This window comes from Micromonospora sp. NBRC 101691 (genome assembly GCF_030269285.1).
GTDB classification, from domain to species: domain Bacteria; phylum Actinomycetota; class Actinomycetes; order Mycobacteriales; family Micromonosporaceae; genus Micromonospora; species Micromonospora echinospora.
Genome location: NZ_BSTB01000003.1, coordinates 168824 through 284166 on the forward strand (window position 1 = coordinate 168824; position 115343 = coordinate 284166).

99 protein-coding genes and 1 pseudogene are annotated in these 115343 nt (G+C 73.0%); 30 read left to right on the forward strand and 70 right to left on the reverse strand.

Annotated features, from left to right (window positions below; genetic code table 11):
* Positions 1 to 6 precede the first annotated feature (6 nt).
* Positions 7 to 1125, forward strand: a complete 1119-nt coding sequence (locus QSK20_RS07490; RefSeq protein ID WP_285787837.1) for a beta family protein — start codon at positions 7 to 9, stop codon at positions 1123 to 1125.
* A gap of 85 nt (positions 1126 to 1210) precedes the next feature.
* Here the strand turns inward: QSK20_RS07490 and QSK20_RS07495 are convergent, their stop codons facing one another.
* The gene (locus tag QSK20_RS07495; RefSeq protein ID WP_285787838.1) at positions 1211 to 1498 is read right to left on the reverse strand and encodes an adhesin; all 288 of its coding nucleotides are present in this window, start codon (positions 1496 to 1498) and stop codon (positions 1211 to 1213) included.
* Positions 1499 to 1895: 397 nt separating this feature from the next.
* Between QSK20_RS07495 and dacB the strand changes: the two genes are divergently transcribed.
* Positions 1896 to 3491 carry a D-alanyl-D-alanine carboxypeptidase/D-alanyl-D-alanine endopeptidase gene (gene dacB / locus QSK20_RS07500; RefSeq protein ID WP_285787839.1) on the forward strand — a complete coding sequence of 532 codons (1596 nt, stop codon included), beginning with the start codon at positions 1896 to 1898 and terminating at the stop codon, positions 3489 to 3491.
* A 152-nt stretch (positions 3492 to 3643) separates the two neighbouring features.
* Here the strand turns inward: dacB and QSK20_RS07505 are convergent, their stop codons facing one another.
* The 3 genes from QSK20_RS07505 to QSK20_RS07515 all read right to left on the reverse strand — a co-directional run bounded on the left by QSK20_RS07505 (position 3644) and on the right by QSK20_RS07515 (position 5180).
* Complete coding sequence (locus QSK20_RS07505; protein ID WP_285787840.1) at positions 3644 to 3961, reverse strand: hypothetical protein; 318 nt, start codon at positions 3959 to 3961, stop codon at positions 3644 to 3646.
* A gap of 95 nt (positions 3962 to 4056) precedes the next feature.
* Positions 4057 to 4506 carry a pyridoxamine 5'-phosphate oxidase family protein gene (locus QSK20_RS07510; protein ID WP_285787841.1) on the reverse strand — a complete coding sequence of 150 codons (450 nt, stop codon included), beginning with the start codon at positions 4504 to 4506 and terminating at the stop codon, positions 4057 to 4059.
* A gap of 80 nt (positions 4507 to 4586) precedes the next feature.
* Entirely contained in the window at positions 4587 to 5180 is a 594-nt protein-coding gene (locus QSK20_RS07515) for a pentapeptide repeat-containing protein (RefSeq protein ID WP_285787842.1), read from the reverse strand.
* Positions 5181 to 5241: 61 nt separating this feature from the next.
* On the opposite strand from QSK20_RS07515, the gene QSK20_RS07520 reads away from it, so the two are divergent.
* Both QSK20_RS07520 and QSK20_RS07525 read left to right on the forward strand, forming a co-directional pair.
* On the forward strand, positions 5242 to 6474 hold the full coding sequence (locus QSK20_RS07520) for a serine hydrolase domain-containing protein (protein WP_285787843.1): 1233 nt from the start codon (positions 5242 to 5244) through the stop codon (positions 6472 to 6474).
* A 130-nt stretch (positions 6475 to 6604) separates the two neighbouring features.
* Positions 6605 to 7246, forward strand: coding sequence for an NAD(P)-dependent oxidoreductase (locus QSK20_RS07525; protein WP_285787844.1), 642 nt, complete (start codon positions 6605 to 6607; stop codon positions 7244 to 7246).
* 244 nt (positions 7247 to 7490) lie between these two features.
* Here QSK20_RS07525 and QSK20_RS07530 read toward each other — a convergent pair whose 3' ends face one another.
* The 4 genes from QSK20_RS07530 to QSK20_RS07545 form a co-directional block, all read right to left on the reverse strand.
* Positions 7491 to 7955 (reverse strand): PPOX class F420-dependent oxidoreductase, encoded by a 465-nt coding sequence (locus QSK20_RS07530; RefSeq protein ID WP_285787845.1) that lies wholly within the window; start codon positions 7953 to 7955, stop codon positions 7491 to 7493.
* 83 nt (positions 7956 to 8038) lie between these two features.
* Complete coding sequence (locus QSK20_RS07535) at positions 8039 to 8680, reverse strand: DUF6642 family protein (protein WP_285787846.1); 642 nt, start codon at positions 8678 to 8680, stop codon at positions 8039 to 8041.
* Between the two features lie 69 nt (positions 8681 to 8749).
* A complete protein-coding gene (locus tag QSK20_RS07540; protein ID WP_285787847.1) occupies positions 8750 to 9496 on the reverse strand; it encodes a response regulator in 747 nt (248 codons plus the stop codon).
* The gene (locus QSK20_RS07545; protein WP_285787848.1) at positions 9475 to 10728 is read right to left on the reverse strand and encodes a sensor histidine kinase; all 1254 of its coding nucleotides are present in this window, start codon (positions 10726 to 10728) and stop codon (positions 9475 to 9477) included. The genes QSK20_RS07540 and QSK20_RS07545 overlap by 22 nt, the downstream gene beginning before the upstream one ends.
* Positions 10729 to 10859: 131 nt before the next feature.
* On the opposite strand from QSK20_RS07545, the gene QSK20_RS07550 reads away from it, so the two are divergent.
* Genes QSK20_RS07550 through QSK20_RS07560 form a run of 3 tightly spaced genes read left to right on the forward strand, consistent with a single transcriptional unit; the run spans position 10860 to position 13266 of the window.
* Entirely contained in the window at positions 10860 to 11759 is a 900-nt protein-coding gene (locus QSK20_RS07550) for an ABC transporter ATP-binding protein (RefSeq protein WP_285787849.1), read from the forward strand.
* Between the two features lie 29 nt (positions 11760 to 11788).
* Positions 11789 to 12550, forward strand: coding sequence for an ABC transporter permease (locus tag QSK20_RS07555; protein ID WP_285788062.1), 762 nt, complete (start codon positions 11789 to 11791; stop codon positions 12548 to 12550).
* A 2-nt stretch (positions 12551 to 12552) separates the two neighbouring features.
* Positions 12553 to 13266: a YqeB family protein gene (locus QSK20_RS07560; RefSeq protein WP_285787850.1), complete on the forward strand. Its 714-nt coding sequence runs from the start codon at positions 12553 to 12555 to the stop codon at positions 13264 to 13266.
* Between the two features lie 19 nt (positions 13267 to 13285).
* Here the strand turns inward: QSK20_RS07560 and QSK20_RS07565 are convergent, their stop codons facing one another.
* From QSK20_RS07565 to QSK20_RS07575, 3 genes are all read right to left on the reverse strand, one after another.
* Positions 13286 to 14752 carry a serine hydrolase domain-containing protein gene (locus QSK20_RS07565; RefSeq protein ID WP_285787851.1) on the reverse strand — a complete coding sequence of 489 codons (1467 nt, stop codon included), beginning with the start codon at positions 14750 to 14752 and terminating at the stop codon, positions 13286 to 13288.
* Between the two features lie 17 nt (positions 14753 to 14769).
* Complete coding sequence (locus QSK20_RS07570; RefSeq protein ID WP_285787852.1) at positions 14770 to 15276, reverse strand: ArsR/SmtB family transcription factor; 507 nt, start codon at positions 15274 to 15276, stop codon at positions 14770 to 14772.
* Between the two features lie 82 nt (positions 15277 to 15358).
* The gene (locus QSK20_RS07575; RefSeq protein WP_285787853.1) at positions 15359 to 17239 is read right to left on the reverse strand and encodes a metallophosphoesterase family protein; all 1881 of its coding nucleotides are present in this window, start codon (positions 17237 to 17239) and stop codon (positions 15359 to 15361) included.
* 232 nt (positions 17240 to 17471) lie between these two features.
* Here QSK20_RS07575 and QSK20_RS07580 point away from each other — a divergent pair, with 232 nt between their 5' ends.
* From QSK20_RS07580 to QSK20_RS07590, 3 genes are all read left to right on the forward strand, one after another.
* Positions 17472 to 18662 (forward strand): endonuclease, encoded by a 1191-nt coding sequence (locus QSK20_RS07580; protein WP_285787854.1) that lies wholly within the window; start codon positions 17472 to 17474, stop codon positions 18660 to 18662.
* A 156-nt stretch (positions 18663 to 18818) separates the two neighbouring features.
* A complete protein-coding gene (locus QSK20_RS07585; protein ID WP_285787855.1) occupies positions 18819 to 21164 on the forward strand; it encodes an isoamylase in 2346 nt (781 codons plus the stop codon).
* 85 nt (positions 21165 to 21249) lie between these two features.
* Positions 21250 to 22104: an aldo/keto reductase gene (locus tag QSK20_RS07590; RefSeq protein WP_285787856.1), complete on the forward strand. Its 855-nt coding sequence runs from the start codon at positions 21250 to 21252 to the stop codon at positions 22102 to 22104.
* A 100-nt stretch (positions 22105 to 22204) separates the two neighbouring features.
* Here the strand turns inward: QSK20_RS07590 and QSK20_RS07595 are convergent, their stop codons facing one another.
* From QSK20_RS07595 to QSK20_RS07605, 3 genes are all read right to left on the reverse strand, one after another.
* The gene (locus QSK20_RS07595; protein WP_285787857.1) at positions 22205 to 22717 is read right to left on the reverse strand and encodes a GNAT family N-acetyltransferase; all 513 of its coding nucleotides are present in this window, start codon (positions 22715 to 22717) and stop codon (positions 22205 to 22207) included.
* Between the two features lie 104 nt (positions 22718 to 22821).
* Positions 22822 to 23724, reverse strand: coding sequence for a hypothetical protein (locus QSK20_RS07600; protein WP_285787858.1), 903 nt, complete (start codon positions 23722 to 23724; stop codon positions 22822 to 22824).
* 34 nt (positions 23725 to 23758) lie between these two features.
* Positions 23759 to 24661, reverse strand: coding sequence for a hypothetical protein (locus QSK20_RS07605; protein WP_285787859.1), 903 nt, complete (start codon positions 24659 to 24661; stop codon positions 23759 to 23761).
* 527 nt (positions 24662 to 25188) lie between these two features.
* Between QSK20_RS07605 and QSK20_RS07610 the strand changes: the two genes are divergently transcribed.
* Positions 25189 to 25578 carry a hypothetical protein gene (locus QSK20_RS07610; RefSeq protein ID WP_285788075.1) on the forward strand — a complete coding sequence of 130 codons (390 nt, stop codon included), beginning with the start codon at positions 25189 to 25191 and terminating at the stop codon, positions 25576 to 25578.
* 69 nt (positions 25579 to 25647) lie between these two features.
* On the opposite strand, the pseudogene QSK20_RS32090 reads toward QSK20_RS07610, so the two are convergent.
* Positions 25648 to 25992, reverse strand: a pseudogene (locus tag QSK20_RS32090) (ferredoxin reductase domain-containing protein); the annotation flags it as partial.
* A gap of 20 nt (positions 25993 to 26012) precedes the next feature.
* On the opposite strand from QSK20_RS32090, the gene QSK20_RS07620 reads away from it, so the two are divergent.
* Entirely contained in the window at positions 26013 to 26405 is a 393-nt protein-coding gene (locus QSK20_RS07620) for a cysteine hydrolase family protein (protein ID WP_285787860.1), read from the forward strand.
* A gap of 356 nt (positions 26406 to 26761) precedes the next feature.
* Here the strand turns inward: QSK20_RS07620 and QSK20_RS07625 are convergent, their stop codons facing one another.
* The 3 genes from QSK20_RS07625 to QSK20_RS07635 all read right to left on the reverse strand — a co-directional run bounded on the left by QSK20_RS07625 (position 26762) and on the right by QSK20_RS07635 (position 28840).
* Entirely contained in the window at positions 26762 to 28078 is a 1317-nt protein-coding gene (locus tag QSK20_RS07625; RefSeq protein ID WP_285787861.1) for an AAA domain-containing protein, read from the reverse strand.
* 112 nt (positions 28079 to 28190) lie between these two features.
* Positions 28191 to 28490, reverse strand: a complete 300-nt coding sequence (locus tag QSK20_RS07630; RefSeq protein ID WP_285787862.1) for a helix-turn-helix domain-containing protein — start codon at positions 28488 to 28490, stop codon at positions 28191 to 28193.
* Positions 28487 to 28840 carry a type II toxin-antitoxin system RelE/ParE family toxin gene (locus QSK20_RS07635; RefSeq protein ID WP_285787863.1) on the reverse strand — a complete coding sequence of 118 codons (354 nt, stop codon included), beginning with the start codon at positions 28838 to 28840 and terminating at the stop codon, positions 28487 to 28489. The genes QSK20_RS07630 and QSK20_RS07635 overlap by 4 nt, the downstream gene beginning before the upstream one ends.
* A 108-nt stretch (positions 28841 to 28948) precedes the next feature.
* Here QSK20_RS07635 and QSK20_RS07640 point away from each other — a divergent pair, with 108 nt between their 5' ends.
* Positions 28949 to 29383, forward strand: coding sequence for a VOC family protein (locus QSK20_RS07640; RefSeq protein ID WP_285787864.1), 435 nt, complete (start codon positions 28949 to 28951; stop codon positions 29381 to 29383).
* A gap of 29 nt (positions 29384 to 29412) precedes the next feature.
* Here the strand turns inward: QSK20_RS07640 and QSK20_RS07645 are convergent, their stop codons facing one another.
* Entirely contained in the window at positions 29413 to 29799 is a 387-nt protein-coding gene (locus QSK20_RS07645; protein ID WP_285787865.1) for a GIY-YIG nuclease family protein, read from the reverse strand.
* Between the two features lie 237 nt (positions 29800 to 30036).
* Between QSK20_RS07645 and QSK20_RS07650 the strand changes: the two genes are divergently transcribed.
* From QSK20_RS07650 to QSK20_RS07665, 4 genes are all read left to right on the forward strand, one after another.
* On the forward strand, positions 30037 to 32073 hold the full coding sequence (locus tag QSK20_RS07650) for a DEAD/DEAH box helicase (protein WP_285787866.1): 2037 nt from the start codon (positions 30037 to 30039) through the stop codon (positions 32071 to 32073).
* Positions 32074 to 32228: 155 nt separating this feature from the next.
* The gene (locus QSK20_RS07655) at positions 32229 to 32885 is read left to right on the forward strand and encodes a hypothetical protein (RefSeq protein ID WP_285787867.1); all 657 of its coding nucleotides are present in this window, start codon (positions 32229 to 32231) and stop codon (positions 32883 to 32885) included.
* Positions 32886 to 32927: 42 nt separating this feature from the next.
* Positions 32928 to 36002 carry a DEAD/DEAH box helicase gene (locus tag QSK20_RS07660; RefSeq protein ID WP_285787868.1) on the forward strand — a complete coding sequence of 1025 codons (3075 nt, stop codon included), beginning with the start codon at positions 32928 to 32930 and terminating at the stop codon, positions 36000 to 36002.
* A gap of 34 nt (positions 36003 to 36036) precedes the next feature.
* Complete coding sequence (locus QSK20_RS07665) at positions 36037 to 36960, forward strand: phosphorothioated DNA-binding restriction endonuclease (protein WP_285787869.1); 924 nt, start codon at positions 36037 to 36039, stop codon at positions 36958 to 36960.
* Between the two features lie 14 nt (positions 36961 to 36974).
* Here QSK20_RS07665 and QSK20_RS07670 read toward each other — a convergent pair whose 3' ends face one another.
* The 11 genes from QSK20_RS07670 to QSK20_RS07720 all read right to left on the reverse strand — a co-directional run bounded on the left by QSK20_RS07670 (position 36975) and on the right by QSK20_RS07720 (position 49271).
* The gene (locus QSK20_RS07670; RefSeq protein ID WP_285787870.1) at positions 36975 to 37259 is read right to left on the reverse strand and encodes a putative quinol monooxygenase; all 285 of its coding nucleotides are present in this window, start codon (positions 37257 to 37259) and stop codon (positions 36975 to 36977) included.
* A 114-nt stretch (positions 37260 to 37373) separates the two neighbouring features.
* Positions 37374 to 38132, reverse strand: coding sequence for a MerR family transcriptional regulator (locus QSK20_RS07675; protein ID WP_285787871.1), 759 nt, complete (start codon positions 38130 to 38132; stop codon positions 37374 to 37376).
* Between the two features lie 229 nt (positions 38133 to 38361).
* Complete coding sequence (locus tag QSK20_RS07680; RefSeq protein WP_285787872.1) at positions 38362 to 38994, reverse strand: hypothetical protein; 633 nt, start codon at positions 38992 to 38994, stop codon at positions 38362 to 38364.
* Positions 38995 to 39168: 174 nt separating this feature from the next.
* Positions 39169 to 41469 carry a putative bifunctional diguanylate cyclase/phosphodiesterase gene (locus QSK20_RS07685; protein ID WP_285787873.1) on the reverse strand — a complete coding sequence of 767 codons (2301 nt, stop codon included), beginning with the start codon at positions 41467 to 41469 and terminating at the stop codon, positions 39169 to 39171.
* Between the two features lie 191 nt (positions 41470 to 41660).
* Positions 41661 to 43199 (reverse strand): hypothetical protein, encoded by a 1539-nt coding sequence (locus QSK20_RS07690; RefSeq protein ID WP_285787874.1) that lies wholly within the window; start codon positions 43197 to 43199, stop codon positions 41661 to 41663.
* Positions 43200 to 43239: 40 nt separating this feature from the next.
* The gene (locus QSK20_RS07695; RefSeq protein ID WP_285787875.1) at positions 43240 to 44328 is read right to left on the reverse strand and encodes a hypothetical protein; all 1089 of its coding nucleotides are present in this window, start codon (positions 44326 to 44328) and stop codon (positions 43240 to 43242) included.
* A gap of 371 nt (positions 44329 to 44699) precedes the next feature.
* Complete coding sequence (locus QSK20_RS07700; protein WP_285787876.1) at positions 44700 to 44933, reverse strand: zinc-ribbon domain-containing protein; 234 nt, start codon at positions 44931 to 44933, stop codon at positions 44700 to 44702.
* A 38-nt stretch (positions 44934 to 44971) separates the two neighbouring features.
* A complete protein-coding gene (locus QSK20_RS07705) occupies positions 44972 to 45802 on the reverse strand; it encodes an SRPBCC family protein (protein ID WP_285787877.1) in 831 nt (276 codons plus the stop codon).
* Complete coding sequence (locus tag QSK20_RS07710; RefSeq protein WP_285787878.1) at positions 45795 to 46358, reverse strand: winged helix-turn-helix domain-containing protein; 564 nt, start codon at positions 46356 to 46358, stop codon at positions 45795 to 45797. Before QSK20_RS07710 ends, QSK20_RS07705 begins: the two co-directional genes overlap by 8 nt.
* Before the next feature lie 88 nt (positions 46359 to 46446).
* On the reverse strand, positions 46447 to 47790 hold the full coding sequence (locus QSK20_RS07715; RefSeq protein ID WP_502888870.1) for a class I SAM-dependent methyltransferase: 1344 nt from the start codon (positions 47788 to 47790) through the stop codon (positions 46447 to 46449).
* Positions 47787 to 49271 carry an FAD-binding oxidoreductase gene (locus tag QSK20_RS07720; protein ID WP_285788064.1) on the reverse strand — a complete coding sequence of 495 codons (1485 nt, stop codon included), beginning with the start codon at positions 49269 to 49271 and terminating at the stop codon, positions 47787 to 47789. Before QSK20_RS07720 ends, QSK20_RS07715 begins: the two co-directional genes overlap by 4 nt.
* A 147-nt stretch (positions 49272 to 49418) precedes the next feature.
* On the opposite strand from QSK20_RS07720, the gene QSK20_RS07725 reads away from it, so the two are divergent.
* Positions 49419 to 49898 carry an aminoacyl-tRNA deacylase gene (locus QSK20_RS07725; protein WP_285787879.1) on the forward strand — a complete coding sequence of 160 codons (480 nt, stop codon included), beginning with the start codon at positions 49419 to 49421 and terminating at the stop codon, positions 49896 to 49898.
* 131 nt (positions 49899 to 50029) lie between these two features.
* The gene (locus QSK20_RS07730) at positions 50030 to 50314 is read left to right on the forward strand and encodes a DUF427 domain-containing protein (protein ID WP_285787880.1); all 285 of its coding nucleotides are present in this window, start codon (positions 50030 to 50032) and stop codon (positions 50312 to 50314) included.
* 136 nt (positions 50315 to 50450) lie between these two features.
* Here QSK20_RS07730 and QSK20_RS07735 read toward each other — a convergent pair whose 3' ends face one another.
* The 4 genes from QSK20_RS07735 to QSK20_RS07750 all read right to left on the reverse strand — a co-directional run bounded on the left by QSK20_RS07735 (position 50451) and on the right by QSK20_RS07750 (position 55234).
* Positions 50451 to 50918, reverse strand: coding sequence for a hypothetical protein (locus QSK20_RS07735; RefSeq protein ID WP_285787881.1), 468 nt, complete (start codon positions 50916 to 50918; stop codon positions 50451 to 50453).
* 100 nt (positions 50919 to 51018) lie between these two features.
* Entirely contained in the window at positions 51019 to 52971 is a 1953-nt protein-coding gene (locus QSK20_RS07740) for a vWA domain-containing protein (protein WP_285787882.1), read from the reverse strand.
* A gap of 81 nt (positions 52972 to 53052) precedes the next feature.
* Positions 53053 to 54600 carry a magnesium chelatase ATPase subunit I gene (locus QSK20_RS07745; RefSeq protein WP_285787883.1) on the reverse strand — a complete coding sequence of 516 codons (1548 nt, stop codon included), beginning with the start codon at positions 54598 to 54600 and terminating at the stop codon, positions 53053 to 53055.
* A 163-nt stretch (positions 54601 to 54763) separates the two neighbouring features.
* On the reverse strand, positions 54764 to 55234 hold the full coding sequence (locus QSK20_RS07750; protein WP_285787884.1) for a hypothetical protein: 471 nt from the start codon (positions 55232 to 55234) through the stop codon (positions 54764 to 54766).
* A gap of 286 nt (positions 55235 to 55520) precedes the next feature.
* Here QSK20_RS07750 and QSK20_RS07755 point away from each other — a divergent pair, with 286 nt between their 5' ends.
* Positions 55521 to 55817, forward strand: coding sequence for a GNAT family N-acetyltransferase (locus QSK20_RS07755; RefSeq protein WP_285787885.1), 297 nt, complete (start codon positions 55521 to 55523; stop codon positions 55815 to 55817).
* A gap of 62 nt (positions 55818 to 55879) precedes the next feature.
* On the opposite strand, the gene QSK20_RS07760 is transcribed toward QSK20_RS07755, so the two are convergent.
* Complete coding sequence (locus QSK20_RS07760; protein ID WP_285787886.1) at positions 55880 to 56104, reverse strand: winged helix-turn-helix domain-containing protein; 225 nt, start codon at positions 56102 to 56104, stop codon at positions 55880 to 55882.
* A gap of 521 nt (positions 56105 to 56625) precedes the next feature.
* Here QSK20_RS07760 and QSK20_RS07765 point away from each other — a divergent pair.
* On the forward strand, positions 56626 to 57783 hold the full coding sequence (locus tag QSK20_RS07765) for a helix-turn-helix domain-containing protein (protein ID WP_285788065.1): 1158 nt from the start codon (positions 56626 to 56628) through the stop codon (positions 57781 to 57783).
* 1 nt (position 57784) lies between these two features.
* Complete coding sequence (locus QSK20_RS07770) at positions 57785 to 57982, forward strand: hypothetical protein (RefSeq protein WP_285787887.1); 198 nt, start codon at positions 57785 to 57787, stop codon at positions 57980 to 57982.
* Between the two features lie 109 nt (positions 57983 to 58091).
* Here QSK20_RS07770 and QSK20_RS07775 read toward each other — a convergent pair whose 3' ends face one another.
* The gene (locus QSK20_RS07775) at positions 58092 to 59060 is read right to left on the reverse strand and encodes an aldo/keto reductase (protein WP_285787888.1); all 969 of its coding nucleotides are present in this window, start codon (positions 59058 to 59060) and stop codon (positions 58092 to 58094) included.
* A gap of 74 nt (positions 59061 to 59134) precedes the next feature.
* Between QSK20_RS07775 and QSK20_RS07780 the strand changes: the two genes are divergently transcribed.
* Positions 59135 to 59284, forward strand: coding sequence for a hypothetical protein (locus QSK20_RS07780; RefSeq protein ID WP_285787889.1), 150 nt, complete (start codon positions 59135 to 59137; stop codon positions 59282 to 59284).
* 44 nt (positions 59285 to 59328) lie between these two features.
* Here the strand turns inward: QSK20_RS07780 and QSK20_RS07785 are convergent, their stop codons facing one another.
* The 17 genes from QSK20_RS07785 to QSK20_RS07865 form a co-directional block, all read right to left on the reverse strand.
* On the reverse strand, positions 59329 to 60042 hold the full coding sequence (locus tag QSK20_RS07785) for a hypothetical protein (protein ID WP_285787890.1): 714 nt from the start codon (positions 60040 to 60042) through the stop codon (positions 59329 to 59331).
* Positions 60039 to 61211 carry a GTPase domain-containing protein gene (locus tag QSK20_RS07790; protein ID WP_285787891.1) on the reverse strand — a complete coding sequence of 391 codons (1173 nt, stop codon included), beginning with the start codon at positions 61209 to 61211 and terminating at the stop codon, positions 60039 to 60041. The genes QSK20_RS07785 and QSK20_RS07790 overlap by 4 nt, the downstream gene beginning before the upstream one ends.
* Positions 61212 to 61501: 290 nt before the next feature.
* Positions 61502 to 63094 (reverse strand): right-handed parallel beta-helix repeat-containing protein, encoded by a 1593-nt coding sequence (locus QSK20_RS07795; protein ID WP_285787892.1) that lies wholly within the window; start codon positions 63092 to 63094, stop codon positions 61502 to 61504.
* Positions 63095 to 63160: 66 nt separating this feature from the next.
* On the reverse strand, positions 63161 to 65683 hold the full coding sequence (locus tag QSK20_RS07800; RefSeq protein WP_285787893.1) for an endo-1,3-alpha-glucanase family glycosylhydrolase: 2523 nt from the start codon (positions 65681 to 65683) through the stop codon (positions 63161 to 63163).
* Positions 65680 to 67104 carry an alkaline phosphatase family protein gene (locus QSK20_RS07805; protein ID WP_285787894.1) on the reverse strand — a complete coding sequence of 475 codons (1425 nt, stop codon included), beginning with the start codon at positions 67102 to 67104 and terminating at the stop codon, positions 65680 to 65682. The genes QSK20_RS07800 and QSK20_RS07805 overlap by 4 nt, the downstream gene beginning before the upstream one ends.
* Positions 67101 to 68633 carry a glycosyltransferase family 39 protein gene (locus tag QSK20_RS07810; RefSeq protein ID WP_285787895.1) on the reverse strand — a complete coding sequence of 511 codons (1533 nt, stop codon included), beginning with the start codon at positions 68631 to 68633 and terminating at the stop codon, positions 67101 to 67103. Before QSK20_RS07810 ends, QSK20_RS07805 begins: the two co-directional genes overlap by 4 nt.
* A 119-nt stretch (positions 68634 to 68752) precedes the next feature.
* Positions 68753 to 71212 (reverse strand): glycosyltransferase, encoded by a 2460-nt coding sequence (locus QSK20_RS07815; protein ID WP_285787896.1) that lies wholly within the window; start codon positions 71210 to 71212, stop codon positions 68753 to 68755.
* A gap of 477 nt (positions 71213 to 71689) precedes the next feature.
* A complete protein-coding gene (locus QSK20_RS07820; RefSeq protein WP_285787897.1) occupies positions 71690 to 73021 on the reverse strand; it encodes a glycoside hydrolase family 71/99 protein in 1332 nt (443 codons plus the stop codon).
* Positions 73018 to 73191, reverse strand: a complete 174-nt coding sequence (locus tag QSK20_RS07825; protein WP_285787898.1) for a hypothetical protein — start codon at positions 73189 to 73191, stop codon at positions 73018 to 73020. The genes QSK20_RS07820 and QSK20_RS07825 overlap by 4 nt, the downstream gene beginning before the upstream one ends.
* A 67-nt stretch (positions 73192 to 73258) precedes the next feature.
* Entirely contained in the window at positions 73259 to 74152 is an 894-nt protein-coding gene (locus QSK20_RS07830) for a sulfotransferase domain-containing protein (protein WP_285787899.1), read from the reverse strand.
* On the reverse strand, positions 74149 to 75738 hold the full coding sequence (locus tag QSK20_RS07835) for a lipopolysaccharide biosynthesis protein (protein ID WP_285787900.1): 1590 nt from the start codon (positions 75736 to 75738) through the stop codon (positions 74149 to 74151). Before QSK20_RS07835 ends, QSK20_RS07830 begins: the two co-directional genes overlap by 4 nt.
* Entirely contained in the window at positions 75731 to 76669 is a 939-nt protein-coding gene (locus QSK20_RS07840) for a glycosyltransferase family 2 protein (RefSeq protein ID WP_285787901.1), read from the reverse strand. The genes QSK20_RS07835 and QSK20_RS07840 overlap by 8 nt, the downstream gene beginning before the upstream one ends.
* Entirely contained in the window at positions 76662 to 78521 is a 1860-nt protein-coding gene (locus tag QSK20_RS07845; protein ID WP_285787902.1) for a hypothetical protein, read from the reverse strand. The genes QSK20_RS07840 and QSK20_RS07845 overlap by 8 nt, the downstream gene beginning before the upstream one ends.
* A 236-nt stretch (positions 78522 to 78757) precedes the next feature.
* Positions 78758 to 80662: a WD40 repeat domain-containing protein gene (locus tag QSK20_RS07850; protein WP_285787903.1), complete on the reverse strand. Its 1905-nt coding sequence runs from the start codon at positions 80660 to 80662 to the stop codon at positions 78758 to 78760.
* A 176-nt stretch (positions 80663 to 80838) separates the two neighbouring features.
* On the reverse strand, positions 80839 to 81783 hold the full coding sequence (locus tag QSK20_RS07855) for a glycosyltransferase (RefSeq protein ID WP_285787904.1): 945 nt from the start codon (positions 81781 to 81783) through the stop codon (positions 80839 to 80841).
* A gap of 387 nt (positions 81784 to 82170) precedes the next feature.
* Positions 82171 to 83445 carry a hypothetical protein gene (locus QSK20_RS07860; protein ID WP_285787905.1) on the reverse strand — a complete coding sequence of 425 codons (1275 nt, stop codon included), beginning with the start codon at positions 83443 to 83445 and terminating at the stop codon, positions 82171 to 82173.
* A gap of 242 nt (positions 83446 to 83687) precedes the next feature.
* Positions 83688 to 85208, reverse strand: a complete 1521-nt coding sequence (locus QSK20_RS07865) for a family 16 glycosylhydrolase (RefSeq protein WP_285787906.1) — start codon at positions 85206 to 85208, stop codon at positions 83688 to 83690.
* A gap of 397 nt (positions 85209 to 85605) precedes the next feature.
* Between QSK20_RS07865 and QSK20_RS07870 the strand changes: the two genes are divergently transcribed.
* A complete protein-coding gene (locus tag QSK20_RS07870) occupies positions 85606 to 86319 on the forward strand; it encodes a hypothetical protein (protein ID WP_285787907.1) in 714 nt (237 codons plus the stop codon).
* 72 nt (positions 86320 to 86391) lie between these two features.
* Here QSK20_RS07870 and QSK20_RS07875 read toward each other — a convergent pair whose 3' ends face one another.
* Entirely contained in the window at positions 86392 to 87018 is a 627-nt protein-coding gene (locus QSK20_RS07875; RefSeq protein ID WP_285787908.1) for a helix-turn-helix transcriptional regulator, read from the reverse strand.
* Between the two features lie 351 nt (positions 87019 to 87369).
* Between QSK20_RS07875 and QSK20_RS07880 the strand changes: the two genes are divergently transcribed.
* Positions 87370 to 90942: a BTAD domain-containing putative transcriptional regulator gene (locus QSK20_RS07880; RefSeq protein ID WP_285787909.1), complete on the forward strand. Its 3573-nt coding sequence runs from the start codon at positions 87370 to 87372 to the stop codon at positions 90940 to 90942.
* A 154-nt stretch (positions 90943 to 91096) separates the two neighbouring features.
* Here the strand turns inward: QSK20_RS07880 and QSK20_RS07885 are convergent, their stop codons facing one another.
* The 14 genes from QSK20_RS07885 to QSK20_RS07945 all read right to left on the reverse strand — a co-directional run bounded on the left by QSK20_RS07885 (position 91097) and on the right by QSK20_RS07945 (position 107980).
* On the reverse strand, positions 91097 to 91846 hold the full coding sequence (locus QSK20_RS07885; RefSeq protein ID WP_285787910.1) for a hypothetical protein: 750 nt from the start codon (positions 91844 to 91846) through the stop codon (positions 91097 to 91099).
* A 12-nt stretch (positions 91847 to 91858) separates the two neighbouring features.
* Complete coding sequence (locus tag QSK20_RS07890) at positions 91859 to 93271, reverse strand: hypothetical protein (RefSeq protein ID WP_285787911.1); 1413 nt, start codon at positions 93269 to 93271, stop codon at positions 91859 to 91861.
* A gap of 89 nt (positions 93272 to 93360) precedes the next feature.
* A complete protein-coding gene (locus QSK20_RS07895; RefSeq protein ID WP_285787912.1) occupies positions 93361 to 95415 on the reverse strand; it encodes an NADase-type glycan-binding domain-containing protein in 2055 nt (684 codons plus the stop codon).
* On the reverse strand, positions 95412 to 95948 hold the full coding sequence (locus tag QSK20_RS07900; protein WP_285787913.1) for a phage tail protein: 537 nt from the start codon (positions 95946 to 95948) through the stop codon (positions 95412 to 95414). Before QSK20_RS07900 ends, QSK20_RS07895 begins: the two co-directional genes overlap by 4 nt.
* Positions 95948 to 97888, reverse strand: a complete 1941-nt coding sequence (locus QSK20_RS07905; protein WP_285787914.1) for a putative baseplate assembly protein — start codon at positions 97886 to 97888, stop codon at positions 95948 to 95950. The genes QSK20_RS07900 and QSK20_RS07905 overlap by 1 nt, the downstream gene beginning before the upstream one ends.
* The gene (locus QSK20_RS07910; RefSeq protein ID WP_285787915.1) at positions 97888 to 98316 is read right to left on the reverse strand and encodes a GPW/gp25 family protein; all 429 of its coding nucleotides are present in this window, start codon (positions 98314 to 98316) and stop codon (positions 97888 to 97890) included. The genes QSK20_RS07905 and QSK20_RS07910 overlap by 1 nt, the downstream gene beginning before the upstream one ends.
* An 8-nt stretch (positions 98317 to 98324) precedes the next feature.
* Positions 98325 to 100253, reverse strand: a complete 1929-nt coding sequence (locus tag QSK20_RS07915) for a phage baseplate assembly protein V (protein WP_285787916.1) — start codon at positions 100251 to 100253, stop codon at positions 98325 to 98327.
* Entirely contained in the window at positions 100250 to 101377 is a 1128-nt protein-coding gene (locus QSK20_RS07920; RefSeq protein WP_285787917.1) for a phage tail protein, read from the reverse strand. The genes QSK20_RS07915 and QSK20_RS07920 overlap by 4 nt, the downstream gene beginning before the upstream one ends.
* A gap of 48 nt (positions 101378 to 101425) precedes the next feature.
* Positions 101426 to 101911: a phage tail protein gene (locus QSK20_RS07925; RefSeq protein ID WP_285787918.1), complete on the reverse strand. Its 486-nt coding sequence runs from the start codon at positions 101909 to 101911 to the stop codon at positions 101426 to 101428.
* A 28-nt stretch (positions 101912 to 101939) separates the two neighbouring features.
* On the reverse strand, positions 101940 to 105080 hold the full coding sequence (locus QSK20_RS07930) for an eCIS core domain-containing protein (protein WP_285787919.1): 3141 nt from the start codon (positions 105078 to 105080) through the stop codon (positions 101940 to 101942).
* Positions 105081 to 105332: 252 nt separating this feature from the next.
* Positions 105333 to 105563, reverse strand: a complete 231-nt coding sequence (locus QSK20_RS32095; RefSeq protein WP_352232284.1) for a DUF6760 family protein — start codon at positions 105561 to 105563, stop codon at positions 105333 to 105335.
* Positions 105500 to 105916, reverse strand: coding sequence for a hypothetical protein (locus QSK20_RS07935; RefSeq protein WP_285787920.1), 417 nt, complete (start codon positions 105914 to 105916; stop codon positions 105500 to 105502). Before QSK20_RS07935 ends, QSK20_RS32095 begins: the two co-directional genes overlap by 64 nt.
* On the reverse strand, positions 105903 to 106385 hold the full coding sequence (locus QSK20_RS07940; protein ID WP_088980495.1) for a phage tail protein: 483 nt from the start codon (positions 106383 to 106385) through the stop codon (positions 105903 to 105905). Before QSK20_RS07940 ends, QSK20_RS07935 begins: the two co-directional genes overlap by 14 nt.
* 32 nt (positions 106386 to 106417) lie before the next feature.
* Positions 106418 to 107980 carry a phage tail sheath family protein gene (locus QSK20_RS07945; RefSeq protein WP_285787921.1) on the reverse strand — a complete coding sequence of 521 codons (1563 nt, stop codon included), beginning with the start codon at positions 107978 to 107980 and terminating at the stop codon, positions 106418 to 106420.
* Between the two features lie 178 nt (positions 107981 to 108158).
* Here QSK20_RS07945 and QSK20_RS07950 point away from each other — a divergent pair, with 178 nt between their 5' ends.
* The 5 genes from QSK20_RS07950 (at position 108159) to QSK20_RS07970 (ending at position 111953) form a co-directional block, all read left to right on the forward strand.
* The gene (locus tag QSK20_RS07950; RefSeq protein ID WP_285787922.1) at positions 108159 to 108770 is read left to right on the forward strand and encodes a Pvc16 family protein; all 612 of its coding nucleotides are present in this window, start codon (positions 108159 to 108161) and stop codon (positions 108768 to 108770) included.
* A gap of 90 nt (positions 108771 to 108860) precedes the next feature.
* A complete protein-coding gene (locus QSK20_RS07955; protein ID WP_285787923.1) occupies positions 108861 to 110219 on the forward strand; it encodes a COG1470 family protein in 1359 nt (452 codons plus the stop codon).
* A complete protein-coding gene (locus QSK20_RS07960) occupies positions 110216 to 110890 on the forward strand; it encodes a helix-turn-helix transcriptional regulator (protein ID WP_285787924.1) in 675 nt (224 codons plus the stop codon). Before QSK20_RS07955 ends, QSK20_RS07960 begins: the two co-directional genes overlap by 4 nt.
* A gap of 33 nt (positions 110891 to 110923) precedes the next feature.
* The gene (locus QSK20_RS07965) at positions 110924 to 111316 is read left to right on the forward strand and encodes a PAAR domain-containing protein (protein WP_285787925.1); all 393 of its coding nucleotides are present in this window, start codon (positions 110924 to 110926) and stop codon (positions 111314 to 111316) included.
* A gap of 262 nt (positions 111317 to 111578) precedes the next feature.
* Positions 111579 to 111953 carry a hypothetical protein gene (locus QSK20_RS07970; protein ID WP_285787926.1) on the forward strand — a complete coding sequence of 125 codons (375 nt, stop codon included), beginning with the start codon at positions 111579 to 111581 and terminating at the stop codon, positions 111951 to 111953.
* Between the two features lie 187 nt (positions 111954 to 112140).
* Here the strand turns inward: QSK20_RS07970 and QSK20_RS07975 are convergent, their stop codons facing one another.
* Positions 112141 to 113916, reverse strand: a complete 1776-nt coding sequence (locus QSK20_RS07975; protein ID WP_285787927.1) for a vWA domain-containing protein — start codon at positions 113914 to 113916, stop codon at positions 112141 to 112143.
* A 131-nt stretch (positions 113917 to 114047) separates the two neighbouring features.
* Positions 114048 to 115253: a hypothetical protein gene (locus QSK20_RS07980; protein WP_285787928.1), complete on the reverse strand. Its 1206-nt coding sequence runs from the start codon at positions 115251 to 115253 to the stop codon at positions 114048 to 114050.
* Positions 115254 to 115343 lie beyond the last annotated feature (90 nt).

The following is a 115343-nucleotide window of genomic DNA, read 5'->3' on the forward strand; positions in this document are numbered from 1 at the left end:
TGGAGTATGGCGTCCGCCCACCCGGGACGGACGGCGGAGCCGGTCTACCGCCCGGTCCTGACCGCCGGGCGGAGCGAACTGGAGGCGCTGGGCCATCTCGACAGCGAAACCGCCGCGCTCGTCGTCCCGATCCTCACCCTCGCCGTCGGCGATCCCGTCGACCTGCTCGGCCGGCTGCCGGCCGGGCTGACCGCCGCCGTCGACCTGGCCGGCTTCCCCGACACCGGGCCGCTGCTCGGGCTGCTGCGCCAGGGCGTACCGCTGGTGCCGGTCATCGGTTTCGCGGAGCCGGCCGACCACCTGGTCGTCCAGGGCGCGATGGCCCGGTCCCACCTCGGCTGGGCGGTCCTCCGACTGCGGCTGCGCACCGACCCGTACGGCCCCGACGCGGCCACCGGCGCGGCGGAACGCATCTGGCGGCGTACCGGGCTGATGCCGGAACAGTGCGACCTGCTGCTCGACGTGGGTGAGGTCTGCTGCGCGGCGGACCTGCGCGCGGCCGAGCCCCGGGTGCGCCGGTTGGTCGACTGGGCCTGCCGGCACGCCTGGCGGTCGGTGACGGTGGTGGCCGGCGCGATGCCGCCCGCGCTGCCCGCCCTCCCCGACGGGGAGCCGGTCCGGTTGGTGCGCTGGGACTGGCGGCTCTGGCGGAACCTCACCGGACTCGGTGTCGGCTACGGCGACTACGGGATCCGCACCGCCGCCCCGGGACCACCCGAGCGACCGCCCGCCATGCGGTACACCGCCGACGACACCTGGTGGATCTACCGCTGGTCCCGCCGGGGCGGGCGGGGGGACGACCGGGTCGCCGAGCTGTGCCGCGCGGTGGTCACCGCCCCGCACTGGCCGGCGGCCGGGGCCACCTTCTCCTGGGGCGACCACGAGATCCTGCGCCGTGCGCGGGGTGCGGCCGGGGCCGGTTCGCCGACCAGTTGGGCGGCCTGGGGCACCTCGCACCATCTGGCCCACGTGCTGGCCGCGCTCCGGCAGCCGTCCGGAACGTCCCCGCCCCGACCCGTCCCGTACCGGGGACGAGAGCGCCCCGACGGCCCCCGGCATCGGGGGCCCCGCCACGGCGGGCGGGCCTGGCCGTCGCGGGGTGACGAGTCCGGACGGTCCGGATGACGCCGGCCGGCGGTCGGTCGCCCGGTGCCGGCCGGCGGCCGGAGCGGACCGGTCGTCAGCGGCTGGCGGGGTGGGGCGGGCCGTTTCAGTGGGCCGGCTTCTCGGTGAAGCCGAACTGCACCACGCCCTCCTCGTCGACGGTGGCGTCGACCGAGGTGTCGTTGAGCAGTTCGGCGGCCTCGGAGTCGAGGAAGATCCGGGCGCCGTCGGTGTCCACCACCTGGTCGTCCCGGCCCGGCTGCCCGACCAGCTCGACTTCGAGCGAGCCGGCGTCCAGGTCGGCGGTGATGCGCAGCCCACCGGCGTCGGAGACGTCCTGCTGCGCGGCGAGGTCACGGATCACGAGTACGGCGTTGTCGGTCATGGTGAGCATGGCGGATCTCCTCACTGGTGATCGGGTGGTCGCCGACGCCGGCGACCGGCCCCCTGGGCCACCGCCGGCTGCGGGGCTCCGGGCACACCACCCGGTGGGACGCCCGGACACGGCCCTCACGGACAGGGCCCTCCGGCACACGGGCGGACCGGAGAACGGTCCGCCACCTGCTGCAAACGGGGCAACTCGTACAGCCCTCTCCGGCCAACGGTGCCCGCTGGGGCGGGATCCGTCAAGCGAAGTCCGGCCATCCGGTCATTCTGGGCATCAACGTCCCCACCGTACCCACCTGGGCCCGAGTGCGCGGTCCGGCCCGACGGAATCGACCCCAGCGATGGCACGAATTTTTCGAACTCGAATGCTGTGCTGAAAAGAATCTCCATGACAACATCGGCACATGCAACGTCGTCGCTATCCCCGGGCGCTCGCCCTGGTCGCGCTCGCCACCGCGGTCGCCACCGCGACCACCAGCGCCGCGCCCACCACCGCCACCGCCGAATCCCCCTCCCCCGCCGAGACCCGACTCAGCGCCACCCTCGACGCGATCCTCGCCGACGCCCGCCTCGACGGAGCGCAGGCGGGTGTGGTGGTCGCCGACGCGACCACGGGTGACACCATCTACCAGCGCAACGGGGACCGCCGGCTGATTCCGGCCTCCAACACCAAGCTGCTCACCTCGGCCGCCGCCATGGAGCTGCTCGGCCCCGGACACCGGTTCACCACCGACGTCCTGCGCAGCGGCACCAAGCGCGGCAGCGTCCTCACCGGCGACCTCCACCTACGCGGCGGAGGCGACCCCACCATGCTCGCCGCCGACTACGACGCGCTCGCCGCCCGGGTCGCGGCAGCCGGCATCCGGATGGTCACCGGCGACCTGGTCGCCGACGACACCCGGTACGACGCGACCCGGCTCGGCCCGGACTGGACCTGGGACGACGAGCCCTACTACTACGCGGCCCAGATCTCCGCGCTGACCGTCGCCCCGGACACCGACTACGACGCGGGCACGGTGATCGTCAGCGCGGCGCCCGGGGCGGACGCCGGGCAGCGTCCGAAGATCAGCCTCACCCCGTCGACCGGGTACCTGCGGATCGACAACCGGGCCACCACCGTGGCCACCGGGACGACCAGCATCTCCTTCGACCGTGAACACGGCACCAACACCGTCGTGGTGACCGGGCAGATCGCCCTCGCCGCCACGCCGAGCAGCGACTGGGTGACGGTCTGGGAACCCACCGGGTACGCCGCCGACGTGTTCCGCACGGCGCTGCGCAAGCACGGCGTACGGGTGCTCGGGAAGACCGTGCCCGGACGGGCGACCCCGACCGGCGCGACCGGCGTGGCCCGGCACGACTCGATGCCGCTGGCCGAACTGCTGGTGCCGTTCATGAAGCTCTCCAACAACGGTCACGCCGAGGTGCTGACCAAGGAGATCGGGCGGGTGCTCAGCGGCTCCGGCACCTGGTCGGCCGGGATCGCCGCGATCAGCAGGTACGTCGCCGACGCCGGCATGGACACCGGCGCCCTGCGGCAACGCGACGGCTCGGGGCTCTCCCGGCGCAACCTGGTCCCGCCCGACGAGTTCGTCGACCTGCTGGTCGCCGTGCGGGCCGAGCCCTGGTTCGACGCCTGGTACGCCGCCCTGCCGGTGGCCGGCAACGCGGAGCGGTTCGTCGGTGGCACCCTGCGCAGCCGGATGGCGGGCACCCCGGCGGCGAACAACGTACGCGCCAAGACCGGCAGCCTGACCGGGGTCTCCGGGCTCTCCGGTTACGTCACCGACGCCGACGGGCGGCAGCTCGTCTTCTCCGTCGTGCTCAACAACTACCTGGCCTCGTCCGTGAAGAACCTGGAGGACCAGATCGCGATCGCGCTGGCGTCGTACACCGCCGAGGGCGGCACCGCGGCGCGGACCGCGCCCCCGGCGGCACCGGAGATCCCCCGAACCCCCGAGGGCATCGAGTGCTCCTGGCTCAAGCCGATCACCTGCTGAGGCACATGCAGCCGAGCTAAGGCGCCTGCATGCCGAGGTGCCTGCGGCTGAGGTGCTGCGGCTGAGGTGCCTGCAGGGGTCCCCTGTTCGGCAAAAAGCGGTAACAGGGGACCCCTGCTACCACCCCACCCCACCCCACCCCCGACCGTGCGTCAGGCGACCGGGGGTGGGGTGGCGGCGGGGTCGCCCTGCTCGACGATGGCGTCGATGTCGGCCGGACGTAGCCCGCGCAGCGCCAGCACCCGCCGTCCCCACCGGTGCAGGCGGCACGGGTGCGGGCTGGCGTCGTTGCGGCACACCGTCCCGCCGGACCACCGGCGCGGCGCGTGCACCACGACCGCCCGGACCGCGAACTGGGCGTCCTCGCCGGTGACGTACGGGGGTAGCGGGATCTCCCGGAGCACCTCCCCGTCCGGGACGCCACCGACGCGCGGAGCGGCCGGCCGGACGGTACGGGTACTCGTGCCCATCAGCGAAGCCTCCCGGGATCGTCGAATCTCCACAACGGAAAGTTACGACCCGATCGACGCATCGCGACGGACAAACTGTCCCGGTGAACCGCGCGCTAGCGGCGGGTGCGACGGCGCAGGCCCTGCCCGGGGTGCCAGCTCTCGATCACCAGGTGGTCTGCCGGCTCGCCCACCCGGGTCAGGACCACCTCGGTCAGTTCGATCCGGAACCGGTGCGAGCCGTCCTCCGGCGGCGGCAGTTCGTGCGCGATCCCGGCGATCTTCGCGTCGCCGTCCCAGGAGCCCGGGTCGTCCTCGGGCGTGTCCTCGGTCGGGCAGTGCAGCGCGACCCGGGGGTCACGACGCAGGTCGAGGGCCTTGAGCGCGCCGGGCATGCTGCCCACGCGCAGGTCCCCGTCCTCGAACTGGAACTCCGTACCGCTGATCCGGGGCGAGCCGTCCCGTCGCAGCGTCGCCATCGTCCCGTGCTTACGGACCGCGAAGCGGGCGCGCACCCGCTCGGCGAAGTCCGGTTCCTCGTCGACCAGATCCGACCACCATGCCATGCCCCGAGGGTGGCAGCCGCACCTGACATCCGGTGACAGGTTTTCCGGCGCGTTCCCACGACCGCGGTAACGCACGCCGGTCAGCGGATCTCGAAGCCCATCGTCCGGGCCAGCACCAGCGCCTGGTCCGGGTTGATGATCGCGCCGGCCCGCTGGACGGCCGTCGGGTCGAGCGCGCTCAGGTCGCTGCCGCGCAGGTCACAGCGGGTGAGGCGGGTGCCGGCGAAGTGCCCGCCGGAGAGGTCCGCGTTCATCAGGACCCCGCCGGTCAGATCGGCCCCGGTCAGGTCTACCTCCCGCATCCGTACGCCGGTGAGGCGCACGCCGCGCAGGTCGGCCCGGGGCAGGGCGACGAAGGACCAGTCCCCGCCCTCGACCCGCAGCGGGCGCAGCTCGCACTCGGCGAACGTGCTGCCGACCAGCTTGCAGCCGGTGAACTCGGCCTCGAACAGGACGCAGCGGGTGAAGACGCAGCGGGTGAACGCCGAGTCGACGTGGCGGGAGGCGTTGAACCGCACGCCGCCGAAGGAGCACTCGGTAAAGACCGCGCCCCGGGTGGTCGCCTCGGTCAGGTCGATCTCCTGGAACGAGCAGCGCACGAAGTGCCGGTCGACGATCTCCTCGCCGTACCAGTCCTCGTGGCGGTAGGTCGCGTCCTCGGTCAACTCCGGCACGGTCCCGAGAGTAGCCCCACCCCTTCCGGACCGTCCTTACCAACTAGTAGGTTCAGGTGTCGTGGACGTGGCACGGAACATCGACCCGGACGAGATCGGCTTCGATCCGGCCCGGCTGGCCCGGATCGACGAGCACTTCGGCCGGTACGTCGACGCCGGCCAGCTCGCCGGCTGGCAGATCGTGGTGACCCGACGCGGGCACGTCGCGCACTCCTCGACGTACGGCATGCGCGACGCGGAGGCCGGCGCTCCGGTGACCCCGGACACGCTCTGGCGGATCTACTCGATGACCAAGCCGGTCACCTCGGTCGCCGCGATGATCCTCTGGGAGGAGGGTCGGTTCGAGCTGACCGACGAGATCAGCCGGTGGCTGCCCGAGTTCGCCGACGTCCGGGTCTACGCCAAGGGTTCGGCGCTCAAGCCGTACACGGTGCCGGCGGTGGAGCCGATCCGGGTCTGGCACCTGCTCACCCACACCGCCGGCCTGACGTACGGCTTCATGCAGACCTCGGTGGTCGACGGCCTGTACCGGGCGGCCGGCTACGACCTGCACTGGCCGGACGGGGTCGACCTGGCCGGCGCGTCGGAGGCCCTGGCCCGGCTGCCGCTGCTCTTCCAGCCGGGCAGCGCGTGGGGCTACTCGGTCGCCACCGACGTGCTCGGCCGGCTGGTCGAGGTGGTTTCCGGGCAGCGCCTCGACGACTTCGTCGCCGACCGGATCCTGCGCCCGCTCGGCATGACCGACACCCACTGGTGGGTCGACGGGGACGACGCCGAGCGGCTGGGCGCGCTCTACGTGCCCGACCCGCGCACCGGCCGGATCCTGCGACACGACCAGTTCGGGGCGGTCGCCCGGCGCAAGCCCGGCCTGCTCGCCGGGGGCAGCGGCCTGATCTCCAGCGCGTACGACTACCACCGCTTCACGCAGATGCTGCTGCGCGGGGGCGAACTGGACGGGGCCCGGGTGCTCGGTCCGCGCACGGTGCGCTTCATGACCCGCAACCACCTGCCCGGCGGACGGGACCTGGCGGCCCTCTCCACCGGCGGCTTCGCCGAGTCGATCTTCGACGGGGTCGGCTTCGGCCTCGGTTTCGCGGTGGTGCAGGACCCGGTCCCGGGCCGGGTGCCGAGCAGCGTCGGCGAGTACTACTGGGGTGGGGTCGCCAGCACCGCCTTCTGGGTGGACCCGGTCGAGGAGGTCACCGCGCTGTTGTTCACGCAGCTCATGCCGTCGAGCACCTATCCGCTGCGGTCGCAGTTGCGCCAGCTCGTCTACTCCGCCCTGGTCGACTGAGCCGCCCCACGAGGGTGCGGGCACCACGGCGGTCGGGTCGGCCGGGGGACCGGGATCGCCGTTCCGCCGCCCGGTCGGCGGAACGCTCCTAGCCTGGAGGCGGACCAGTCCGTCGGGCCGGGAGGCGGTCATGAGCAGCATCGTCGTGTTCGGCGCCGGGGGCACCGCGGGTTCCCGGGTCACCGCCGAGGCGTTCCGCCGGGGACACCGGGTCACCGCCGCGGTACGACGGCCGGAGGCCACCTCGTACCTGCCGGCGGGGGTCCGGGTGGTCACCGGTGACGTCACCTCCGCGCGCAGCGTGCGGGAACTCGCGCCGGAGGCGGACGTGCTGGTGGTCGCGGTCGGCGGCGGCGAGCGGACGCTCTGGGCGGACGCGGCGCGCACGCTGACGACCACCCTGGCCGAGCTGCCCGACCCGCCCCGGATCATCCACCTGGGCGGCGGGGCGACCCTGCTCGCCCCGGACGGCACCCGGTTCCTCGACGCGCCGGACTTCCCCGAGCACTACCGCGACCCGGCGCTGGGGCAGGCGGACGCGCTGGACTGCTACCGCTCCTCGGCCGACGGCGTGCCCTGGACGTACGTCTCACCCCCGCCGCTGGAGTTCCACCCGGGCGAGCGCACCGGCCGGTACCGCACCGGCGGCGACCACCCGGTCACCGACGCGCAGGGCCGGTCCGTGCTGTCGTACGAGGACCTGGCGGTGGCCGTGGTCGACGAGATCGAGAACCCGCGCCACCTGAACACCCGCTTCACCGTCGCCTACTGACGGATCCGCGCCACTTGCCGGCGCCCGGGGGCCGGCCATTGCCGGTTGGCGGCCCGGCAGCCCGGTGACTCGCGGCCCGGAGCTCGGCGGCTGGTAGTGCGGTAGCGGACGCTTTGGAGCTGCCCCGCCTGTGCTATCAGGCCGCCTCCGCGTACTGCCCCGTCTGTGCGGGCAGCTCTACAGTCTCCGTACCGCCAACCCCGGTCCGCACCGTGGCCCGGCCACGGCCGGCCCGCCGGTGGGGTCAGTCCGCCAGCCGGGCCGGGAACCCGCCGGTCGCGACCGGCCCCCAGCTGTCGATGGTGACCCGGATCAGCGACTTGCCCTGCCGGACCATCGCCTGCCGGTACTCGTCCCAGTCCGGGTGCTCCCCGGAGATACACCGGAAGTACTCCACCAGCGGTTCCAGCGCCTCCGGCAGGTCGAGCATGTCGGCGGTGCCGTCGAGCTGCACCCACGGGCCGTTCCAGTCGTCGGAGAGCACGCAGGCGGAGACGCGCGGATCCCGGCGGATGTTGCGCACCTTGGCCCGCTCCGGGTACGTCGAGACCACCAGCCGGCCCGCCCCGTCGACGCCACAGGATACCGGGGAGGACTGCGGGCGGCCGTCGGCCCGGGTGGTGATCAGCACCGCGCGGTGCCGGGGAGTGAGGAACTCGACCAGTTCCGGGCGGTCGATCCGGGTGTTCGTCGCGATGCTGCGTGCCATCGCTCGTTTCTACCAGCGCGTCGGCGCGGTCGCCCAGCACTCGCCGCGGTTCGCCAGCGCCTCACCGCGGGTCCACCGGCGCCTCACTGCGGGCGGACGGTGGCGCGGTCGCCGGCCGGTTGGGCGGGCACCCGGGGGCGGGCCGCCGGCCGCCACTCCCGGCCGTTGGCGTAGATCACCCGGAATCCCAGGTACGACGCGAGCGGCGCCCAGTGCGCCGATCCCATCCGCAGCTCGGCGGCGTTGTGTCGCTGGCCGTTGGCCAGCACGTCGAGCAGGACGGTCTCGAACGCGGCCGACTCGACCCAGTCGACCTCCCGGGTGAATCCGCAGACCAGGGCCGCCCCGGTGACCGTCAGGAACTCCCGCAACGCGGAGGTGGAGGCGCGCAGCACCGAGCAGCTGCCGAAGTAGAGCCGCTTCCCGCCGCACCGGCCGGCCATCCGCTCCGCGACGTCGCTCAGCTCCACCGAGTGCCAGTCGGTAAGGCAGAGCCGACTCGGCTCGCCGTGCATGGCGAAGAAGCCGACCCGGTAGTCGGCGTACTGCTTGAGCAGCCAGCGGTCGAGGAAGTAGTTCAGCTCGTCGGGCGTGGCGGCGTCCTTGTGGATGAACCGGATCCGCCCGAGCCGCTCCAGCAGCTCCAGCGTCGGCAGCACCGACCCGCGTTCGTGCAGGTCACGGTGCCATTGACCCTCCAGGCAGAAGATCCCGCCGCGTGCCATGCCACCTCCCGCGTCACCCGCTGCGTGAGGTTACCGCCGATCCGGGCCGCTGGGCACGGCCGGGCCGGTTCAGACCAGTTCGGCGTCGTGGACGAGCAGCGCCACCTGGACCCGGTTGTTCAGTTCCAGCTTCGTCAACAGGCGGGAGACGTACGCCTTCACCGTCGCGACGCTCATGAACAGCTCGGCGGAGATCTCCGCGTTGGTGCGTCCCCGGCCGAGCGCGACGGCCACCTCGCGTTCCCGTTCGCTGAGCCCGGTGAGCAGCCGCAGCGCCCGGTCCCGGCGCGGGTCCGGGCGGACCTCGGCCGGCGCGGCGGCCGTGACGTGCGCGATCAGCCGGCGGGTGACGGTCGGCGAGAGGGTCGCCTCGCCCGCCGCGACCCGGCGCACCGCCTGCACGATCTCGGCGGGCGGGGTGTCCTTGAGCAGGAAGCCGCCCGCCCCGGCCCGCAGTGCCCGCAGCACCTGGTCGTCGGCGTCGAAGGTGGTCAGCACGAGCACCTCCGGCGGGTCGGGCCGGGCCCGCAGGGTCTCGGTGGCCGCCAGCCCGTCCACCCGGGGCATCCGGATGTCCATCAGCACGACGTCCGGGGCGTACGCCTCCACGGCGGCGGGCACCTCGCCGCCGTCGCCGGCCTCGCCGACCACCCGCAGGTCCGACGCCCCGCCGAGGATCATGGACAGCCCGGCCCGGACGAGCGGGTCGTCGTCGACGATGAGCACCCGCACCGGACGGGGCTCGTCCGTCCCGGCCGCCCCGCCGCTCACCCCGGCTCCGCCCGCCCCGCCGGTCACGCCGGCCACGGCAGCCACGCGGCCAGCCGGAAGTCGCCGGACTCGTCCCGGCCGTGGGTCAGCCGACCACCGGCGAGGTGGACCCGCTCGGCGATGCCGACCAGTCCGGTGCCGGCCCCGGGGATCTCCGGGGCACGTTCCCCCACCGGCCAGCGGTTGCGGATCTCCACGTTCAGCCCCCGGTCCGGCCCGCCGGCGAGGTCGACGCTGACCATCACCCCCGGCGCGTGCTTGCGGGCGTTGGTCAGCCCCTCCTGCACGATCCGGTACGCGCTGCGGCCCACCGCCGCCGGCACCTGTTCGACCAGGTCGACCCGTTCCCGCAGGTCGACCCGGACTCCGGCGGTCCGGGACTCGTCCACCAGCGCCGGCACGTCGCCGAGGGTGGGCTGCGGGCGCTCCGGCGCGGCCGGCGCCACGGCGGCGGAGTCGGCGCGCAGCACCCCGATCACCTCGCGGAGGTCCTGGAGCGCGGCGTGCGCGCTGCTGCGGATCACCCCGGCGGCCCGGGCGATCTCCTCCGGCGGCGCGTCCGGCCGGAACTCCAGTGCCCCGGCGTGCAGGCTGAGCAGGGAGATCCGGTGCGCGAGCACGTCGTGCATCTCCCGGGCGATGCGGGTGCGCTCCACCTGACGGGCCTGCGCGACCCGGAGCTGCTGCTCGGCCTCGGCCCGCTCGGCCCGCTCGCGCAGCGACACCACCAGTTGCCGGCGGGCCCGGACGAACATGCCCCAGGCGAACACCAGCAACGTGATCACCACGCCCCAGGTGGTGGTCTCCCAGTACGACAGCTGAGGATCAGGGCGCAGGTAGCTGAAGGCCATGTTGGTGCCGAGGCAGGCTGCCGTGTAGGCCAGGGCCACGGCGGTGCGGCAGTGCACCAGCACCGTGAAGTAGATGATGATCAGCGGCACCGCGCCGGCCATCGTGAACAGGGTCAGCGGCAGCGTGGCCACCGCCAGGCCGACCGGCCAGCGGCGGCGTACCCAGAGCAGGGCGGTGGTGACCAGGCCGACCACCGCGTCCGCCGCGACCATCCAGTCGTACGGCAGCGGGGTGGAGAGCTCCGGGTCGGCGGACCGGGCGTCGGTGGTCGCCCACACCACCCAACCCAGGGAGAGCAGCAGGCAGAGGACGTCCACCAGCCAGTCGCGGGTGGTCCGCCGGGCACGCCGGGCCGGGGACGCCGGGGACGCCAGCGCCCCGGGCAGCAACCAGGGGTGTTCGGGGACGAGGGCCGCGCGGGACATGGCCCCATGCTACGGAGCGTCACCGCCCTCCGGCACCGACCAAAGTTCACCGTCTCCGTCGACCAAGGTCGGGGCAGGCGTACACCCTCGGCCGCAGCGGCTGGCCGGGTGGCGCGGGCAGGCTCATCCCCATGATCACGGTCGAGAACCTCACCAAACGGTACGGCCCGCACGCCGCCGTGGACGACGTGTCGTTCCGCTGCGAACCCGGGACGGTCACCGGCTTCCTCGGCCCGAACGGGGCAGGGAAGTCCACCACCATGCGGATGATCTGCGGTCTCACCCCACCGACGTCGGGCAGCGCGACGGTCGACGGGGTGGCGTACCGGCAGCTGCCGAACCCGGGACGGCGGATCGGCGTCCTGCTCGACGCCTCGGCGCAGCACGCCGGTCGTACCGGGCGGGAGGCCCTGACCGTCGCGGCCCGCACCATGGGCGTCGACCCGCAGCGGGTCCCGGCGACGCTGGAGCGGGTCGGGCTGGGCCCGGCCGCGGCGAAACGCCGGGTACGGGCGTACTCCCTGGGGATGCGGCAGCGGCTCGGCCTGGCGCACGCGCTGCTCGGCGACCCCCGGATCCTGATCCTCGACGAGCCGGCCAACGGCCTGGACCCGGAGGGCATCTTCTGGATGCGCGGCCTGCTGCGCGACTTCGCCGACCGGGGCGGCACGGTGCTCCTCTCCTCGCACCTGCTGCGTGAGGTGGAGGCGGTGGCCGACCGGCTGGTGGTGATCGGCGGCGGCCGGATCGTCGCCCAGGGCGGCAAGGACGAACTGCTCGCCGGTGCCGGGACCCTGGTCCGGGCCCGGGACCCGCAGGCCCTGCGGGGTGCCCTGGCCGCCGCCGGCCTCTCCGTGACCGGCAGCACCGACGGGGGGTTGCTGGTCCGGGCCGAGGCCGGGGCGGTCGGGCAGGCCGCCGCCGACTCGGGCGTCGCCCTCACCGAACTGCGCCCGGCCGGCAGTGGCGGCCTGGAACAGCTCTTCCTCACCCTGACCGCCACCGGTTCGAACCAGGAGGTCGCCGCGTGAGCGCCGATACCCTCGCCAATCCGGCACCCGTGAACGAACGGTCCACGACGGCCGAGCGTCGTCCCTCGCTGCTTCGGCTCACCGGAGTCGAGCTGCGCAAGCTCGCCGACACCCGGGCCGGGCTGTGGCTGCTGATCGTGATCGGCCTCGCCGCCGCCGCGATCGTCACGGTGCAGCTCTTCGTGGTTCCCGCCGAGGAGCAGACGTTCCGACCCTTCTTCGAGTCGACGCTGCTGCCGGTCGGGATCCTGTTGCCCGTCCTCGGCATCCTGTCGGTGACCTCGGAGTGGTCGCAGCGGACCGCGCTCACCACGTTCGCCCTGGTCCCGGCGCGGCACCGGGTGGTGTTCGCGAAGCTGGCGGCGGTGGTCGTCGCCGCGCTGCTGTCGGTCGCGGCCAGCATCGCCGTCGCCGCGGTCGGCACGCTGGTCGCCGACCTCACCGGGGGCGCCGGCACCTGGTCGGTGCCGGGCGCGCTGCTCTGGCACGCCGTCGTCTTCCAGGTGGCGAACGTGCTGATCGGCATCGCCTTCGGCCTGCTGCTGGGGAACACCCCGCTGGCGATCGTCCTGTACTTCGTTCTGCCGACCGTCTGGTCGGTGCTCGGCGGGATGATCAAGGCGCTGCGGACTCCGGCGGAGTGGCTGGACACGGCGGTGACGATGACGCCGTTGCTCTCGCCGGAGATGACCGGTGGGCAGTGGGCCCGGCTCGGCACGTCGCTGCTGCTGTGGATGGTCGCTCCCCTGGTCGTCGGACTGGTCCGGACGATGCGCCGCGAGGTGTCCTGACCGTGCCGGGACAGGCCGTACCGGCGGGCCCGAATCCGGGCTCGCCGGTCGTGGTCAGCGGGGGCGCGGGCGAGCTGGCCCTGTTCTGGGGCGGGTTCCCGGCGCTCGGCGCCGGGGCCGGCTGGCTGCTGGCGACCTTCGTGGACCGGCTCGCCGGCTGGTCCTGGGTCCCGGCCCAGGACCTGCTCGAACTGGTCGCCTCGCTGCCCGAGCCGCAGGTCACCGTCGGGACGCTGGCGGTGGGCACCCTCGGCGGGCTGGTGATCGCCGGGATCGGCACGTGGGAACGGCTCGTCGTCACCGTCGCCCCCGACCGGGTGACCCTGCGCCAGAAGGGCGAGGAGCAGGAGTTGAGCCGGGCGACGGTCCGCGCGGTGTTCCGGGACCGCCGGCAGCTCGTGCTGCTCGGCCCGGTCGACGAGGAACTGTTCCGGGAGTCGTGCGACCTGAGCGACCGGCGGCTACGGGAGGCGTTCCTCGCCCACGGCTACCCGTGGCTGGCCGAGGACCCGCACCGGGAGCGGTTCCGGCGCTGGGTGCCCGGCCTGCCCGACCTGCCACCCGGGGCGGACGCGCTGCTCCGGGCCCGGCAGGACGCGCTGAAGCACGACCGGCGCGACGACGCCCGGGAGTTGCGCCGGGAACTCGCCGTCCTCGGCCTGGTCGTCCGGGACGAGTCGAAACGGCAGTACTTCCGGCTGGTCCGGGCCGGGTAGCGCCCGGCCCGGTCCCGGGTCAGCCGACGGCCACGAGGGTGACCAGGACGAAGACCACGGTCAGCGCGGTGCCGGTCCAGCGCCGCCAGGGCGGCACACCGGCGACCAGGGGCAGCGTCCGCCACCGTGGGACGGCCAGGGCCAGCCCGGCCGCGCCCAGCCCGCAGCCGACCGCCCAGACCCAGCCCGGCAGCACCGTCCACTCCCCCAGCCGGTACGCCAGGAGCAGGGACGCCGGCACCCAGAGCGCCGCGTCGAGCACGCTCAGCCGGTCCGGACCGCGCCGCGCGGTGCTCAGCAGCGACAGCCCGCCGATGAGGCTGAACACCAGCGCCAGCCCCACCCCGACCCACCCCGGCAGGCCGGCGCCGTCGTCGTCGGGCAGGTCCTCCTGCGGTACGCCGAGCAGCCGCAGCCCGATCGGGTCCACCGATCGGTCGGTGTTGCCGAGCACCACCACGCCCTTCCCGGCGGCCCGGTCCACGCCGACGTACGCCCGGAAGCCGCCGGTGCCGCCGTTGTGCCAGACGACGTCCCGGTCACCGTGCCGGGTGGTGAACCAGCCGTACCCGATGCGGTTGCGCCCGTCCTCCTCGAAGCGTGCGGTGGCGGCGTCCGCGCCCGGCGCGGTGCCGTCGAGCAGCGCGGCGACGAGTTTGCCCAGGTCGCCGGAGGTGGACCAGGTGCCGACGCCGGCCGGGACCCAGCCGGAGCCGGTCCACGGGTCGGTCGGCCGGCCGGTGGCCCGCCCGCCGTCGGCGTGCCCGGCGGGCGGGGCGGCCCCGTCGGGGTGGACGGAGGTGCGGTCCATGCCGAGCGGGGTGAGCAGTTCCCGGTCGAGCAGCTCCGGGTAGCCGGTGCCGGCCTTCGCGGCGAGCGCCTGCCCGAGCAGCGCCGCGCCCAGGTTGGAGTACTCGACCCGGCCCCGGCCGTCGCCGGGCTCGGTCTTCCCGGCGGCCCGGGTGAGCCAGTCGACGCCCTGCCCGGCGTACGGGTCGGCGGCGGTGAGGTTCGCCCACCAGAGCCCGAACGCGTCGCCGACCGAGGTGACCGGCACCCGGGGCAGTCCGGCGCGGTGACTGGCCAGCTCGGCCAGGGTCACGTCGCCGGTCGGGCCGCTCACCGGCAGGGCGTCGCGCAGCCGGTCGTCGGGGCGTACGGCGCCGGCGGCCACCTGGTCGGCGAGGAGCATGCCGGTCAGTGCCTTGGTGACCGAGCCGATCTCGAAGCTGGTGTCCGCCTCGACCGGCGCGCCGTCGGCGTTCCGTTCGCCGAGACCGGCGACCCGGACCCCGCCCGGCTCGACGAGGGCGACGGAGAGCCCGCGCAGCCCCTCGGTGTCCCCGGCGGCCGTGCGGACGGCGGCGGCGAGGTCGGCGTCCCCGGTCGTGCGCGCCGACAGGTGGGGTGGGCGGGGCGCCCCGAACAGGGCCAGCGCCCCGACGACCAGGCCGACGACGAGGGCGACGACGGTTGACCTGCGCATGGTTGCTCCTTCCCCGCTCAGCGGTGGGTGGCGGTGAGGATGGTGAGCAGCGGCACCACCCGTTCGGCGGGGACGGCGTACCGGCCCCGGCCGGCGCTGCGCAGCCATCCGGCGGCGGTGAGCTGACGCAGGTGGTGGTGGAGTTGGCCGGTGGTGCCGAGTTCCTCGATTCCGGCCAGTTCGGCGGTGCCGCGCCGACCGCCGAGGATCTCGCGCAGCAGCCGCAGCCGGACCGGGTGGGCCAGCGCGGTCAGCGCGGTGGCCGACTCGGACCAGTCACCGGCGAGCACGGCGTCGACGGGGAGGCCGTACTGCCAGTCGTACCGCTCGCCGTCCAGGTCGACGGTGCCGGTGTAGAGGACCGCGCCCGGGTGCCCCTCGGGCAGCCGCTGCCGGAGCCCGTCGAGCGCCCAGAACGTGTCGCCGTCGCCGGTCGGGTTCGACGGGGTCGGTGTGGGTCCGCGCCCGACCAGCTCCGCGACCTGTGCCTCCAGCGCCGCGACCCGTTCCTCCAGGGATGCCATGACCTCGATAATACGAAGTTACGTACTTACGTACAACTGGGAGCGGGGCGGCCCGTGGTCCGGGCCGCCCCGCTCCCCGGGCTCAGGCGAGCGGGAACTCGTCGAAGAGCACCACCGCCGAGTTCGGCTGACGGGTGTCGAAGCGGTACGAGCGCACCACCCCGGCCGCCGAGTCCAGCAGCGAGAACACCGTGATGTCGTTGCTCGCCACGTAGGGCAGCGGCTTCCCGGCGGCGTCGGTCAGCGGCGCGACGGTCGGCACCACCGGGGTCAGGCCGCCCGGGTCGCCCTGCCGGACGTGGTCGGGGCTCTCCGGCAGGTTGCGGGACGTCCCGCTGGACGGGTCGTACGCGCCGTAGCTGTTGCCGACGTTCGAGGTCTCCAGCCAGTTCACCCCGTCGGCGTTACGGAACCGGTTCCACAGGTGCGAGTGGCCGTTGTGGACCAGGTTCACCCCGCCCGCCGAGAAGAGCGGCTCCAGGTCACGCAGGATGTGGTCGTCGGCGAGCGGATAGCGGTAGCGCACCCCGGTCACCGCGCCGGTGGCCGGGTCCCGGGTGATCTCCTGCACCGGGTCGGTGAACGGCGGCGCGGAGTTGTCCCCCAGACCGTGGCCTGGGTGGTGGTACATCACCACCCGGTACTTCGCCTGCCGGGCCGCGCTGGAGGCCAGCTCCTTCTCCAGCCAGCGGTACTGCCGCGAGCCCTTCTGCACCGGCTCGAAGATGAACTGCCCGTAGCCCCACTTCGTCTCGTCGGCCAGGTCCGCCGGGTTCTCGGAGAACTTGCCCCGGGTGTTGGCCCCCGCCGACCGCCAGATCTGGGTGGCGAAGAGGGTGACCAGGTGCACGTCGCCGATGGTCCGGGACCACCAGCGCGGCCCGCCCTCGGCGCTGCGCGGGTACGGGAAGATCTCCTCGTAGGTGGTGACGTCCCAGGAGTGCTGGGCGAGCCAGGTCTCCTCGTCGATGCCGGTCGGGCGGGTCTCCCGCCAGCGGCGGCGGGCCACCTCGACCGGCTGCGGGTCGTTGAACTGGCTGTCCAGACCGGCCGTGTCGGACCAGCGTCCCATCACCTCGTGGTTGCCGATCGCCGGGAAGATCGGCGAGTGCTGGACCAGCGGTGCGCCCCGGTAGGCGCGTCCGGCGACGACGCGCTCGGCCCGGCCGGTCAGCCCGGCGAAGAACGCCAGCCCGGTGGTGCTGTCGAACCACTCGCTGGCCCGGTCCGGCACGTTGACCAGGTCCCCGGCGACGAGGACGCCGTCCAGGCGCACCCCGGCGGTCTCGGCGACCTTCTCCAGGTTGGCCGGGGTCATCGTCTTGAGCTGGTGGTCGCTGGTGAGCAGCAGGCGCACCGGGCGACGCCGGGGCACCGCCGGGGCGAGCGAGTACGCGGCGGTCACCGTGGCCCGTCCCATGTGGTCGACGGAGACCACCCGGTACGGCGTGCGTTCGCCGGACCGCAGGCCGGTCACCCGGGCCAGGTGCCGGTACACCGGCCGGTCCCGCACCGCCGTGTACGTCCGGCCGGGTACCGCCGAGGAGGCGTCCTCCCGGGTACGGGTCAGCCGGGTGGTCCCGGCGGCGACCCGACGCCAGCCGGAGCCGGCGGCCCGACGGCCGGTGGCCGCGTCCAGGGCGGCCCGGTCATCGAGCGTGGCCACCGCCGAGCCGACCAGCACCACCTGGGTGGTGCCGTGCTCCTCGGTGTGCCAGACGACGTGAACGTCGCTCGGCTGCGGGTCGAGCAGGTACGGCTCGCAGAGCAGCGGCCGACCGCCGAGGCGTGGGGTGGGAGTGTCGTCCGGTTCGGTGGGGCGCGGCGCGGCGACGGCCGGTGCGGCCCCGCCGCCGACCACGCCGGCGGCCACGGCGGCGCCACCGGCGAGGGCGAGGACGTTACGGCGGGTGAGACTTCCGGAGTCGTCGTCGGCGGTGGAGCGGATGCTGTTCTCGGTCATGACCTGCACCCCAGCAAAGAGGTCTGACCGGCGTACCCCGTGCAGGTGAACGGCACGGCGCGGCCCGGTGAAGCGGTCCGCGCCGACCGCCGACGACCCGTCGTCCCGTCACGACGGGTGACCGACCGGGGTCGCCACCGTCGTCGCACGGTCGATGTCCCGGAGATCCGGCATGGAATGTTGCCCCGTGGATCTCCCGCTGTTCACATCGATGCCGATAGCATCGCTGAGCATGAATATTAGGAGCATCGCACGCTCGCGAACCGGGCGGTTGATCACCGCCGTCGCACTGACCGTCGCGGTCGCGGTACCCGTCGTGGTGACCTCCGCCTCGGCCGCGACGGCTCTCACCGTGGCCCAGGCGCTCGCCGCCCAGGACGGCCGTTCGGCGACCGTGACCGGGTACGTCATCGGCCAGCCCACCTCGACCACCACGGTGCTCCGGTCCGGCTTCACCGCCGACACCGCGATCGCCATCGCCGACTCGGCCGCCGAGACCAGCGCGAGCCGGATGCTCTACGTCCAGGTCACCAGCGCGTACCGGAGCACGTTCGGGCTGCTCACCAACCCGGGCCTGCGCGGGAAGCAGATCACCACGACCGGCACGCTGACCGCGTACTTCAGTCACGGCGGGTTGAAGAACCCGACCGCGATGAGCCTCGGCGGCACCACCACGCCGTCGCCGACGTCGTCCCCCACGCCCGGCCCGACCAGCACCGTGCCCGGCGGCGACTACGACCCGGCGTACTACGCCGACGCGACCGGCAAGACCGGCAGCGCGCTGCGCAGCGCCCTGCACTCGATCATCAAGGTGCAGACGAAGCTCTCCTACGACCAGGTGTGGGAGGCCCTCAAGGACACCGACCAGGACCCGGCGAACTCGAACAACGTCGTCCTCCTCTACTCCGGACGTTCGCAGAGCAAGAGCACCAACGGCGGCGGGGCGAACGACTGGAACCGCGAGCACGTCTGGGCCAAGTCGCACGGCGACTTCGGCACCTCGACCGGCCCCGGCACCGACGTGCACCACCTGCGCCCGGAGGACGTCTCGGTGAACTCGACCCGGGGCAACAAGGACTTCGACAACGGCGGCAGCGCGGTCAGTGAGGCTCCCGGCAGCTACACCGACGCCGACTCGTTCGAGCCGCGCAACGCGGTCAAGGGTGACGTCGCACGGATGATCATGTACATGGCCATCCGGTACGAGGGGAACGACGGCTGGCCGAACCTGGAGCTGAACAACGCGGTCAACAACGGCAGCGCGCCGTACCACGGGAAGATGTCGGTGCTGCTCCAGTGGCACCAGGCCGACCCGCCGGACGCCTTCGAGAAGCGCCGCAACCAGCGGATCTACGAGCGCTGGCAGGGCAACCGCAACCCGTTCGTCGACAACCCGGCGTGGGCCGCCTCGATCTGGGGCTGACCTGCGGCGGCGCGGCCGGTCCCGGGCCCTGTCCGGGGCCGGCCCGTGGCACATCGACGAAAGTCGAGGCTTTACCGCGTCGAAATCGACTGTTATCTTTCCGGCAATCGCTGCAAGTTCTTGCGGCACCTGGACCTCGGACGTCGGAGAAGGCCCATGCCCGCACCTCGCACCCGGCGTACCCGGGCCGCCCTCGCCGCCGGACTCGCCGCCGCGCTGACCGCCGTGGCCGCCCTGGTCGCGCCCCTGGTCACCGCGCCACCGGCCGTCGCCGCGATCGACGCCCGCGCCCTCGGCGCGCGGTACGACAGCAGCGGGTCACGGATCACCTTCCGGGTCTACTCGTCGGCCGCCACCCGGATGACCGTCAACGTCTACGCCGCCCCCACCGGCACCGGCGAGAACGCCTCCTACCTACTGACCCGGGACGCCACCGGGGTGTTCAGCACCACCGTGGACGTCGCCGCGCTGCGCGCCGCCGGCATCACCGGCACCGTCTACTACGGCTACCGGGCCTGGGGGCCGAACTGGCCGTACAGCAGCACGTGGACCAAGGGCTCCTCGGCCGGCTTCGTCGCCGACGTCGACGCCGCCGGCAACCGGTTCAACCCCAACAAGCTGCTGCTCGACCCGTACGCCCGGGAGATCAGCCACGACCCGCTGCGCCCCGGCATGACCACCTCCACGACGTACGCCTCCGGGCCGGCGTACCGGACCACCGACAGCGGCCCGCACGCGGCCAAGGGAATCGTGCTGGCCGCCACCACGCCCGCCTTCGGCACCAAGCCGACCCGGGCGCTCAAGGACGACCTCGTGTACGAGGTGCACCTGCGCGGGCTGACCCGCAACGACCCGTCGGTGCCGGCCGCCTACCGGGGCACGTACCGGGGCGCGGGCATGAAGGCGGCCTACCTCGCCTCGCTCGGGGTGACCGCGGTGGAGTTCCTGCCGTTGCAGGAGACGCAGAACGACACCATCGACGTCGACCCGACCGGCACCGCGGGCGACAACTACTGGGGTTACATGACCCTGAACTACTTCGCTCCGGACCGCCGGTACGCCTACGACCGCTCCCCCGGCGGGCCGACCCGCGAGTTCCAGCAGATGGTGAAGGCGTACCACGACGCCGGGATCAAGGTGCTGGTCGACGTGGTCTACAACCACACCGGCGAGGGTGGCGTCTACACCGCCGGCGGGTCGAACGTCTACGACATCGTCTCCTGGCGCGGGCTGGACAACCCGACCTACTACTCGCTCACCGCCGACCGGCAGTCCTCCTGGGACAACACCGGCGTCGGCGGCAACTACAACACCTACAATCCGGTCGCCCAGGACCTGATCGTCGACTCGCTGGCGTACTGGAAGAACACGCTCGGCGTCGACGGGTTCCGGCACGACCTCGCCTCAGTGCTCGGCAACACCTGCCAGCACGGCTGCTTCAACTACCACAAGACCGACCCGAACACCGCGCTCAACCGGATCACCCGGGAGATGCCGCCCCGCCCGGCCGGCGGCGGCGCGGGTGTGGACTGGATCGCCGAGCCCTGGGCGCTCGGCGACGGGACGTACCAGGTCGGCAACTTCCCCGCCGGCTGGTCGGAGTGGAACGGACAGTACCGGGACACGCTGCGCCGCGACCAGAACAAGCTCGGCGTCGCCGCCATCACCCCGGGCCAGCTCGCCGACCGGTTCGCCGGCTCCTCCGACCTGTACGGCGACGACGGTCGACGCCCGTGGAACTCGGTCAACTTCATGGTCGCCCACGACGGGCTCACCCTGGCCGACCTGTACGCCTGCAACGCCAAGAACAACAACCAGGCGTGGCCGTACGGCCCGTCCGACGGCGGCAGCGACGACAACAACTCCTGGGACCACGGCGGGAACGCCGCCGACCAGCGCCGGGCGGCCCGCAACGGGCACGCCTTCCTCATGCTCTCCGCCGGTACTCCCATGATCACCGGCGGGGACGAGGTGCTGCGCGGGATCCGCTGCAACAACAACCCGTACAACCTGGACTCGTCGGCGAACTGGCTGGGCTGGAGCCCGACCGCCGACCAGACCACGTTCCGGACCTTCGCCTCCCGGCTGGCCGCCTTCCGGCACGCGCACCCGGCGCTACGCCCGGCGAACTTCTACTCCGCCGCCGACACCAACGGCAACGGAATGCCCCAGCTCTCCTGGTTCACCCCGGCCGGCAGCGCTCCCGACTCCGCGTACTGGGGCAACGCCAACAACCACGCGCTCGGCTGGCGGATCGACGGCACCGAGTTCGGCGACCCGGCGTCGGCCGTCTACGTCGGCTACAACGGCTGGTCCGGGGACGTGAACTTCACCCTCCCGTCGCCCGGGGCCGGGAAGCAGTGGTACCGGGTCACCGACACCGCGAGCTGGGCGGAAGGGCCCAACCAGGTCGCCGTGCCCGGTTCGGAGGCGCTGATCGGCGGTCAGGGCACCAACTACCTGCTCCGCGGTCGCAGCCTGCTCCTCCTGGTCGCCCGCTAGGCAGATCACGCCTCGCCGCAGGTGAACCGGGCGACGACCGGGGTAGGACAGCCCGGGAGACCGCACGAGGCGCAGAGGGAGCGGCATGGCCACCAACACGATTCCGGACATCACGCTCAACGACGGCAACACCATCCCGCAGCTCGGCTTCGGGGTGTTCCAGGTCGAACCCCGGGACACCGTCACCGCCGTACGCGAGGCGCTGCGGGTCGGCTACCGGCACATCGACACCGCCCAGATGTACGGCAACGAGGCCGAGGTCGGGCAGGCGGTCCGGACCTCCGGGCTGGCCCGGGAGGACGTCTTCGTCACCAGCAAGCTGAGCAACGCCTTCCACCGCCCCGACGACGCCCGCAAGGCGATCCAGTCGACGCTCGACGAACTGCGGTTCAACTACGTCGACCTGTTCCTTATCCACTGGCCGCTGCCCACGCTCTACGACGGCGACTTCGTCTCCACCTGGAAGGCGCTGGAGGAGTTCCGGGCCGACGGCCGGGCCCGCTCGATCGGCGTCTCCAACTTCCAGGTGCCGCACCTGGAGCGGCTCGCCGCCGAGACCGACACCCCGCCGGCGGTCAACCAGGTCGAGGTGCACCCGTACTTCGGCAACGAGCAGGTCCGGGCGTACGGGCGGGAGCACGACATCGTCACCGAGGCGTGGTCGCCCATCGCCCAGGGGAAGGTGCTGGGCGACCCGGTGGTCACCGGGATCGCCGGAAAGGTGGGCCGCACACCGGCCCAGGTGGTGCTCCGCTGGCACATCCAGCGCGGCGACGTCGTCTTCCCCAAGTCGGTCACGCCGGAGCGGATCGCCGAGAACACCGCGATCTTCGACTTCACGCTTGACGACGACGACATGGCCCGGATCACCGGCCTCGACCGGGGCGAGACCGGCCGCCAGGGCGCACACCCCGACACCTTCGACTGGATGCCCGCCTGACGCCCAGCTGGGTGGTAGCAGGGGCCCCCTGTTACCGCTTTCTGCCGTGCAGGGGTCCCCTGCTACCACCCCAGCCCGCCTCTCGGGGCGGCTCCCGGCGTTACTCCGGGGCGGCGGTCAGGTCCAGTCGCCAGTTGTGCGATCGCATCAGCGCACCGGGCGGGAACTCGAACTCGGTCTCGCCGAGCAGGGTGAACCCGGCCTTGCGGCAGACCGCGTTCGACGCGGCGTTGTCGACCGACGGGAAGGCGTGCGCGTAACGGTAGGTACGCCGGGCGCGGGCCTGGGCGACGGCGGCGCCGAGCGCCGCGGTGGCCAGCCCCCGTCCCTGGTACGCCGGCAGGATCGACCAGCCCATCTCGTACACGGTGTCGCCGTGCCAGACGCGTTCCCAGTAGCCGATGCTGCCGACCGCCGCGCCCTCCCGCAGGGCCACCACCCGGAACATGCAGCCCCGGCCGGTGCCCGCGAAGTCCACGTACCGACGGTGCCGGGCCAGGACCTTCTCCTCGCTCTCCGGACCGCCGACGTACCGCTTCATGTCCGGGGTGTTGATCCGCCGCAGCAGGTCGAGGTCGCCCTCCTGCCACGGCTCGATCCGAACCAGGTCCACCAGGGCTCCTCCCGCCGGATTAGTCTCCGACGACAGTGAAGCCCATCTTCCCGGCAACGTCGGTGCCGCCCCGCGACGGGAGCGGCACCACGTCGGGTCCGTCGTCAGCGGTCGGCACAGATGGCGTACGACCGCAGGTCCCAGTTGCCGGCGAACGCGTCCTCCTCGTACGCGCCGGAGATGACCGACGTCGGTGCGGTCGCCGCGCCGCCGTTGGGGCTGAAGTCGTCCACCACGGCCTCGCCGGTCGCGCCGTTCACCTCGAACCCCGCGCCGGTCAGCAACGCGCCGTTCGGGCAGGTCGCCGTCACGTTGCGGAAGTCGGCGGAGTCCAGCGCGCTGGTGGCGGTCACCCGGATCAGGCCGGGGACCGGGTTCGCGCAGATGGCGTACGCGGTCGCCGTCCAGTTGCCGACGAACGTGTCCGCCTCGTACGCCCCCACGGTCACCGCCGTCGGCGCGCTGGCGATGCTGCCGTTGGGGCGGAAGTCGTCCACGACGCCCTCACCGGTCACCCCGGTCAGTTCGAATCCGGCTCCCGTCATCACCTTGCCGGTGGGACAGGCGGCGGTGGCGCTGTGGAAGTCGTTCGAGTCGGTGCTGCTCGCCGCCGAGATCCGCACCAACCCGGCCAACGGGTTCGCGCAGACCGCGTACGCGGTGACGGTCCAGTTCGCGGTGGTCGGATCCGCCTCGTACGCCCCGACGGTCACGGCGGTGGGCGCGGTGGCCGGCCCGCCGTTGGGGCTGAAGTCGTCCACCACCACCTCACCGACCCCGCCGGTGATCTCGTAACCTGTGCCGACCAGCGCCTTGCCGGCCGGGCAGGTGGCGGTGACGCTACGGAAGTCGTCGGAGTTGCCGGGGCTGGTCGCGGAGATCCGGACCAGCCCGGGGACGGCGGCCGAGGCCGGGCCCGCCGGGGCGACCACGATCGCGGCGGCCACGCCGAGCACGAGGACGAGGCCCCGCGTACCGAAGCGCCGGAACGCTCTCTGATCTGACATGCGTCGCTCCTGTTCTCTGATCCTGGCTCCGCCGTCACATCGACGCGCAGAGGGCGAAGGTCCGCACGCTCCAGTCGCTGCTGTACGGGTCCTCCTCGTACGCGCCCGTGATGACGGAGGTCGGCCCGGTGGCCGGACCGCCGTTGGGGCTGAAGTCGTCCACCACCACCTGGCCGAACGCGTCCCTCGCCTCGAATCCGCCGCCGGTCAACACCTTGCCGCTCGGGCAGACGGCCGTGCTGCTGCGGTAGTCGTCCGAGCTGGTGCCGCTGGTCGCGCTGACCTGCACCAGGCCCGGGAGCGGATTCGCGCAGATGGCGTACGCGGTCAGCGTCCAGGGACCGAAGAAGGGATCCGCTTCGTACGCCCGCACGTCGACCGAGGTCGGAGCGGTGGCGGACGTGCCGTTGGGGCGGAGGTCGTCCACGATGCCCTTGCCGACCACCTCCTGCATCTCGAACCCGGTACCGGTCAGCACCTTGCCGGTCGGGCAGGAGGCGACGACGGAGTGCACGTCCGCCGAGTCGTACGCGTTGGTCACCGCGATCCGGACCAGCCCGGCCACCGGGTCGGCACAGACCGCGTACGCCTTGACCATCCAGGGGTCGGCAAGTTCGTCGATCTCGTAGGCCCCCACGTACACGGAGGTAGGAGCGGTGGTGGCACTGCCGCTGGGACGGAAGTCGTCCACCGTCACCTCGCCGGCCGCGCCGATGATCTCGTAGCCCGCGCCGAGGAGCACCTTGCCCACCGGGCACACCGCAGTGACGCTCTGGAAGTTGTTGGAGGTGAAGCTGCTGGTCGCCGAGATCCTCATCAGGCCCGGAACGGCGGCCGAGGCCGGGCTCGCGGGAGCGACCACACCCACGAGGGCACCGGCGAGCACGATGACGAGCCCGCGAGCTCCGAAGCGCCGGAAGCGTGTCCCATCTGACATCCCTGCTCCTTTCCGTCCGCCCGGTCGCGGCACCACGTGCCCCGGAAACCGAGCTTGTTGGCTGACCCCGTTACTGCGGGCAGTCGGACGACCCGTCGTCTTTCGCGCCACGCCCGCACCAGGCGATCGACCGCTCCAACCTGGTCCGACACCACCCGCATGCCGCACAACCGGCCCGGAAGCCGGACGATGGGTGGCCGCCCCGCCCGGGGAGGGTGAGCTGGTGGCGACCACCGCGGTCATGGTCGCCTCGACGGCGTTCCGACATCGTCAACACGAGGCGGCCGAGGTTGACGACACCGTGTCGTCCCGGGGGTTGCCGACGGGCATGGCAGCGCACGTACGGGATCCCGGTGACCGGTGAGCAGGTTCGCCACGCAGGATCGCAACGTTCGCGCGATGCGCGGCCCCTACGGTGGACCGCGTCATCCCCACCCGTCACGTCCAGTTCAGCGAGGAGGCGACCCCGTGCCCTACCCCCATCCCCGCTACGAGCCGATCATGGTGCCGCCCGCCAAGCCACGCAGATGGCGCATGTGGTTGGCGGCCTCCGTCAGGGGCTGATGCTGGCCGTCGGGTTGTTCACCGTCGGTAAGGGGCTGCACCTGAGCGTCAACGGCGTCACCACCCAGGCCGAGGTGGTGGACGTGCAGCGGGGTCGCCTGGACGTCGTACGGGTACGGCTCAGCTCGGGACGGGAGACGAATCTCTGGGTCTGGACCGGGTCTCCGCAGGTCGGTGCGACCATACAGGTGGATTACGTCGAGCATGGGAACTGGGCCAGGGACGCCCGGGTGTTCGCCCCGACATGGCAGCTCTGGATGGCGTTCGTGTCGAGCCTCTGGTTCGCCGGTGGAACTCTCGCAGAGCGCCGCCGCTACGCCCGGGAGGAGCTGGCCAGGCGGAACGGGTGGTAGCAGCCGAGAGCCGGCGACCATGGCCGGCGGTCCGCAGACGTACACCTCCTGGCCCGGGTGGTGGTGTCGGAGGGCCACGGTCAGCGCATCACCCTCCTCGGCCGGGGTGGCGAGCAGGTCGCGCGAGAAGGCCGGCCGGATGGTCAGCCAGTCGTACGCGCACTGGAGTTTGTCCAGGGCGACGGCGTCATAGAGGTCGACGAGGGTACGGGAGCCGACGATCAGGGTGACCGGTCGAGGGACACCGGCAGCCACCTGCTCGACCAGGGCACGGAGCGGGGCGGGCCCGGTGCCACCGGCAACGAGCAGCAGATTCCGGGGCGGTTCGGCGTCGAGGGTCAGGTCGGTGCCGTGCGGCGGGCCGAGCCGGAGGCGGTCGCCGGGGCGTACCTCCTGGACCAGCACGGATGACACCGTGCCGGCAGGAACGGCACGTGCAGCTCGATCGTGCCGTCCGGACGCGGCGCGTTGGCGCGGCCCGGGGCGTCGGTATGACGATCCGCCGACCCGCCCTGATCGTCGTCGACATGCAGAGCGGCTTCATCACCGACCACAGCCGGCACGTCATCCCGAAGGTCGTGGAGCTGATCGAACGTTGGGAGGCCAGGGGCATCCCGTGGTCTTCACCCGGTACCGCGCTGGGGGTGCCTATCCTCGCCTTCCCGTGCGCGAAGCCGGCGTTGACCAGCCACCCTCGCTACGCCGATCACCTCCGAGTTCTCACCGAAGCGGGCGTCCGCATCACCGACATCGGCGCGCTACGGAACGACGACGGCACCTATCGATGGCAGGTCGTCACCGAACTGCTGTCAGAAGCGATTTGCTGATGCCACCCGACGTCGGGACCGAGAAGCTACTCAGGATCCTGTGGGGGCGGCGGTGAGGAACTACCGGGAACTGCTTCCCATCGCCGCCGAGTCGGTCGCCTGGGCAGCGAAAGTCGGCCGATCTTCCACTGCCGCAGGTTGTGCCGCCGCCCGGCCTGCCGGCAGGTCGAGGACGCCATTCTGGTCGCCGACGAGGTGCATACGATGCTCGGCACGGCTCGCCCGCCCCGACATGAACTGGGTGTCCGAGGCTTCGTGGCTGCCTGAGGTGTAATCGGCTCGGCGTGTCGTATATCTGAGCTGCCACAACGCCGTGCGGTAACGGACGGCCGGCAAGCTCCCCGTCAAGCGAGGGTTCACCTGGCGGCTGACCGGGAGAGTACGGCGAGCATCGCGTGGTTGGCCTCCCAGCCGTCCGGAAACTTGATCGGGACGTTGAGGTGGACCGGCTCGCTCGACGGGTGGGCGTCCAGCAGGTCGGCGATCCCGGCGCGGGCCACCACGATGCAGGCGTGCCGGTGCCGGGACGTCAGCACGCAGAGCCGCCCCGACTCCAGGTGGAACGCGGTCGCGTCCCGCCGTCCGGAGAGTGGGTGCAGCACGATCGTCACGTCGTACTCACGGCCCTGGAGCCGGTTGGCGGTGTCGACGGTGATGCCCGCCCCGGCCTCGCCCAGTCGCGCGCGGATCGCCGCGACCTGGTCGCGGTGCGCGGCCCCGACGGCGATCCGGGACGCGTCGACCGGCGACGTCTCCCCCGACGCGTACGCCACCGCGCCGCGTTGCAGCACCCGCAGCGCCAGCGCGGCACACGCGGCTGCCGCCTCACCGTCGGTGCGCAGGGTGTGCCGGGCGGGCAGCTCGTGCAGCGCCCAGCCCGACGACGCGGCCAGTTCCACCGTCGCGTCGAGCGTGTCTCCCGGCCCGGCCTCGGTGAACGTCAGCACCCGGTCGTCCGGCCCGGTCCCGGCCCGGAACCCGGTGAACGGATAGAACGCCGCCGCGACCACCGGGGCCGCCGAGGCGGGCAGCCGCCACGACACCGGCAGCCGGTGCACCGGCAGATCCGGGTTGTGCCGCAGCAGCACCGCCACCGCGGACTGCATCGGATCCCAGGTCAGCCCGGTCCAGCGGGCGGTCTCGACGGTCGAGAACGGGTCGAGCTGCCCGGGATCCCCCACGAACAGGGCCCGCTCGAACCTGCCGGCCACGCGCAGCAGGGCGTCCGACCGCATCTGGTACGCCTCGTCGACGATCGCCCAGGGCCAGGAGCCGTCGGTGACGGTGGCCCACTTGGCGGCCGTACCGACGATGACGGCCGGACCACCGAGGTCGGCGACCTTCGCGGCGACCCGGACCGTCTCGTGGGCCCTGATCCGCTCGGTCGGCCGGTAGTCGGCGGCCGACAGCCGGCCGATCGGCAGTTCGGGCGCCTTGCGGGCGAGGCGGTCGATCAGGTCGTCGACCTGCTCGTTGGTCTGCGCGATGATGATCAGCGGTTCGCCGGCCTCGGCCAGCTCGACGGCGGCGCGGACGACGAGGGTGGACTTGCCGGCCCCGGGCGGCGAGTCGACCACCACGCCCCGGTGGTCGCCCGAGCGCAGATCCGCCAGCACGGCGGTGATCACCCGCTCCGCCTCGACCCCCGGCGGCAGATCCAGAGCAGTCCGCATCGACCGCACCCCCGCTCGTCTCTCGGAACCTGCCCACGATACGAGTGGCCCCGCTCCTCTTCCACCCGATCTTCCCCACCAAGCGATCAGGTGTTTTTCGGCCGTGGCGTCGTCACGCAGCTTCGGAGTCGGGGGCGAAGCTGACCTGGAGCTTCATGCTGAGCGCTCGTGCCAGGCGTTCCAGCACGGGCAGCGTGGGCACCGTGCCACCGGCCTCGAAGCGGGCGACGGCGGACTGTGTCATGCCGGCAGCCGAGGCGAGTTGGGCCTGACTCCAGCCGTTGCGTTCCCGCAGCTGTCGCACGGACTGGCCGAGCTCGTAGGCGAGGCGGGCCGCCTCGTACGCCTCGACTGCTCCCGGTTCGGCCATTCGACGGTCGCGTACCTCCTGCCAGCCAGCACGGTTGCTCATGCCTCCGCCTCCTCGCTCACGCTGTGCCGTTCCGCCAAACATCGGGCAAGGGCACGACGGGCACGCTCGATTTCCCGCGTCTCCCGCATGCGGCTCTTGCCGAACACCGTCAGCAGGACGATCCTCCGATCCGAGGCGATCCAGTACGTCACCCGAACGGCATCGCGTTCGAGATAGAACCGCAGCTCACGCAGCTTCCCGTCAAGCTGCTTCGTGTACGGCTCGCCCAACGACACACCGTGTTCGGCGAGAAGGTCGATATAGAACGCCGCCCTCGCAAAGCACCGGGTCGCCAGCCCCTCCAACCACTCTCGGACTTCTGGTTCGAGTTCTACCGTACCCCAGGACATAGCATGGATGCTATGGGAGCTACCTCTTCCCAACGTCGGTTCTCATCCGCGTGTCATGAGAATCTGCCGCACAACCACGTATCGGGCAGTCGGCGGTACGGTGCGGGAGTGGAACAGCGGATCAGCCTGATCACCCTCGGCGTCGCCGACGTGGCCCGTGCCCGCGCCTTCTACGAGCGGCTCGGCTGGCACGGTCAGGAGGTCGAGGAGACGGTCTTCCTCCAGGCCGGTGGGCTCGCCGTCGTGCTCTGGGGCCGCGACAATCTCGCCGAGGACGCCGGCATCACCGACCGGGGCGGCGACGGCTTCGGCGGGATCACGCTGGCGCACAACGTCCGCACCCGGGAGGAGGTCGACGGCGTGCTCGCCGAGGCCGCCGACGCCGGGGCGACGATCACCCAACCGGCCCGGGAGACCTTCTACGGCGGGTACGCCGGCTGCTTCGCCGACCCGGACGGCCACGTCTGGGAGATCGCCCACAACCCCGGTTTCACGCTCGCCCCGGACGGCTCACTCACCCTGCCCGACTTCGGTCAGAACTGATCCGAACGGCGTCCCCGGGTACGACGTCCTCAGGGGAGCTTCGGCACCTGTCGGTTGAAGCGCGGCTGAAACGCCAGCACCAGGGCGTGCTTCGCGGCCTCAGGGTTCTCGTCCGTCCGCCAGCGGACCTCGCACCGGCCGAGCCAGTCGGCGATGTCCGCAGACGTCGCCACCGGTCCCCGCTTGTCGAGTTCCTGGCCCACCTGATCGTGCAGCACCGACGACTCGCGGTTGCCGGTCAGATGTTGCCGGAGGCGCGTCCGCAGGTTGCGGGTGTACCCCACGTAGATCACCACGCCGCCCTCGAGAACCACGTGAACACCGGCGGCTTGTGGCGCGCTGGCGACGGCATCCCTCGTGTACGGCAGGGCAGGGGTGAAGCCGGACAGCAGGTTGTCGTTACCGGGGTCGGGCATCCCGGGAGAGTACCCAGGACGCCGCGATGGCACGAGCCAGCGTCGATGACTCTGGCACCGGAGTGATCGATCCGGGTCGGCTTACGTCGTACCGGCACCTACAGTGCATGCGTCCCGCCCGACCGATCCCAGCGTCTGACAGGCGCCGGAGTCCATATCACCCGCACACACTACGCTGGCGATGCTCATCCGCGACGACATTGTTTACGCGTCCGACGACCCGAAGATGGAGTCCAGGTGATAGGCGCACGTGGTTTTACGCTGACGGCCTGGCAGGCCACAGCCGTCCAGAAGTGGGTCGACGGCGACATGATCGGCCCCTATCGCGGCACGTTGGAGATCGTCACTGGCGGCGGCAAGACACTGATCGCACTTTCCTGCGCAGCTGCCGCCGCCAAACGGGACCCGCGGCTGCACCTCGCCATCGTCGTGCCCACCGAGGCGCTGGCCCGCCAGTGGCAAACTGCGCTGGAGCGATTCACCGACCTTCAGAAATCGGAAATCGGCCTGCTCGGCGCGGGCGAATCTGCGGCCTTCGGCACCACCCGAGCCATCGTCGCGGTACTGAACACGGCGGCCAAGCAACTACCATCACTGGCGGCAGCCACGCAACCTCTCATGTTAATCGTCGATGAGTGCCATCGGGCGGGTGCCCCTACCTTCGCCAAAGTGCTTGATACGGCTGCAGCCTACCGGCTCGGACTATCCGCAACTCCAGACCGGGAAGAGTTCGACGCCAACGGCCAGCCACTCCGCTACGACGAGCAGCTGGTGGGGCAGGCACTTGGATCCGTCGTCTACCGGTTCAGTCTGCGCGACGCACGGATTGCTGGGTGGCTTCCGGATTACAACATCCACCATCACGGCGTACACCTCACCGACGATGAGCAACGCCAGTACGATCAGATAAGCCGGCAGGTCGATGATCTGGCGAAGGAACTCCAGTGTCTCGGGATCGATACCAGCCGCTCACAGCAACTCCAGCGGCAGCAGAGCGAGGCGGGCCAGCTCGCGCGAAGATACATCGCAGCTACCTCGCGTCGGAAGGATCTGCTCTACCGAGCGATGGAGCGCAGCAGAGTCGCTCATCGGATCCTCACCCAAGCCCTCGGGACGGGTGAGCCCAGGCGCGTGTTGTTGTTTCACGAGCGGGTCAACGAGGCGGTGGGACTCTATCGGCACCTGACCCAAGAAATGCCCGACACCCGGATTGCGATCGAGCACTCGAGGCTGAGCACACGAGTTCGTACGGCCGCGTTACAAGGCTTCCGCACCGGGACAGCGCAGGTGTTGGTATCCGTCAAGTCGCTGGTAGAGGGAATCGACGTACCAGAAGCGGACGTCGGCGTATCGGTCGCCTCCACATCCAGCGTCCGGCAGCGTATCCAGGCTCTCGGCCGGGTGCTACGGCGTCGGTTCGACGAGGGCGCTCCCCGCAAGCACGCGGACATGCATCTCATCTACGTTGCGGGCACGGTAGACGAGCAGATCTACGCCAAGGAGGATTGGGCGGACCTGACCGGCGAAGGCGCCAACCGTTACTGGCGTTGGCCTGCGAATCCGGATAGCGAACCGGAGCGTATGCCTGGCCCGCCTGCCACTCCGCGTCCAACCGAGGAGCAGGAGTGGGAGCGGCTAGGCAGGCGTTCACCAACGGAACCGGTCCTCTGGCACGGCGTGATTGTCGGCCAGGAGTACTCAATTGACACTCTCGGCAACGTCACTAACAGCTCTGGCACGACCATGTGCAACCCGCAGAATGTGGCGGACATGGTGGCTCTCGTACGACAACGTCCCGGCGGCCGATTCCGGGTGACACCGACACACCGGCTCGTCCTGGTTTGGGGCGAGAGTCCGAGCGGGACGGCATGCTACGTCGCCGGACAACTCGAGGAGCCATTCGAAGCAGATGTCATCGACGGGGACACAGGAGCCGAAGACACGCTGGTCGACCTCAGCAAGCTCGCGCCCGGCACCCGGATCACCGGATCAATCGACAAGGCAGGCGGCACCTACCGGCTGCGGCAGAAGCAGGGCGGAGTGATCGAACGCCGAACTGCGGACGGCACGGTCGAGTTCGCGCTCCTTGACGCTGCACCCCCCGAGCTGACAGAGAACGCCAGACGCGTGCTGAACGCGTGGCGACAGCTGTTCGATCGCGGGATCGGGTTCCATCTCAGCAAGGACGGACAGGCCTGGTACACCGAGGGGGGCCAAAAGCTACACCTTGCCTACGTACCGGCCGGCTTTGCCTGGCCTGCCGACGGAAGTTGACTCACCGCATGCTCCACATTGGACTGTTGTCTCCTTTCCGACAGTGGATGCTACTGCCAGCCATTGAGCACTAGGCTCGCGTAGCGATCGCGAAGGGCGGCGGCAAACGATCCCGCGACTTCGAGCGCGGTCCGCATTTACTGCAGGAGGAACGTTTGCTGATCTATCCCGGTCTCGCACCCTCGAACGTCAACAAGGACGCGAAATACTCGGTTGTACACAGTCGCCAGGGCGGCATGGAGGTCCGACTCGTATACCGGGTGAGCTCGCGGGAGAAGCAGCTACTCACCAATGACCGGCACGAGAAACTGGTTGCCATGGTCAACCACGTGAAGGAGGAGGTCAACGGGCTGCCGGGGGGCGCGTTCTACATCAACGAGTACGGTGACGTGCTCGTGCCCCACCCGAACGGCGGATGTGTGTTCGCCGGGAGTTACGACGAGTTCCTCAAGTTCGACTTCGACGGTCAGGAGATCGGACCGGTTCCGTCGCCCGACCTGGCACCCGGCGATCAGTGGCTCGGCCCGCACGTTGGCATCCCCTATGTTCTGACCGCCGGCGCATCCGACTTCAGATACGAGGTGATCTCCGGACAGCGTAGCCGTGAGTACCGCTTGTCGGATGTGGTCGGCCAGTCAGCGGCTCGGCTCCTCGCTCGTCGGCTCGCCACGGTGAAGGGATACGCTGGCGGTCGCGTATACATCAATGAGGCCCGGCACTTCTTCGCGCCGGTAGGCTCCTCGTACCTCTACCTCGGCCCGCTCGGTGACGAGCCCTGGTTCCCGGCGCCGGCCGTTCCCGGTACGCGGTAGCTCGGGCAGCCGGTTCTAGCTCCAGCTTGCAAAGATCTGCCGATGGAAGACTTCTCCCGGGGGATCTACGAGCACCTGATCACCCATGAGTTGGCCGATCGGCTGCGGCAGGTCGACCCGGCCTTGGTTGCGCACGGTGAGCTGGAGCCGGCCGATGCTCCGGACGTCCTGGCCCGGCACATCGCCACCCTCGCCCGTCGCGCGCTGCTCGCCGTACCCGGCGGTGACGGCCGGCTGGCCAGGCAGGTCGAGGTGGCCAATCAGATCGCCGCCGGTATCGCCGCGCTCGCGCCGGCTGCGGCTGGCGTCCAGGATCAGGTGGCCGACGCCAGGAACCTGCTGCATGCCATCGCGGCCCCGCCCGTCCCGCCCGCGCAGCCCGCCTTTCCGGTACGCCCCACCACCCCGCTCTCCACCGGCGCGCTGCTGGTCAACGGCCGCCACCAGCCCCGGATCGGGCACGAGGTCATCCACGAGACGGCCTCCGCCGACCACGTCGACCTGCTCTGCGCGTTCATCAAGTGGCAGGGTCTGCGGATCGTGGAGCCGGCCGTCCGGGAGCTGATCGGGCGCGGTGGTCGGCTGCGGGTGATCACCACGACGTACCTGGGGGCCACCGACCAGCGGGCGTTGGACCGGCTGGCCGAGTTGGGTGCCGAGGTCAAGGTCTCCTACGAGACGCGGACCACCCGGCTGCACGCCAAGGCGTGGCTGTTCCGCCGGGCCAACGGCACCACCACGGCGTACGTGGGCTCGTCGAACCTGTCGCGCACGGCGCTGGTCGACGGGGTGGAGTGGAACGTCCGGATCTCCAACCTCGAACAACCACACGTCATCGACACTTTCACCGCCACGTTCGAGGACTACTGGAACGACCCGGCGTTCGAGGACTACCACCCGGCGACGGACGCGGACCGGCTCAGGGCGGCACTGGGCGGCGAGCGTCCCGACCCGGCGGCCACGCAGATCGCCAACCTGGACGTGCGGCCGTACCCGTATCAGGCGGAGATCCTGGCCGAGCTGGACGCGGAGCGGCAGGTACACGGCCGGCACCGCAACCTGGTGGTGATGGCGACCGGCACCGGCAAGACGGTGGTGGCCGCGTTGGACTACCGCCGCCTGCACCGCAGCGGACAGGTCGACTCGCTGCTCTTCGTCGCCCACCAGGAGCAGATCCTGCGGCAGAGCCTGGCCACGTTCCGCCAGGTGATGGGCGACGGCAGCTTCGGTGAGCTGCTGGTCGGCGGCCGGGAGCCGAGCGGCTGGCGGCACGTCTTCGCCTCGATCCAGTCGCTGCACCGGCGGGACATCGCCCCCGGGGCGTACGACATGGTGATCGTGGACGAGTTCCACCACGCGGAGGCGCCGACGTACGCCCGACTGCTGGAACGGCTGCGACCGCGCGTCCTCCTCGGGCTGACCGCGACCCCGGACCGGGCCGACGGCGGTGACGTGCGGCGGTGGTTCGACGGGCGGACGGCCGTGGAGCTGCACCTGTGGGAGGCCCTGGAACGGCAGCTGCTCGCCCCGTTCCAGTACTTCGGGGTGCACGACGACGTCGACCTGTCGCACCTGCGGTGGAAGCGCGGGCAGGGGTACGACCTGGGCGATCTGAGCGGCGTCTACACCGGTAACGACGCGCGGGCGCGGCTGGTGCTGCGGGCGGTACGGGACGCCGTCGACGTGGGTCGGATGCGGGCGCTCGGGTTCTGCGTCAGCATCGGGCACGCCGAGTTCATGGCCGACTGGTTCACCCGGCACGGCGTACCGTCGGCGGCGGTGACCTCCGCTGTCGGCCGGGAAGCGCAACACGATCTGCTACGTGACTTCAAGGCCGGCAAGCTGCGCGTCCTCTTCACCGTCGACCTGTTCAACGAGGGTGTCGACCTGCCGATGGTCGACACGGTCCTGATGCTGCGGCCCACCGAGAGCGCGACGATCTTCCTCCAACAGCTCGGCCGTGGCCTGCGGCTGGACGACGACAAGCCCTGCCTGACGGTGCTCGACTTCATCGGCGGGCAGCACGCCAACTTCCGGTTCGACCTGCGGTGGCGGGCGCTGACCGGGGTGAGCCGGCGGGCCGTCCGGGAGGCCGTCGAGCAGGACTTCCCGACGCTGCCCAGCGGCTGCCACATCCAGCTCGACCGGGTCGCCAAGAACATCGTGCTCGACAACCTGCGGGCGGCCCTGCCCACCTCCCGCAAGGGACTGGTCGCGGAGCTGCGGCAGCTCGGGGACGTCAGCCTGGCCGAATTCCTGCGGGAGACCGGGCTGGAGGTCGAGGACGTGTACCGGTCGGGATCGCTCGGCGGCTGGACCGGCCTGCGTCGCCTCGCCGGCGTCGAGACGTCGGCACCGGGGCCGGACGACCGGGAGCTGGGCCGGGCGATCGGCCGGATGCTGCACCTCGACGACGTCGACCGGCTGGACCTGCTGGCCCGGGTCGCGGCGGGCGACCGCCCGGAGCCGGGACGACGGTGGGACATGCTGCACTTCGACCTGTGGGGGCCGAACGTCCCGCTGTCCTCGCGGGAGGAACGGCTGGCCCGGCTCTGGGCGGAACCGGCCCGCCGCGCGGAACTGTGCCAGGTGGTCGAGGTGCTGCGGGAACGGATCCACCGGGTCCCGGGGCCGTCGCCGTCGTCCGGCGTGCCGTTGCGGGTGCACGCCCGGTACAGCCGCAACGAGGCGTGCGCGGCGTTCGGCATGCCGAACCCGGGGTCGCTGCGGGAGGGGGTGAAGTGGCTGGCGGCGGAACGGGCCGACCTGTTCTTCGTCACGCTGGTGAAGTCGGAACGCCACTACTCCCCCACCACCATGTACGCCGACCGGGCGGTCACCGACCGGCTGTTCCAGTGGGAGTCGCAGAGCACCACGTCGACCGCCTCACCGACCGGGCAGCGGTACGTCCACCACGCCGCCCAGGGCTCGACGGTGCACCTCTTCCTCCGGGAGAGCCGGGTCGCCGACGGTGACCTGGGCGCGCCGCCGTACCTGTACGCGGGGCCGATGACGTACCGGGAGCACACCGGGGACCGGCCGATGCGGATCCTCTGGGAGCTGGCCCATCCGCTCCCGGCCGACGTGTACGCCGCCGCCCGCGCCATCGCCGCGTAGGCCGTCCACACCGGACGACTGGCATGATCACTGCATGGCGGGCAGCGGTGACATCAGGCACGAGGTGCTGACCCGACTCACCGGGCTACGGCTGCACCAGCACCGGGGCCGGCGGGCTCCGCATAAGCCCCTCCTGGTGCTGCTGGCCCTCGCCCGGCTCGCCGAGTACGGGTCGAGCGAGCTGAGCTGGTCGACCACGCACGAGCGGTTGAGCGACCTGCTCGCCGAGTTCGGCCCGGCGTCGCGTACCGGGCGGACGCAGAGCGCCGCGTACCCGTTCACCCGGCTCCGGACCGACGGGGTGTGGCTGCTCGACCACGACGTACCGATGGATCTGATCACGCCGCTCGCCGAGCGCGACCCGAGCGGCCGGCTGGTGCCGGAGCTGGAGGCGGCGCTGCGCCGGGACCCGGCGTTGCTGCACACGGTGGCCCGCACCCTGGTGGAGAGCCACTTCCCGGCCACTGTCGCGCCGGACGTGCTGCTCGCCGCCGGGCTGGACCCGGACGTGGTGCTGGCCGCCGGCACGGCGGCCAGCACCACACGTGGCCGTCGGCGGAATCCGCGCTGGCGGAGCGCGGTCCTGGCGGCCTGGGACCGGCAGTGCGCCTTCTGCGGGTACGACGGCCAGCTCGGCTCCGCCTCGGCCGGCCTCGACGCGGCACACGTCCGCTGGTTCGCCTACGACGGGCCGGACGAGCTCGACAACGGGCTGGCCCTGTGCGTGCTGCACCACAAGCTCTTCGACCTCGGTGTGGTCGGTCTGGACCGGACGCTGCGGATCGAGGTGTCGGACACCTTCACCGCCCGGACGCCAGCCGGCCGGGCGGTCTACGAGCTGCACGGACGCGAGGTGCGACCACGTCGCCCGGGCAGCACCGGCCCGGCCGTCGCGCACGTCAGCTGGCACCGCCGCGAAGTGTTCAAGGGTGCCCCGCTGGCCGCCACCGCGCGGTGACGTCGCCCGACCGGTCAGGGGGCCTCGACAGCGGAGATGCGGTATTTGTGGACTGAGGCGTCCCGGACCGCCACGGTCTGCTCGTCGCTGGACCCGCTGCCGCGGAAGGCGAGGAGCTGCTCGTCGGAGACCCACCGTTCGTAGACGTTGATCCGGCTGGGGTCGAGCAGATCGGCCGTCAGCGCGAAGTCGAGGCAACCGTCGGCCGCCCGTGCCGCGTCGACCACCGACCGGCACCCGGCCAGGTAGTCGTCCCGCGCGGCGGGATCGACGTGCAGCGTCCCGGCGATGATGAGCATGGCCTCTCCTCGGGTCGGTACGGCCGCCAGGCTATCGCTGCCCACCGACAGCAGCCCGGATCGTCGGCGGGGTGCCGCACCCGTCGGGGTGCGGCACCCCGCGCAGCCGTACGGTCAGGACCGGGTGATCGCGTTGGCGTGGATCGCCTCGCTCAGGTACGCGGTCAACCCCGGCCTGATCGCCTCGTAGTGGGCGGTGAACCGGGGGTCGGCGAGGTACATGTCGGCCAGCCCGGTCTGGATCTCGTAGCTGCACTCGTAGAACCAGCGGCTGATGTGTGCCCGGTGTTCCTCGGCCAGCTCCATCGCCGCCGGGCTGTCGGCCGGGGCACCGGACTCCATGACGGCCACGATCCGCCGTCCCCAGTCCTCCGTCTCCTCCTTCATGCGCAGCCAGTCGGCCCTGGTGTAGCCGGCGGTGCGCCGGGTCGACTCCCGGTACGCCTCGCTGCCGCCCCAACGCTGCTCCGCCTCCTGGGCGTGCGCGTCGGGGTCGAAGTCGCCGAAGACCTCGAACCGCTCCTCGGGCGTGAGTCGGATGTTCATCTTCTTCGCCTCCATCGCGAACTCGATCGCCGTGACCATCTCCTCCAGGCGCCTGATGCGTACCGTCAGCAGGTCGTGCTGCCGCCGCAGGTGCGCCGCCGGGTCGGCCCCCGGGTCGTCGAGGATGGTGGCGATCTCTTCCAGCGGGAACCCCAGCTCACGGTAGAAGAGGACCTGCTGGAGCCGTTCCAGGTCCGCGTCGTCGTAGCGGCGGTACCCGGCCGGGGTGCGCCCGCTGGGCGAGAGCAGTCCGATCTCGTCGTAGTGGTGCAGCGTCCGCACGGTCACCCGGGCCAGTCGGGCGACCTCTCCCACCGTGTGCGTCATGGTTCCTCCTTTCTCCGGGATGACGCTCCCGCCTGCCGTTACGTGAGGGTCAAGCCGATTCAACGCGCCGTCGGGTGGGTGGGGTGCGGGGTTGAGGTGTTTGCAGGGGACCCTTCCTCATCAAAAAGCGGTAACAGGGGACCCCTGCTACCACCGCAACCCCCTGCTACCACCAAACCCCCGGCTCCGCCGTGCTGGCGGGTCCGGGGGCGGGCAGGTCAGGAGCGGGTCAGGCGGTGGCGCGGTCGCGCTCCGGGGCGGCGAAGGTCTCGTTCTTCGGGGTCCGGGCCGCGTGGACGAAACCGGCGATCGAGAGCAGGAACAGCAGCCCGGCGCCGAGGTACATGGCCAGCGCGCCCTGCTGGGCCTTGACGCCGAACTCGCTGAAGCCGTACGAGGTGAGCAGCAGGCCGCGCAGCGTCTCGCCCTTGAAGACGGTCTCCCGCTGGCCCTGGAGCTGGGCGAGCTGCTTCTCCAGCTCGGGCAGGGCCGGGTCGTTGGCCTGCCGGGCCGCCTCGACCTTGCCCTGGATCTCGCGCTCCGGTCCGCCGAGCGAGGCGTACGTCTGGCCACCGGCGATGCCCTTCAGGTGCAGCCCGATGTACTCGTTGGCGTAGCACTCGGCCTGCTTGCCGGTGGTCATCAGCTTGCCGGCGTTCTCGACGAGGCAGTCGGCCTTCTTCTCCTCCTCGCTGAGGTTCTCGGCGGGGGTGAACCGGATGTTCTGCTCACTCAACTGGTCGCGTACGTAGTCGTTGGCGAAGTTGGCGTTGGTGGTCAGCACGATGCCGATGACGAGCAGGAGGGCGGCCAGTCCGAGGCCACCGATGCTGAACAGGATGTCGAGGGTCCGGCGCTTCATGTCGTTCTCCCCAGGTCGGTGCCGCTGTCGGATGCCTACATATCGATTACTGATACATGGTCGCGCCGACCGCACGGTGGGAGACAGGGCCGAATCTCCCCGACCTGACCGGGACCTTCGACCCTGCCGAGACCGGGTACGACGGCCGGAGGAACCCCCGAGCTGATTCGCGGATCAGGATCCGGTGAACGCCGAGCGCAGGTCGGCGAGGCTGCCCGGCCGGCCGTAGAGGTAGCCCTGACCCTGGGCGCAGCCGATCGCGGCGACCGCGTCGTGCTGCCGGTCGGTCTCCACGCCCTCGGCCACCACCCGCAGGTCGAACGCGTCGGCGAGGCTGCTGACCATGTTGACCGTCGCGTACGCCCGTGCGTCCTCGTCCAGCCGAGCCACGAACGACCGGTCGATCTTCAGCTCGGTGGCCGGGATCCGGTGCAGGTAGCTCAGCGACGAGTAGCCGGTGCCGAAGTCGTCGATGGCGATCCGGATGCCCAGTTCACGGAGTTGACGGAGCCGGTCCAGCACCGCCTCGCTCCCCTCGATCAGCGCCGACTCGGTCAGTTCCAGGGTCAACGCGCGCGGGGCCAACCCGGCGGCGGAGGTCGCCCCGGTGACCGTGGCGATCAGGTCGGGGCGGCGCAGGTGGGCCGCGGCGATGTTGACCGCGACCGTCGCGTCCGGGGCTCCCCGTCGCCAGACGGCCGCGGCCCGGCACGCCTCGTGGATCACCCAGCGGTCGATGGGAAGGATCAGGCCGGTCTCCTCGGCCAGCGGCAGGAACCGGCCCGGCGACAGCATCCCGAGCCGGGGGTGCCGCCAGCGTACGAGCGCCTCGGCGCTGCGGACGACGCCGCTGCGCAGGTCGACGATGGGCTGGAACTCCAGTTCCAACTGTCCCTCGTCGACCGCCCGGCGCAGTTCGGCGATCAACTCGGCCCGGCTCACCGCCGACTCGCGCAGCGCCGGGGTGCAGGTCCGGTACGCGGACTTGCCGGCCGCCTTCGCCGCGTACATCGCGATGTCGGCGTCGCGGAGCAGGTCGCTGTGGGTGGCGTGCTGGGGGCCGTACTCGGCGATGCCGATGCTGGCCGACGGGTGGGTACCGACGTCCTCCTCGTCGTCGGCCGGGCGCAGCGCGGTGAGCAGCCGCTCGGCCAGCCGTTCGGCGGACACCGGCCGGTCGGCGTCGACCAGGACGGCGAACTCGTCCCCGCCGAGGCGGGCCACCGTGCCGTCGCCGTCCACCGCGTCGCGCATCCGGTCGGCGATGCTGACCAGCAACGCGTCCCCGGTGGCGTGCCCGAACCGGTCGTTGACCTGCTTGAAGCCGTCCAGGTCGAGCAGCAGGACGGAGACCGGGGACTCCTCCCGGATGGCCCGGCGCAACCGGCGGGTGAACATCAGCCGGTTCGGCAGGCCGGTGAGCTGGTCGGCGTAGGCGAGCTGGCGGAGCTGGGCGACCAGTCGCAGGTTCTCGTTGGCGGCGAGGCCCTGCCGCAGGGCCAGAACGGCCAGCAGGCCCAGCACACAGACGAGGATCAGCGGCGGGGTCTGCCCGGTGGGCCGGCGGGCCAGCAGCACCGCGACGATCGCCCCGCCCACCGGAAGGTACGGCAGGGCCGCCCGCCACCAGGGCGGCGCCGGCGGGACGATGGTCTCGTCCGCGTCCACGCTCTCGGCCGGCGGCGGGTAGCGGGTGGCCACGCCCACCAGCAGGCAGGTCAGCGGCCAGCCCAGGTCGACCAGGTGCCCGGGGGCGTAGCTGCCGTGCGCGAGCAGCCAGACGTAGCCGACGTCGGCGACGGCCCGGACGGCGAGGCTGCCGCCGAGCACGGTCAGTGGGCACCACATGGTGCGGGACGATCCGGTCACCGCCGCCAGGATGGTCAGCTGCACCAGGTCGAAGGTCGGATAGACCAGGGCGAGGGCGTGGTCCGGCTCGGCGAGTTGGGCGGCGGCGACGTCACGGAAGACCACCACCCAGCCGATCGGCACCAGGGACAGCCCGACGATCACCCCGTCGAGCAGCACCCGGCCCCGGCCGACGGTGCTGTGCGGCGCGGTGGGGCTGGACAGGATGCCGATGGTGCCGAGGACGATGCCGGTGATGAAGACCAGCCCGACCAGCGGGGTGTGCGGGGTCTCGCCGCTGCCGAGGCGCGCGAACGCCCAGAGTGCCCGGGAGACGGCGGAGAGGGCCATGGTGATCGCGAGCAGCGTCCAGAAGCGACGCAGCGACGGCGGGTGGCGGCGGGACACCCCGGCGCAGGCGACCGCGGCCCAGCCGGCGACGGCGATCGCGCCGAGGTCGGCGACGAGTGCGGCGCCGGGTAGTCGGGCGGCGAGCCAGAACGCCTCGACGAGGACGACCGCCACGGCGACGGCGAGACCGAGCCGCCCGGGGCGGGACGGCCCAGGCGGCACTCGGGACGACCCGGTCGCCACCACGGCGTCCCGGTTCACCTCCTGCGGCGGCACGGCGATTCGCTCCGGCTCTCTCTCCTGAGTCCACGCTGGACGGCGCGTACCGGTCACGGGTGGCGAACGAGCAAAGCCTAGCCAGCGTGCCGCGCCCCCGCTAGCACCTGCGACTGACCCCCTGCTCAGTCGGCGTGCCCCGGACCTGCCCTGTCGACCGGTTTGGGATGCCTCACGGTGGTCCGAGCCGGTCAGTCCCACTCCTCGGTGGCGACCGCGTCGTCGGCGGGGTCGACACGGTCCGGGTCCACGGAGTCCGGGCCGGCGGCGGCCGGTGGCGGTCCGCCGTGCGTCCACGGGGTCTCCTCCACCGTCGGGAACACCCCGGCCGGCAGGAACGCGTCCGACAGGGTGGTGTAGCAGAGCCGCTCCCCGACCTCGGGGACCGTCCCGGGCGGCGCGGTCCGGCCGCGTCCCATGCCGCCGGACAGCTCCAACACCACCTCGGTCTTCGACTCCCCCACCCGGTTGACGAAGACCACCTTCGCCTTCTGCGCGGGTCGGGTCGGCGACCAGAGGGTCGCGCCGACCGGCATCGGCACCGACTCGTCGGTGACCACCTGGATCCGGGGACGCAGCACCGGACGCTTGCCGGTGTCGTCGATCCGGGTCGGGTCGGTCAGGGTCACGTCGCCGACGAACGCCTCCCCGGTCAGCCGGTGCTCGGCCATCACCAGCGGGTCGTCGTAGGCACGCTGGACGGCGTACGCGGTCAGGGCCCGCTCCAGCCGGTGCAGCTTCTGCGCGGCGGTCACCGCCTGGTCCCGGCGGGGCTGCGGCGCCCCGCCCGCGTCGACGTGCTCGGCGAACGCGGTGAACGCGTCCCGGTCACCGTCCCAGCGGCCGGCGACCCGCGCCCCGGGCGGCAGGGCGTACAGCAGCGCCAGTCCGCGCCACATCAGGTCCCAGGTCGGCGCGAGCTGGCCCCGCAGCAGCTCCGCCAGGTCCGCGTACGCCGTCCGGCGGGCGTCCGGGTCGTCGCCGGCCGCCGCGTACGCCTCGATCGCCGGGTACAGCCGGCCGTTGTCGAAGTCCGGGTCGGTGGCCGGGCCGGCGGGTGGGCAGCGGGACGGGTCCTCGGCGCGGGCGGCGGCCTGCGCTCCGGTCAGCCCCGGCGGCGGGTCGATCCAGCCGAGCAGCGCCGGCAGGTGCAGGTCCTCCAGCACGCTCTGCCCGGTCGCGTAGTGCAGGGTGAGCGCCTCGGTCAGGGCCAGCAGGGCCGACGAGCCCGGGTGCTCGGCCCGGTCGGCGAAGAAGGTGAGCCAGCGGCCGAGCAGCGGCACCGACGGGTGCACCGGGTACTCGCCGTCGGCACGGCGGAACCGGGTGGCCCGCCCGAAGAGACGCAGGAACGTCACGCCGGCCGGGTTCGGCACCACCAGTTGGGGCGCGTCGACGTACCGCCGACGCACGTCACGGCCCCGGTCGACCGGGACGTCCTCGGTCCCGCCCCGGTGTCCGTCGATCCAGGGCAGCACGATCCCGGCCAGCTCGGCGGCGAAGGCGAAGCGCTGGTCCCGGTTGCGGGGTTGTGGCACGACCAGCAGCCGGGCGTCGTCCGGGGCGGTGCCGACCAGCGCGGCGAGAGGGGCGTTCGCCTCGCCGGCCAGCGCCAGCGGGACGAGCACCAGCGGTCGTGGGGTCAGGTGCAGGTGCCGGACGGTGGCGACCGGCTCGGCCCGCCCGGTGGCGAGCGCCCGGGCGCGGGCGAGCGCGCGCAGCGTACTCACGTCGGCTCCCCGGTGCCGCGCACGAGCACGCGCAGCACACTCACGTGGGCCGCCCGGCCAGGGCCTCGGCCCGCAGCCGGGCCGCGGCCCGGAGCAGCGCGGCGGCCTCCGCCTGGTCCGGTTCCCCGGGGTGGTCGCCGTCGGCGAGCGCCAACGCCTCCGCGACGTCGGCCACCCCGCCGAGCGCCTCGCGGACCGGCCGGCCCAGCGCGGCGGTGTGTCCGCGTGCCTCGTGGCGGCAGAAGAACGCCAGCTCGCAGGCGGCCAGGCAGTCCGGGGCGTAGTGCGCCTCGACGGCGCCCAGCGCCGCGACCAGGGCCGCCGGTTCGGCGGTCGGATCGGCGGTGAAGTCCTCCGGTACGCGGGCCAGCAGCGCGTCGAGCCGGGCCATCCGGGCCAGTTGCCGGCGCAGCACCAGCAGTTGCCGGCGCACGTCGACCAGGCTCGCCACCGGCTGGTTGGCGAAGTCGCGCGGGCAGATCAGCACCACGTCGGCGGAGACCAGTTCCGGATCGTGCCCGGCGGCGGCGAGCAGTTCCCGCAGGGCCAGCACGTAGACGGCGGACTGGATCGCGGCGGCGGCCACCTTGCCCGGGTCGGCCTGGCCGTCGACCACCGGGAACGACTTGATCTCCACGACGTGGTAGCGGCCGGCGAGCCGGGCGGCGACCAGGTCGGGCTCCAGGTACACCCGCTGGCCGGCGATCTCCAGGCTGAGCAGCGGGTGGTCGAACAGGGCGGGTGACGTGTCGTCGACGGCGGCCAGCAGCTCCCGGGACCGCTCGTGTCGCTGTGTCAGGTCGTCGGCGTTCAGGTCGGTCCAGGTCGCCGGCGCGTCGGGGGTCACCCCGAGCCGTTCCGCGACCAGGCGCAGCAGTTCCGTGCCGCCGTCGGCCTTGACCTGTGCCTCGAACGCGTTACCCCGGCTGATCGCGAACCGGGACTGCCCGAACCGGGCGGGAAAGCCGATCCGCTCCGCCAGCCGGGGCTTGTCGACGCCCGCCCCGTCCAGCACGGCCCGCCGGGTGCAGCCGGGGTTGCCGGTCAGCGCGGCGATCGTCCGGGCGTTGTGCCGGCGGGCCGGCACGCCGCCCCGGATGGCGGCCAGTCGCTGCTCGGTGCTCGTCACGACAGGTCACGATAGGCGCTCCGGTCCCGCCCCGCCCGCACCGGCACCCCCGGGGCGTCGCGGTGGCGGGCGCGCGGGGCGGGTTGGTTGGTAGCAGGGGTCCCCTGTTACCGCATTTTGATGAGGAGGGGGCCCCTGCAGGCACCTCAGCGGGGGGCACCTCAGCGAGGGGGGCACCTCAGCGGGGGGTGCCTCAGCGGCCGGTGGAGCGGTTTCGGGGGGAACGGGGCAGCCGCGCCCCGGCGGACGGCCGGCGACGGCGTCGGCGTCGCCGCGCGGGGGTGCAGGGTGGCCGGGACACGGTGTGGGTGGGCGGCTCGTCGGGCGGGGTCGGGGCGCGGCCGATCAGCCAGCAGAGGAAGCGGGTCATCTCAGCCGACCGGGAGGCGTTGCGCCTCGTGCTTCGGAATGACGTACTCCGCGCCGCAGAACGAGCACTGCCGCACGTAGCGGGTGCGGATCGGGATCAGCGGGACGAAGAACACGCTGAACCTCGTCGAACGCTTGGTGATCACCTGGGCGGCGTGGTTGCCGCAGTGGGGGCAGACCATGGCGACCACGCCCGACCGGCTGACCGAGGTACGGAGTCCGAAGATGAGGAACATCGCCCGGCAGTACCCCGATCAGCCGACCGCTAACGGCGTCAGAGCCAGATCGGCCGCCAGTCGGGCACCTCGTGGTAGCGGCGCAGCTCGGCGAGACCGGAGACGGAGCCACCCCAGGCGGCGTACGGCGGGTTCTGCTCGTCGAAGCCGCTCTGCACGAAGGTCAGCCGGGTCCGGCCCTCGGACTCGTCGAGTTCCCAGGTGGTGACGCCGGTCGGTCCCCAGTCGACCGACATCCGCCGCCCCGGCTCCAGGTCGACGACCTTCGCCGTGTAGCCGGACTCGAACCCGCCCATGGCGTACCGGCCGCCGACCCAGGGCTCGATGCCGATCGGGTACCCGAACCAGGCGCTGGCCTGCTCGGAGTCGGTGAGCGAGGTGTAGACGGCGTCCATCGGCGCGTCGATGAGCAGCTCGCCGCGCAGGTCGGTGGAGGTGAAGTCCACCTTCGGCAGCAGGGGACGCCCCTCCAGGTGGGCGGCGAGGTTGGCGATGCCCAGCGACCACCAGGTCTGGAGCACGCCCCGGATGTTGCTGCCGCTGATCGCCTCGGCGAAGTCGAAGTGCGTCTGGGTGAGGGTGAGGACCGTCGCGTCCGGACCGTCCTCGGCCAGGTTGATCGTGGTGGTGGTCTCCTCGCCGCCGAGCAGCCAGGTGAATCGCAGATCGTGGTCGTCGACGTGCAGCAGACGCTGGTGCGGGGCGTCCCCCTCGGGGGTGTTGCGGCCCCAGAACGCGTACCGGTCCGGCAGCTCCACCTCGGCGTGCTCGGTGAGCCAGGTACGCAGTTCGGCCGGGTCGGTGAGGGCGTGGTGGACGGTCTTGAGCGGCGCGTCCAGACGGGCCCGGATGGTCATCGGCTCAGTCACGGTCTTCTTCTCCCTTGGGATAGCAGGCGACGGCGAGCTTGAAGGCGTCACCTTCGGCGCCGCCGTAACGGGTGAACAGGTCCTGGAGGGTGGTGCGGAGGTCGGCGAGGAACTCCTGCCGGCGTTCGGCCGGCACCCGGATCTCCCCGGACACCCCGATGCTGGGCAGTTCGGGGGCGGTGCGGTCGAGCGCCGCCACGTCGGCCTGGACCTGCTCCATCAGGTCGAGCAGGTGGCCGAGGCTCAGTTCGTCGCGGGCCCGGCGGAGGCCGCCGAGCCGGCCGACGAGCCGGGGCGAGAGCCAGTACGACCGGGCGGCGGCCTGGTAGATGCCCTCGCTGATGCCGCGTACCCGGCGCTCGGACACCTGCTCGGCCAGCCCGGCCGCGACCAGCTGTTTGACGTGGTAGTAGACCCGTTGCGGGGTCTGCCCGAGCCGGGTGGCGACCTCGGTGCAGGTGCGCGGCTCGGCGAGCTGCCGCAGCACCTCGACCCGCTGCGGCTTGAGCAGGGTCTCGGCCTGGGCGATCTCTTCGAGGTACAGGACGTCTCTCATGGCAAAAACAAGCTTGTACGTAAAAACTTGTTTTGTCAATCGGGACGCGCGACGGGAGACAGCCGGAGCCGCTCCCGTCGGGAACCGGTCAGGGTGTCCAGTCGGGACGCAGCGGATAGTCGTCCGCCCCGTCGGGACCGTTCCGGGTCGCCAGCACCTGGTGCAGCTGGATGCCGTTGCGCTCGAACGCGAGCCGCGAGCCGGCCATGTAGAGCCCCCAGACCCGGGCGGTGCCGGCACCGACCTCCGCCACGCAGTCGTCCCAGTGCGCCGCCAGGTTGCGGCACCAGGCGGCCAGGGTCAGCGCGTAGTGCCGGCGCAGGTTCTCCTCGTGGTGCACCTCCAGCCCGGCGTCGTGGATCTCGCCGACCAGCCGCCCCGGACCGGCCAGCTCGCCGTCCGGGAAGACGTACCGGTCGATGAAGAGGCCGGACCGGTGCGGGGCCCGGTTGTCCGCCCGGGTGATGCAGTGGTTGAGCAGCCGCCCCCCGGGCCGCAGCCGGTCCCGCAGCGCGCCGAAGTACGCCGGGTAGTTGCCCACTCCGATGTGCTCGGTCAGCCCGATCGAGGAGATCGCGTCGAAGGGCCCCGCCGGCGCGTCCCGGTAGTCCAGGTGCCGCACCTCGGCCAGCGAACCCAGCCCCTCCCGTTCGATCGCCGCCCGCGCCCACTCGGCCTGCGCCCGGGACAGGGTCACCCCGACGGCGCGGACGCCGTACTCGCGGGCCGCGTGCCGGACCATGCCGCCCCAGCCGCAGCCCACGTCGAGCAGACGCATCCCCGGCCGCAGCGCCAGCTTGCCGGCGACCAGGTCGTACTTGGCCGCCTGGGCCTGCTCCAGGGTGTCGTCCGGGTCACGGAACAGCGCACAGGTGTACGTCATCGACGCGCCGAGCACCAACTCGTAGAAGGCGTTGGAGACGTCGTAGTGGTGCGAGATGGCGGAACTGTCCCGGAAGCGGGAGTGCCGCAGCCCACCCACCACCCGCCGCCAGCGTGGGACGGCCTCCTGCGGCGGGGGCGGGGGCGGGCGCAGCCGCTCCCAGCCCAGCCCGCGCACCAGGGCCAGCCCCTCGGCCAACGACGGCGGGCGCAGCCTCAGCTCGTCCTTGAGCACCCGGAGCGCCTCGTACGGGTCGCCCGGGTGCACCCCGGCGAGGGCCAGGTCGCCGCTGACGTACGCCCGGGCCATGCCCAGGTCCCCCGGAGCGGTCAACAGGTACGACAGTCCGCGCTCCGAGCGGATCGCCAGGGTGATCCCGGCGTCGACCGGGCCCACGGCGCTGCCGTCGTACCCGGTGATCCGCACGGGCAGGGGCCCGGCGGTGACGGCGCGGACGACGTCGGCCACGGTCGGGCCCGGTGGTCGCCGGCGTCTCGGCGACACGGACACGACGGGCGCCGTCTGCGGGTCGCGTTCGGTCAGGCTCACTGTCGTGCCACCGCCTTCTCGTAGAGTCCGGTGAGCCGGTGTTCCGGGTCGTAGCGGTCCTTGACGGCGTGGTAGGCGGCCCCGCCGTACAGCCGGTCGAACTCCGCCCGGTCGTAGTAGGCGTCGGAGTAGAGGGACTTGTGCCCGCCGGCCCGGGTCACCGCCCGCTCCACGGCCCGGTTCACGTCGCCGTCGGCGGCGCCCTGGGCGATCGGCACGGTGCCCCAGAAACCCACGTTGACGTAGGTCTCGCCGGGACGCAGCGGGTACAGCGGCCAGACCCGGGCCGAACCGGGGCCGGCCGGCTCACGCAGCCGCAGCGGGCAGAGCCAGACCGGCGCCATGCCCACCTCGCGGGCGAACCAGCGCAGGAAGTCGGCGGTGCCGGCGAGCGGGATCTCCACGTCCTGCACCACCCGCTCCCGGGACGGCCGACCCCGCCAGCGGTCCACCCGGGCGGCGACCCCGTACCGGTGCTCCAGCCGGACCAGGCGGTGGTAGACGTCGCTGCGTCGCCAGCGGGCCGGCCAGAGCCGGCGCACCACCGGGTGCTGCGCGCCGAACGCCCGGGAGCACCAGAACCAGTCGGTGTCCCAGCGCCAGAGGTAGTCGTGACTGGTCAGCAGGTCGTGCCCGCGCCGGGACAGCGACCGGTAGTAGATCTCCCGGCCGGTGTAGTCACTGGGCCGTCGCGCGCCGCCCGCCCGGGAGACGTCGTCGGCCGGGTGCGCCCCAACCGCGTGTGGGCCGTCGGCCGGATGTCCGTCGTCGGCCGGCGGTGCGTCGTCGGTGAAGGTGCCCAGCACCAGGTACGCCTCGTCCGGGGCGAACACCACCCCGTCCATCGCGTCGACCGGACGACCCGCCCACATCCGGGTGGTGGTCACCGCGCCGATCGCGTCGACCAGCGCGTCCAGGTCGGTGAAGCGGACGTTGCGCAGGGCGACGTACCGGCGGACCGGTTGCAGCCCGATCCGGAGCCGGGTGGCGTAGCCGAGACTGCCCAGCGAGTTCGGGAAGGCCGCGAAGAGGTCGGCGTGCGGGCCGTCCGGGCCGGTGGTGAGCAGTTCGCCCGCGCCGGTGAGCACGTCCATCTCGACCACCGACTCGTGCGGCAGGCCGTTGCGGAACGAGGTCGACTCGATGCCGAGGCCGGTCACCGCCCCACCCAGCGTGATGGTGCGCAACTGCGGCACCACCAGCGGCATCAGCCCGTACGACAGGGTCACCGCGACCAGGTCCTCGTAGGTGCACATGCCCTGCACGTCGGCGGTGCGGGCCACCGGGTCGACCCCGAGCACCCCGGTCAGGCCACCGACGTCCAGCCCCGGGGACGCGGTGGCCGCCCTCGGACGGAACAGGTTGGAGGTCCGTTTGGCCAGCCGGACCGGCTCGCCGGACGGTACCGCCGCGTACGACCGGCGGAGCGCCTCGACGGCCCGGCCGTGCCGGTCACCTGCCGGTCCGCGCGGGTCACCCACCCGCTCCACACGCAGCGCGCACACGCCATCACCCTACGCTGAAACGGGCGGATATGCGTGTTGTCCACGATGGCTTTTCGCAGGTCAGAGCGGCGAAGGCGGGTGGGCCCGCCGGTCGGGCGAGGCCGGCCGGGATACCGTCCGGGCATGACGACACCCGCGTTCGCCGCCCTGGACGCCCTCGAACTGCCGTACCGGGTCGTCCGGCACGGCCCGGTCCGCAGCCTCGCCGAGGCCGCCGCCGCACGTGGCGTGCCGGTTCCCGACGTGGTCAAGACCATCGTGGTCCGGCGCGGCGAGGACGACTACGTCTTCGTGCTCACCCCGGGCGACCGGGTGGTCTCCTGGCCGAAGCTGCGGACCCTGCTCGGGGTCAACCGGCTCTCCATGCCGGACGCGGAGACCGCGCGGGCGGTCACCGGCTACGAACGCGGGACCATCACCCCGTTCGGCGCGACCACCGGGTGGCCGGTCGTCGCCGACGAGCGGATGCGCGGTCGCCTGGTCACGCTCGGGGCCGGCGCGTACGGGGTCGCCGTCGCGGTGGACGCCGACGCCGCCCTGCTCAGCCTGGAGGCCACCGTCGCCGACGTCACCGACCCCGACCCGGCGCTGCCCGACTCCTGACCCGGGCAGGGCACGGCGGAGGACCCGGCGGGGCAGGGCACGGCGGAGGATCCGGCGGGGCAGGGCAAGGCGGACCCGGCGGGGCACGGCGGAGGATGGCCGCGCCGGCGGGCGGGGCATAGCCTGGGCGCATGCCGAAAGCCGTCTGGAACGATTTGGTGATCGCCGAGAGCGACGACACGGTGGTGGTCGAGGGCAACCACTACTTCCCCCGCGCCGCGCTCCGGGACGACCTGGTCCGGGAGTCCGACACCCACACGTCCTGCCCGTGGAAGGGCACCGCCTCCTACCTCAGCCTGGAGCACGAGGGCCGGAGCAGCGCGGACGCCGTCTGGTACTACCCGGAGCCGAAGCCCGAGGCGGAGATGGTCCGCGGTCGGGTGGCGTTCTGGAAGGACGTCACGGTCGTCAACTGACGACCGGGCCGACCCGGTCGCCCTGCTGAGCGCAACGGCCGAGGTCGGTCGGCAGGCCGCGGCGGCCGGGTTCGGCCTGCTGACCGCGCGACCGGGTCGGGCAGGCCACGCGACCGGGGTCGGTCGGCTGGCCGGGTCAGCCGGTGGCGCGCAGGGCGCGCAGCTCGGCCAGGTGCAGCGGCAGGTGCACGCGGCCGTGCAGGTCCAGGGTGCGGCCCCAGGGCAGCGCCTCGTCCACCCGCAGCTCGAACCCCTCCCGCAGATGGGTCTCGACCAGCGTCCGGGCCGCCGGGCCGAGCTGGTCGGCCAACGCGCAGAGCCGCCGGCTGGTCTCCCCGAACAGGGTGACCAGCCCGGCCATGCCACCGTGCTGGACGACCACCGCGTCGAGCTGCGGCCGGTGGATGTCCTCCAGGTCGTAGTAGGCGTACGGCGAGCCGGCGATCACCGCCTCGGTCGCCTCGCTCATCAGCTCGTCGTTGACGGCGAGGTGGGCCACGATCTGCTCAACGCTCAACCCACCGTCCCGGGGCGGGCCGAACCCGCCCGCCTCCACCTCGGCGAGCAGGACGTCGTACGTCCGGCGCAGCTCGGCGGTCTCCATCCGCCCAGCGTAGGCGTCGACGGTGCGGCGGCGGGACGATTCCCGGCCCGGCCCGACAGCCGGGGACGGCCCGCGCCGGGACCCCGCCCCCGGATCGCCTTCAGCGGCGGCCCCGGCGGGCGCGCAGGTAGTCGGAGACGACGTACTCGCCGAGGTCGTCGGTGTCCGGGGTGAAGATCCTCCCCTTCGACCGGCGGGCCACCGCGTCCATGAACCGGCGAAGCCCCGGGTCCTCGCCGAGCATGAAGATGTTCAACGTCGCGCCGTACCGGGTCAACCGGTCCACCTCGCGGATGGTGGCCTCGACCGTCTCGCGCAGCGGCGGCCAGTGGAAGACCGGCTCGCCGTCGTCCGGGTCCAGGTGGGCGGTGGGTTCGCCGTCGGTGACCACCAGCACCACCGGCTCCGCGCCCGGATGCCGGCGCAGGTGCCGTCCGGCCAGCCGCAGCGCGTGCTGGAGGTTGGTGCCCTGCACCATGTCCGGTTCGACCGCCGCCAGTTCCTGCTGGCTGAGCGGCACCGCCGCCCGGCCGAAGCCGACGATCTGGAGGGCGTCCTGCGGGAACCGGGTGGCGACCAGGTGGGACAGGGCCAGCGCGGTCTGCTTCATCGGCCCCCACCGCCCCTCCGAGACCATCGAGAAGGAGAGGTCGACGCAGAGCGCCACCGCCGCCGAGGCCCGCCGCTCGGTCTCCATCACCTCGAAGTCGTCGACGGCGAGCCGCACCGGCACCGTCGGCCCGGCCCGGTGCACCGCCCGGGTGAGGGTCCGCACCACGTCCAGCGGCTGCTCGTCGCCGTACCGCCAGGGGCGCGACGCCCCGCTCACCTCGCCGGCCGCCCCGGCGGAGCGCAGGTCGTGCTGACCGCGCGGCCCGGCGGTCAGGTCGGCGAAGACCCGGCGCAGCGCGGTGCCGGCAAGGCGGCGCAGCGCCTTCGGGCTGAACGTCAGGCCGTCCGGGCTCCGGCTCACCCAGCCCTGCCGGCGCAGCTCCCGCTCCAGCTCCTGCAACCGGCGTACGTCGTCGGCGGCGTCCCGACCGAGCGTGCGGCCCACCGCGTCGACGTCGACGTCGTCCAGGGTCGCCCCCGGGTGCTCCTGACCGAGCTGGTCGAGCAGGTCGTCCAGCTCGCCGATCTCGCCGAGCGCGGCGGCTGCCTCACCGTAGCCCAACGGCTGGTCGCCCCGGACCCGCTCGCCCCGCGACCAGCCCAGGTCCGGCCGCAGCGCCCGCAGGTTGGCGTCCAGCGCGGCCAGCTCACCGGCGAGCCGGTCGCCGAGCGACTGCCGCATCAGCCCCGCGAGTTCCTCGCGCTGCCGGTCCGACAGCGACCGCATCAGCCGCTCCCCCGCCGCCGCCCGGCGGGCCAGCACGTCCACCAGCTCGTCGACGTCCCGCGGCTGTTCCGGGAAGAACTCGCCGTGCCGGCGCATGAACTCGGCGAACGCGTCGGTGGTGTCCTCCGCGCGGGCGTGCCGGGCCAGCAGGTCGTTGAGGTCCCGCATCATCTCGGCGAGCTGCTGCTGCACCCGGGGGTCGGCGGCGGCCCGCGCGGCGTCCCGCAGCCCGGCGAAGCGCTGCTCCAGCACCTCGCCGCGCAGCCCGTCCAGGATCCGCTGGTACGTCTGCCGGGCCTCGTCGCTGGCCCAGTCGTACCCGGCCAGTTCCTCGACCGCCCGGGCGGTGGAGCGCGGCAGGTTGTCCAGCACCGCCTCGGCGAACCGGGCGTCGTCGCCGTCCCGCCCACGCAGCTCGTCCCGCTCGGCGGCGAGCGCCTGGTCGAGCAGCGCCCGGGAACGGGTCACCGCGCCGTCCAGATCCCCCCGACGCAGCGCCTCACGCCGCAACCGGCGGGTCCGGGCGGCCAGGTCGTCCAGTCCGCGCCGCCCCTGCGGCCCCCGGCGCAGCAGGTTCCGCAGCGCCTCACGCAGGCTCCCGCCGGCCAGCACCTCCGCGCCGACCTGGTCGACCGCCGCCCGCACGTCGTACGGGGGCGCGAGCGGGTCGGGTCCACCCCGCCACTGCCCGTACCGGAACCGGTTGCCGGCCATGCCCTCCACCGCCGTCCTCGCTCGCGGTCCGACCGCCGTGGCGGCCCGGCCGTCAGTTGCCGATCAGCTACCGTCCCGGGCTCAGCCCCGGCCGCCGTAGCGGGTGCGACCGTCGTCGGTGACGTCCTTGCCGAGCCGGCGGGTCAGGTGCAGCCCCTCCAACACGAACTCGATCCCGGCGGCGGCCTCGTCCGGGGTGGGCGCGTCGCCCAGGCCGAGCCGGTCCAGCACCTTGGCCAGCCCGGGAACGGTGCCCACCTGGGCCAGCAGATCGGTCGCGGCGACCAGCTCACCGGTCTCGATCACGGCGTCGTCGGCGACCAGCGCGGTGAACCCGGACAGGTCGATCCCGGACAGCCGGGCGCGGAACGTCTCGGCGGTGGCGGTCCGCAGCAGGTGGGCGAGGATCTCCGCCTCCCGGCCGTCCTCGCCGCTCTCGAACTCCACCTTGCCCCGCAGGGTGCTCACCACCGACACCGCGTCACCGACCCGAGCCACGGGCTCGGTTGGTAGCTGGGTTGGCTGGGTTGGCTGGGTTGGTAGCAGGGGTCCCCTGTTACCGCTTTTTGATGAGGAGGGGTCCCCTGCAGGCACCTCGGACGAACCGGATGCGGGTGCCGGTGCGGAGGCGGCGAGCAGGCCGGCGCGGCGCAGAGCGGCGGCGGCCACCGTCTCGGCGGCGGCGATGGCGAACCGGGCGGAGACCCCGGAGCGCTGGTCGACCGAGGGCGAGTCACGCACCACGCGGGCGAAGCGGGCCAACACCTCCAGCACGTGCTCCGGCACCTCGGCGACGAGCTGCGCCTCCTGCCGGATCAGGGCCAGCTCCAGCTCCAGGTCCAGCGGGTAGTGGGTACGGATCTCCGCGCCGAACCGGTCCTTCAGCGGAGTGATGATCCGGCCCCGGTTGGTGTAGTCCTCCGGGTTGGCGCTGGCCACCAGGAGGAGGTCCAGCGGAAGCCGCAACTGGTAGCCGCGGACCTGGATGTCCCGCTCCTCCAGCACGTTGAGCAGCGCCACCTGGATCCGTTCGGCCAGGTCGGGCAGTTCGTTGACGGCGAAGATGCCCCGGTTGGTCCGGGGCACCAGCCCGAAGTGAATGGTCTCCGGGTCGCCGAGCGAGCGCCCCTCGGCGATCTTGATCGGGTCGACGTCACCGATCAGGTCGCCGACGCTGGTGTCCGGGGTGGCGAGCTTCTCGCCGTACCGCATCGACCGGTGCAGCCAGCCGATCGGCAGGTCGTCGCCGGCCTCGGCGACGGCCGCCCGGGACGCCGGGGTGAGCGGGTGCATCGGGTGCTCGTTGAGCACCGATCCGGGGATCACCGGCGTCCACTCGTCGAGCAGCGCGGCGAGGCTCCGGATCAGCCGGGTCTTGCCCTGGCCACGCTCGCCGAGCAGCACCAGGTCGTGCCCGGCGAGGAGCGCCCGCTCGACCTCGGGCAGCACGGTGTCGTCGTAGCCGACGATGCCGGGGAAGCGGTCGCCACCCGTCCGCATCCGGGCGAGAAGGTTGTCGCGGAGTTCCTGCTTGACCGTACGGTGCTGGTGTCCGGCCGCGCGCAGCTCGCCGAGCGTGCCGGGCAGGCCGGCCGGAGGGACCGGAGATACCGGGGAAGGGGCAGTCACCCGACCAAAGCTAGCTCACCCCAGGGAACTATCCGTCGCACCAGCCGTCCGACGAAAAGCCGTTCGGCAACGTTCACACATCCATCGCCCAGCCGCAGGGAGTGTCAGCATGAACGATCCGGTCGTCACCCGGTACGCCACGCTCGCCGACCTGGAGCAGCAGTCAGGCCAGCGCCGGCACCTCACCCAGCCGCTCCCACAGCTCGGCGTTGCCCACCGTATTCGGGTCCACCTGCCAGGCCACCGGCACGAACCGCCACCCCGCGTCCTGCAACACCGACACCCGCCGACGGCTGGTCTTCCGCAGATCCACCGACACCGTCTGCCGCTCGTACTTGCCCGACTCCGCCCGCCGGACAGCGACGTACTCCGACGGCGCGTTCGGACGCAGGAAGGTGGTCTGCACGATCTGGTTTGAGGTGCCGAGGTGCTCAGCGATCCGCCTGATGTCGTAGCCGCGCAGGTGGTACAGGTCCGCCGCCGCCAAGCCGACCAGACGGGTCAGCTTGGGGGCATCGCGCATCATGAACTCGCGGACGGCGAACAGCGCTGCGGTGTCGCTCTCGTTGGCACCATCCAGTCGGTCACCGATCTCTGCGTACCGCCTCTTGAGCCGGCGCAGCTCCTCGCTCATCTTTATCTCCCGCTCTTCCGCTCCCGATGCAGGTGCGCCGACAGGCATGGACTTTGTCAAACCATCATGACAATAGCCGAATCCGGCAAGTAGGCGTTCGGCCGCTCTTCCTCAGGGGCGCTGAAACAAGCGTGGCGTGGGCGGCGTTCACAATGGTGTGACTGTCCCCGAGGGATCGCCGCGGACGACGACGAGCGTTGTTCGACTACTTTCGCGGCGAACCTCTCACCTCCACACCCGGGCGCGACTCGCGTACTACCAGGCGGGCGGGCTGACAGCCGAGGGCATGGGGCCGCCGCTGGCATCCGCCCCGGACACCAGCGGGGCCGGGCAGCTCTACCAGATCCACGTCGCGTCCGGCCGCTGGGGAAACGGCATCGGCAGCGTGCTGCACGCCGTCTTCCTCGGCTACCTGGCGGACGCCGACCTGCCCCTCGGGCTCATCGAGGTCTGGGAACGCAACACCCGCGCCCTGGCCTTCCACCCCAGGCACGGTTGGCAACCGGACGGAGGTTCTCGCCCCGGCCCGGGCGACTCCCGGTACCTCTTTCTCCGCCTCGACCCGGTGGAGAACCTTCGCTGATCCTGTGGTGCTCGATCAACTATCGCCGGCTGGGCAGTTCCACACCACCAGAACCAATCCGCTCACTCGGACGACGGATCCACGACGTAGACGCCTTTGCCCTGACGCCCGTCGATCAGCTTCTCGGCCTTCAGAAGCAGCATGGCTGCGCGGATCACCGTGTTACTGACGTCGTAGTGCTCGCAGAGCGCGGAAAAGGATGGCAGCTTGTCGCCGGGCTTCAATCGGCCGGAGCTGATCTGCTCGCGGATGTCCCTGGCGACCTGGAGGTAAGCGGCTTCTGACATTCGTGGTGCTCCCAGCTTGGCGGCTGACCCAAGCAGACCACAGGTAGCGGCCGACTTACAACGCCATGCGTCATGAGCGGTTGACTATGCGCACATTGCGTCTTAAGTTGCTCGTGGGGTCGCCCAGCTTGGCGGCCGGAGGCCCCATCGCCGTGGATGCCTGCCCCGACCAACTGCTGGACGGGCATCCACGGTGTCCAGAGACGGACCGGCAGGAGAGCCCATGGTCTTCCGCACGGAATCGGCGCAGTACAGCAAACAACGGACAGGGCTGGGCTTATCGACTCAGCACCGACCCACACCAAGCGAACGCCTCAGCACTGCGATCGGGCAACATCGGCCCGTCTGGTCATGGTGGAGATGGCAACACGTCTGCCGGTGTGGGGCCGGCCTGTCCTGTCGTGCCCGACAGCGGTTGCCGGTCAACCGTGGCCACTGGCCGGAGTCGCCGCCCCAAGGCACGGCCCGATCCCGGCGGTGGTGGTGTCGTGCGCGGGGGTGAGGTGCCGGCCGGGCGTCGGGTGGCGCAGTGGCGGACGCGGCGGCGAATGACACAGCAGATGCTCGCCGACCGCCTCGGGAAGTCGAAGAGCTGGGTGGACAAGGTCGAACGAGGTGTTCGCGCCCTGGACCGGGTTTCGGTCATTGAGGACCTGGCCAAGGTGCTGCGCGTCGATCCGGCGGTGCTGCTGGGCCGCACGGCCAGCCCCTCGGCCGTCACCGTCGCCGTTGACGGGATCGACGCGGTACGGGCGGCGCTCGCCCGCCACGATCTTCCGGCGGCCCCGTCCGCAGGTCTGGCGGCACCGCCGGTCGCCGAGCTTGATCGTCGGGTCGGGCATGCGTGGTTGACCTACCAGCACGCCGATTATCCGTACCTGTTGCGGCTGCTGCCCGGCCTACTCGGCGACACCCGGCACGCCGGACGTGACCACGACACCGCCGGGCTGCTGGTGCAGGTGTACCGGCTCACCGCGTCCGTGCTGGTGAAGCTCGGCGAACCCGACCTGGCCTGGCTCGCCGCCGACCGGGCGATGACCGCTGCCGGAACTGATCCGCTACGCGCCGCCATCGCCGCCATCCCCCTCGGCCAGGCGTTACGTGCCCTCGGCCGGGGCCAGCTCGCCCACGCCGTGACGGTCAGCGCCGCCCGGTGGGTCGCGCCTCCGACGCCGGACGAGGCACCGGCCGACCGACTGTCGGTGCTCGGGACGCTGCTGGTCGAATCCGCCCTGGCCGCCGCGAGCTGCGGTGACCCGCACAGCGTCCGGACGCTGACCGGTTGGGCAGCCGACATCGCCGAGCGGGTCGGCGACGGCCACGACCACCACTGGACGACCTTCGGCCCGACCGCCCTCGCTCTGGCCCGGGTCACCGCCGCTGTCGCCCTCGGTGACGTCGCGGAGGCGGTCAGCCTTCACGAACAGCTCGCCCGCAGGGCCGGGTGGGCACGGCTGCCCGCCGAGCACCGGGCCGCGCACCTGATCGACGTCGCGCGGGCGTACCTCCTGCTCGGTGACCTTGGCCGGGCCGGACGCCTGCTGGTCGAGGCGGACGGTGTCGCGCCGGCCGAGACCCGGTCCCGGCCCGCCGCCCGTACGGTGATCGCCGGGGTGGTGCGCGGCGGACCTGCCGGCGCTGGTGTCGCGCGGCTGGCCACGGCCCTCGGGATCGGGTGAGATGACTGCGCCGTTCCGGTCTCTCGCCCAGATCCGCAACCGACTCGTCCTGGCGGCGCGGTGGATCCTCCGCGACCACCGGCCCACCTCCGACGGTCGCTGCCCGGTGTGCCGGGTGCCGGACTGCGAGGCGGTGGCTGCCGCCCGCGACTACCTGGACGCGGTGGCGGAAGCGGACGACGGCGCCCACAGCGGCTGACGATGCACTCGGGCTGCCGCCTTCTGAGGTGGTTGCAGGGGTCCCCTGCTCGTCAAAAAGCGGTAGCAAGGGGCCCCTGCAAACACCCCAGCAGCCCCCGGCGAACGTCTCAGCGGGTGGTGCGGGCGCGGAGGAGGCGGGGCAGGGCGGCCAGGCCGGTGATCGGCTGGAAGCCACGGGCGGCGGTGAGCAGGGCGTCGTACTCGCCGTCGGTGAGGTCGATCTCGGCGGCGGCGGCGTTGCGTTCCATCTGCTCGACGCTGGACGCGCCGGGGATGGCCACCACGTTCGGGTGGTGCAGCAGGTAGGCGAGGGCGATCTGGCTGGGCGTGGCGTCGTGCGCGTCGGCCACCTCGCGCAGCGTGCCGATGAGCGCGGCACCCCGTTCCAGGTTCTCCGGCAGGAAGTAAGGGTTCGCCTTCCGGACCGCTCCGGCGGGCGGGTTCGCCGCGTCGTACCGGCCGGAGAGGAAGCCCTGGGCGAGCGGGCTGTACGCCATCACGATCCGGCCGGTCCGCTCGGCGTACGGCAGCAGGTCGCTCTCCGGGCCCCGGTCGACGAGGCTGTAGCGGACCTGGTTGCTCAGCACCCGCCGGCCGAGGGCGATCTCGGCGAACTGCCACCGGCGGAGGCTGTAGTTGCTCACCCCCACCTCGCCGACCAGGCCGACGTCCTGCAACGCGCGCATGCCGCGCATGGTGGTGTGGTCGCCGACCACCGGGTTGGCCTGGTGGACCTGATAGAGGTCGATCTGGTGCACGCCGAGCCGGGCCGCCGAGGCGACCGCCCGCTGCTGCACCACCGGGGCGATCGGGAGCACCGGGAGCACCTTGCTCGCCACCACGGCCTTCGGCCGGTCGTCGCCGAGCGCCGCGCCGAGGATCCGCTCGCTGCGGCCGAAGCCGTACACCTCGGCGGTGTCGAAGAGGGTGACCCCGAGGTCCAGCGCCCGTCGGACGATCTGGGCGGCCCGCTGCTCGTACTCCGGGCCGTAGCCCCACTCCTTCGAGCCGAACTGCCAGGTACCGAGGCCGATCTTGGAAACGGGCTTGGGGGTGTCCACCGGAACGTAGCGCATGATCCGACGCTACCCCGGCAACCGTCGGTCACCGCCGGCTTCGGGCCGAGTGCGGCGGGGTGGGGCAGAGCGGCATGCCGCTGACCTGCACGGCCCCCGCGTCGGCCTGCCAGACCGACGTCAGCCAGTGGAACGTCCTCAAGCTGGCCCTGGTCAGCGGCTCCACCGGCGACACCTACCCGAGCCCGGGCGTCGCCTTCGACTGCATCGATCTGCTCACCTGACCCCGGAGTCCCGCCGCCCCGGCGCGCACCGGGGCGGCGGGGCGTCAGGGCACGTCCTGCGACAGGACCACCAGGTCGCCGACGAGGCGGTGCGCGCGCGCCGTGGCCCGGACCGGGACCGGATCACCGAGGTACGCCACCAGGCACTGCTGCGCCCGCCGGGCCGTCCGGGCACCTTCGACCAGGGTCGCCAGCACCTCGTACGGCAGCGGGTCCGCCCGGGTGACCACCTCGCCGTCCGGCCCGGCGACCCGGCGCGTGCCGGTCACGGCGTCCAGCAGGTGGTTGACCTGGTCGGTGTACGCCGCGAGCGCCCCGGCGACCGCGTCCCCGCCGTCGTCGCGCTGCAGCGCCGAGGCCAGCAGTTGCGTGCTGTCGCGCAGCCCCCGAACGCCGGGGACGGCCCGCCGCAGGCCGCTCTCCAGCGCGGCGAGGGCGTCCCGGAAGAAATCAGTGGGCGGCAGGCGTAGACCCCGGCTGACGATCACGAAGGACACCGCGAGGCCGTCCCGGCCGGACAGCGCCTCCATCGCGCTCGTCGGGACGGCGACCGCGAACCAGGACAGCCGCCCGCGACGGCCGGAGCGCCCGGCCGGGAACCGGGTCGCGGTGGCGTCGTCGGCGGCCGCGGCGGCCGCCGCCCGGGTCTGTGCGAGCAGGCCCGGGTCGGTCCCGGTGGTGTCCCCGGCCACGATCTGGAACTGCGCGGCCCCGCTGAAGCCGTAGACAAGCGCGCGCGCCGCCCGGAAGCCACTCACAGCTTGATCACCCCCTGCAGCTTCTTGGTGATCGTGTCGATGCCCCAACCCTCGGTGGCGCTGCCGATCACGAACTGGTACGGCACTCCCCTGTCCCGGCACACCGAATCCAGCAGCTTGGCGTGCTCGCGGAACGCCGCGGTCACCTTCTGCCGGGCGCCGGTCGCCGTGGAATCGGCCGGCGCCACCGCGCTCACCAGGTCGAACTTGCTGACGAAGAAGATCACCAGGTCGGGCCGTCGGTGCTTGTCGGCGGACCCGATGATGCCGCGCGGCAGGCTCATGTAGCCCTGCTGCCGCTCGATGAACGCGTCGTCGAACTCGCCCGGCGTGCTCACCCGGTTGTTGCCGGAGACGGGTGACGCGACCACGACGAGCACCAGTTTCTGCCTCTTCCGGCTTCGCCGGATCCCCATCTCGTCGAGGACCAGCCACGGCTCGGAGCCGGCGGTGTCGGTGACCGCCGGATAGAGGGTGTAGGGGCCGAACGGGATCGGGTCGAGCTTCGCCGGCGTGCTCTTGCCGACCGACGGCGTCAGGCCGGACGGTGCGGTGCCGTCCTTCAGCGCCCGCCACAGGCCGGACTTGCCGGCGCTGGGCGCCCCGGCGAGCAGCACCCGGACCTTGCGGTTGTCACGGCGGGAGATGTACCAGCGGAACCCGGTGATGCCGAACCCTATGGCGAGCACCACGCCGAGCGCGTCCAGCCCGTTGTCCGCCAGCCAGGCCCGGACCTTCGGCCAGGTGTCCGACGGTGTCTCGCCCGGGCCCGCGGGATCGGCCGACGCAGAGACGCTCGGCTTCGGCGCCAGTCGCTGTGCCTCCTGCTCCTCGGCGGTGCCCTTCCCGGGGAGCAGGGTCGCGCAACCCTGTCGCAGCAGGCTGATCCGGATGTTTCGGTTCGGGTACCAGTAGTAGTCGAAGGCGCAGGCTGGGTCGATCCGCATGTCGGAGACGTTGACCTCGGTCGGGTCGCCGGAGGGCGCCACCCGGGTGTATCTCAGCTTCCCGGTCTTCGGGTCGTAGTGGACCACCACCAGCCGCTCCACGTCGCTCTTCGAGGTGGCCTGCGGGGTCGGCGCCTCGGCGGCCGCCGGCGCGGCCGTGACGAGCGCGGACAGCAGCGCGACCAGCACGGCCGCGGCGGCGTGCTGCAGGGTTCTCGTCATCGGCAGCGGCCGTACCGGTTCGTGAGATCGTCGTCATAGAGCACTGAATCACGGTGACAAGGTCACTCCACTGTGTACATGGGCTGATCGGTCCACGGCACCGGCCGTCATGGACGGTGCGGGGAGGCGCGGGGCGGTGGGCACCGGGCCGAGCGGACAGCAACCCCTGCGCGTATCAGATCGCGTCTTTCGCAGCCGGGGCCAGTCGCTGTGCTAGATGCATCGCAGGTGCGGGAACGCCGGGGGACGGGCGGGAGGACGCCCCGGGCGTCGGGGCGTCCTCCCGTCGGTCACTGGTAGACGGTGTCGGTGCCGGCGTCGCGGATGCCGCCGGAGAGGTTGCCGGTGAAGTCGTTACCCGGTCCGACCACGGTGGCGACGCACCGGCTGGTGGCGATGTGCAGCCCGAAGCGCTGGGTCCGGACCGCCTGGTCGTCGGTGGCCAGGTTGCCGGCGACGACGTTCTCGGCGCAGCCGACCCCGGTGGGGCTGGTCAGCCGGATGCCGTCCCGACCGGCCGTGTCGTCGGCGCTGTTGGTGACCCGGTTGTTCATGATCTGGTTGGCGGTGCCCCCGTCGACGTTGATCCCGTCCTGGCCGGCCTGGTCGACGACGTTGCCGGTCACCAGGTTCCGGTCGGAGGTCTTGTTCGGCTGGTCGGCGTCTGCGGAGGCGCGGTTGATCTGGATCCCGTGCCCGCCGACGTGGCTGATCTCGCAGCCGGTGACCGTGTTCCGGCTCGACGCGAGCAGTTCGATCCCGTCGCTGGTGGTGCCGGTGACCACGCAGTCCCGCACGGTGTTCCCGGTGGAGCTCCAGCCCTGGTTCTTGCCGTCGAAGACGATGCCCCGGCCCCGGGCGGCGGCCACCCGGACCCGCTCGACCAGGACGTCCACCCCGTCGTCGAAGTCGAGGGCGTCACTGGTGGACCGGGGAGCGCCGCCGGCCGAGACGGTGAGGTCCCGGACGACCATCCGGACCGCTCCCTTGGTGTTGAACGGTTCGGTGTCGGCGCCGGCGGTGCCGTGGTTCCGGATGAGGGTCAGGTCCATGCCCGCCCCGGCGAAGGTGATGTCGTCGATCCGGACGAGCTTGAAGAACTCCCCGCCCAGGTCGAACGTGCCGGGCCCGAAGGCAACCGTGCCGCCGCCCCGGCCGTCGAGCTGGCTGACCGCGCTCTCCACCACCGACTTGAGACTGCCCCGGTAGCTCTGCCCGGTGACCTGGGAGACGGCCTCGTAGGTGACCGCCCCGGTCCGGGTGACCAGGTAGGGCGACGGGTTGGGGGGCGCCGGCACCAGCAGCTCCGGCTTCGCCGTCCCCTCCCGGCTGGTGATCCGTACGCCGGTGTCGTTGCCGGTGGTCAGTGCCACCGTGACCGGCCCGTCGCCGGTGACCAGCGCCGACACGTCCACCGAGACCCACGTGCCGGCGGAGACCGGGCCGCTGCTGCCGACCACGGCACCGAGCGGCGGCGCGTCGTGGTACGTCAGGGTCGTCTCCTGCCACGGCTCGTCACCGACCGCGCGGACCTCCACGCCGGTGCTGCTGGACGTCTCGACGTGGAAGCGGAGCAGCGCGGAGGGTTCGGGGTCGACCCCCTGCGCGTCGAAGCGGAGGTACGCCACCGCGACGGGCAGGCCGTCCACCTTCAGGCTGCCGGTGCCGTGGTTGGTCGCCGGGTCCATACTGTCCACCCAGGCGTCGGCCACGGGTGTGACCGGGACGCTGGCCGGGGCCGATGTCGGGTCGGGGGGAGCCGGGGGCGGGACGTGGGGTATCGCGGCGGCTGCCGGGTTGACGGGTCCGCAGACCGTCATGGCGACCGCCACCAGCAGCACCACCGTCGACCGGACCAGCCGGCCACGTGTCGTCCGCATCATCGCTGTTCTCCTCACCGGCCCCGGCGGCCTCGTCGCGGGCGTCGGCAAGACGCCCGCGACGAGGCCTCAGAGGTCCACTGGATCCACCTGCGGGGCGGCGCCCCGCTGGGTCGGTGGGGTGACCGCGGACGGGGCCCGGCGTCGGCGGTACACCAGCCAGAGGGGCGGTACGGCCGCCACCGCGACGGTGGAGAGCAGCGCCGCCCAGGCGGGCAGCCCCCACGGCTTCTCGTCGGAGGTGGCGTGGCTCTCCAACAGCACGTCGTGGTCGACGGCGCGGCCGAGCAGGTCGGCGAGGACCTCCAGGTACGTCTCGCCGTGCCGCTCGCTCGGCTCGATGTGGGTGTTCTCGCTGAACTCGTTCCAGCTGATCACCCCGAGGGCGTCCGGTGCGGAGCGGCGGGCGGCGGCGAACGAGGCGCGCAGCGTTTCGCCGTCGCGCCGGTCCACGTCCCGCCGGCCGCCGATCATGCGGGCGTCGAAGCCGGGCGCGACCGGGGCGATCCAGAGTCCGCCGGTGCGCTTGACCGCCTCCGACATGGCGGCCAGTTTCCGGTCGGTCTTCTCCTCGACCGGGTCGCCGGAGGACCAGTAGTAGGCCTGGCCGTCCAGCACGCCCCGGGTGTCGGCCACGGTGTCGACGTTCTTGGCGTTGCCGAGCACGAGCAGGCGACGCCGGGCCTCCCCGACCGTGTCGTCGATCTGCTCGGCGGTGAACTTCTCGCTGCCCGTCCAGACGACCACCGGCCGGTCGAAGATGTCGAACACCGGCTCGGTGGCGTACCGGTCGGCGAAGTGCCCCAGGTCCGCGCGGACCGTCGCCAGCGGCAGCGGGTCACGGGCGAAGTCGAGCCCCTGGTAGACGATGCCGAGCTTGAAGTTCTCCCGCCGGGCGACGTCGACCAGCGCGGCGAGTCGGGCGTCGAGCTGCGGGGTGTGCTTCCAGGAGACCAGGAACCCGTCGATGCCGGCGGCCTTGGCCATCCGGACGTGCCGGCGCAGGATCTCCGTGTCGTCGCTGGAGTACCGCCCGAGCAGCGGGTAGTCGGTCTTGGCCCGGTTCCAGGAGGTCGGATTGAACCAGATGTAGTAGTAGGCGAGCACCGGCACCGGGGCGGACGACGCCGAGGGGGCCGGGGCGGCAGCGGCCACCGGAGGTGGGACGGCGGTCCACGGGAGCGCGGTGTCCGGCGTCCCGGCGGGGGCCGTCCGCGCCGGGGTGTCGGCGGAGGCCGGCCGGTCGGCGACCGGCAGCGGGGCGAGCAGCGTCAGCAGCGCCGCGACCGCGACGGCCGCGCCGCGACGGCCGTCGGTTCGCCGGGCCGCACCCGTCGGTGCCCCGGCTGCCACGCCGTCCGCCACCGGCGGGCGGGCCGCCGGTGCCGTCGGAGTGGAGACCGGCTGGTCGGGCGTGGAACCGGACGTCGCCGGGACGGGGACCGGCTGGTCGGACGCGCCCGCTCCCGGTGCCGACGGGACGGGGACCGGTTGGTCGGGTGAGGCCGGACCGGCCGCCGTCGGGGCGGGGACCGGCTGCTCCGGGGCGTCCGCGCCGGGGGCCGTCGTACGTCGGGAGCCGGGCGGCCGGAGCCAGGAGGGGCGGCGCGGCCGGACGAGCAGCCGGAACAGGTGCGGTCGGCCGACCAGGATCAGGCCGAGCGCCACGGCCAGCACGCCGAGGACCACCAGGCTCAGGTCGAGCGGGCTGATCACGCTGAGCACCACCTGCTGGTCGCGGCTGATGCTGACCGGGCGTCCGAAGGAGACGCCGCCACCGGCGACCTTCACCTCGTAGGTGCCCCGGGGCAGGTCGGGGACGAGCACCGTGCCGTCGGCGGCGAACCCGAGGCGTTCGACCCGGCCGTCCGCCCGGGTCAGCACCACGCCGTCGCCGGCCTGCCGGCTGAAGATCATGTCCGTCGCACTGAACGTGACCTTGAAGAACAGCAGCTCGATGACCCACTCCTGCCGATCCCACGGCACGAACCGCTGCGCGGCCCGGTTGACCACCGAGGTGCCGTCCACCACGACGCTGTCCACCACGTAGTAGAGCTGCTTCGACGCCAGCCCGAGCGGCCCCTGCTGGGTACGGCTCTCGGCGACCCAGCGGGGTTTGCCCAGGTCCGCCCCGCTGAGCTGGTGGATCTCCCCGGTGCTGCTGCGCAGCCGCATCGTGGTGATCCGCTCGACCGGAACCGGGGTGCCGAGCCGCTCGACGAAGCTCCACGAGACCCGGCGGACGGTGCGCAGCCCGACCTCGACGACCCGGCGCACCCCGGCGTCCGGGCTGCCCCGGAAGCGGTCGAAGACCACCCTCCGGTCGGGGCTGACCGCCGCCGCAGCAACCTTGATCCGGTCTTCGAGGCCGAGGAAGTTCCGCACCCGCACGGCGATCCGTCCGTGGCTGTCGGAACGCACGGTGGTGCCGTCGACGGTGACCTGGACGCCGGCCAGCGGCGGCACGGTCTGCATACGCAGGACGCCCGGCCGGCGGGAGGCGGGACCGTCGGCCGCGGCGGCGGCCGGGGTGAGCGTCAGCACGGTCGCCACCACGGCCAGCGGCAGGAGCAGACGACGGAACGGGGTCATCGTGACCTCCGTCCCCGCAGCGCCGCCGTGGCGACCAGCGCCCCGACCAGGGCCACCGCGACGGCGTACGAGGCGTAGACCGGTTCCGGCCGGGGCCGGTGGACCGCTGGCGGGTTCCGTTCCGCGTCGAGCAGCACCGCCGGGCGGGGCGGCGACTCGAAGTCGAACGCGCCGAGGAAGTTCGCCGCCTTCCGGTCCCGGTCGGCCAGGGGCGCCAGCCCCCAGTTGGCCTGGATGAACTTGAGCACCGAGGCGAAGTCGAGGGTGGTGGACTCGACGTGGCCCCGGCGGGCGTACGGGCTGACCATCAGGGCGGGCACCCGGAAGCCGTAGCCGTACTTGTCGACCTGGGGCGGGGTGACGTGGTCGTACCAGCCGCCCCAGTCGTCGTAGGACCAGAAGAACGCCGAGGAGTCCCAGGCCGGGGAGCGCATGAGCTGGGTCAGCAGCGAGCGGACCAGGGTCTGCCCGGCCCGGATGTTGCCCGGCGGGTGTTCGCTGTTGCCGGCCGGGGCGACGAACGCCACCGCCGGCAGCTCGCCCTTCGCGGCGTCCTCGTAGTACTCGTCCAGGTCGACGATCTTGCTGGACAGCTTCGGGTCGTCGATGTAGCGGGCGTACGCCAGCAGCGGCACCCAGATCACCTGCGCACCCCGGTCGATCTCCTCCTCGGCGGTGCGGGTCCGGAAGGTGATCGTCGGGTCGTAGTTCTGCACGTAGAACTTCCAGGAGATCCCGGCCGCCTCCAGCCGGTCGAAGATGGTGGGGATGTCGCCCCACCCGGTCGCCGGGATGGTCTCCGCCTCGCCGTACGCGCCGGGCCCACCGGTGACCCGGAACATGTGGTTGCGGATGCTGCCCGAGTTCGACGAGCTGAAGAAGCGGTCGAAGATGACGTACTCGTCGGCGACGTTCCAGTAGTAGGGCATCTCCCGGTCGTCGTAGTAGGCCATCGCCATGGTGCCGTCCTTGCCCTGCTTGCTCACCCCCTCGACGAAGCCGTCCATCTTCCCGCCGTTGTACTGGGTACGGAACGCCTCGGCCGAGTGGTCCAGGTCGATCGCGCCCCGGTCGCCGATGTGGAACGGCTTGACGCAGGGCTCGGGCTGGCCCCGCTTGACCGGCATGCAGACGCCCTCCGGGATGCCGTCCACCCCGGGCCGGGTGCCGAAGTAGTTGTCGAAGGTGTGGTTCTCCTGCATGAGGTAGACGAAGTGCCGGATCGGCGTGGTGGTCGCGGGGCCGGGCGGGGCGGCCACCGCCGGCCGGGCCGGGGCGGCCCCGACGGGAGCGCCGGTGGGCGCGGCGCCGGCCGGTACGGCGGCGAGCGGCACGGCGGCGGCGAGCAGGAGGGCGAGTGCCGCGCCGAGGGGCCGGCGGAGACAGCCGCGGCGGGCTCGGGGACGGTTGGGGTCGGTCACGGGCGCACCTCGTAGATGATGATCACGGGAACCGGGGTCCGGTCGGGGCCGTCGACGTACTCGGTGTGCACCACCCGGCCGTGGTACCGGCGGACCAGGGTCAGCAGCCGCTCGGAGAAGTACGTCGAGCGCCGGGCGGAGAACGAGTCCCAGACGACGTAGTGCAGGTCGTTGGCGCGCATCGACGCGTCCGGGTTCTGCAGCGGCGTGTAGGACGGGTTGCGGTGCAGGGGATTCGGGCTCACGGACAAGCCGTAGCTCTGTCGGCTGCCGTAGTAACGGACGATGTTCGCCATCGACGGACCGACGGTCAGGACGGCCGATCCCTCCGGGGTGTTGGCCGCCAGCCAGCGGCCGGCCTCCCGGCCACCGGGCACCCCGCCGGAGCCGGCGAGGAAGGTGGTCCGCCCGGCGTGGTTGACCGTGTTCCAGGCGGGCCAGAGGAGGCTGACCGCGACCACGGCGACGGCCGCCAGCCGGACCGCCGGAACCAGGCGGGCGACCCCGGCGGCCGGCTGCTCGGCCGGAGTCGCCGGGCGGGCGCGTCGGGGCCAGGCCCGCAACGTGGGCAGTCGGGTGGGCACCGGCAGCGTCACCAGGGCACGGGCGGCGAGCAGCACCACCGGCACCGCGACGGGGAGCAGGTACTGGAAGCCCTTGACCGGCCAGAGCTGGAAGAACACCACGGGCACCGCGATCCAGGACAGCAGCAGGGTCTCCCGCCAGGACCGGCGTCGGCGTGCCCACCAGAGCCCGCCGAGCGCCGCCACCAGCACGAGTGGCCCGACCGCCGTCGGGACGTTGTCCAGGTAGAAGTCCATCGGGTGGTTCGGGCGGCGGAAGAGCTGCCAGACCAGGTAGTTGCGGCCGGTGCTGCTGCGCCCGGCGAGGGCCTGGGAGAGCGGGTGCACCGCGAAGATCGCGGCGAGCACCGGCAGCGCGACCAGCGTGGCCCGGATCGGCCGGCGCACCATCGGGGTCAACGCGAGGAAGGCGTAGACGCCGCCGGCGAGGACGACGCTGGTCTCCTTGGTGAGCATGGTCAGGCCGAGCATCGCGGCGGTCGCGAGATACCAGGCCAGGCGCTGCGTCTGGACGAACCGGACCAGGCAGTGGAGGGTCAGCGTCGCGAAGAGGACCATCGGCCCGTCGAGGAGGACCTGCCGGGTGACCACCACGTGGTACGGCATGACCGCCAGCAGGAGCGCGGCGATCAGCCCGACCCGCCGGCCGTAGAGGCGCGCGCCGAGCGGATAGACCGCGAGCACGGTGGCGACGCCGAGGACGACCACCACCACCCGTCCGGCGACGTCCGCCTCGCCGGCCCGGAAGAACGGCGACAGCAGCGCCTGGAAGAGCATCGGGTGGGCGCGGAAGACGGGGAAGAGGTCGGCGTACCGGGGGTTGCCGGCCAGCGACGCGGCCTGCCCGGCGTACACGGCCTCGTCGCTGTTGAATCCCAGCGCGTCGAGCTGCCAGGCCCGGACGACGGCGGCGAGCGCGGCGATCGCGGTGAGCGCACCGAGCACGGCCGCACGGTGCCGGGGAGCCGGTCGGTCCACGCCGGCCGGGTCGGCGCCGGCGCGTGGGGCCGGCAGCGTTCCGACCCGCTGCCCGGGTGGGGTCGTCGGAGAGGTGCCGGTGGCGCTCACACGGCGCCCCCGGCACCGGCCAGGTGGGCGTCCCACCGGGGCCACACCGGCGACGGTACGGCGGCCCGGCGGACCTCGCCCCGCTCCTCGCGGAGCAGGCGGGGGATCTCGTCGGCCCACCCGAAGCAGTCCGAGGAGACGACCCGGCCGCGCACGGTGGAGAGGAACGCGGCGAGGATCTCCCGCTCCCGTTCCCGGAGCTGGGTGTAGCCCTGCCCGTCGATGGTGATGGAGGGGGCGAGGTAGCGGAACGGCGGGAAGCCGTACGCGTCGTCGGTGTTGTCGATCATCCGTTCCAGGGTTTCCGTGGGGTCGAGATCGCTGATCCCGGGCGCGCCCCGCTCGATGACGAAGAGCTCCTCCACCCGGGTGCTGGTGCCCATCCGGCACGGCACCAGGCGGTCGACGCTGTACTTGGGCGGCGGGACGAGCAGTTGGGTGAGCGCGTTGATGCCCATGATCGGCAGGTTGAAGCGGGCCAGGGCCAGCGCCAGCGACCGGCCGCCCTTGGAGTGCAGCCGGCTCTGGATCTGGAGTCGCCGCCACTCCTGCGGGGTGAGGTCCTGGGCCTGCACCGCGCGCAACGTGTGCGCGCTGATGGTCAGCGGTTTGGGGAAGCAGAGCGCGACGCCGTCCGGCCGGACGATCGTCATGTCGTCGGAGAGGAAGAGTCCACCGTGGTCGCGCAGCAGCCGCAGCACGGTGGCGGTCTTGCCGGTGTCGGTGAGCGCCGAGAGCATCACCCCGACGCCGTCGAGGGTGACGCAGGCGGAGTGCAGCAGCATGTGTCCCCGGGACACCATCACGAAGCGGAGCAGCGCCTCGATCACGTTGGTGTAGACCACGTGCGGGGAACGGGCCAGCAGCGGGCCGACGTGGATGTCGATCGGCGATCCGAGCTGGATCCGGAAGTTCGCGCCCAGCCGACCGAGCTGTTCCTCGTAGCGCAGCACCGACTGCTCGGCGTACTGGGTCATCGCCGCGCGTCGCTGCGGGCCGCGTCCGCCCACGTCGGCGACCCGGACGGCGATGTCCACGTCGGCCCCGGCGACCCACTGCGCGCGGAAGAACTCCAGCTCGGGCAGGCGGATCTGGGAGCCGATGGTGACCACCCCGGCGACGTCGTAGCGGTACTTGAGGTACTGGTAGCGGCGGCGCGACGGGGTGGGCACCGTCTCCGTCCCGTCGACGGCGACCAGCATCCGTACCGGGTCGCGACGGCCCCGCTCGTCGGCGGTGTAGATCACCCGGTCGTTGACCAGGAACCGGAGCAGGAAGAGCGCGCCCAGGGTGACCGCGTTGGCGGCGAGCACCCCGACCCCCGCCCAGACCAGTGCCTGGAGCACCGGCAGGCGCAGCAGCAGCAGGACGTTGTTGAGCAGGAAGAAGCGGACGGCACGGCCGGGCGTTCCGGCCCGGCGGGTGCGGCGGTAGATCAGGTTGTCGACCAGGAGGAAGTTCCACGAGGTGGAGACCTGGGTGGCGACCGCCGCGCCGAGCAGGTGGTGCAGCTGGGCGGGTTCGTAGCAGAACCAGAGGACGGCGGTGTTGACCACCATGCCGGAGAGCCCGACCAGGCCGAAGGCGACCAGCCGGCCCAGTTCGCGCAGGCGCTCCCGCAGGGCACGGGGGCCGGTGCGGATCTGGCCGATCAGCCGCTGCCCCCGCAGCCGGAACAGGTGGCGCAGGAAGGTCATCCCCTCCCGCAGCGAGGCCTTGGACTGGCCGGCGTGCCGGGCCGCCATCTCGTAGGCGACCTCGGCGACCCGCGCCGCCGGGTGGCGGACCAGTAGTTCCAGCAGGACCTTGAAGCCGACCGGGTTCATCCGGTCCAGCCGGAGCGCGTCGCGGCGGACGGCGAACAGGCCGCTCATCGGGTCGCTGACGGTGGCCAGCCGGCGCGGGAAGAGGCTCTTGACCAGCCGGGTCGCCCAGGACGAGGTGACCTCCCGCGCCGGGCCGTCCAGTCCCTCCCGGGAGCCGTTGCCGGCGTACCGGGTGCCGATCACCACGTCCACGTCGTGGCGCATGGCCACGGCGGCGAGCATCGCGGCGGTCGTCGGCGGGTGCTGGAGGTCGGCGTCCATGACCAGGATCCAGTCGCCCCGGGCGTGCCCGGCCCCGAGCAGCACCGCCCCGCTGAGGCCGCCGGTGCGCGCGTGCGTGGGGCGGTGCAGCAGGCGGACCGGCAGTGGGGCGTCGAGCGCGGCGCGGGCGAGCACGGCGGGGGTGTCGTCGTCGCTGTCGTCGACCACGAGGATCTCCGCGTCGAGCGGAGCGACCAGTGGGACGAGCCGGTCGATCAGCAGGGACACGTTCTCCGCCTCGTCGCGGGTGGGCACCACGACGCTGAGCCGGGGTGGCCGGTCACCCCCGGGTGTCCCGAGGTCCTGCGGCACCGCCGCGGAACCGTCCGGCGTCTGACTGGTGGCCGGGCCGAGTACGGCTCTGGTCATGCCAACCCCTCACGGTCGAACCGAACGCTGATCGAGCCATTCGTCCGACCGACGGGCAGCATGTGAGGAATTCTCTTTCGAAGAAATCGTCACCGCCGACGCGACTGCGCCTCATCCGCCGGTTGATGGCCCGGGCAGCGGAAGCGTACGAGCGGTGAACCGGGCGCGTCCATTGTCGGAACAGTCGACAACGCGACATGAGGGCAGGCGTTTTCCGTCGCGACGCGTTCACGTTCATCTGATCGTTTCCCCAGCTCAAGCGCTATGAAGATCAGATTGTCGCGACCAGCGGAAACAATTAGCCAGCGGAGCCGGCGGGGCAATGTGATGGAATTTCCAGATGCGAGTCCCATTCTCGTTGGCAGCGGCTTTTTCGTCAGTTCGACCGACTGTCGGGCACCGCCGGAACAGCCGGGAAAATGCGCCCGGTCGGCGGTGCGGGACGGTCAGTCGAGCACGGCCCGCGTCACGCTCGGGTCACCGGCCCGACGGATCGGCTGACGGCGGATCGGCGGGGCCGGCGGGCGGACGGACCGACTCCGGCGGCGGGTCGGCGGGACGCCGGGCCGACGGGGGCACGGCAGCGGGTGGCGCGGCGGGCGCGCCGGGGGGCGGCAGGTCCCGCAGGTCCGCGACCAGGTCGGAGACCCCGTCGCCACGCCAGTCGCACCAGGTTCCCGCCGGAGCCGGGGCGCGACACCCGACGGACGCCTCGATCGCGGTGCCCTCACCCCACTCGTTCCAGGTGGTCACCAGTTGCCACCGCGCCCCGGAGGCGTTCATCCGGGCCAGACCGGCCCGCCAGCGGTCCCGGTCGCGGGCGAGGAAGGGCTCCTGCCCGTACGCCAGTCCGGCCTTCCAGAAGCCGGGCGAGACGGTGTACGTGCCCTCACCGGGGGCCGCGCTGAAGTCGCTCTCGGCGCGCGCCGGACCGTACTGGTGCCACCCGTCGATCCCGGGGGCGCCGGGGCAGGTGCGGAACCCGGGGAACACCTTCAGGTTGACGTAGACGCTCTCGCCGTACCGCTGGGCCAGCAGGTCCCGGACCTGGTTCCAGCGCTCCACCGTGGCGCAGCCCCGCGCGGTGGTGAGGTCGTTGGCGTTGTAGACGAAGACCACCATGCCCCGGCCGGGCAGGACGGCCAGCGGGGACCGCGCGCCGCCGTAGGTGATCCGCAGGTAGTGCAGGTCCTCGACGATCCGCTCGACGTCCACCCCGGTGACGCCCTCCGGCTCGTAGTAGGGGGCCCAGGCGAAGCCGGTGTTCCGCGCGCCGGCCATGATCGCCGGCCAGTGCCGGTCGGTGGTGGTGCCCCGGCCGAACCAGGAGGCGATCCCGAGGGTGATCCAGCCCTGGCGCATCTCGGCGACCTGTTCCCGGACCGTGGCCTCGTCGACCGGGTAGAACCCCCGGGCGGGCCGGTAGTTGGTGAACGGGTCCAGCCCCTGCTGCTTCCACGCCTCGGGGAACCACGGGTAGTAGAAGGCGGCCCGGACGACCGGCGCGGCGCGGACGACCAGCCGCACCTCGACCTGACGGGTCACCGAGGAGCCCCGGCCCTCGACGGTCAGGGTGAAGGTGCCGGCGCGGGTGGAGATCGAGGTGTGCAGGGTCAGCTCGGCCGACGCGCCGGCGGTGACGACGGGCGGGGCGAACTCGGCGGTGGTCCCGGCGGGCAGGTCGGCGACCCGCAGGGTGATCGGCTCGGACGAGCCGGCGGTGACCGTGGTGGCGACGGTGAACCGGGCCGGGTGGCCGGCGGTGACGGTCGCCGACCCGGGCGTGGCGGCGAGCGCGAAGTCGTTCACCGCAGCGCCCCGGACACGGGCGGGCCGGCGACGCGGACGGCGGGCCGGTCGGAGCCGGCCGGTGTGGACGGAGCGGCCCCGGCCGGCGCGGACCGCGCCGGCTGGGGCAGGACGACGGGAAGCACCATGGTCAGCACGACGGTGACGACCACGACCAAACGACGAGACATTCGCCCAATTTAAAGGGCTATGTCCGTTTTGCGGCTGCGGCGCGCCGTGCCTGTCCCTACCCCACCGTCACGGACGCGACCAGTCGAACTCCATGCCCAGCCGCGCGGCGAGCGCGTCGTTGTGCGGCGCGAAGTGCGCGGCCAACTCCGCCCGCAGGCCGGCGTCCATCGCACTGCTGCGGCGGTCGTTGAACACCTCGAACCGGGCGAGCTGGTGCGGCGGCAGGCCGAGGAAGTCCAGCACCCGGGCGTACGTTTCGGCCGGCTCCCGGTACAGCGTCTCGCTGGGCAGGAAGAGCATCTGCTCCCGGTCGAACCGGGACAGCCAGGGTTCGAGGTGCTCCAGGTAGCGCCCCCGGGCCCGGTAGGTGTACCAGTCGTACGCCTCGCTGAAGTACGTCGGGTCCGCGACCAGCCGCTCCCGCTCGCCGGCCGTCCGCTCCTCCTCCCGGGCCAGCGCCTCGGCGAACTCCAGCGGCTCCTTGCCCTCGGTGCGCCGTTCCTTCCAGTGCGAGTACGCCCGCTCCACCGGATCGCGGAGCAGGAAGATCAGCCGTACCGAGGGCAGCAGGTCGGCGACCCGCTGCGGGGCGAGCGGGTGGAACATGTACAGCGGCGCGGCCTCGCCCACCCGGGTCGGTCCGCCGTGCCTGCGTTCCAGGGCCCGGCGCTGCCGTTCGGTCGGGAAGTGCGAGCGGTACCACGTCTCGCCCCGACCCCAGTTCTCCTCGAAGTAGTGCGAGGTCTTGGTGTTCCACGCCGGGAAGAGCCGGGGCACCAGCGGGTGCTCCAGCAGGTACCGCCAGAGCGAGGTGGTCCCGCCCCGCTTCGTCCCGGTGATCAGGAAGTCCGGCAACGGACGCTGCTCGCTGGTCCACTCGCCGTAGCGCACCAGCGAGCCACGCACCTTCGTCCGTACCCCCGTGGGCAGCACGCTCTTGGCCCGGTCCCGGATCGTCATCGCACACCTCTCGTTCCGCCGGCCCCGGCCACCGCCGTCCGGTCGGGTGAACCCTCGTCCTGCCGGTCCCGGGGTGCCGGCCGCAGCGTCGCCGCAGCCGCCCGCACCACCCGCCGGACCCGCCGGTCGAGCAGCAGCAGCGCGCACCCGGCCACCAGCAGCACCACGGTCAGCGCCAGCCCGGCGACGCCCCGGCCGGCCACCGTCGCGCCGAGGGCGGCCACCGCCAACGTGCCCGCGCCGGCCACCGCGCCGGCCTTCAACAGCGTGCCGGTGAGCAGCGGCTGACCGATCGCGGTCCGGGCGGCGCGGGCGGCGAGCAGGTTCTCCGCCACGATCCCGACCGTCCAGGCGACCGCCGCGCCGAGCACGCCGTGCCGGGGCACCAGGACCAGGGCGAGACCGACGTTGAGCACCAGGCCGGTCGCCGCCGCCATCAGGTGCCGGCCGCTGTTGCCACTCATCAGCAGCATGGTCTGCACGATGCCGACCCCGGAATTGACCATCATCGCGCCGGCCAGCACGGTCATCGCGGTCGCGCCCGCGCCGAACTCCGCCCCGAACAGGCTCAGGAAGCCCGGGGCGAAGAAGCCGAGCACGAGGTACGCCGGCCAGGAGAGCACGATGATCATCATGGTGGTCCGGCGGTAGACCTCGGCCGCCTCGACCGTTCGGCCCTGCCCGAGCAGGCGGGACAGCTGCGGCGCGACCGCCACCCGTAGCCCCTGCATGACCAGCAGCCCGGCGAGCACGTACCGGCCGACCCCGCCGAGCACACCGGCGTCCGCCTGCCCGGCCAGCGCCGAGGTGAGCAGCACGCTGAGCCACATGCTGCTCGCGTCGATGGTCGCCGACGCGGCCCGGGGCAACGCGAAACCCCAGAACGACCGCCAGTCGGCGCGCTCCGGACGCAGCACCGCCCCCGAGGTCAGCCCGAGCGGGCCGACCAGCATCAGCGCGCAGGCCAGCACGGCCAGGGCGGCCGGCAGGAGCCAGCCGCCGAAGCCCAGCACCACCCCGGCGCCACCGACCACCGCCGCCGCCACCAGCAGGGGCCGGGCCAGCGGCACCAGAACGTACTGGACGGCGACCACGGCGGTCACCGGACGGACCGCGCGGACCGCCGCGACCAGCATGGTCATCGCCACGGTCAGCGGCAGGGTGACGAACGCCAGCCGCAGCAGCGCCGGCCCGTCGCCGCCGGGGCCGTCGAACAACACCGGGGCGAGCGGTCCGACCAGGGCCAGCCCGACCACGGCGACCACGGTCGACCCGAGCAGGGTGGGCACCAACGCCACCGGGAGCAGCCGGGCGGCGTCGCCCCGGCCGCCCAGCCGCCGTCGGGGCAGCGCCCAGACCAGGGCGGTGTCCGCGCCCGCGCAGCAGAGCACACCCACGATCGTGACGACACCGATCGCGGTGAAGATCGCCCCGGAACCGGCCGGGCCGAAGCCCCGCACGATCACCAGGGTCAACACGAAGCCGAGCAGACCGTTGACGGCCGCTCCGACCAGCCCGACCGCCCCGTTGCGGGTGCCGCGCCGGACCTCTCCCCCGTCGGCGGCCCGGTCGGTACGGTCAGACACCCCGCCCCCGCCGCTGCGCCAGGCTCAGCAGCCGTTCACCGGAGACCAGACCCAACGCCACCGGCAGCGTCACCAGGACCCGCTTCTCGGCCGGGTTGAGCCGGACCACCCGGGCCAGCTCACGCAACGCCTCCCCCCGGCGGTGCCCGGAGGCCAGCGCGAAGGCGATCTGGCCGTGGATCCGGGCCAGGCCGGTCCGGCTACGGGCCAGCTCGGGGTGCTTGGCGAGCAGGTAGCGGGACGCCTCGACGATGACCGCCCAGCGCCCGAAGAAGAAGGACCCGCCGTGCCAGTCGACCACCACCAGCACCTCGGGGACGATCACCACCGGCCCGTGGGCGGCGACCCGGAGCAGCCACTCGTAGTCCTCGCCGTAGCCGCCGGGGATCTCCTCGTCGACCGGGCCGATCGCGTCCCAGGTGGAGCGCCGGACCAGCATCGTGCTGGAGTGCACCTCCATCACCCGGTCGGCGAGGAAGTCGTCCAGCGTGACCTCGCCGGTGTCGAGCTGGCGTTCCTTGGCGATTCCCGGACCCTGCAACCGGATGCCGCAGCTCGCCGCCGCCGCGTCGGGCCGCGCCCGCAGCAACTCGACCTGCCGGCTCAGCCGGGCGGGAAGCCAGAGGTCGTCGTCGTCGCAGAAGGCGATCAGCTCGCCGGTCGCCACGTCCGCGCCGGTGTTGCGCCCGCCGGGCAGGCCCTGCCGGTGGGTGTTGTTGACGTACCCCAGGGTGCGCCCACGCTCCGGCACCCGGACCTCCAGCGGCCGGATGTCGCAGTGGTCGTAGACCACCACGCACTCGATCTCGCCCGGGTAGTCCTGGTCCAGGACCGCCTGGACGGCCCGCTCCAGCAGGCCGGGACGGTCCCGGGTGGCGATCACCGCGGTCACCCGCGGGTACGTCTGGTCGGTCGGTGCCAGCTCAGTCACGTCCATCCCTCGTCAACACGAAGCCGACCGGGTTGACCCCGGCGGCGCGAAGCCGCTCGACCACCCGGCCGAGGTGGGCCGTCCGGGTCCGGTCCCGGGCGGTGACCAGCACCGCGAAGCCGGCCCGGGCGATCCGCACCCCACGGTCGTCGCGGGTGGCGGCCGGGGCGTCGAGCAGCACCAGTCCCCGGTCGTCACCGGAGTCGAGGTCACGGATGAGCCGGACGAGGCCGGTGCCGATGCGGACCGTCCGGTCGTCGTCGGCGACCGGGGTGACGGGGGTGACCGGGACGCTGGCCGAGGCGGACGCCGCCGGCGTGGACGGCTTCGGTGGTTCGTTCGTGGTGCCGGACCGGTACACGGCACCGTTCTTGGCCTCCGGCCCCGGGCCGGGCCGGGGCTTGCGGACCGGGGAGATCACCATCGTGTCGTCGGGGCTGCCACCCGCCGGGGCGCCGGCCGCCGGCCGGGCCGAGCGCACCGGCGTGATCTGCACGGTGTCGTCGGGCCGGCTGGTGGTGCCGGGTCCGCCGGCGGTGCCGGGCCCACTGGTGGCACCGGTCGCGGGGGCCGGACGGGGCGAGCGCACCGCCGAGATCTGCACGGTGTCGTCCATCGACCGGGGCGGGTTGACGCCCTCGGTGACCCGCGGCTTCGGAGCGATCTCGACGGCGGGTTTCGTCGCCGGTGTGACAAGGGTGTTGGCGATTGGCGTACGGGTGGCCGCGACCGCCGGGGGGACGCGCCGCTGGGCGGCGAGCAGGACCGGCCGGATCTGCTCCAGGCTCTCCGGGGAGCTGCCGAGCCGCACCTCGTGCCCGGCCTCGGCCAGGGCGGCGGCGAGCCCCGCGCTCACCTGGGCGCGGCCCTCGTCCTCGTCGCTGGAGAGCACCACCAGCGGAACCGGTTTCGGCCGTTCGACCCACTGGTTCAGCGCCAGGACGAGGTAGCGCATCTCGGAGGTGGCGGCGTCGCCCTTGCTCCGCCGCACCGTGCCGAGCAGCGGCGCGCCGATGATCTCGGAAGCCTCGTTGGCCGAGCGCACCCGGCGGTCCATCGCCTCCCGGACGAAGGCCAGCAGCGTGCCGACCAGCACCCCACCGAGCAGTCCGGCCAGGACGAAGATCGGGGCCGAGTCCCGGTTCGAGGGGACCGGCGCACGGGCCGCGCTGGTGACCGAACCGGGGCTCAGGTCCGCTGAGGCGATCTTGGAGCGCTGCTCGGCGAGCTGGGCCAGCTGGTCGTTGAGGGCCCGGATCTGGTCGAGCAGGGCGCTGGTCCGGGGGCCGGTGTTCGAGCCCTCGTCCGGCAGCTGCCGCTGGGTGCTGGCCCGCTGCGTGGTGACCAGTGAGATGGTGTCGTCGTACGACTTGAGCACGGCGGCCCGCTGGTCCTCGTACATCCCCTTGCGGAGGCTGAGGTACGTGTCGGCCGCCCCGTTGGCACCCGCGACCGCCCCCTGCTCGCTCTGCCCGGCGTAGGTGAAACGCAGAAGCTGACCGCCGACCGGGGTCTCCACCTTCAGCGCGTTGGCCACCTCCTCGACGTCCCGGCCGGTGATCTGGGCCACCTTGTCGATGACGTCGTTACTGGTGGCGATGCCGGTCTCGGCGGTCATGTTGACCGCGCGGTCGGCACCCCCGGCGGGCAACGAGAACGGGTCGGTCACCACCGGCCGGACCACGACCACGGTCGTCGCGGTGTAGACGGCCGGAATGAAGACGAGGTAGGCGACGACCAACAGCAGCAGCAGTCCCACCGCGGCGAGCACGGTACGCCAGCGGCGCAGGGGGATCCGCGCGAGATCTGCCACCCCGACGGGGCGTGGCCGGGCGACGTCGGTCGCGTCCATCAAACAGGTCCTCTTGGGGTGCGGCGGGGGCGTACGGAGTGCCGGTGGTCGACCCGCACTCGCGGACGGTCGTTCCTCCTATTGTCGTCGACGGTCGGGCCCGGGTCCTCCCCCCGGTCACCCGGAAGTCAGTCGGATCTCCTACGACCACCCGGACGGCCAACCGAATGGGTGGCCGCCCGGGTGCCGGTCGATCGTCCCGCCGGCGCGCCCGTGGGCGCACCGGCGGTCGTCGGTCAGGACGTGGCGTAGAACAGCGTCCGGCTGTTCCAGTTCGTACCGAGCAGTCCGCCGTCGAGCTGGGTGGCGGCGGAGCCGTCCACCGCTGCGCCGTCGAACGGCACCGCCCACAGGCCACCGAGCGCGGTGCCGTACACGATCCGGCCGTCCACCCAGGTCAGCCCTCGCGTCGTACTCCAGAGCACGCCCTGGCTGGGGACGGTGAACTCGGAGGCGCCGACGGTGTAGCCGTCCGGCTCCAGGTAGCGGTAGTAGAGCGAGTTCTGCCCGGACTTGGTGTAGTACATCCGTCCGTCGAGGTAGAACGCCCCGTTCAGGGTGGCCGGGTTGAACCAGTCGTTGTAGCCGCTGCCGACCCAGGGCGCGCCCACCGTACCGCCGGTGAACATCGAGATCCCGAGGTAGCTGCCGCCCGGCGCGGTCGCGTCCGTCTTCGACCAGTAGAGCTTGTTGTGCACGACGAACGCCGCGCCCGCCGCGGTCAGGTTGGGCTGGTCGACGACGGTCGACGTACCGAGCGTCTCGTCGCCGTCGAAGGGCACCCGGGTGAGCTTGCCCTCGGTGCCGCCGACGTAGAGGAACCCGGGGGTGGTCTGCGGCGCGTTGACCGCCGGGGTGGTCCGGCCGCCGGCCAGTGGGAAGAGCGCCATCCGGCCGTGGTACTCGCCGCCCGCGCCGTCGTTGTCGAAGCCGGCGTGGATGCCGGTGCTGCCGCGCCACAGCTCCCAGACGATCGGACCCCAGTTGGTGGTGCCCGCCGGGGCGCCGGTGCGCTGCGGGTTCCAGACCAGCGGCATGCCGTTGATCGGGTCGAGCGCGCCGTAGCCGAACCGGTCGATCGCGCCCGGACCGGCCGCGTCGTTGCCGTTGGTGTTGTTCAGCCAGCGGAAGTGCCCGCCCACGTAGACCACGTTGTCGGCCACCTCGACCGAGGTCACCGAGTCGTGGCCGGTGTGGTTGACCCAGGTGCCGTCGATCGCGCTGCCCCGGGTGTCGGTCTCGAACCGGGCGATGGTGTCGCAGTACGCCCCGGTCGCGCGGCCGCCGTCCGCGACGATCACGAAGTAGGTGCCGTCGTCGGAGAAGTCGACGTCCCGGGCGTAGAACGGGAAGCTCTTGCTGGAGCAGGGGTGCACGTAGCGCTGGGTGCTCCAGTCGGCGACCGTCGGGGTGCCGTCCAGCTCGACCATCACCACCTGGTTGCGGGACAGCCCGTTCACCAGGGTGAAGTTGCCGACCGCGACCAGCGTGCCGCCGTCCGGCGACACGTCCAGGCCCCAGACCAGCTCGACGCTGGTGCGGGCCACCGAAGCGTCGATCTGGAAGGTCGGGTCGATCGCCCCGGTCGTGGCGTTCAGCCGGGCCAGCAGCGAGTGCTCGGTGCCGTTGATCCAGTGGAAGGCACCGGCGATGTACAGGTGGTTGCCCCGGACGATGGTGCGCCGCACCTGACCGCCGTCACTGCGACCGACCCAGGAGCCCACCGTGGCGCCGGTGGCCGGGTCCAGGGCGACCAGGTTCTTCCGGGACACCCCGTTCACGTTCTTGAAGTTCCCGCCGACGATCAGCTTGCCGTCCGGGTTCACCGCGAGCGCGTGCACCGCGCCGTCCAGCACCGGCAGGAACGAGGTCTTCAGCGCGCCGGTCGCCCGGTCGTACGCGAAGAGGTAGTTGCGGGACGTCCAGGTCGCCGCGCCGGGGCTCTTGACCGAGGTGAAGCTGCCGCCCGCGTAGACCGTGTCGCCGATCTCGGCGAACGCCTTGACGTCGCCGTTCTGGGCGTGCGGCGTGGTGTCGACCGGGTTCGGCGAGGTGAGGGTGCTGGCCACCGGCGTGAAGTCGGCGGCCCCGACCGGAGTCACCACCCCCAGCGTGGCGACCAGTGCCGGCACGGAGAGCACGGCGAGCCAGCGGACCGCAGCCGATCTCCGGCCCGGTCGGGTTGACGTTCTGAGTGACACTGGGCGGCCCCCAAGGATGAAGTGATACAGGCGTAGCTTGCTGCGCCGGTGACCGGCGCGCATCACCCGACCGGTCCGGACGTGCCGTAACTCGGCCGTCGCGGACCGTTCGGGGATCAGGTCTGGTTCGTCCATCGGAACGGCTCCACCTCCTTACGGGCGGAGACCGTCCACCGGGTCGCCAGGGACAGGTCGTTCTCGGTGACCTGGTCCGCCTCCCGGGCCAGGACGAGACCCCGACGGTCCAGCTCCCGGGCCATCTCGACCTGGTGGTCGTCGACGTGTTCGCCGTGCGGTCGACGACGGGGCACGTAGATGGCGCGTTGGCCGGCCCGCAACGCGGTCAGCGCGGAGCCGACCCCGGCGTGGGTGACCACCACGTCCGCCTCCCGCATCGCCTGCTGCATCTCGGCGAAGGGCACCTGCGGGCGGGCGTCGGCGGGCATCCGGGGGATCCGCGTCGACCCGACCTGCCACAGCACCTCGGCCGACGAAGGGATCACCCGCGTCAGCCGTTCCAGCAGCCGGGGAAACCCGTACTTCTGGGTGCCGAGGGTGACGACGACCCGGGAGACCGGCCGGGTGGCGGACGACTCCCGGGGGACGTACGCGTCGAAGATCGAGCCGCCGTAGCGCCAGCGGCCGTCCGCCCACGAGGGGTACTGGGTGTAGAGCCCGGTCCCCGGCAGCCGGGCGACCATCCGGCCGGTGAGCGACGGCCCCGTCGTGCGGGTGGCGCTCTCGATGTAGTGGCAGGCCACTCCGGCCCGGAGGGCGGGCAGGAAGAACGAGGCCGCGACACTGGCCCCCGTGCTGATCACCCGGCTGAACCGGCCGCCGCCCAGCACCCGCCGGGCCGCCACCAGGTCGCGTACCGCGCCGACCAGGTCCCGGCTGGTGGCCGGGGGGACGTGGATGACCTCCGCCCCGTCGAGCAGCGAACGGCTCTGCGGGGAGTCGAAGGTCGCCCAGACGCAGTCGTCCTGCACACCGAGCCGGGGCACGAGGTCGTGCAGCTCGGCGAGGTGGCCCCCGGTGGAGGCGACGAGGAGCGTGGTCACGGACACCCACCCCGGCCGGTCACCGTCGGCCCGACCGGCAGCACCGGTACGGGCACCACGTGAACGGTGCGGAGGTAGGTCAACGCCACGGGCGTCCTTCCTGGACGGTACGGACTTCTCGGTCGGCCCGGAATCCCGGGAACGCGGAGCGACGGCACGAACACCGGACGCGCCCACCCGGCGTCCGCCTCCGGATCCGCGTATCGAGCCCGGCCGGCAGCCGGCGCTGCTCCGGTCCCGACCGGGCCCCGGGTGACCCGACGTTCCGGCCACCGCTCGCGGGCACGGCGGAACCGCGACCAAGCGGTGACACAGTAAAGGAATACTCGCGTTCCCGGTAGGGACGATCAGACGATTGCTCGCATTGTGGAGGTTCGACCGTCGGCCCTACCGCAGCCGGGCGGCCAGCAGGTCCAACAGGGCCGGGTGCAGCTTCGGGCTCCAACCCCCGCCGCCGGCGGCCAGTTCGGCCGTCCGCAGCCAGAGCTCGATGAGATAAGCATCACCCACCAGCCGCTGGCGGACGCCGTCCAGTCCGACATCCGACCCCTGCCGGTCGAGCAGGCCCCGCATCTGCTCCGCCGCCTCGGCGGCAGGCCGCCCACCCAGCGACAACGCGGTCTGGAAGCCCTGGTGCGCGAGGTCGAAGCCGACCGGCCGGTCGGTGCCGCCGTTCTCCCAGTCCCAGGCGATCAGGCGGCCCCGGTGGGTGCCGAGGTTCCACGGCACCCAGTCGCCGTGCCAGTCGCCGAACTCCAGGGTCACCTCGCCGTCCCGGTCCGCCAGCGCGGCCACGGCGTCCCGGACCGGGCCACCCGCCGCCTCCGCCCGGGCGGTCAGGTCGGCCAGGAACGGTGAGCCGCGCAGCGGGCGGGCCGGGCTGGGCGCGCCACCGCGCCGGGCCACCGCCAGCATCGCGGCGGTCCGGGGCTCCTCCGGGCGGCGCAGGCCACGCACCCCGGCCGGCATCGGCTCGACCACGGTCACCGCGAGGTCGCCCCAGCCCACCTCGCCCAGCAGCCGGGGCGCGTCGGGCAGGTCACCGCCGTCGCGTGGCAGGCCACGCAGGGCCGCCGCCTCGGCCCGGACCATGGACCGGGTGGCGTCGTTCCAGCCGATCTTCGCGTACCCCCGGGGGCGTCCCCGGTCGTCGAAGAGCTGGAGGGTCGGCTTGTGGTGCGGATCGGGCGGACGGATGCCGATGGCGGCGTGCAGCCGTCCACCGAGCACACTGGCCAGGTGGTCCACCAGGAGCACCTCGGCCGGGTCCACCCCGGCCGGCACGGAGACGGTCAGCACGGGCATGCCCGCCGCACCGGTGGCCCCCACTCCGGCCAGCAGGCCGACGGCGAGCCGGTTGAGCCGCACCCGGGGCGGACGCAGGGCGTTGTACGCCCAGGTCGAGGCCGCCCCGACCCGCCGCGAGGCGAGGGGCAGGAGGAACCGGGCCCGCTCCACCGACGGCACCACCGCGTACCGCACGGTCACCGCGCCGGCCGCGTCCCGCCGGGTGGCGGCCGGCTGCTCCCGGGACACCGACAACCGCAGCCGGGAGTCCGGGAAGACCGCCCGGGTGACCCAGCCGATGCCGTCCTGCCGCTCCCTGGGGTCGCCGTCCCGCCGCTCCGCCACCACCGTGCCGCCCCCTGTCCGCGCCCGCACCCGCACGCCCGCGCGAACACGATAGGTGACGCCCCACCCGACCCGCACCGCGCATCCGCCCGGCGTGTGCCCGCGGTGCGCCGCGGTGCGCCGGGGTGGGCCCGGATGGTAGCAGGGGTCCCCTGTTACCACATTTTGATGAACAGGGGTCCCCTGCTACCACCGGGGGAGGGTGCGCCGAGCCGACCGCCGACATCGGACCGGGCGGCCGGGGACCGGCCGCCCGGGGGCGGAGAGGACGGCTAGCGCTGCCAGACGCGGATGTAGTCGACCCGGAAGTCGGCCGGGAACACCGTGCTCCCGTCCGGGTCGCCGAGCCAGCCACCGACCTGGAAGTTCAGCCGGAGGTTGTACGGCTTGTGGAACACCTCGTCGAACCAGGGCGTGGTGGCGCGGTTGCGCTCGTACACCTTGCGGCCGTCGATGTACCAGCGGATCGCGTCCGGCTCCCACTCGGTGGTGTACGTGTGGAACCCGTCGCCGGGGTACCCGCCGTTCGGGAAGGTCCACCGCTGGTCCTGCTTGGTCGGGGTGTAGTCGTAGAAGATGGCCTGGGTGGCGGCCCGGTAGTACTGGTTGCCGCCGGGCAGCTCGACCACGTCGATCTCGCCCCGGCCACCGTCCTCCGGGCGCAGCCAGAACGCCGGCCAGAGCCCCCGCGAGTCGTTCGGGCCGTTGGGCGACTCGGCCCGCATCTCGAACCGCCCGTACGTCCACGAGTGGCGACCGATGGTGTCCAGGTAACTCTGGGTGTACTGCCGGGTCTGCGAGCTGCACTTGGCGGTCTGCCGCTTCGCGCGCAGGGTCAGCACGCCACCGGAGACGAAGGTGTTCTCCGGGCTGTCGACGTTGCAGCCCTTGTCGATGTCACGCGCCTCACCGGTGCGCAGGTTCCACTTGGCGCGGTTCACCGAGTCGCCGTTGAACTCGTCGTTCCAGACCATCCGCCAGCCCGGCACCTGGCCGGGCGGGGTCTGCGTCGGGCTCGGCGAGGGCCGGCTCGGGGTGGCCGACGGGGTGGGTTTCACCGTGGTCGGGGCCGGCGTCGGCTTGACCGGCGTCCGGCTCGGGGAGGGTTTCGGCGCGGTCGTCGTCCGCGACGGCGTCGGAGCCGGCCTGGTCCCGCCGCCCTTGTACGTCACCACCAGCTCGGGACGGATCTGGGGGCGGGAGTTGTCGCGGGAGGCCCAGTAGATCCGGGTGTGGTGGCTCTGCTGGGTCAACGCGAACGTGTAGGAGCCGTTGCCGGTGACCGCCCGGCTGACGTCCCACTCGTTGTGTCCCCGGTCGACCTCGTTGACGCCGTCCAACGCCGGCCCGAGGGAGGGCCGCACGTCCCAGTCACCGGGGAAGGTGGCCGCGCCGTCGGCGAAGTGGGCGAAGACCCGGGCCTGGAACGGCTCCCAGGCGTGCACCCGCAGGGTCGCCTGGATGTCCCGGGCGCCGATCGGAATCGCGGTCACGTCGAACTGCAACAGCGCGTCACGTCGGCCGTTCGGGTTCCGGTCGCACAGCCGGGGGCAGCTCGCCAACGTCGTCTTGACGCTGTTGTCGCCGTCCTGGACCACCTGCGTCACGGTGGTGTCCGCGACCGCGCCCATGGTGACCGACGTGTTCTCGTCGGCGAAGAGCGGCAGCACGGACACGGCCAGCATCACCGTCGTCCCCGCGGCCACCAGCGCGATCGCCGAGCCTCGTCGTAGCATCAGACTCCCCGGTGACAGGTCGGACATCGACTGCTCGATGACCAAAAGTAGTTGCACGCTAACGATGTGGCCCACAATTGGCCAGGTCCGAAGGACAACTTAACCCGTCGCTAAGGACCGGTGGGCCGGGCCGGCCCACCGGACGGGCCGGGTGACCGTTGGTCCGAACGGAAACCGGTCGACCGGCGCGACCGTCCCGACCGAACCGGTGCCGCGTCCATCCAGTTGGGACGGTCGACGGCCCTCGACGCGGATGCGGACGGACGGTCGCGCGGCCGGCGCCGGAGGCGCGCGGAAACGCGATCAACGACACATCCTCTTCGATGTCCCGACAGTGTCGGCAAACGGCCGGAGCCGCCTTCCGGGGTCCGGGAGCGCGGTCGAATGTCCCTGGCGGCGGACGGGATTCCACCCGCACGGGACCGCCCGATCGACCAACCACCGAGGAGGGCACGTGCACGACATCGGAGACACGGTCACGGAGGCCGGTCGCGGCACCGGGCGGCGTTGGATGGCGGGGGTGCTCGCGGCGGTGGCGCTGCTGGCGGGCCTGCTGACCGTCGGCTCACCGGCGCAGGCGGTGGACCTGCCCTGGGGGCCGTACACCTGCGCGACCGGCTACGTGTGGCGGGAGGCGGTGCCGGGTGACCAGGTCTGCGTGACCCCGCAGACGCGGTCCGACACCCAGACCGAGAACGCCCTGGGTCCGTCGCGCCGGGAGTCCAACGGCTTCTGCAAGGTGGGATTCGTGTGGCGTGAGACGCGCCCCTCGGACCTCGTCTGCGTGTTCCCGTCCAGCCGGGACCGGGCGTACAGCGACAACGCGAACGCGCCGTGGCGGCTGGCCGACCCGGGTGCGACGCCGCGCGGCGGGATCTCCGTCTCCACCACGTACCACCAGCTCGGCGGTTACCTGTACGCCACCGGCAGCGGGCTCTCCGCCAACCGGCCGGTGCGGTTCTACGCGGTCCGGATCAACACGGTGGGCCCGTACTCGCTCGGGTCGCTGACCGCGAACGCCAGCGGCGCCATCTCCGGCTGGCAGTACGTCGCGGACATCCGTTGCCGCAGCGGGCAGACCGAGCCGGCGATCGTCGTCGTCCTCGACCAGGGCTCGGGCGTCGTCACCACCGCCGGCACCACGGACGCCTTCCGCCGCTGCGGCTGATCCGGCTGCACGGGTAGCGGGCACTCATGGTCGACGGCCACGGCCCACGTGGCCGTCGATCCGCCACCGGGGTCAGATCAGGCCCTCCCGGACCGCGTACGCCACGGCGTGGGTGCGGTTGCGGAGCTGGAACCGGGTGGTGATGTCGTGCAGCACGTTCTTGACGGTGCGCTCGGAGTAGCTGAGCTTGGTCGCCACCTCCCGGGTGTCCATCCCGTCGGCGACCAGGCGCAGCACCTGGCTCTCCCGGTGGGTCAGCCCGTTGACGTCGATGCCGCGCGGGGCGAGCACCGTCTGCTGCAACCGGGTCACCTGCTTGACCAGCCGACCGAGCACCTCCGGGGGCATCGCCGCCCCACCGGAGGCGGTGCTGACGACGAGCTGCGCAAGCCGGTGGCTGGTCGCCTCGGCGCGCGAGGCGAGCGCCCGTACCCCCAGCTCGACGGCGGGGATCAGGGCCGTGTCGGACTCGACCGCGGCGACCAGCACGAAGCGCCGGCAGCCCAGCCGGCGGACGGCCCGGATCAGGTCCAGCGCGTCCTGGTCGAGGGTGTCGGCGGCGACCACTCCGACGGTGTCGGCGGTGATCCGTGCCTCGGGGACGACCTCGATCTCCATCCGGCCCCGGAGGGCGGCGGTGATGCCGGCGGTCGAGATCGGGTCGGGGGTACGGATGTGGGCCTGCGTACGTCCGGTCATGACAGTTCCTTGCCTCGGGAGGTCGGGCCGTCTGCGGTCCGGCCCGGCCCCAAACGGTAGTTAGGGCGGGTGTCCCGCCGCTGGCACCGCACTGGACGCTCCCCCATCGACGGTGCTGCCCGGTCCGACCGGTGTCGAGCTGCCCTGTTGCCTGTTGGGGCAACGACACGCCGGAGGGGCACCGGCAGTTACCGGCAGAACCGCTGCCCGTCCGGGCCGTTTGTGCCGTGCCTGATCGGTTAACGATCCACTGTCGTCTGCCGGAGACATTAGGGATCATGGACACCGGCCCGGCCCGTTCGCGTGCCGGTGCCGACAACCGGTAGGTCGCGGGGTCGGACGGGGGCCGGGATGATGGCGGACAACGGCGCCGAGTTGAGACTCCGGCGGTTGCGGGCCGGGCTGACCCAGGAGGAGCTGGCCCGCCGGGCGGGGATCAGCGTCCGCGCGGTACGGGACATCGAGCAGGGCCGGGTGCGTGCGCCCCGGCCGGAGTCGCTGCGCCGGATCGCCGAGGCGATCGGGCTGCCCGACGATCCACCGCCGGCCGCCGGGGAGCCGCCCGGGCGGACGGCGGATCCGCACATCGGGGTGCTCGGTCCGCTCAGCATCCGGTCCGGCGCGCAGCCGGTCGCGCTGGGCTCGGGGCGGCAGCGGATGCTGCTCGGCCTGCTCGCCCTGCACCCGGACACCACCGTCTCCCGGCAGGAGATCGTCGACGTCCTCTGGGGACACGACCCGCCGGACAGCTGCCTGAACCTGGTGCACACGTACGTGGCGCGGCTGCGTCGGGCCCTCGCCCGCCCCGGCGGCGGGACGGGCGGTGGCGGGACGGGCGGTGGCGGGACGGGCGGTGGCGGGACGGGCGGCGCGGCGTCCGGTGGCAGCACCACGATCGTCCACTCCGGCGGTGGCTACCAGTTGCGGGTCGGGCCCGGTCAGCTCGACCTGACCCGGTTCACCGCCCTGATCGGCCGGGCCGAGGGCAGCGTCGCCGGTGACCTGAACAGCCTGGACCGGCTCGCCGAGGCGCTGGCCCTGTGGCGGGGGCCGGTGCTGGTCGACCTCGGGCCCGGCGTGGCCCAGCATCCGACCGCCACCGCCCTGAACCGCCGCCGCATCGCGACCGCGGTCACCTACGCCACGCTCGCCGTCGAGCTGGGTCTGCCGGACCGGGCGGTCCGCGAGCTGAGCGCGGTGGCCGGTCACGAGCCGTTGCACGAGCAGGTGCACGCCCGGCTGATGCTCGCCCTCGCCGCCTGCGGTCAGCAGGCCCGGGCGCTGGCCCTGCACCGGAAGCTGCGGGACCGCCTCGCCGACCAGCTCGGGGTGGAGCCCGGACCGGAGCTGCGCGAGGCACAGTTGCGCATCCTCCGGCAGGACCTGCCGGTGATCGGGGCACGCCCACCGGCACCACCCCGTCCGGCCGAGCCGGCCCCACCCGGGCTGCCCGGTCACCGACCGCCGGCCCAGCTGCCGGCCGACGTCGCCCACTTCACCGGCCGGAGCAGCCAGATGGCCGCGCTCGACGCCCTGCTGGAGGCGTCGACCGGCGGCAGCGGGCCGGTCGTCGTCGCCACGATCACCGGGATGGCCGGGGTGGGCAAGACCGCCCTGGCCGTGCACTGGGCACACCGGGTCCGGCCGCACTTCCCGGACGGCCAGCTCTACGTCAACCTGCGCGGCTACGCGACGGCCAGTCCGGTCCGCGAGGGGGAGGCGCTCGCCGGGTTCCTGCACGCGCTGGGCGTGGCGGCCGAGCAGATCCCGGTCGACTCCGGGCAGGCCGCCGCCCTGCTGCGGACCCTGCTGGACGGCCGCCGGATGCTGCTGGTGCTGGACAACGCGGCCAGCGCCGACCAGGTCCGGCCCCTGCTGCCCGGCACCCCCGGCTGCATGGCGCTGGTCACCAGCCGGGACCGGCTCAGCGGGCTGGTCGCGGTCGACGGGGCCCGTCGCATCGCGTTGGACGTGCTCACCGGGGCCGAGGCCAGCGCCCTGCTCACCCGGATCATCCCGGCCGACCAGGTGGCCGCCGCCCCGGCCGAGATCGCCGAACTGGCGGAGGTGTGCGCCCGGTTGCCCCTGGCGCTGCGCATCGCCGCCGCCGACCTGATCGACCATCCGGGGCGGCCGATCAGCGCGCACACCGCCCAGCTCAGCGCCGGCAACCAGCTCGCCGGCCTACGGGTCGAGGGGGACGACCAGGCCGCCGTCCGGGCGGCCTTCGACCTGTCGTACGCGGCGCTGCCCGCGTCGGCCCGCCGGCTCTTCCGGCTGCTCGGGCCGGCCCCCGGGGCGGACGTGACGGTACCGGCCGCCGCGGCCCTCGCCGCGCTGGACGAGGTCACCGCCGCGCGGGAACTGGACCGGCTCGCCGCCGCGCACCTGGTGCAGCAGCCCCGGCCCGGCCGGTACACCTTCCACGACCTGCTGCGGATCTACGCCGTCGAGCGGTCCACGGCCGAGGACCCGGTGCCGGAGCAGACCGCCGCGAACCGCCGGCTCTACGCCTGGTGCCGGCAGCGGGCCGAGGCCGCCGCCGCGGCGATCTACCCGCAGATGGTGCGCCTGCCGCCGGACGGGAACGACCGGCCAGTGGCCGGGTTCCCCTCGTCGGAGGCCGCGATGGCCTGGCTGGAGGCGGAACGGACGAACCTGGTCCGGGTCGTCGCGCACGCCGCCGACCAGGGTGCCGACCCGGCCGCGTGGCGGATCCCCGACGCGCTGCGCGGGTACTACCAGTTCCGTCCGCACAACGACGGTTTCCTGGCCGCCTCGCACGCGCTGCGCGCCGCCCGGGCCGCCGGGGACGAGGCGGGCGAGGCGGCGAGCCGGCTCGGGCTGGCCAGCCTGCACCTGCGGCGCAGCGAGTACCGGGTGGGGTTGGAGCACGCCACGGCGATGATCGACGCGGCGACCCGGGCGGGTTGGCCGGAGGGGCTGGCGGCGGCGTACGGCACCTGCGGGTTGATGCACCTGCGGGCCGGACGGCTGGCCCAGGCCGCCGACCTGACCCGACGGGCGGTGGAGATCCACGAGCGACTCGGCGGCGCGGAGCGGCTGAGCACCAGTCTCGGCAACCTCGGGGTGATCTACCGGGACATGGGGCGGCTACGCGCCGCCGAGGAGGTGTTCCGTCAGGGGTTGGTGCTGACCCGGCGGACCGGCACCCGGATGAACACCGGCATCAGTCTGAGCAACCTCGGCGACGTGGAGCACGCCCTCGGCCGGTACGACCAGGCCCTGGCCCATCTCGGGGAGGCGCTGGAGGTCAGCCGGGAGAGCGGCTACCGCCCCACCGAGGTGGAGAGCCTGCGGCGGCTGGCCGCCCTGCACGTGTACGCGGGTGACCTGTCCCGGGCGGCCGAACTGGCCGACGCGGCGCTGGCCCTGGCCGAGCTGGTCGGCGACCCGTCGCAGCAGGCCGCGGCCCGCAACGTGCTGGGTGCGGTGCACCTGCGGCGGGGTGACGGCGACGCGGCGGTGACCGAGCACCGGCGGGCCCTGGCGCTGGCCCGGGCCAGCGGCACCCACGGCGAGCGGGCGGAGGCGTTGATCGGGCTGGCCGAGGTGCACCGGCGGACCGACCCGGACCAGGCGCTGACCCTGGCCGGACAGGCGTGGGAGGTGGCCCGGGCCGCCGGATACCGGGTCTGGGAGGGGCACGCCCTGGTCGCCCGGGCCGAGGCGCAGTGCGACCGGGATCCGGTGACGGCCGCGCGCACCGCCCAGGCGGCGCTGGCGACCCACCAGGAGACCGGCCACCTGCTCGGCCGGTTGCGCAGCCTGCGGTTGCTCGCCCGGATCGGTCCGGCCGCCGGGCTCACCGTGGCCGAGCAGACCGCGTACCGGCAGGAGGCCGACCGACTCGACGGGTTCGGCCGGTGGCGCGACGCCCGCCGGCCCCCCGGCGTCGGGTGACGCGGAGCAACCGGCGGCGGGTGACACGGAACAGCCGGCGGCGGGACGACGCGGGGCGGCACCGGCGTCGGGTGCCGTGGGAGGGCTGGCCGACGTCGGACGCCGGGCCGGTGGATCCGGGTGGCGGCGGTCCGGCGGACCGCCGCCAGCCCGATCAGATCAGCTCGAACTCCCGGGCCAGGTACTGGAACTTCTCGACGGTGAGCACGGTCGCGAGGATCTTCTCGTCCTCCTCCGAGAGGTCGTCCGCCTCGTCGTCGAGCACCTTGGCGAGGACCTGCCGGGCGACGTCCGGGTCGATGTCGCTCAGCGGTTCCTGGTGCGCGATGTCCGGCTCGTCGACGGTGCCGGTCTCCGGGTCGTACTCCGCCGCCGTCGGGTGGTGTCCGACGGCCGGTCCGTGCCCGGTGCCGTTGTCCTGCTCCGTCCACTGCTCCTGGCCGGGCCACTGGTCGGATCCGGTCCACTGGTCGTGCTCGACCCACTGGTCCTGGCCGGTCCACTGGTCCTGCGACGACCACTGGTCCTGCTCGTCGTAGGACTGTTCGTCGGACTCCTCGTCCTGGTAGGCGGCGGTGGTCCAGGCCTGTACCACCGAGTCGACCACGCGCGCCATGTCGGTCGCCGGCTCGCCCATCTCGTCGACCGCGAAGATCTCGACCGGCGGCAGGGAACTGGCGGTCTGGTAGACGGCGTTGTAGAAGTCGGCCAACCACGCGTTGTTCTGGTACCAGTCCAGGTCGCCCCACTTCTCGCCGAGCAGGCTGGGCAGTTGCTCCCAGCTCGTCCCCGGCTGCTCGGCGAGGATCCCGGCGGCGCTCACCGCCGTCCAGTTCAGGTACGAGTACGCGTCCGCCAGGCTCGCCGGGCCGGTGGGGTCGAAGGTCTCCGGGTAGTTGCTCATCTCGGCTCCCTGTCAGCTCGTCACGGTGAAGTACTTGTTGCTGCGCGGGTCGAGCAGGCGCAGCACCGGGTTCCCGGACGCGTCGACGCCGAGCCGGAAGTCGCCGAAGTCGTCGTGCGACTGGGACTTGCCCACCACGCCCGCGTGCTGGGCCCGCCAGTTGACCCTGACCTGGGCCCCGGGCTGGCCGTCGACCTCCTCGATCCGGGCGCCGAAGCGCAGCGTCGACGTCTCGTGGAAGCGGTTCTTGATCGCCTTGATGTCGTACTTGACCCCGTCCTCGCCGACCACGACCGGGTCGCCCGCGACGGTCTCCAGCACGGTGAGCGACACGTTCCGGAAACTGGCGTAGGGCGCACCACCGCGGTGCACCACCTGCCGGTTGCCGGCTCCGTCGGCGGCGGTGAAGTAGTGGACCAGCGTGTAGCGGAGCAGCAGCAGGACCCTGATCTTGGTACGGACCTGCTTGCCCAGCACCCCGCCGTTGCGGATGTACTCCAGCCGTACCGCGCCCTGCCGGCCGTTCGGGTCCGCGCTGGCCACCACGCCGTTGACGGTGGCGGTGTCGACGGTCAGGGTGTCCGGGCCGTTGAGCTGGTCGAACCCGATCACCCGCAGATTGGCGTGCTCGTGGGCGGCGAGCGCCTGCGCGTCCTGCCCGGCGCTGCGCACGATCTGGGTGGCGGCGAGCTTGGCCACCCGGCCGGCCGGGGCGTTCGCCGCGCCGATCAGGCTCGGTCGGTCGTGCACCCGGCCGCTGAGCGGCGTGATCCGGAAGTGCTTCTCGGTCCGCCCCTCGCCGGGGGCGATCTCCAGCAGGCCGTTGCTGTGCACCAGGAACGCCCCGACGTCGTTGTGGTTCAGCGCCAGGGTGGCCCCCATGACCGTCTTGGCCTGGTGCTGGACCCGGTAGTTGATCCGGAAGTGCGGCAGTCCGGTGGTGACCGGCATGGTGTCGAAGACGAGGCTGCCGACCTCGTTGAACTTGTTGAACGGGTTCCGGCCGCGACCGGTCGCCATCAGCGAGATGCTCAGCCCCGAGATGCCCCACATCGGGTGGTCGGCGAGCGTGGTCAGGTCGGCGGGCGCCAGGCCCTGCCCGGCCTTGGGCACGTAGTCGAAGGTGGTGAACCGCACCAGCAGTTCCACGCAGACCCGCTTCTTGTCGGTCGCCCCGACCTTGCCCCGGCGCAGGTAGCGCAGCCAGTAGACGTGGTCCACCGACTGGCTGCCCCGCACCATGACGACCTGCCGGTCCCCGAGGGGGTTCGGCGACGCCAGCATCTCCAGCGGCATCTCCTTCTCGAAGCGGGCGTCGTTGAAGCCGGTGACCTGGAACAGACCTTCGGTGAGTCCCCGCGCCTGGCCGGTGATGAACCCGGTCAGGCCGGCGGTGGTGTTCAGTACGACAGCTGCCTCTGCCACGGACGTACCTCCGTCTCAGGTGGACCGCCGGACGGGTGCCCGACGGTGGTGGTAGCGGTGGCGCGGGCGGGCCGCGCCGCCGGGAAGGGTCACTCCCGGGCGAAGAACTCCAGTTCGCTGACGGCCACGTCGGTGCCCTTCTCGGCCCGGTAGACGTCGGTGACCTGGATCTGCACGCTGGTCACGCCTTCGGCGGCGGTCAGCGTGAGGGTCTGCGGCTCGCCGGTGTCCTGCACCGTCAACGTGTCGGAACGGTTGGTGGACCAGACCAGGTGCAGCTTCGCCGGCCGGTGCGAGGCGGTGTAGTCCTCCGCGGTGCCGGCGATCACGATGAGCCGTTCCAGGTCGACCTTCTCGCCGAAGCGCAGGGTCACCGTGGGCGGCCGCTCGGCGTCCCAGCGCACCTGCCAGTGCGTGTTGCGGTACTGGTCGACGGTGAGATCGGGGCCCTGGTCGCGGACCGACTCGCCGCCGGTCACCTCCACCGGCCGGACCGCCACGAACCGGGGGTTGAGCTTCCGGTCGACCCAGGCGCGGGCGTCCTGCACCGGCGGCACCACCACCGCGTTGACCCGTTCCCGCAGCGGCGGATAGATCAGGTACGCGATGCCGAGGGCGAACAGCACCACCGCGGCGACCGCGTTCGCCCGCTGGTAGATGCTCTGGAGCACGCCGCCGGCCCCGCCCGGGGCGCCCCCGCCCGGCGTGCCCGGACGCACGCCCGCCTCGGTGACTCTCGGCCCGCGTCGCGGCAGCAGCCGCTGCCACCAGCGACGGCGGACCACCTCGGCGGTCCGCAGCGAGTCACCGCAGCGGCTACAGAACCGACGGGTCGGCGGGTTGCCCTCGCCGCACTCGCCACAGACCAGGTCGCCCGGTTGCAGCCGGCGGGTGGACGCGCGCCGCCCGGTGGTGACCGTACGGGGCCGGACCGCCTGCGGCGTCACCTCCTCCGGCTCGGCGTCGACCCGCTGCTCACCGCTCCGGGACCGGCCGGACGTCCGGCCGCTGGTGGTCCGGTCCGCCGGGTCGGTGGACGCGGCGTCCGTGGCGACCAGCGCACGGGTGTGCGGCGCGGCCAGCGCCTCCCGGTGGCGGGACGGTGGGGACGACACCGGCTCCGCGTTCTCCGCCGGGTCGACGACGGCGACCGCGCCGTGGCCCTTCTCCGGCGCGGCCGTCCCGCCCTCGGGCGCGTCGTCCTCGGTCGGGGTGGTCGACTCCGGGTCGACGGTTCCGGGCGGGGACGTCTTGGCGCGGGCCGGTGGCACGGTGCCGAGCGCGGGACCGGGCGGTCGTTCCGCCACGGTGGGCAGCCGCGCGTTGGCCACGCCGGGCGGTGGCGGCGGCAGCCGGCGTACCGGAGCCGCCGGAGCCGCCCCCGGTGCGCCCGGACGCGCGGGCGGTCCGGACCGGACCCCCTCCGTGGTGGGTGAGCCCGGCGGACCCGGCCGGGTGCCGGGCGGCGCGGTCCGGGGCGGCACGGCGTCCGTCCCGGGCGGTGCCGACCGGGGGCCGGGCCGGGTTCCGGGCGGACCACCCGTTCCCGGCGGACCGGTACGGGGCAGCGGCCCGGGACCGACGCCGGGCGGCGACGGCCGGGTGGTGCCGGGCGGCGACGGGCGGCCGACGCCGGGCGGGGACTGGGGTGCACCGCCGGGCGGGCCCCCGACACCGGGCGGGGACGGGCGTCCGGCGCCGGACGGACCCGCCACCCCCGGAGGCAGCGGACGCGCGGTGCCGGGCGGACCTGCCACGCCGGGCGGCAGCGGACGTCCGGTGCCGGGCGGGCCGGGACGCGGTCCGGACGGGCCGGCGGGACCGCCGGTGCCGGGCGGGCCGAGCCTCGGGCCGCCCGGACCGGGGCCCAGCCCGGGTCGGGCTCCCGGCCCCCGGGCCGAGCCGTCCGAGACCCGGATCACCCCGGTGTCGACGGCCGTCCCGCCCGGGGGTGGCGCAATCACCCCGGCGATACGCTGCAACAGGGTCGGCCGGTGCCGGATCTCCGGCTCCGCCTCCTCGACCGCCTCGACGTCGATCTTCGGCGTGGTCTTCTCGCCGGTCCACTCCAGGAAGCTCCCGCAGGAGCCGCAGAACGTGTCGGCGTCCCCGTTGTGGTTGCCGCACTCACGACAGACGATCACGGCCCGAGCACCTCCAGGGTCGTCGCGACATGGGCCGGCGCGGCGGCGCGGATCAGCTCCGCCAGGGCGTGCCGGGACACCCGGTCAGGCTCGGGCGTACGCACCCGGACGTGCAGCCCGGCGGGCGGCACCGCCGTGGTGGACGGCTGCGGGCTGGTCGACCAGGAGACCCCGGCCGAGTCCACCACCTCCACCTCACCGCCGGTGGCCAGTTCCAGCAGCGTGCGGAGCCCGGTCACGGTGCCGCGCAGCCGGTGGGTGGCCACGGCGGCGGCGACCATCGCGCGCTGCCGCTCCAGCGGCCAGTTCTCGTCGAGGTGCGCGCCGACCCACTCGCCGAGCCAGAGCAGGAAGTCCGGCGGCGTCAGCCACGGGTCGAGGTACGCGTCCAGACAGTCCAGGGTGGACACCACCGGGGCGAGCACCTCGTCGAGGCCCTCGGTCCAGCGCACCAGCAGGTCGTCCTCCTGCAACAGGGCGGGCAGGAAACCGGCGATCGGGTACGGCATCCGCACGTCGGTCAGACCGCGCATCAGTGCTCCTCCACCCGCAGTTGGTGCTCGAAGGAGAAGACGAGGCTGTCCGGTTCCAGGTCGATGCGGCCCGCCTCGGCGCCCCGCTCCCCGGTCACCGGGTTGGCGCCGAACAGCCGCAGGTCCTCCACCAGTTCCACGCCCCGCACCCGTTGCAGCACCGCGAAGAGCTCACCGGCCTGCACCGGGCGGCCGAAGGGCCAGCCCCGCCCGTCCGGGCCGCCACCGGTCAGCGGGCTGAGGAAGCCGTACAGGGCGGCGAGCCCCTCCTCGCGGATCCGGTCGACCCGGACCCGGGGCCGGGCCACCACCCGGGCCACCACGGTCACCCCCCGGTACCGGGGCGGCTCGACGACCACCCGGGTGCCGATCAGCCGGGTCTCGTCCAGTCGTGCGGCCACCCGGGCCAGGCTCGCCTCGGCCGGGATCAGGTCCTCCAGCCGCAGCCGGCCCTGCTCGGCGGGGGCCGCCGGCACGACCAGGATCCGGGCCACCGGTGGCCCGTCGCCGCCGCTGGGCACGCAGCGCACCCGGGCCAGTTCGGGAGCGGCCTCACGGGCCAGTACCTCGTGGTCCTCGGCGGTCACCGCCCGGTCCCGGGTGCGCAGCGTCAACGGGCCCCGCCGACGCGCCTCGTCCAGGGTCTCCCCGTCGACCCCGCCGCCGGCCGGATGGCGGTTCTCCACCCCGGCGACGTACGGGATGCTGGTGCGCAGCGCGCGGACCGCGCCCGCGCCGACGTTGCCCCGGCTGCCACCGCCGACCGCGTAGCGGCGCAGCCGCAGCCGGGCGCCCCGGGGCGGTACGGCGCCGTGCCGGCGCAGCGTGCCGTCGCTCTGGCGGACGGCCGGGCCGAGCACCACCTCGCCGGTCACCCCGTCGAGCAGGAAGTGCGGGTCGTCCGGTCCACTGGCGGCGAAGTGGTCGACCGGGGTCCAGGACTGCCAGCCGTCGTCGGAGCTGACCTGGAGCACCGGGTCGCCGAGGCCGACCAGCACCGGCCGGCGGGACAGCGGGAACCGCTGGCCGGGCACCCCCTCCGAGTCGCCGATCTCCTCGTCGTCGACCAGGTCGGCGTGGACCGCCCCGGTGGTGCCGCCCACCGTGTTGGCGGCCAGCCCGAGGATCACCGGCGAGGCGCGGTAGCCGGGCTGCCCCTCCTCGGGCGGCACGACCCGGGCCCGCAGCCAGCCGGCGAGGGTGCCGTCGACCAGGGTGGCCTGGTGCCCCTCGGGCACGTGCAGCAGGATCGCCCCGGGCCGGTTGAGCGCGCCGGTCTCGTCGAGGCTGACCTCGCACGCGTGCCAGCCGTCCGCGCCGCGCGCCTCCCAGCGCAGCGGCGGGTGCAGCGGGTTCACCCCGACGCCGTCGACCCGGCCCTCGAACTCCAGCCGCACCGCACAGCCGCCGACCGCCCGGTCCAGGCCGACCAGCAGCTCGTCGCCGGGCTGCGGAACGGCGGAGAACGCGACCACCGGACCGCCCAGCTCCAGCGCGGCGGTCTGGTCGCTGATCCCATCGGCGGTGCGCACCCGCAGGTGGGCCAGGGCGCAGGGTGGCACGGTCAGGTCGTCCAGGGTGGTGAAGACCAGCGGCTCGTCGCCGTCGGCGGCGGTGACCGCCTGGGTGCCGGCCGGGACGACCTGGGTGGCGCGGGCCGGCGTGGAGAGCCAGAACGTCAGCGTGGTCCGGGCCGGGGTGGGCGGCACCAGGCGCACCCCGACCAGTTCCAGGAACTTCACGTAGAGCCGGTCGGGCACCCGGTTGAGCCGGTAGATGAGCTGGTCGGTCAGGGACGCGAACGTCTCGATCAGGGTCACCCCGGGGTCGGCCGGGTGCAGGTCGGTCCACTCCGGGCAGCGGTCGGCGATCAACTGCCGGGCGTCGGAGACCAGGTCGTCGTAGCCGCGGTCGTCGAGCGCGGGGGCGGGCAGCGCCATCAGCCGAGCACCTCCGCGTCGCCGGGGACGTCGTCACCGGGCAGGGTCCGCAGGTCCAGGTGGAGGCTGCGCGGTTCGTCGGTGCCGCGTACCCGGTAGCGGACCTCGATGTGCAGCAGCCCACCGCCGCCGGACGGATCGTCGGTCACCGCGACCTCGGCTATCTCGGCCCGGGGCTCCCAGCGTTCCAGCGCGGTACGCACCTCCGCCTCGACCGCCCGCCGGGTCTGCGTGGTGGTCGGTTCGAAGACGAAGTCGCGCAGCCGGGAGCCGAACTCCGGCCGCATCGGGCGTTCTCCCGGGTAGGTCGCCAGGATCACGCACATCGCCTGCTCCAGCAGGGCGGTCCCGCTGACCGTGGCGAGCCCGCCGTGGGGTTGGACACGCAGTGGGAAGGCACACCCGGTGCCGATGACGTCGGTCTGCATGGCACTCCTCAGTTGAGCTGGATGGGTTTGCCCTTGATGGCGGTCGCCGCGGTGCCGCTGATGGTGATCTGCGTACCGTCGATGTCGACCGTCTTGGCCTTGAGCTTCAGGCTGGTGCCGCCGTCGAGGGTCATGCTCCCGCCGGGACCCGCCTTGATCTCCACGGCGGTCTGCCCGGTGCACTCGATGACCAACTTCCCGGGTTTGTCGGGGGCGCAGCGCAGGGTGACCTCGCCGGCCACCGCGTCCATGGCGAGGGAGAGCTTGTCGCCCTTGCTGCCCAGCACCACGTTGGCCGCGGTGGGTTGCCCCTTGCCGCCGGGCGGCACCTCGTCGTGGAAGACCAGCCGGTTGCCGGACGGCGAGAGCAGGCCCCGCCGGATCACCGAGCTGGTCTGGCCGACCGACTTGACGCCGCTCGCGCCGGGTTTCGTCGACGAGGTCTGCGCGCCGTCCAGGCCGTACCCGGTGTGCCGGCTGGGCAGGCTGCCCAGCACGTACGGGCGGCGGACGTCGCCGAACTCGAACGCCACCAAAACCTGGTCACCCGGCTCGGGCACGAAGAACGCCCCGCCGGCCGGACCGGCGAAGAGCTGCCCCACCGGGGCCCAGTCGGTCTCGTGGTCCGGCGTCAGCCAGGGCAGGGCGAGTGTCACCCGCCCGAGGTTCTGCGGGTCCTTGACGTTGCTGACCACCCCGCAGACCACCCCGTCGATCCGGGCCGGGCCGTCCGTCCGGTCGGTCGCCAGCCCGAGCAGCGAGCGGTCCTGGGTGCCGCCGACGGTGAACTCGGTGCGGTACCCCTCCTCGGTGTCGTCGAAGACGTGCCGGGCGGCGCTGAGCGTCCACGTGCCGGCGAACGGGGCGGGCACCCCGTCCACCCGGACCGCCCGGCCGGCGACCAGTCGGGCGTCACCCAGCGCCTCCCCCTCGGCCTCGGCGAACGAGCCCCCGACGGTGGCCGCGAGGCTCGCCGCCACCTGGCGTACCGCGCCGTCGGAGCCGTTGGGGACCGGCAGGCCGCGCCCGACCAGGACGTGGGCCCGGGGGCCGGGGGCCGGACCGACGTCACCGACGGCGCTGTTGCCGGCACGCGGGGGCGGCGGGGCGGCCCGAGGCACGAAGGGGTCGGCGGCGGCGGTCGGGGTCCGGCCGCCGCCCAGGCTCACCCCGGCGGCGGTGGTTCCGGTCCGGCCGGCCACCACGGTCGCGGCGACCGGGTCCCAGGTGCGCACCTCGACCTCCGGGGCGAGGTTGCCGGCGGTGACCCGGGGCAGGAACCGGCGCAGGTTGCCCCGGAAGGTCAACGGCAGCGGGCTGCCCGCCCCGCGCACGGTCGCGGCCCGGCGGAAGTGGAACCGGTCGCCGTCGGCGCCGACCTCGTAGCCGATCTCCCGGGCCCGGCCGGCGAGAAACTCCCAGTCGGTCTGGTCGACCTGGGAGAGGTGGGCGATCGTGCCGCCGGTGGCGTCGATGGTGCCGACGGTCAGCTTGGCGGCGGTGGCCACCTGGCGGGCGATGTCCGAGTCGGACTGGTTGAGGAAGGTCCGGGTCCGCCGGACCCGGTGCAGCCGGTGGTCGTGGGTGTAGCCGCGCACCACCACGTACGCGGCGAGGTCGACGAACCGGCCCTCCAGTGCGGTCACCTCGCCGCTGATCAGCCGCTGCTCGGCGGAGCCGTCCTGGGTCGGGCCGAAGACCCGCACCACCGTGCCCAGTTGGAGACCGGCCCGGGTGAGCAGGTCGCCGTCCAGGTCGACGAAGGTCAGCTCGAACATGTCCGGCAGCGCCAGCTGGGTGTCCACCACCACCCGGACGAGCTGCTCGGCGACCGCCGCCGGCAGGTTCCGGTCGGCGGTGCCGGTGGTGACCCGGGGTCGCAGGATGGCCGTACCCCAGAGGAGCTGGTGCCGGTCGATGCCGGCGGCCCCGCTCACCGGCGGGCTCCGACGGCCGCGCCCCGGGCCTGCGCCCGCATCGGGTCGTCGATGCCGCTGGCCGCGGCCCGCTGCCGCCACTGCGCCGGGTCGGTGCGCACCGCCCGGGGCGGCACCGGGGCGCCACCCTGTTTCGGGAAGATCTCCCCCTTGGTCACCACCAGGTCGAGGGTGGCCTGGGCCCGGATCGGCTGTCCCTCACCGTCGAACCGGGTGAGGTTGACGTTCAGCGTGCTCAGGTTGACCGTCATGGAGAGCTTCCCCCAGCGGAAGGTGAGCTCGGGCAGCACGGACTGGCTGACGCCCTTCTCGTCCTTGGTCGTGGTCTGGCCGGAGAACGCGACCAGCTTCTGCACGTCCTGGGCCACGCCGGCCCCGACCAGCAGCACCTCCCCCGCCATCACCCGCAGCGCGTCGTCGGAGGCGAGCACCAGCCCCTTGCCCTGCCCGATCACCTGGCTGGGCCGGGAGGAGCGGGTGATGGTCATCTTCGCCGGGTTGTAGGAGAACGCGACCGTGCCCAACGTCGTCGACGACAGTTCGGCGGTCTCCGCCCGCGCCTGGAGGTCGGGGAAGAAGCCCTCGTGCACCAGCTCCAGGCGTTCCACCGCCACCTGGTTGGTGTCGGCGGCGAGGTCCGGGCCGGCCCACGAGGCCGGCCGTACGCCGTAGAGCAGCCAGCTGTTGACCGGCTCGCCGTCGGCGTCGAGCAGGGTGATCCGGGCGGTGGTCCGGGTGTCGTCGCCGGTGCCGTCCTGCCAGGAGCGCAGCACCCCGACCAGCCACTGCTGCAGCTGCGCGGAGTGTTCCCGGTGCACGGCCCGTTCCAGCACGACCGGTGGGTAGCTGACCTCACCCGGCAGGTGGTACTGGGCGACGTAGTCCCCGGTCACCCGGACCACCTCGGGTCGGAAGTCGGCCCGCAGTCCCCGGCAGGAACGCCAGAGTCCGAGCTGGACGTCGCCGATGGTCACCTGGAACCGCATCGCCAGGCCGAGCTTGTCGGTCCGCCGGACTCCCGGCCCGCTGCGGAACAGCTGCGCCAGGCCGCCGGAGGTCAGTCCCTGCGCGGTCTGGCTCGGGTCGCCCAGCATCCCGCCGAGCTGCCCTGCGGAGAGCGCCATCGGTGTCCGTCCTTCGGGTTCGAGAGATGCGGGTCGGAGGGGTGCGGGTCAGAGGGAGAAGGCGACGTCGTCGTCGAGGAAGCCGGTGTGGGCCAGTTCGAGCGTCTCGACGGCCACCCCGGACCGGCTCGGGTCCAGTTCGGACACCGACCAGCCGACCGGGAAGAAGTGCTTCAACTCCCAGCCGACGATCTTGAGGCCGAGGCTGTCGACGAGCTGGATGCTGCCGCTGAGCGGCCGGTACCGCTTGGCCTGCTGGCAGAGCCACTCCTGCACCACCTGGGAGTCGAAGCAGACCGCCCGGCTGAGCCGGATCCGGCTGTAGGTCGGGGTCCCCACGTAGGTGAAGACGTCGTTGCTGTCCCCCGCCCGGTACTCGCAGACCTGCCAGGTCACCCCGAGCCCGGAGACCCGGGACCAGGAGCCGAGGTTGTAGCGCTCGTCGTCGATGACCACCAGGTAGCGGTGGTTGACCCCGGTGACCTCGAAGAAGCCGCCCAGGAACCGGGCTCCGGTGGAGAGACCACCCGCCATCGTCGCGTCCTCCTCGTCGTCGTCGGGTTCACGGGAACCGGGTCAGTCGACCGCTGCGTTCCCGGTCGACCAGCAGCTCCTGGCGGAGCCGGCCGCGCAGTCGCCCGTAGAGGCGGCCGGCCAGTTCCTCCAGGTCGTCCGGGTTGTCCAGGTCCACCGCCCGGGCCGGGAACCGGTCGGGCCGCAGGCCGGCGGCGTCCCGGTCGAGCCGGGCCGTCAGCTCCTTCTCCCGGCCGGTCACGGCCCGTAGCTCGCCACGGAGCTGCTCCACCGCGGCGCTCACCTCGGCGAGCCGACCGCTGCTCCGGTCGAGCGCGGGTGGACTGGTCGCGGCGGCCACCTCGGCGCGCAGCGCGGCCAGGGCGGCAGCGCCGTCCGGGGTCGGTTCGGGCCCCTCGCCCGGCACCGCGTCCTCCTGCCGGGCCATCTCGGCCCGCACCAGGTCACGCAGGTCGGCCAGGGCGTCGGCGGAACCGCCGACCGGGGCCCGTTGGAGCGGCCCGCTGCCGGGCGACCCACCCGGGTCGGCCCGCCAGGTCAGTCCACCCCCGGCGGTGGTGCCCCAGGTGCCGACCGGCCCGGCCACGCCGACGGAGACCGGACTGCCGGACACCGGGCTGCCGGCAGCGCCGCCCGGCGTGAACGCGCCGGGCGGTCCGGCGGAGGGCGCGGGGCCGACCAGCGGCAGCGGCGGCACCGCCGCACCGACACCGGCCGGTGCCGCACCGTCGCCGAAGGCGTACTCGGCCGCCAGGGCCCGCGCCTCCAGATCCCGTCCCGCCCCGGTCGACTCGGCCGGAGGCGTGGCCCCGAGCACCCGCTGCTGCACGACGTGGGCCAGCTCGTGGGCGAGCAGGGCCCGGACCGGCGGCGCGTCGAGCGGGCCGGCCTCCGCCGGCAGCAGGACCTCGCCGCCCCGGGTCGCGGCCCGCGCCCCGGCCTGCCGTACCAGGGCGGTGGCCGCCGGCCCCCGGCGCACCGGCACGTCCGAGACGTCCACGCCGTACCGCTGGCGGAAGCCGTCCACCAGGCTGGCGGGCACCGGGGTCAGCGGCTCGACGCCGAGCGGCGTGACCGGGGCGGGCGGCGTCGACACCACCGGCGGCACCCGTGCCGGCAGGTCGGGCAGGACCGCCCGGTGCCGCAACGGCACCGCCGGGCGGTCCGACCGACCGGTCGGAGCCGCGCCCGCGCCGGGCCCGCCCACCGGTACGTCGGACGACGCGGGCCGGACCGGAACGGAATACGGCGACGTGCCGCCCCCCGACCAGGGGTCGGGGAAACCGTCGGAGCCCGACGGTCGTGGCACGGGGACGCCCTGGCCGTCCGTGGCCGGTGCCGGTTCGGCAACGGAGGCCGGCACCGGCCACGGGTCCGCGACCACCGGTGTACCGGTGGTGGGCCCGGCCGGGGGTGCCGGACGCCGCGCGGGCGGGGTGGGTTCGTCGGTCGGTCCCGTCCCCGATCCGGCCGGTTCCGGGAACCCGGGGGCGGGCGGCTCGACGGCCAGGGGCACCGCCGGGGCGACGGGCCGGGGACGGGACCACGGTTCGGTGGGTGCCGCCTGCATCAGGCCACCGGTCGGCGGACCAGGGAACCACGGCGGCGCGTCAACCGGCATGACCGACGGGGATGCGGAGGGGTCGTCGGACGGCCCCGCCGTGCCGCTGTCCGTCGTCGCCGCCGGATACGGCGCGTCCGGCCGACCGGACCGGATCGTCGGATGCGGCCCGTCGGGCCGGACAGGCCAGGCCGCCTCGCGGAACACGTCCGGCTGGACGGGCACCGCCTCGCCGAACACATCCGGCTGAACCGGCGGCACCGCCGGACTGGGCACATCGGACCGGGCGGACGGAACCGCCGGTTGTCCGGCGTCGGGCCGGACGGACGAGGTCGCCGGACGCCCGGCGTCGGGCCGGAGGGGCAGCGCGCGGGAGACGGCTGACCCGGGGGCAGTGGCGTCGGGCAGGCCGGACGACACCGGCCGGGACGGCGGTGGGGTGTCCGCCCGCCGGGTCAGGAACCGGGCCGGCGACAACGCCGCCGACCGGTCGCCGCCAGCCGGCCGCCCGGGTACCGCCTCGGGTCCGGTCGGACCGGCACCGGACCGGGGCGTACCCGGTCGACCGGGAGCCGCCGGAAGCTCGGACGGACCGGTGGTCGGGTGGGGCGGTGTCGGCTGCCGCCCGACGCCGACGACCTCGTCCGGGACGGCACCACGGGAACGTCCGCCGGGGCCTCCACCGGCCGGGACGGCATCACCGGGACGTCCGCCGGCCGGGACAGCATCGTCGGGGCGACCGGCCGGGCCGGCGCCGCCGGGTGGTCCGCCGGCCGGCACGTCCGGCTGGGCGACGCCGGCACCACCCGCCGGTGGCCCGGCCGGGGCCGGGACGACCGGCGCGTTCCCGGCCGTCGGGGTCGGTCGGGACGCGGCGGCGCGGGCGGATCGGGACCGGGACACCACCTCGATCGGACGCGGCGTGGGGCCGCCCGGCAGGCCCGACGGTTCGTCGGGAAGGGTGCCGGCCGCCGGCACCCGGTCGGTGGGGCGCGGCGGCGGGTTCTCCCGCCGAGCGGCGGCACCGGGTACGGGTCCACCCGCCGCGCGGGCCGCCTCCGCCGCCCGGGTGACCTCGGCCGCGCGGTAGACGTCCTCGAAGCCGGGCGGGGGCCAGACGTCGACGGTGGGCAGGCCGGCGGCGGCGAACTGGGCAGCCGCACGGGCCGCCTCGCCGGGGTCGCCGGCCGGGGTCGCCTCCTCGGTCGGCCCGACGGAGGGCGTCGCCCCGAGCGGGCCGGCGTCTCCGACGGTGCGCTCCGGCATACGGGGCGGACCGACGGCCTCCCCGTCGGCCACGGTCAGCGGGGTCCGGACGGAGGCCGGGGCGACCACCACCGGCAGGGTGCGGGACGCACCCGCCGCATCGGGGGCGCTGGTGACCGGCGACGCTGCGGGGGCGCTGGTGACCGGCGACGCGACCCGGACGGTCGGTCGGCGGTCCGCGCCAGCGGGGTCGGCCGGGTGCGCGCCGGGGTGGCCGGTGACCGGGCGGGCGGCGGCGAGTCCGGTGACCTGGCCCCGGGGTGCCGTTCCGGGGTCGGGTGCGGCCGACGCCGCCAGCAGCGGTTCGCTCGCCGCCACCCGGGGCGCGGCGACGGTGACCATCGCCGGCCCCGACGTCACGGTCAGCGGGAGGGCCGCCAGCCGGGTCCAGTCGCGACGCGCGGGTGCCGACCCGACGGTCCCGTAGACCAGCCCGGCCTCCTCCCCCGGCCCGGCCGGGCCAACGACGGCCGATCCGGCAGCGGGCGATGCATCGTCGGGCGGCCCAGCGGCGGGCGATCCGGCCGGCACGTCGTGGCGTGACCGGAACGGTCGGCGGAGCCGGAACGGCCAGGCCATGACGCACCTCCTCGGTCAGGTCGGGAACGGGTGTCGTGGTACGGCGGGACGGTCGAACTTGCGGATCTCGGCGAGCAACCGCACCCGGTCGGGATGTTCGAGGTCGAGGATGCTGTCGAGGGACCAGTGGAGGTGGTGGGCGACGTACGCGACTTCCTCCCAGAGCTGATCTGTCGCGTACGTCAGGATCCCCCCGGCGCGGCCCCCGCCACGTCCACCGCGAACTCGCCCCCGCAGTGCGGGCAGGCGACCTCGGCCTCGGTGTGGCCCTGCTGGTTGATCCGCCGGTACAGGTCCTGAAGGAAGGCCAGGTCGGAGGCGAAGAGCCGTTCGACGACCGTGGTGTCCACCGCCCGTACCGCGCCGATCCGGGTCACCGTCTGGGCCAGCAGCAGCACGGTGAGGAACGCCGGGTTCTGCCGTACCCGGGGATCGCCCTGGGGGTTGATCTCGTCGCGGGCGGTGGCCAGCCGCATCACGCCCTCCCGGTGCACCCCGCCCCGGTCGTCGACCAGGCCACGGGGCAGCACGAACGGGTACTCGGTGCGCAGGCCCGCCGCCGGTCCGACGGCGGGCTCGGCGAGGTCAGATCCGCGCATTGAAGTCGAACAGGTCGTCGCACATCAGCGTGACCGTCTGGTAGACGATGTCGGTGGAGCCGGCCTTGACGCCGCTGACCTCCACCTTCGCCGGCCAGGCGTTGGTCATGATGTACGTCAGCCGGGCGTCGCCGTTGAGGTCGTCACCGGGGCCGTAGAGCTTCAGCGCGCAGTCCCGGTACGCGTCGTACATCAGGTTGCGCACCTTCTGGTGCCAGAGCCAGAGGTCGCCGTTGAGGTCGAGTCCCCGCTTGAGGGTGACCGTCGGCGGCTTGGTCCGCCCGAAGTGCCGGGAGAAGATCGGTCCGGTGGGACCGGCGGCCATGTACTCCGCGTTCTCCACCTCGCTGCTGATGCCGACCAGCTCGGCGAAGTTGATCGCCGTCATGCCCGGCACCTCCAGCCGGAAGACGGCGGCGCTGATGATCTCGGTGTTCTGGCGGGGGTCCTGGGTACCCTGACCTGCCATGGTCGTCCTTCCTGGTTACGTCGGAGGGCGGATCAGTCGTCGCCCGCGCCGTGCGAGAGCTGGGAGAGGCGGAACACCACGAACTCGGCCGGCTTGACCGGTGCGATGCCGATGTCGACGGTGAGGATCCCGGCGTCGAGGTTCTCCGGCGGGTTGTTCTCCGCGTCGCACTTGACGAAGAACGCCTCGGACCAGGTGTCGCCCATCAGGGCGCCGCTGCGCCACACCCGACGGAGGAACATCGTGATGACCCGGCGCACCGCGTCCCAGAGCCGGGGGTCGTTGGGCTCGAAGACCACCCAGTTGGTGCCGAGCAGGATGGACTTCTCGATCCAGTTGAACAGCCGCCGGACGTTGAGGTAGCGCCACTCGGCGTCGCTGGAGAGCGTCCGGGCTCCCCAGATCCGGATGCCCTGGCCGGGGAACGCCCGGATGCAGTTCACCCCGATCGGGTTGAGCTGGTCGTGTTCGCCCTTCGTCAGACCGCTCTCCAGGGCCAGCGCACCCCGGATGATCTCGTTGGCCGGAGCCTTGTGCACGCCCCGGGTGTCGTCGTTGCGGGCCCACACCCCGGCGACGTGGCCGCTCGGCGGCATGAACACCGCCCGCCCCTGCGCCGGGTCCATCACCTTGACCCAGGGCCAGTAGAGGGTGGCGTACTTCGAGTCGTAGCCGGCGACGTCCTGCCGCCACTCCTTGAGCCGCTGCGGGTGCAGCCCGGGCGGCGGGTCGAGGATGGCCACCCGGTCGCCCATCAGCTCGCAGTGCGCGATCATCGCGAGCTGGACGGCCTTGAACGCCTCGTCGTCGATCGCGCCCCGCTGGTAGGCGGCGGCCAGGTCGGGCACGCTGAGCATGGTGACGTCCTCGATCGCCTCCAGCCCGGCGAAGCCGGTCCGGTCACTGACGTCCCCGACGTAGTCCTCGGCGCGCACCCGCAGGTCGCCGTCCACGCCGGTGGTGGCCGGCAGCCCGGCGGTGGCGAGGGCGACCTCGGCGCCCCGTCGGGGCGGGGCCAGCGTCGCGCCCTTGACCTCCTCGATCTGGATCAGCTTCGACTGCTGCTTGACCGCGGTGACCACGTTCCCGGAACCCCGGCGGGTGGTCAGGTTGTCCAGCGTCTCGACCGGCTTGCCGGCCTGCTTCACGACCAGCTTGAAGGTGTCGTCGCCCCCGTCGGAGGCGTCGGTGACCTCGACCGAGAGGTCCTGCCCGGCCGGACCGGGCAGGGCGGCGCGGACGGTGAAGGAGAGCTTCCCGTTGTCCCCACCGGCCGGAACCGCCGCGGTGGCGTACGCCCCGTCGCCGCCCGCCGGCCCGGCGTCACCGCCGCCGGGCCCCACCCGGACGACGTACGCGGACCCGCCGCCGTTGAGGAAGTACCCGTAGACCGACAGGGGCAGGAACGCGCCGGCCACGAACCCGCCGAAGACACGGGTGTACTGCGACCAGTTGGTGACCAGGGTGGGCTCGTTGACCGGCCCCTTCTCGGCGAAGCCGACGAACGCGGCGACGGCGGTCCCGACCGCCTCGATCGGCCTCGACCCGGAGGACACCTCCTCCACGTAGACGCCCGGCGACAGATACGTCGGCATCGAACCTCCTGTACGACGGTGTGTTGCGGCGAGCATGCCAACGGCGCGCGGTCGGATCCGTTGCCCGCCGGACCGCCACGGAGGCAGGTAGTACTGCCCCGAAGGGCACCGGATCCGCCCCACCGGCCTGCCCGCCGGCCGGGCGCGGGCCCGCCCCGGCGACCGGCAGGGTGACCGGGTGATCTGGGATGTCGACCTGTCGGTCCGGGCCTGGCTGGGCAGCTACCTGCCGGCGGGCGTACCCGTGGTCTTCGACCCGCCGGACCGCTGCGCGCAGCTGGACGGCGAGCGGGTCTCGGCCTTCCTGCTGGACGTCGAGGAGGACTCCAGCGGGGTCTCCGCCAGCTGGGACGACCTGCGGGACGCCACCGGCCAGGTGACCGCACGCCGCCCGCCGGGACGGCGCTACCGCTTCAGCTACCTGCTGACCGCCTGGGGACCGGACACCGAGCGGGAACACCGCCTCCTCGGCGACCTGCTGGTCGGCTGCGCGTCGTGCACGGCCCTGCCCGCCCGCTTCCTCGCCGGGTCCCTGGCGCGGGCGAACCAGCCGGTGGTGGTGCGCAGTGCGCCCCGCCGTGAAGGGGACACCGGCTCGGCGTGGGTGGCACAGGGCGGGGCGGCCCGGACCGGCCTGCACCTGCAACTGCTCGTCCCGTTCGTACCGGAGGCGGTCACCGAGCTGGCGCCCGCGCCGCGCGAGGTGAGCGTCAACAGCGCCGGCCGGTCCGGCAGCGCCGCCGCCTCCCGCGCCACCCGTCGTCCGGGCCGGATCAGCGAACCCGGCTGAGCGGCTGCCCGTTGAGGTAGTGGGAGCTGCCCGTTGGTGTTCCTCGATCGCGGTACTGCCGGCCCCCGCCGCCCGGCGAGACTGCGCGGCATGAGCGTCGCAGTGGGACTTGCCGAGACCGAGCTGACCGTCGCGCCCGGCGGTGAGGTCAGCTGCACCGTGCGGGTGCGCAACACCGCCTCCGTCGTCGACCAGTTCACCCTGGACGTGGTCGGCGACGCCGGGGACTGGGCCGAGGTCGAGCCACCGACGATGAACCTGCTGCCCGGCACCGAGGAGGAGGCCCGGGTCACCTTCCGGCCGCCCCGCTCGGCCGCCGTCCCGGCCGGCGACGTCGACTTCGGGGTACGGGTCCGGGGGCGGGAGGACCCGGACGGCTCGGTGGTCGAGGAGGGCCGGGTCACCGTCCAGCCCTTCGTGGAGCTCGCCGCCGAGCTGGTGCCCCGGACCTCCCACGCCCGCCGGGCCGGCGCCCACCAGCTGGTCGTCGACAACACCGGCAACACCGAGACCACGGTCGAGGTGCTGCCCACCGATCCGGACCTGCTGCTGGACTTCCGGGTCCGGCCGGCCGCGCCCGTGCTGCGTCCGGGCACCGCCACCTTCGTGAAGCTGCGGGTACGCCCGAAGAAGCGGTTCCTGCTCGGCCCGGACCGCAACCTGCCGTTCCAGGTGGCCGTCACCCGTCCCGACACCGAGCCGATCACCTCCGACGGAATGCTGGTGCAACGGGCGCTGCTGCCCGCCTGGTCGCCCCGGGTGGCGCTGGTCGCCGTCGCGGTGACGGTGGCCCTGGTCGCGCTCTGGTTCGCGGTGCTGAAGCCCACCGTGCAGTCCACCGCGAAGGAAGCCGCCCAGGTGGAGACCCAGCAGCTCAACCAGGAGCTGACCGAGGAGGTCGCCGAGGTCAAGACGCAGGCCAGTGAGGCGGCGCAGACCGCCGAGAAGGCCGAGCAGGCGGTGACCGGGGGCGCCGCCTCACCGAAGCCGAGCGCACCGGCGAGCCCGACGGACGGCACCGGTGACGGCCGGGGCGGTCCGGGCGGGACGCTGGAGAACGCCGATCCGGAGACCGCCGCCGACTTCCGGGTGGCCACCAGCGCCTCCCCGACCTCGAACGAGTTCGCCCTGTCGACGTACCGGCCGGCGGCGAAGAAGGTGCTCTGGGTAACCGACATCGTCCTCCAGAACCCGCACGGCGACGCGGGTGTGCTCCAGGTGCGGCGGGGTGACACCGTGCTGCTGGAGACCGGTCTGAACAACTTCCGTGACCTGGACTACCACTTCGTGCAGCCGTTGAAGTTCTCCGCCGACCAGCCGGTCACGGTGGCCGTGAAGTGCACCAACCCGGGCAGCACGCCGTGCACCCCGGCGGCGTACTTCGCCGGTCAGCTCGTGCCGGTCGCGCCGGCCGCCAGTCCGTCCACCAGCCCCGGCGCCGCCCGATGAACGGCCGGCCGGAGGCCGACGTCACCCCGGTCCGCACCGCGGTCCGCGCCCGCGACCCGATCTCCCAGGCCGGGGTGGTCGCCCAGCTCGGCGCCGACCCCGGCGACGGGGACCCCGCCGGGGTCCGCCCCGTGGTGGTGACCGGGTACGACGCCACGGCGGACGTGCTGGTGATCGTCGGGGACACCGTGGACGAGTGGCTGCTGGCCCAGCTCGACGCGCTGGCCGCCACACCCGGCGGGACGCCCCGGCCGGTGCTGGTGGTGGGGCAGCTCGACGACACGGCCGGGCTCCAGGCCATCGAGGCGGGCGGGCTGAGCATGGTCCGGCGCGCGGAGAGCACCGCGCCGCTGCTGCGCGAGGTGGTGCGGGCCGCCGCCCGGGGCGAGGCACGGCTCCCCACCGACCTGCTCAGCTCCCTGCTCACCCGGGTGGGACGCGCGCAGCGGCAGGTGCTGGCCCCCCGGGGCCTGACCATCCTGCCCCTGTCGCCACGGCAGCTCGCCGTGCTGCGCATGATCGCCGCCGGGGCGGACACCGCGACGATCGCCCGGGACCTGTCCTACTCGGAGCGCAGCATCAAGAACATCGTGCACGAGATCACCGTCCAGCTCGGCGTGCGTAACCGGACCCAGGCGGTCGCGCACGCCATCCGCGAGGGCCTGATCTGAACCGCCGACCGGCCTACGAAAGGAGCGCCAGTCGTGGGCGTACCCGCCGCGAAGCTCGGTGACAAGGTGGTCGGCACCGACACGCACATCATCATGGTCCCGTCCCCGGGCGGGCCGGTGCCGACCCCGACCCCGATGCCCTTCGCCGGCACGATCACCACCGGGTGCAGCACCGACGTGCTGATCGAGGGGAAGCCGGCCGCCGTGGTGGGCAGCGGGGCGCAGAACGCGCCACCGCACGTGCCCACCGGCGGGCCGTTCCAGGTGCCGCCGACCAACCAGGGCACCGTCCTCGCCGGCAGTCCAACGGTGCTGGTCAACGGCAAGCCGGCCGCCCGGCACGGCGACAAGGTCAACACCTGCAACGACCCCACGCCCCTGCCGAACGGCACCATCGTCGCCACCGGCCAGGTCCTCGTCGGCTGAGAACCAGCCATTCGGTCGGACCGCGTCTCGCCCGGCCTGTCGAGAGTCCTCCGGCTCGGTCCCGCGCTCCGCGGCGGTATGTCCCCGGCCACGCGGGTCCGCACCCGGCCCGGTGGTGTTGGGGCCCGTCACCGACCTGTTCGACTGGGAACAGACAGCGCTCCTGTGCCACCCGTCGTCGATCCGACCGAACGTGGGCCGCCCCCGTGCTCTACTTCCCGGGAAACAGAGGATCTGATTCCGCCCGCGCTGGAGGAGCCACGTGCAGGACGCCAGCGAGCGTGACACCGCCGGCCGGGACCGGGTGACGATGCCCAGGAGCCGGTCGGCCGCGACCCGCGTTTTCGCGTACCTGGTCATGATCGGCTGGCACGTCCTGGTGGTCATCGTCTACTTCGTCCTCCTCGAACGGCAGCCTCGCACGAGGGTGAACTATGGCCCCTCACGGCAGGAGGACATGGGGTTACTCGGGATCCCCGGCGCACTGGTGCTTGTCGGCACCCTGCTGACTGGTGTGACCCTGCTCCAGGAGCTCCTGGCGGAGAGCCGGATCAACTCGGCGATCGTGCTCGGCACCGCCGCCGCGCTGCCGACGCTCGTGTTCGCGGCAGTGGCCGTCGGCCCTTACCTACGCTGACGACCACCCCGTCCTCCTCCACGACACACCACGCCCCGATGCCCCTCCCGCACCACTCCCCCCGTCGATCAAGGAGTTCGGGCACTAACCAAACCCCTACAGAAGCCGCAGATCGTGCGCCACAACTTCATGATCGACGGGGTGGGCGTCGCGCCGCGCCCGGAGGCGGTCGGCGACCGGGGTGTCGTCAGCGGCGGCGGGTGAAGACGCCGGGCTGGGCCGTCGGGGACTGGACCAGGAACGCGCCGCTGGTCACCGTGCCGACCGTCGGCACCGACGCGACCGCCGTCCGGGGGCCGGCCGGGGCGTCGGCGAAGACCACCATCGGTACGGCGAACCGGCCAGCCGCGTCGGCGACCACGGTCACCGCGCCGGTGCCGGCGGCCCAGGTCACCGTCACCGGCTGACCCGGCGGGAAGTCCCGCCCGAGGCCGGTGACCACCTGGCCGGGCCGCCCCACACCCGGGTTGAACTGGAACGTCGGGTTACGGCCGGCGACCTGGACGGTGAGCGCCTGCGTCGCCTGCCCGCCGGTGTCGGTCGAGCTGGCCAGGGTGAGCACCGCCTGGGCGACCCCGACCGCCCGGGGCGTCCCGCCGACGTCCAGGGTGCAGGACGCGCCGACGGCGAGGACCTGGCCGCAGGTGTTCCCGGTGACGGTGAAGACGTCCGACCCGGGAGTCGACGCGACCGGCGACAGGGCCACGGCGGACGCGTCCGGCAACGTGCCCGTCCCGGACGGGGCCGGCGCGGCGAGCGTGGCGGCCACGCTGAGCGGGTAGTCGCCGGTGTTGCTGAGGGTCACCCGACGGGTGGGCGTGGGCACGCCGAGGGAGGCCTCGCCGAGGTCGAGCAGGGTCGTGTCGGAGTGCAGCACGGGCACGTCCGGGGCGGCCCCGGTGACCTGCACCACCAGCCGGTCCGGTCCCTCCTGGAGGATGCCGTCCACGGTGAACTCGACGCGGCAGTCGTACTCGCCGTTGCGGGCCTTCGGGTCGACCCGGACGGCGAGGGTGAAGTCCACCTCGCTGCCGCTGTCGACGGTCCGTTCCGCCGGCTCGACCGTGGCGCTCACCTGCGGGTCGCAGTCGGAGACCCGGGCGGCGACGGTGGCCTGGATGGCCCGGATGCCGGCGAGGATCGCGGTGGAGACGTCGCCGGCCGTGGCGGCGGTGAGCAGCACCCCGCCGGTCCGGGTGGTGATCTCGGTGAACTGCCCGTCCTGGTCGAGGCTGTGGTACGGGGAGGTGACGACGTCGACCGCCACCACCCGGATGCCCCGCGCGGTGAGCGCGGCGATCGTCCCGGCGAGGTCGTGGCCGAGGACCGGGTCGTGCGACGGGGCGTCCCCGAAGATCACCACGATCGGGCTGCTGTCGTCCCGGAAGCCGACCGCGCCGGTGGCGATGCGGGCCAGCGCGTGGAGGTTCGCCTCCGGGGTGTCGCCGCCCCCGGCGGCGGTCCACGTGTTCACCGCCTCCTGCACGGCGGCCGGGTCGGCGGTGAGGTCCCGGTTGACCTGGAAGGCGTACCCGTCGGTGGTGTCCCGGTACTCGGTGACCGCGAACCGGGCGTCCGGCTGCACGGCGCTGATGTCCCCGACGATCCGGCGGGCGTTGGCCTTCACGTCCGCCAGGGCCAGGCCCATGCTGCCGGTGGTGTCGGCGAGCAGCACCACGTCCGGGCGGGGCGGCACGGTGGTGGTGGTCACCGTACGGGTCAGCGTCGCCGCGCCGCCCGGGGTCAGCCCGATCGTCGTGCCGTCCGTCCCACCGCTTGGTGGGACGGGGGTGGTCGGTGGGACGGGGGCGTCGGCGACGCTGATCCGGAACTCCGCGCCGCCGCTGGCCGGTGCCGCCAGCAGCGCGGCGTACCCGGCCGGCGGGGCGGCGCTGGCCACCAGGAGCGCCACGACGGCCAGCGCCGACGCGGTCCGCAGCGGGCGGGAGGCGAATGTGGCCATGCCGGGCAGTAAAGTCCGTCCGGCCGGTGCCGCGCAGCGGGTGGCCGGACAGACCTTGGTGCAGTCCTCCCTGCCCCTCCGGGCAGCACCGACCGCGCCCTCGTCCCGCGTGACCCGGCCCGGCGACCGGGTCAGTCCAACACCTTCACCGTCATGCCGTCCGAGCACCGACGGACCACGGCCACCAGGCTGCCCTGGTGGCTCGCCCGGACCGGGGTGACGGTGAAGTGCGCCTTGCGGCCCTTGCCGTGCCGCACCACGTAGCTCTCCGCGTCGCCGCCGACCCACAGGTCGCCGAAGGTCTTCAGCACGTTGTAGATGGGGGTGTTCATGTCGTTCTCGTCGACGTAGAACATCACCAGGTCCTTGTACTGGACGTAGTGGGTGTACGCGCCGTCGGTGTCGAGGGTGGCGATGATCCCGGTGTTGTGCGCGTTCAGCGCCGAGTCGATGGTCACCTCCACGTGCACGGACGTGCCCATGACGTTGATCGTGATCCGCTCGTCCCGGTAGGCCTTGACCGGGCGGGCCGCCACCGCCTCGTCCATGTGCTCGACGAACTCGCCCAGGTCCACCCCCCAGCTACCCAGGTGCGCCTGCGCCTCGTCCCAGCTCATCTGCCCGGGCAGGAACGCGTTCGCCTCCGGGTTGATGGTGAAGGCGACGCCGAGCCGGAACGAGTGGGACAGCCAGGGATAGCGCTCCGCGGCGACCTCGGCCGGCTCGCTGAACTGCACCCCCCGCTTGTGGACGACGGTGACCCCGTCCTCCTCGTGTTCCGAGGACTCGTTCGACTCGTCCACCCGCTCCTTCCCCTTGCCCTGCTCCTCCTGCTCCAGCTCCGCCAGGTACGTCTTCGCCTCGTGGGCGAGGTGCACGCAGTCGTCGAGGAAGGCGTCCAGCAACCCGCCGTCGCGCAGCACCGAGACCGACGACTCCTGGAGTTCCTCCCGCCACAGCCGGAAGGTCTCCGGGTCGGCCGTCAGCGCGTCGGCCAGGGCCGTGAAGTCGACATCGTCGCGCACCTGGGTGGGCACGTTGCCGAACCGGACGGCGGTGCGCTCCAGCGCGGTGACCATCGCCCGCTCCTCCCACGGCCGGGCGATCTGCCGGTGGAAGGTCTCCAACGTCTCCGCGACGTTGTCGCCGTAGGCATTGGTGACCAGGAGGTACTCCACGGCCCGGATGTACTCCTGGGAGTCCGGGTACCGCTCGTCGATCCACCTGCCGAACATCCGCGTGCCGTAGTCACCGTCGAGGACGGTGGCGAACTCCACGGCGGCGAAGTACGCGGGGTCGGAGGCAGCGTCGTGCCAGTAGGTCTCTCGCCAGGTCATGACCGCTCTTCTCACTCGGCGACAGTCGACGCGCCCACCCTGGCGCACCGGTACCGACGCCGACACGCACGGCCGGCGGTCTTCGGGGCA

Coding starts and splice junctions, on each gene's coding strand:
- QSK20_RS07800 (WP_285787893.1), bottom strand. CDS start 65,683: ATGACCCCGTTCCGTCGTCTGCTCCTGCCGCTGGCCGTGGTGGCGACC.
- QSK20_RS07755 (WP_285787885.1), top strand. CDS start 55,521: ATGGGGCCGCCGCTGGCATCCGCCCCGGACACCAGCGGGGCCGGGCAG.
- QSK20_RS07670 (WP_285787870.1), bottom strand. CDS start 37,259: ATGCTCATCATCGCCGGGACGCTGCACGTCGATCCCGCCGCGCGGGAC.
- QSK20_RS07730 (WP_285787880.1), top strand. CDS start 50,030: ATGCCGAAAGCCGTCTGGAACGATTTGGTGATCGCCGAGAGCGACGAC.
- QSK20_RS07600 (WP_285787858.1), bottom strand. CDS start 23,724: ATGTCAGATCAGAGAGCGTTCCGGCGCTTCGGTACGCGGGGCCTCGTC.
- QSK20_RS07920 (WP_285787917.1), bottom strand. CDS start 101,377: ATGGCGCTCTCCGCAGGGCAGCTCGGCGGGATGCTGGGCGACCCGAGC.
- QSK20_RS07630 (WP_285787862.1), bottom strand. CDS start 28,490: ATGAGCAACCGTGCTGGCTGGCAGGAGGTACGCGACCGTCGAATGGCC.
- QSK20_RS07565 (WP_285787851.1), bottom strand. CDS start 14,752: ATGCGCAGGTCAACCGTCGTCGCCCTCGTCGTCGGCCTGGTCGTCGGG.
- QSK20_RS07760 (WP_285787886.1), bottom strand. CDS start 56,104: ATGTCAGAAGCCGCTTACCTCCAGGTCGCCAGGGACATCCGCGAGCAG.
- QSK20_RS07585 (WP_285787855.1), top strand. CDS start 18,819: ATGCCCGCACCTCGCACCCGGCGTACCCGGGCCGCCCTCGCCGCCGGA.
- QSK20_RS07580 (WP_285787854.1), top strand. CDS start 17,472: ATGAATATTAGGAGCATCGCACGCTCGCGAACCGGGCGGTTGATCACC.
- QSK20_RS07960 (WP_285787924.1), top strand. CDS start 110,216: ATGAACGGCCGGCCGGAGGCCGACGTCACCCCGGTCCGCACCGCGGTC.
- QSK20_RS07710 (WP_285787878.1), bottom strand. CDS start 46,358: ATGAGAGACGTCCTGTACCTCGAAGAGATCGCCCAGGCCGAGACCCTG.
- QSK20_RS07905 (WP_285787914.1), bottom strand. CDS start 97,888: ATGGCGCTGCCCGCCCCCGCGCTCGACGACCGCGGCTACGACGACCTG.
- QSK20_RS07795 (WP_285787892.1), bottom strand. CDS start 63,094: ATGATGCGGACGACACGTGGCCGGCTGGTCCGGTCGACGGTGGTGCTG.
- QSK20_RS07780 (WP_285787889.1), top strand. CDS start 59,135: ATGCCGCTGACCTGCACGGCCCCCGCGTCGGCCTGCCAGACCGACGTC.
- QSK20_RS07645 (WP_285787865.1), bottom strand. CDS start 29,799: ATGCCCGACCCCGGTAACGACAACCTGCTGTCCGGCTTCACCCCTGCC.
- QSK20_RS07545 (WP_285787848.1), bottom strand. CDS start 10,728: ATGTCCCGCGCGGCCCTCGTCCCCGAACACCCCTGGTTGCTGCCCGGG.
- QSK20_RS07770 (WP_285787887.1), top strand. CDS start 57,785: ATGACTGCGCCGTTCCGGTCTCTCGCCCAGATCCGCAACCGACTCGTC.
- QSK20_RS07605 (WP_285787859.1), bottom strand. CDS start 24,661: ATGTCAGATGGGACACGCTTCCGGCGCTTCGGAGCTCGCGGGCTCGTC.
- QSK20_RS07825 (WP_285787898.1), bottom strand. CDS start 73,191: ATGTCTCGTCGTTTGGTCGTGGTCGTCACCGTCGTGCTGACCATGGTG.
- QSK20_RS07910 (WP_285787915.1), bottom strand. CDS start 98,316: ATGCAGACCGACGTCATCGGCACCGGGTGTGCCTTCCCACTGCGTGTC.
- QSK20_RS07675 (WP_285787871.1), bottom strand. CDS start 38,132: ATGACGCACACGGTGGGAGAGGTCGCCCGACTGGCCCGGGTGACCGTG.
- QSK20_RS07505 (WP_285787840.1), bottom strand. CDS start 3,961: ATGGGCACGAGTACCCGTACCGTCCGGCCGGCCGCTCCGCGCGTCGGT.
- QSK20_RS07575 (WP_285787853.1), bottom strand. CDS start 17,239: ATGACCGAGAACAGCATCCGCTCCACCGCCGACGACGACTCCGGAAGT.
- QSK20_RS07610 (WP_285788075.1), top strand. CDS start 25,189: ATGGCGCATGTGGTTGGCGGCCTCCGTCAGGGGCTGATGCTGGCCGTC.
- QSK20_RS07665 (WP_285787869.1), top strand. CDS start 36,037: ATGGCGGGCAGCGGTGACATCAGGCACGAGGTGCTGACCCGACTCACC.
- QSK20_RS07885 (WP_285787910.1), bottom strand. CDS start 91,846: ATGAGCAACTACCCGGAGACCTTCGACCCCACCGGCCCGGCGAGCCTG.
- QSK20_RS07510 (WP_285787841.1), bottom strand. CDS start 4,506: ATGGCATGGTGGTCGGATCTGGTCGACGAGGAACCGGACTTCGCCGAG.
- QSK20_RS07875 (WP_285787908.1), bottom strand. CDS start 87,018: ATGACCGGACGTACGCAGGCCCACATCCGTACCCCCGACCCGATCTCG.
- QSK20_RS07490 (WP_285787837.1), top strand. CDS start 7: ATGGCGTCCGCCCACCCGGGACGGACGGCGGAGCCGGTCTACCGCCCG.
- QSK20_RS07725 (WP_285787879.1), top strand. CDS start 49,419: ATGACGACACCCGCGTTCGCCGCCCTGGACGCCCTCGAACTGCCGTAC.
- QSK20_RS07525 (WP_285787844.1), top strand. CDS start 6,605: ATGAGCAGCATCGTCGTGTTCGGCGCCGGGGGCACCGCGGGTTCCCGG.
- QSK20_RS07740 (WP_285787882.1), bottom strand. CDS start 52,971: ATGGCCGGCAACCGGTTCCGGTACGGGCAGTGGCGGGGTGGACCCGAC.
- QSK20_RS07570 (WP_285787852.1), bottom strand. CDS start 15,276: ATGGCATCCCTGGAGGAACGGGTCGCGGCGCTGGAGGCACAGGTCGCG.
- QSK20_RS07830 (WP_285787899.1), bottom strand. CDS start 74,152: ATGACGATCCGGGACCGGGCCAAGAGCGTGCTGCCCACGGGGGTACGG.
- QSK20_RS07775 (WP_285787888.1), bottom strand. CDS start 59,060: ATGCGCTACGTTCCGGTGGACACCCCCAAGCCCGTTTCCAAGATCGGC.
- QSK20_RS07955 (WP_285787923.1), top strand. CDS start 108,861: ATGAGCGTCGCAGTGGGACTTGCCGAGACCGAGCTGACCGTCGCGCCC.
- QSK20_RS07660 (WP_285787868.1), top strand. CDS start 32,928: ATGGAAGACTTCTCCCGGGGGATCTACGAGCACCTGATCACCCATGAG.
- QSK20_RS07590 (WP_285787856.1), top strand. CDS start 21,250: ATGGCCACCAACACGATTCCGGACATCACGCTCAACGACGGCAACACC.
- QSK20_RS07980 (WP_285787928.1), bottom strand. CDS start 115,253: ATGACCTGGCGAGAGACCTACTGGCACGACGCTGCCTCCGACCCCGCG.
- QSK20_RS07550 (WP_285787849.1), top strand. CDS start 10,860: ATGATCACGGTCGAGAACCTCACCAAACGGTACGGCCCGCACGCCGCC.
- QSK20_RS07880 (WP_285787909.1), top strand. CDS start 87,370: ATGATGGCGGACAACGGCGCCGAGTTGAGACTCCGGCGGTTGCGGGCC.
- QSK20_RS07680 (WP_285787872.1), bottom strand. CDS start 38,994: ATGAAGCGCCGGACCCTCGACATCCTGTTCAGCATCGGTGGCCTCGGA.
- QSK20_RS07735 (WP_285787881.1), bottom strand. CDS start 50,918: ATGGAGACCGCCGAGCTGCGCCGGACGTACGACGTCCTGCTCGCCGAG.
- QSK20_RS07625 (WP_285787861.1), bottom strand. CDS start 28,078: ATGCGGACTGCTCTGGATCTGCCGCCGGGGGTCGAGGCGGAGCGGGTG.
- QSK20_RS07750 (WP_285787884.1), bottom strand. CDS start 55,234: ATGAGCGAGGAGCTGCGCCGGCTCAAGAGGCGGTACGCAGAGATCGGT.
- QSK20_RS07935 (WP_285787920.1), bottom strand. CDS start 105,916: ATGCGCGGATCTGACCTCGCCGAGCCCGCCGTCGGACCGGCGGCGGGC.
- QSK20_RS07940 (WP_088980495.1), bottom strand. CDS start 106,385: ATGGCAGGTCAGGGTACCCAGGACCCCCGCCAGAACACCGAGATCATC.
- QSK20_RS07900 (WP_285787913.1), bottom strand. CDS start 95,948: ATGCGCGGTCTGACCGACGTGCGGATGCCGTACCCGATCGCCGGTTTC.
- QSK20_RS07845 (WP_285787902.1), bottom strand. CDS start 78,521: ATGGACGCGACCGACGTCGCCCGGCCACGCCCCGTCGGGGTGGCAGAT.
- QSK20_RS07790 (WP_285787891.1), bottom strand. CDS start 61,211: ATGACGAGAACCCTGCAGCACGCCGCCGCGGCCGTGCTGGTCGCGCTG.
- QSK20_RS07495 (WP_285787838.1), bottom strand. CDS start 1,498: ATGCTCACCATGACCGACAACGCCGTACTCGTGATCCGTGACCTCGCC.
- QSK20_RS07700 (WP_285787876.1), bottom strand. CDS start 44,933: ATGTTCCTCATCTTCGGACTCCGTACCTCGGTCAGCCGGTCGGGCGTG.
- QSK20_RS07815 (WP_285787896.1), bottom strand. CDS start 71,212: ATGACCAGAGCCGTACTCGGCCCGGCCACCAGTCAGACGCCGGACGGT.
- QSK20_RS07535 (WP_285787846.1), bottom strand. CDS start 8,680: ATGGCACGCGGCGGGATCTTCTGCCTGGAGGGTCAATGGCACCGTGAC.
- dacB (WP_285787839.1), top strand. CDS start 1,896: ATGCAACGTCGTCGCTATCCCCGGGCGCTCGCCCTGGTCGCGCTCGCC.
- QSK20_RS07975 (WP_285787927.1), bottom strand. CDS start 113,916: ATGGCCACATTCGCCTCCCGCCCGCTGCGGACCGCGTCGGCGCTGGCC.
- QSK20_RS07635 (WP_285787863.1), bottom strand. CDS start 28,840: ATGTCCTGGGGTACGGTAGAACTCGAACCAGAAGTCCGAGAGTGGTTG.
- QSK20_RS07925 (WP_285787918.1), bottom strand. CDS start 101,911: ATGGCGGGTGGTCTCTCCACCGGAGCCCGGTTCCTGGGCGGCTTCTTC.
- QSK20_RS07930 (WP_285787919.1), bottom strand. CDS start 105,080: ATGGTCACCGTCGCCGCGCCCCGGGTGGCGGCGAGCGAACCGCTGCTG.
- QSK20_RS07945 (WP_285787921.1), bottom strand. CDS start 107,980: ATGCCGACGTATCTGTCGCCGGGCGTCTACGTGGAGGAGGTGTCCTCC.
- QSK20_RS07530 (WP_285787845.1), bottom strand. CDS start 7,955: ATGGCACGCAGCATCGCGACGAACACCCGGATCGACCGCCCGGAACTG.